We start from the raw sequence: 112595 nt of genomic DNA on the forward strand, positions 1-112595 counted from the left end.
GAACTGGCGGCAAAGGTATTCGTCGACTCCCCGACGCTGACCAAGATCATCGACAAGATGGTGGCGACGGCCGATGTCTACCGAGGCCCGGATCCCCAGGACCGTCGTCGTGTTCTGGTTTTCCTCTCCGACAAGGGCAGGAATGCGTTCAGCAACTTCCAGGCAATCGGCGTGGCAGCCGAGCGAAGATTCGTTGCGAAACTCGGCGAACGGCGCTGTTCGGATCTGGAAAAGGCTTTGTTGGTATTGCTAGCGGAAACAGGGCCAGGCGATGGCAAGGCATCGGGCGTGGTCGACGGCCAAAACGGCCAGTTTGCAGATACGACGCTCTGATTTGGCATCGTTCGCCTGCGCCGACCGTCAGGATGCCGCCTTTTGCTGTCGACATACGCCGCGTTGCTGTTTGAGCGTCAGTCGCGCGCTGCCACGCCCCGCTCCCAGTACCACGCCACATACTTCAGTTTCCGGTCATGATTGCGGGTCTTCAGGACGCCTTTGATGGTGCGCACATCCTTCTTTTCGCAGGCGACCCAGATGAAGGTGTCCGCCTCGAGAGGGGCGATTGCGTTGATAGCCTCGTCAGCGAGCATCCCCGTTGAGCCGGTCGGGTAGTTGGCGCGGTGGAGCCATTGCACATCGAGGGTTCCGCGGGTGGTGAGCACCTGCTGCTCGGCCTCGTCCTCGACTTCGATGATTGCCTGCAGGCGCGTGCCCGGCTCAGCTTCGGCGGCAATGCGGGCGATTGCCGGCAGGGCCGATTCGTCGCCGACGAGCAGGATCCGGCTCGCCTTGGGCATGTCGCCGCCGCCGGGGCCAATCAGCGCCACGGTTTGGCCTGGCTGCGCATCTCGGGCAAAATCGGCGCCCGGAGTGTGGACGCCGGGTGCCGGATGCTGGAGAAAATCGATCCACAACTCGCGGCGCTCCACATCCACGGCGCGGATCGTATAGATGCGCACGACAATCTTGTCCTCGCCCTTGGGCCAGGCGAGGCGGCCGTCTTCGCGGATGCCGGGCCAGACCGGCGGCCGTCCTTTGGGCGGGACCAGCAGGCGGACATGCATGTCGTCGCGCATGAAGGGCGAGATGTCGGCGCAGGAAAACTTGACCCGGCGCATGCGCGGGGTCACGTCCTCGGCCGAGACGACCGTCATCTCATAGAGGTTGGACGGAGAGGCCGGTGGCGGCAATTCGGACCAGTTGAGCTCGAACGGATCGTCGCCGGCAAAATAGAAGAGATGTTCGGCCAGCATGGTCCGCACCAGCTGGAGTGCTTCGTCGCTTGGGCTGTTCAGTTCGATCAACAATCGATCGCCCTCGGCGCGAATGTCCGCCGTGCCGATGTCGCTTTTCAGCAGGACGTGGTTTCCCGTGCGCAGAACGTCGGAATGCTCAGTGAAATGTTCGGCGATTTCGTCGAGCATGCCGATCGCATCCTTCGGCAGGGCGGTGCCGGAGAGCTTGAAGTCCTGGATTGCGATCATGGCCGGTGTTCCTTCTTGACGTCTCGCATGGGCATCGATGTTTCATTGGCCACCACGCCTGATCGGTCCGCCCTGCGGTGCAGACCGATCGGCATCCTCGGCATGCGCCAATTCGCCATGACGAGCTTAAGTTGACTTTCAGTTTCAGGTTCATCAAGGACGGTCAAGCCCTGGCCCATGTTGCTTGCCGGACGATGTTGAAGTTTCCGGATTCCTACAAAAACGGAAAAAGGTACAATACCAGACAAAATCCCTCAAGTTAAAAGGGCTGGAAGGGGATATCAGACTTTTCTGTCGTCAGCCTGCAGCCACGGTGGGGATCTTGGCTGCGCCGGCTGCTCAGATGCTCCACATGATGATCTTCGCTCACGCCATATTCGGCCACGCCGGTGCCCTCGACCGGCGGCCAGCCATAGAAACGTCAACATCTGGAACTTGAAAATGGATAAGTTAAAAGCAGGCGGAAGCAGCAGACAGGTTCTGATCCGTTACCGCAATGCGGTTCTTCTGGGATGCACGGCCCTTGTCGCCTTGTCGCCATTGTCCGTGAGGGCCCAGGATGCTGCCAGCCAGGCAGGCGGCACCGTTCTCGAGACGATCACCGTCGATGGCACGGGGACGGCCGGCGATAACGATTCGAAATCGATCGTCGCCAGTTCCACGACCGGCGCCGGCAAGATGGCGACGGATATCCTCGACACGCCGGCCTCGGTCTCGGTCATCACATCCAAGGAAGTCCAGGAGCGCGGCGCCGACAGCATCGAGCAGGTCGTGCAGTACACATCCGGCGTTGTCACCGATTTCTACGGCTCCGACGACCGCTACGACTATTTCAAGATCCGTGGCTTCTATCCGTTCACCTATCGTGACGGGCTCATGCTCGGCAGGAGCTGGGGCGGGGTCCTGGAAGAGCCTTACGCCTTCGAGCGCATCGAGGTCCTGAAAGGCGCCAGCTCGACGGGCTTCGGTGTTTCCGATCCCGGCGGCGCGGTGAACTATGTCACCAAGACGCCGAAGAGCGGCCGTTTCGGCGAGGTCTATGCCACCGGCGGCTCCTTCGACCACAAGGAAACGGGTTTCGATTTTGGCGACAACATCACCGAGGATGATACGCTCTCCTACCGTCTGACCGGCAAGGTGCAGCGTTCGGAAGGGGAATATGATTATTCCCAGGACGACGAGAACTTCATCATGGGCGGACTGACCTGGCGTCCGAGCGACGCCACCAGCCTGTCCTTCGTCTTCGATCACCTCGACAAGGACGGCACGCCCAGCAATGGCGGACATCCGCTGGGAACGGACCTTGACCGGGACAGCTTCTTCGGCGACCCGGACTACAACTATCTGACGGCCAACCGGAATACCTACAGTCTATTGTTCGACCACGATTTCGGCAGCGGCCTGACCATGAACGCCAGCGCCCGTTACAGCAAGTCGAGCTCCGGTTTCGGTTATGCCTATCTCAGCGGCCTGGATACCGCGAGCGGCCCCACCTACGCCTCGCGGTATTATTTCGGCGATGACAGCGCCGACGAGGATCTGGTTGTCGACGCGCATCTGCAATACGACACGAGCTTCGATCTCGTCGATAGCCAGACGCTGGTGGGTGTCGAATTTGGCAAGCATGAAAGCGACACGAAGAATTACTGGGAAGTGGCGCCCAGCGTCGACTGGACCAATCCCGGCTCTTCGGGCGGGCCCGTCTATGCGACCGGTCCCTACAGCAGCACGATCAGCGATCAGAATACCAAGGCGCTTTATCTCCAGCAGAACCTCACCTTCAACGACCGGTTGACGGCAACCGTGGGCTTGCGCAACGACTGGCTGGATCTCGAGGAAACGAACCGGATTGCCGGCACCACGGCTTCGGCTGACTATAGCGAACTCACCAAGCGCCTGGGCTTGAGCTACAAGCTCACCAGCGAACTTGCGACCTATGTCAGCTATGCCGAATCCATCGCGCCGCCGAGCACGGGAACCGAGCCGACGACCGGCAAGCAGTACGAGGTCGGCATCAAATACAAGCCTGACGCCTTCCCGGCTCTGTTTACCGCATCGGTATACGACCTGACGATGCAGAACATCACGACCTATGACGCACCCACCTATCTGCCGATGACGGTCGACAAGATCCGGCATCGCGGTCTCGACCTTGAGGCAAAGGCGGAGGTGACGGACAATGTCGAGCTCATTGCCGCCTATTCCTATATCGACAGCAAGATCATCGAGCCCGGCGGCACCTACGACGGAAACAGCTTTTCTCAGGTTCCCGAGCATATGGCGTCTATCTGGGGTAACTATACGCTCAAGGGCAACGGCACCCGCGGTGACATGACCTTCGGGCTCGGTGCGCGCTATATCGGCCCCTACTACTTCAACAACGAAAATACCCAGAAATCGGATGGCGCCGTGGTCTTCGACGCCGCCTTCACCTATGCGATCAAGGAGAATACCACCTTCCAGGTGAACGCCAGCAATCTGTTCGACGAGAAACACCTCGCCCATAGCGACGGCGGCGCGCTGTTCTACAATCCCGGTCGCGCCATCTACGCAACGCTTCGGCAGACCTGGTAAAGTCGGCATCCTGCCCGGCCGCGCCGGGCAGGATCTCGCCGATCAAAGCGTGAGTTGCATGCGTCGCCAGGCGGCGGGCGTTTCGCCGACTGTCTGGCGAAAGGCCTTTGTGAGGTGCGCCTGATCGGAAAAGCCGAGCTGGGCTGCGATGTCGGCAAGGCTCAGATGCCCTTCGACCAGCAGGGTCTGGGCAAGCTCGATCCGCCGGGACAATTGCCATTGCAGCGGCGTCTTGCCGGTCGTCTGCTTGAAGACGGTGGCGAACCAGCTTTCCGAGAGGCCGACCGTTGCCGCCATGTCGCCGACCGACATGCGATAGTCGCCGCGGGCGTTCAGGCGCGAGACGAGCCTGTTCATCTGTGCCTGGGTCAGTCTGCCATTGGCCTGCTCGCCGGTTTGCTGCGGCAGGTCGAGAAGAGCCGTGGCGATGCTGCCGACCAGGCTTTCCGCATAGACTGAGTGTTTGGACGGATTGGCGACCTCGTCGACGAGCAGACCGGCCAGGGCTTCGATCGGTCCGACATCCTGGATTTCGACCGGGCGGCGCAGCACGGAACGGGCAGAGGAACTGCCCACCGACGGCGTCAGGAAGCGCATCAGTCGGTCCTGGTGCAGATGCAGATCGAGATGCGAGAAGCGATGCCAAGAGGTGAACTTCGTCCACAGCGGCACGCCGGCCGGTACATAGACGGCACGGGTCATCGGGCGATCATGCTGTCCGAAGCCGGACTCGCGGTTCGACATCCGGATGTGTGGTGAGACGTCATTGAAGAAGATCACGATGCGCGGATCGGGAGACAGGTAATAGGCGTGGGCTCCGGCCTGTCCCTCGGCATCCCAGTAGACGCTCATCAGCCCGTCAAGACCGCGCCATTTGACCGGTGCGAGAGGGCGAATGCCGTCAGTGTGGCAGATCATCGAATGTTGATAGCTCAAGACCGAAGCCGCCTCCGTCTGCCTGGACGCCCAGCATGCCCTTGTGTCACGACTTGACGATGAAAGATCCCAAGTGGTCCGCGGCGCCAATGTTCTCTGGCAAACCTTAGTCATGCTTTGGGTCTGCTGCACTTGATTATGATGAGAGTTTTTATCATGTTTTTGGACGGTGGCAAGACTATAGGTGTGCGAACGATATTGACGGCCAGTCTTCCACGGCTCGGGTTGAGGGGTATCAAGCGCGATTCATTGTCGCTTCCATTGCGCGTTGCCGTCACGCTGACTACGTTTGAGGTGCGTGATTGACGTGTACGTCTTTCGGGCACGACAGCCGGGCTGAACGGCCGATCAAGACGTGATTGAGATGGGATCGATGCATGAAAGACCCTTATGAGACGCTCGGCGTCGCTCGTTCTGCCACCGACAAGGAGATCAAGGATGCGTTCAAGAAGCTGGCGCGCAAGTTCCACCCTGATCTGCATCCGGGCGACAAGGCAGCCGAAGAAAAGTTCAAGGCAATCTCCGGCGCAAACGATTTTCTCAAGGACAAGGAGAAGCGACGGCGGTTCGATGCGGGCGAAATCGATGCGAGCGGCGCGGAACGGCGACAGGAGCGGTACTATCGCGACTTTGCCAATGGGCCGTCTGCCTCCTCCCATGCCGCGCAAGATGGCTTTGCCAGCAATGACGATCTTGAAGAGTTTCTCGCGCGCGCCTTCAAGGGCGGGGCGCAGCGATCGCAGGGTCCATTCCGGGCGCGGGGGCAGGATGTGAGCTACGAGCTTCCGGTTGATTTCGTCGATGCCGCCAACGGCGCGGTACGCACCATTACTTTGCCCGAGGGCAAGACGCTTCAGGTCAAGATTCCCGAAGGGGCGGAAGACCGGCAGACGCTGCGGCTGAAAGGCCAGGGAACGACCGGCTTCGGCGGCGGACCGGCGGGTGACGCGTTTGTCGAGTTGCATGTTCAGCCGCACGCGTTTTTTCACCGCAAGGACGACAATATCCATGTCGAGGTCCCCATCACGCTGAAGGAGGCTGTGCTGGGCGGACGGATCGAAGTTCCGACCTTGAGTGGACCGGTCACCATGACCATTCCAAAAGGCGCCAACACCGGCCAGACGTTGCGACTGCGCGACAAGGGTATTCGCAACCGCAAGACCGGTCAGCGCGGGCATCAGCTGATCACGTTGAAAGTCGTCCTGCCGGCGGGCGACGAACCCGAGCTGGCCGCATTTCTGGAGACCTGGCAGCCGAAGACCCCGGACCTGCCGCGAAAGGAGATGCTGAAATGATGCGGGTTGAGGACATTGTCGAACAGATCGACGCGCTGCAGCGCAGCGATCTCGACGCCTGGATCAGCGACGAACTGGTTTCGCCGCAAGACGATGGCGAAACCTTGGTCTTTTCGGAGATGGAATGCGCACGCATCCGGCTGATCTGCACCCTGCACTATGAACTGGAAATCGATACGGACACGCTGCCGGTGATCCTGTCTTTGGTCGACCAGCTTTACCAGACCCGCCAGCGTCTGTTGACACTGAGCGCCGCCGTGGCAGCCCAGGACAAGGCCGTGCAGGCAGCGATTCTGGCGGCAATCGACCTTGGCGGCACGTTGGACGAAAACGTCTAGCCCCGGACCACCGATGTGGGGCGGTAGCATATTCCCGCCCGGCTTCCAGACCTTGCCGAAAAGCCCATGATTCTTTCGTATAATTGCGCCGTGCCTCTCAACAATGATGAGAAATTTGCCACGGTTCGCAATAGCTTGTCTGAGGAGGAGGCATCATGGAATTCGGGCTTACGGAAGAGCAGCAGTCAATCTGTGACATGGCCAGTGCGTTCGGCGCGGAGCGGATCGCGCCCTTCGCGGGCGCTTGGGAGGAAGAAGGCACCATCCCGCGCGATCTGCTGAAGGCGGCAGGCGAGCTGGGTTTTGGCGGCATCTACGTGTCGGAGGCGTTCGGTGGATCGGGCCTTGGACGGTTGGATGCGACGCTGATTTTCGAGGCGCTGTCGCGCGCCTGTCCCTCCGTCGCAGCCTTCATATCGATCCACAACATGTGCGCCTGGATGATCGATCGCTTCGGCTCGGCCGAGATCAAGGAGCGGCTGCTGCCTGGCCTTTGCAGCATGGAACAGATCGCCTCCTACTGCTTGACGGAGCCTGGCTCCGGATCCGATGCGGCGGCCCTGCGCACCACGGCGGCCCGGTCGGGCAATGGCGGCTACCGCCTCAACGGCTCCAAGGCCTTCATATCCGGCGGCAACTATTCAGACCTCTATGTCGTGATGTGCCGCACCGGCGAAAGTGGTGCCAAGGGCATCTCCGCCGTTGTCGTGCCGAGCCCCAGTGCGGGCCTGAGCTTCGGCGCCTTCGAGAAGAAGATGGGCTGGAAGGCGCAACCGACGGCGCAGGTGCAGTTCGACGACTGCGAGGTGCCTGCCGACAATCTGCTGGGCGAGGAGGGCGCGGGGTTCAGATATGCCATGGCGGGGCTCGATGGCGGCCGACTGAACATTGCCGCCTGTGCTCTTGGCGGCGCGCAGGCGGCGCTCGACAAGTCGGTCAAGTATATGCAGGAGCGCCGCGCCTTCGGCAGCCCGCTCAAGGACTTCCAGGGGCTGCAATTCAAGATTGCCGACATGGAAACGGAGCTGTCGGCCGCACGCGTGTTCCTGCGCCAGGCGGCCTGGAAGCTTGACACCAAGGCGCCCGACGCCACGAAATTCTGCGCGATGGCAAAGCGGTTCGTGACCGATGTCGCCTTCGACGTCGCCAATTCAGCGCTGCAACTGCATGGCGGCTACGGCTATCTGGCGGATTACGGGATCGAGAAGATCGTGCGCGACCTGCGTGTCCATCAGATCCTGGAGGGCACCAACGAAATCATGAGGGTGATCGTGGCACGACATATGTTTGCGCAGTGATGGTTGCGCGGCGGCGGGGGAGGCCGGCGCCGCGCAGCGGTTTCCAGACGTTGGGAACGGTCGAGGAACGCCGGCTCCAGCCAGCGTCCGCGACCGACGACCAAAGAAGGCACGGCACTATCGAGGAGAGGTGACCGGCCTTGTCCATGGGACATTGAGGAGGACAGCATGCAAGACCGAGGCGCATTGTCATTGACGGTTCCGGAGCCGGAACATCGTCCGGGCGACCAGCCGGACTTTTCCGGCTTCCCGATTCCCCGCGTCGGCGAGGTTCGGCGACCGCCGATCGATGAAGACCCGGAAAACATGCGCGATCTCGCTTTCGCTGTCATTCGCGTGCTCGACCCCGATGGACGGGCCGTCGGTCCGTGGGCGGGAGCCTTGAGCGAGGATCAACTCAGGGACGGCTTGCGCCACATGATGACGCTGCGGACCTATGATGCCCGTATGCTGATGGCGCAGCGCCAGGGCAAGACCTCGTTCTACGTGCAGCATCTGGGCGAAGAGGCGATCAGCTGCGCTTTCCAGCGGGTGCTGTCCCAAGGCGACATGAACTTCCCGACCTATCGCCAGGCGGGCCTGCTGATCGCTGCCGGCTATCCGTTGCTCGACATGATGTGCCAGGTCTACTCCAACGACGGCGACAGGGCGCGGGGCCGGCAGCTGCCGGTCTTCTATTCCTCGAAAGAGTACGGTTTCTTCTCGATTTCCGGCAATCTCGCCACCCAATATGTCCAGGCGGTGGGCTGGGCGATGGCGTCTGCCATCAGCGGCGATACGAAGATTGCCGCCGCATGGATCGGCGACGGCGCGACCGCCGAAAGCGATTTTCATGCCGCCCTCGTCTTCGCCTCGACTTACAAGGCGCCTGTGGTCCTCAACATCGTCAACAATCAATGGGCCATTTCCACCTTCCAGGGTATCGCCCGGGGCGGCGCCGGCACATTTGCGGCGCGCGGTCACGGTTTTGGCATTCCGTCGTTGCGCGTCGATGGCAACGATTATCTGGCCGTCTACGCGGCGGGACTGTGGGCCACGGAAAGAGCGCGTCGCAACCTTGGCCCGACGCTGATCGAATATGTCACCTATCGCGCCGCGGGGCATTCCACCTCGGACGATCCTTCCGGCTACCGGCCGAAGGAGGAAAGCGCCGCCTGGCCGCTCGGCGACCCGATCACCCGGCTGAAGGCGCATCTGATTGCGATCGAGGCCTGGTCGGAAGCGCGGCATGTGCAGGCCGAGGCGGAGATCATGGAGACGGTGATGGGTTCGCAGAAAGAGGCGGAAGCCATCGGCACGCTGATCTCGGGCCGGCGTCCGTCGCCCAAGGATATGTTCGACGACGTTTATGCCGAGATGCCGCCGCATCTCGTCGAACAGCGTCAGCAGGCGGGGTTCTAGAGCATGACACGCATGACGATGATCGAGGCGATCCAGAATGCCCATGATCTGGCGATGGGCGCCGATCCGCGGGTGGTGATCATGGGCCAGGATGTCGGCTATTTCGGCGGGGTGTTCCGCTGCACGGCCGGTCTACAGAAGAAATATGGCCGGACACGCTGCTTCGACGCGCCGATCAGCGAGTCAGGCATCGTCGGGGCGGCCATCGGCATGGCGGCGTATGGCTTGAAGCCCTGCGTCGAGATCCAGTTCGCCGACTACATGTATCCCGCCTATGACCAGATCGTCTCCGAGGCGGCGCGGTTGCGCTATCGTTCGGCGGGCGAGTACACCTGCCCGCTGGTGATCCGCATGCCGACCGGCGGCGGCATCTACGGTGCGCAGACCCATAGCCAGAGCCCCGAGGCGCTGTTCACCCATGTCTCCGGGCTGAAGACCGTCATTCCCTCGACGCCTGCGGATGCCAAGGGCCTGCTGCTCGCCGCCATCGACGATCCCGATCCGGTGATCTTTCTCGAACCGAAGCGGCTCTACAACGGCCCCTTCGATGGTCATCACGACCGACCCGTGACGTCGTGGAAGAAGCATGATGGCGGCGAAGTACCCGAGGAGGATTACAGGATCCCGCTCGGGCAGGCAGCCGTGCGTCGCGAAGGATCGGCGCTGTCCATCGTGACCTACGGCACCATGGTGCATGTCTGCCTTGCCGCGGTCGAGGAGGCCGGGGTGGATGCCGAGGTGATCGATCTCAGGACGCTCCTGCCGCTCGACAGGCCAACCGTCATGCAATCCGTCCAGAAGACCGGGCGCTGCATCGTCGCCCATGAGGCGACGCTGACCTGCGGCTTCGGCGCCGAGCTGACGGCGCTGATCCAGAAGGCGTGTTTCTATCACCTGGAGGCGCCGGTCGAGCGCGTGGCCGGTTGGGATACGCCTTATCCGCATGCCAGCGAATGGGACTATTTTCCCGGCCCGCAGCGCGTGATCGATGCCATCAACCGCGTTATGGAGGCCTGATATGAGCGTGGTGACCGTCAAGTTGCCTGATGTGGGCGAAGGCATCGCCGAGGCGGAGCTTGTGGAGTGGAGCGTTGCCGTCGGAGACCTGGTTCGCGAAGACGCGATCCTCGCCGCTGTGATGACCGACAAGACCACGGTCGAGATCCCCTCGCCGGTGGAAGGTACGATCCTCTGGCTCGGCGGCGAGGTCGGCCAGAAGCTGGCGATCGGCAGCGCCTTGGTCAAGCTGGAGGTGGCCGTGGCAGGGAAGACGGCGACGCCTTTGCCTGTGGCGGGTGAAGAGGCGCCGGCGCCTGAGGCACCGGTCGCAGCCGGTTCGGAACCAGACGGGGCGGCGGCTACGGCCCCTGTGGCCGTTGCGACCGAAACGGCATCCCATCTTGTGGCTTCCGATCATCCCCTGGCGGCCCCCCCTGTCCGGTTGCGAGCGAGAAACGGCGGCGTCGACCTGTCCCTCGTCAAGGGCACCGGACCGGCGGGCCGTATCACCCATGAAGACCTCGACGCCTACCTGTCCGGCCGGCGGCAGGCGGGAGCCGCAGGTGCAAAGGAATCGCAGGATACGGTACGGGAAACACGGGTGACAGGCCTGCGTCGCAAGATCGCCGAGCGCATGACTGACGCCAGTCGGCGGATCCCGCATATCACCATCGTCGAGGAAGTGGATGTCACGGCACTTGAGACGCTGCGGCAAGGACTCAATGCGGAACGGCGCGAGGATCGACCGAAGCTGACGGTGCTGCCCTTCCTGATGGCGGCGATCGCTAGGGCCGTGCGGGACCAGCCGATGATGAACGCTCATTTCGACGACGAGGCCGAACTGATCCGCGAATTCGACGCCGTGCATATCGGTATCGCGACGCAAACCAAAGCCGGGTTGATGGTGCCGGTGGTGCGCCATTGCGAGCACATGTCGCTCTGGGCGGCGGCGGCGGAGCTTGCCCGGGTGGCGGATGCCGCCCGGAGCGGCAAGGCGGTGCGCGAGGAGCTTTCCGGCTCGACCATCACCATTTCCTCCCTCGGTCCGCTCGGCGCCATCGCGACGACGCCGATCATCAACCGGCCTGAAGTCGCCATCGTCGGCGTCAACCGGATGGAGATCCGGCCCCGCTGGGACGGATCGGCATTCGTGCCGCGCACCATGATGAACCTGTCGTCGAGCTTCGACCATAGGGTCATCGACGGCTGGGACGCGGCTCTTTTCGTCCAGCGGCTGAAAACCCTGCTCGAATCCCCCGCGCTGATTTTCGTGGAGAGGTAGTGGACCGACCGCCGATCGACGTAAGTTTCAGCGGATCGGCGGCGAGCTGGGCGGCCACAATACAAATTCACGTCGAAAAGCCACAATTTAAGTCCCTTGTGCGTGACTTCGCGCCAGACGCGGCGTTTCGTCGACCGCGATATTCTTTGTTAAGCGGCACGACCAACTTGATCGGACATCCTATGTTACTTCCGCAGGGCACAGTTGTTGCCGTTACCGATGGTGAAAAACTAGACCTCTACCGCAACGCGGGGATCGGCTCGGAGCTCAGCCTGGCGGCCATGCCCCAGGTTTCGATCGACGATGAAGCCAAGGGCTCCGGCGGCCGTCACACAAGCACCTCGGCCAACCCTGATGAGAGCCAGCTGTCGGAAGACGGTTTCTCGGCGGGCGTCGCCCAATATCTCAACAAGCAGGTCCTGGAGGGCGGTATCGACAATCTCGTCGTCATTTCAGCGCCGCGGTCCTTGGGCGAATTGCGCAAGCACTACCACAAGTTTCTCTCCGCCAAACTGCTGCTGGAGATCCCCAAGGATCTGACCGGACATGTGGTCGGGGACGTCGAGAAGGCGATCCAGGCCGCCTGAATCACGTCCCGCGCACAGCATTGGCCGGGCTAGCGTTCCGGTTAAAAAAAGGTCGGGCTCGTAAAGGGCTCGGCCTTTTCGGTATCTAGAGGTCAATGGTCGATGGTGCGCGATCAGGGCCATGCGGCATAGGAGGGGGACGCAGGCTTCGGGATGTTTGTGCTTGAGCGGCGGAAACGTCCGGGCGAAATGCCTTCCGCCCGCGTGAAGAAGCGATTGAAATAGGCCGGATCCTGGAAGCCGAGGCGGAAGGCAATTTCGCTGACCTGAAGGGAGGTGTTGAGCAGCATGTCGCGTGCATCCGACAGCGTCTCGCGATGGATATAGGCTTGCGGCGAAAGACCGGTTGCCCGGCGGATGGCGCTGCCCAGGCGCTCTCGTGACACGCCGATGCGCCTGGCATAGGCCTCGACAGGCCATTGCTCCCTTTTGTGCTGGGTCAACAGCAACACAAAGCGTTCGACGATGCTGCGCGGCATGGGCGTGGCGGTGACCACATCGGCCAGTGCCCGGCGCCAGATGCGGATCAGAATGACGGAGAGCAGGTTGCCGATGATGATATCGGAACCCGGTGCCGGGCCATAGTTCTCGGCAATGATCGCCTCGATATGACCAATGGCGTCACGCCGCTCCGGCTCCGACAGGGGTTGGCACAGCACGCGGTGGAGCGTTTCCCTGAGGCCTATCGCTGTCGTGCCGGTCGGCATGGCGTGGGCAAGGCCGATTTCGGTTGCCTTGAGCCTTGCTCCACGGCTGCCGGCGTGAAGTCGGAAATGGCCGGCCCGGCCGGGTGGCAACCAGATCAGCTCGGACGCACCGAGCGTCAACTGCGTTTCTCCCCTGACGATTTCCGCCTCGCCAGAGGCCAGAACCAGGAGATGGGCCGCATCGGCCTCGAGCTTGAATTCCACCACACGCAGGGAGGGTGGCATGAGGCGGGCCTCGATCATCTGGGCCCGGTCCGTTGTCGCAGGCGCATGATAGGGCATACATCCTCCAGAAGTACAATAATGTGTCACACTAGTGCATTTTTTATCGGGTTGTCGCTGTTAGAATTTTCGAAGCGCAGGAGGAAGCCAAGAGGAGAGGGCGGCCGCTTTAGCGCATAGGGAGGAAATCATGCACATTTTAAAGCGCAGAACGCTGTTCTGCCTGATCTCGACGTTTGCCTTGTCGACCGTCTCATTCGGGTCAGCCCTGGCGCAGGAGCGAACGTCGGTCAAGATCGGCTATGCTGTTTCGAAAAGCGGTCCCAATGCCACGGGCGCCGGCATCACCACCATTCCCAACTACACGCTATGGGTGAAAGAGGTCAACGAGGCCGGTGGCCTGCAAATGCCGGACGGCAAGCGTCTGCCGGTCGAGGCGATCGAGTATGACGACCGCTCCAGCGCCGAGGATGCCGTCCGGCTGACCGAGCGACTGGCGTCGCAGGACGAAGTCGATTTCATCCTGCCGCCGTGGGGCACCGGCTTCAATCTGGCCGTCGCACCGCTTTATGACCGCTTCGGCTATCCGCAGCTTGCCGTGACCGGCGTCACCGACAAGGCTGCGGAATTTGCCGCCCGCTGGAAGAAGAGTTTCTGGATGCTGGGTGGCGGTCACGATTATGCGGTTGCATTGGCGCAGGTGCTGAAGACGGCGCGTGAAGCCGGCACGATCAACGACAAGGTGGCGGTCATTTCGGTCGCCGATGGTTTCGGCATCGACCTGATCAAGGCGGCCCGCCCGGCCCTGGAGGAGGCAGGCTTCACGCTCGCCTACGACAAGACCTATCCCGCCGGCACGTCCGACTTTGCAGCCTTGATGAACGAAGCCACCGGTAGCGGCGCCGACAGTTTCATCGCGTTTTCGTATCCGCCGGACAGCTTTGCCGTGACCAAGCAGGCGCAGACGGCGAAATACAATCCCAAGGTCTTTTACGTCGGCGTCGGCGGTGCCTTCCCGATCTTCCCGAAGGTCTCCGAGGGCCGTCAGGAAGGCGTGATGAGCATCGGCGGCGTCGACGGCTCCAGCCAGAAGATCGAAGATTATTTCAAGCGCCACGAAGCCTTCATCGGCGTGAAACCGGACAGCTGGGCAAGCGCCATCACCTATGCCAGCCTTGAAATGCTGGCCCAGGCCATCGGTCGCGTCGGTCTCGACCGTGAGGCGGTTTCAGCGGAGCTGTCGTCGGGCAGTTTCGAAACGGTGATCGGTCCGGTGAAGCTCGAGGACAATCAATTGCGCCAGCTCTGGTTGGCCGGCCAGTGGCAGAAAGACCGTTTCGTTGCCATCGCGCCCACCGATCGCGCCGGCGCCGCCAGCCCGATCATTCCGAAACCCGCCTGGTAACGGATGGGCTCAAGGGGCGGAGCCCGGCTTCGCCCCACCTCACGGCCATGGACGAATTTTGGAGACATTCCGTGCTTTTATCGACGCTCGTCTTCGGCTTGATGCTGGGCGGGACCTATGCGCTCATTGCGCTCGGGCTTTCGCTGCAATACGGCATCGCGCGCATCATGAACCTTGCCTATGGCGAAGTGCTGATTGCTGCTGCCTTCCTGGCCTTCGTACTGTTTTCCAGCTTCGGCATTTCGCCGCTCTGGTCGCTGCTGATCATCGTGCCGCTCGGTTATGGCCTCTCATGGCTGATCTATCAGGTCATGATGCGGCCTCTGGTGCGCCGTTCCGGCGGCACTGGCCGGCTGGAAGTCGACTCCATTCTGGCAACCTTCGGCCTGCTCTTCGTGATCCAGGGCATCATGCTGGTCGCCTTCGGCGGCAACTATCAATCCTATTCCTACCTGACCGAAGGCATCAGTATTTTCGGTACGACCGTGGCGATCAACCGCGTGCTGGCCTTTGCGCTTTCGGTGCTGATCGGCGGCGGTCTCTATCTGGCGCTGACCCATAGCCGTTGGGGCCTCAACCTGCGCGCGGTGGCGCTGGCACCGCGCTCGGCACTGTTGGTCGGTATCGATGTCAACCGCATTGCCCGCTCGGGCTTTGCCCTGGGCGGTGCGCTGGCAGTGGCCGGTGGCGTGATGATTTCCATGTCCCAGACCTTTTCCGCCTCCTACGGCGTGGTGTTCACCATGAAGGCGTTGGTGGTGGTGATCATGGGCGGGGTCGGCAATCTGCTCGGCGCGCTGGTCGCCGGCCTGCTGCTCGGCCTCGTGGAAACCTTCGTGCTGGTCTATATCGACCCCGGCCTCACCCTTGCTGCCACCTATACCCTGTTTCTTGGCGTGCTTCTGTGGCGGCCCGAGGGTCTGTTTGCACGGAGGGGCAAATGATCGGTTTCGGTCTTGCCGTGGCGGCTGTCGCACTTCTTGCGCTGTCACCTTTGTTTTTTGACGCCTATGGCGTTGGCCTCATCGTCGGCTTGCTGGGCTATGTGACACTTGCCACTGCCTGGGCGATGTTTTCCGGCCCGACCCGCTACGTCTCTCTGGCCACCGTCGCCTTCTTCGGCGTTGGAGCCTATACGGTCGCGGTCTTGAGCGAAGTGCTGCCCTGGCCCCTGGTCCTGCTCAGTGCGGCAGCCGTCGGCTCGGCGCTGGCCCTGCTGGTCGGCCTGTCGACCCTCAGGGTGGCGGGCATCTATTTCGTGATCTTCTCCTTCGGTCTCGCCGAACTGATCCGCCAGCTCATCACCTGGTATGAGGTCAATGTCACCGGAACGCTCGGCCGCTACATCTTCCTGCCGCTCGAGCCCAAACATGTCCTCTGGCAACTGCTGGCACTCGGCGTGGTGACGCTGGCGATTGCGGCCTTGATCGAGCGCAGCAGGCTTGGCCTGGCGCTCAAGGCCATCGGCGACGACGAGGTCGTGGCCGCCCATGCGGGCGTCAACCTGGCGCGGGCAAAGCTCATGCTCTTTGTCCTGTCGGCCACGCTGATCACGCTGGTTGGCGCCATCCAGGCGCCGCGCTGGGTCTATATCGAGCCGGCCATCGTCTTCAATCCGCAGGTCTCGTTCCTGACCGTGATCATGGCGCTGCTGGGCGGTGCCAACCGTCGCTGGGGTCCGATCCTCGGCGCCGTGCCTCTGTTCCTGCTGTTTGAATGGCTGGGTGCCAACTTCCCCAACCATTTCTCGATCATTCTCGGCGTGCTGTTCATCCTGATCGTCTTTGCCCTGCCCGACGGCGTTCTGGCGGCCCTTGAAAAACTGCGCCGCAAGGAGGTCCGCCCATGACCGCTGTTCTGGAGATTGTCGACATCGCCAAGACGTTCGGCGGGTTGAAGGCGGTGGATGGCTTGAGCTTTTCGATTTCTCAAGGAGAGGTCGTGGGGCTCCTCGGGCCGAACGGTTCGGGAAAAACCACCCTGCTCAATCTTGTGTCCGGAGCTCTCAGGCCAACCTCCGGCTCGATCCGTCTGGCGGGGGTGGAGATTTCAGGCAGGCGGCCGGATCTGATTGCCCGCGCCGGTGTGGCGCGCACCTTCCAGCTGGTTCGGCTTCTGCCCTCGCTGTCCATCCTCGACAATGTCGCCCTGGGTGCGGCTTTTGGACCGCAGCGACATTCCCGCCGCAAGGCCGAGGATGTGGCGCGTCACTGCCTGGTGCAGGTGGGCCTTGCCGGGCGCGAACACCTGCTGGCCGGCGAACTCACCTATATTGATCAGAAGCGGCTCGAGCTGGCGCGGGCGCTGGCCACGGATCCGAAACTGCTGCTGCTCGACGAATGGCTCGCCGGGCTCAATCCGACGGAACTGGTCGAGGGCATCGATCTCATCCGGCGGTTGGCCGGGCAGGGCATGACGATCCTGCTGGTCGAACATATCATGTCCGCCGTCCGGGCGCTTTGCCCGCGCGCCGTGGTCATGGCGGCCGGCGTCAAGATCGCCGACGGGCCGACATCGGCGGTGCTCGACGATACCAACGTGATTTCCGCCTATCTGGGGACAGCCCATGCTTGAGATCGACACTCTGACGGTGCGCTACGGCCAGCATCTCGCTCTCGACCGCGTTTCGTTGACCGTCGGGCGCGGTGAAACCGTGGTTCTGCTCGGCGCCAACGGGGCTGGAAAATCGTCGCTTCTGAAAGCCATCGGCGGACTTGTCCGACCGACCTCCGGTCATGTCCGGGTCGAGGGACTTTCGCTGTCATCGCTGTCGCCGCATGAGATCGTCGGACAGCGGCTGGCGCTGGTGCCGGAAGGACGCGGTATCTTTCCGGCACTGACGGTCGAGGAAAACCTGCGGCTCGGCGCCAATCCCGCCCATGCGCGCGCAAAGGAGACCGCCAGCCGCGACGTGATCTTCTCACTGTTCCCGCGTCTGTCCGAGCGCACGCGCCAGATTGCCGGCACCATGTCGGGCGGCGAGCAACAGATGGTGGCGATCGGTCGTGCGCTGATGTCGGCGCCCGATTACCTGCTGCTGGACGAGCCGAGCCTCGGACTGGCACCGATCGTCACGCAGGAGCTTTTCGCAGTCCTTGCAAAAATCAAGGCGACGGGACTGTCGATCCTGCTTGTCGAGCAGAATGTCGGCGAGAGCCTGGCACTGGCCGATCGTGGCTATCTGCTTGAGGCAGGACGCATCGTCGGCGCCGGCACAGCCTCAACCCTGAAGACCGATCCCGCGGTGCAGCGTGCCTTTCTCGGCTCGACGACCACCGCAAGCGCTTAAATACGGAGGAATACCCATGCACAACACGCTTCTTTTCATCGGCGGCGAGCATCGCCCGGCAAGCGACGGCCAGAGTTTCGATCGCACCAGCCCCGTCACCGGTGAGGTCGTTACCACGGCCGCAGCGGCGACGCTGGACGACGCGAGAGCTGCGGCAGACGCTGCGGCTGCCGCATTCCCGATCTGGTCGGCGACCGCGCCGGGTGAACGACGACGCCTGCTGATTGCCGCAGCCGATGCGCTTCTGGCGGCAGGACCGGCAATCACCGCGGCCATGAAGGACGAAATCGGCGCGACCGACGCCTGGGCCGGCTTCAACATCAAGCTGGCGAGCGACATGCTGATCGAAGCGGCAAGCCTGACCACGCAGATCAAGGGCGAGATCATTCCGGCCAACCGGCCGGGGACGACGGCGCTGGCCATGCGGCAACCGGTCGGGGTCGTTCTGTCGATGGCGCCGTGGAACGCGCCGGTCATTCTGGGGGTGCGGTCGCTTGCCACTCCGCTTGCCTGCGGCAATACGGTGGTGATGAAGACATCGGAACTGTGCCCGCGCACCCACGCGCTGATCGTTGAAGCAGTTGCATCGGCAGGCCTGCCGAAGGGCACGCTCAATGCCATATCCAACGCGCCCGAAGATGCGGCCAAGGTGGTGGAGACCCTGATTGCCCACCCGGCCGTGCGCCGCGTGAATTTCACCGGCTCGACCCGGGTCGGCCGGGTGATAGCGGAAACCGCCGGACGCCATCTCAAGCCGGCCCTTCTGGAACTCGGCGGCAAGGCACCGTTCATTGTTCTCGACGACGCCGATCTCGATCAAGCGGTGGCCGCCGCTGCCTTCGGCGCCTTCATGAACCAGGGCCAGATCTGCATGTCGACGGAGCGCATCATTGTGCTTGAAGCCATCGCCGACCGGTTCACCGCGGCATTTGCGAAAAAGGTGGCTACGCTCAAGGCCGGCGATCCCCGCGAAGGCGCGACGCCGCTGGGCTCTCTGGTCAGCATCGAGGCCGCCAACCGGATCAAGTCGCTGGTCGAGGATGCGGTTTCAAAGGGCGCGCGGCTGATTGCCGGCGGCGGCGGAACCGGGACCATGCTGGACGCCACCGCTGTCGATGGCGTGACGCCTGCCATGCGCCTTTATTCGGAGGAAAGTTTCGGCCCTGTCGTCTCGATCATCCGGGCAGCCAGCGTGGACGAGGCGGTGAGCATCGCCAACGAAACCGATTTCGGGCTCTCCGCGGCGATTTTCAGCGGCAACCAGGCTCGAGCCCTGTCGATTGCCGGGCAGATCGAAAGCGGCATCTGCCACATCAACGGCCCCACCGTCTACGACGAGGCGCAGATGCCGTTCGGCGGCGTCAAGGCATCCGGCTACGGGCGGTTCGGCGGCATGGCGGGTATTGCCGAATTCACCGAACTGCGCTGGGTCACGCTGCAGAACGGCCCCTTGCATTATCCGATCTGACGCATCTCGCCCGAAACCGGGCGCCGGTTTCGGGACCACGTCAAGCTTTAGATCGGTGACTGTTGTCATCTCCCGGCGACTGGAAGGTCGCCGGGCCTGGTGTCCTATGGCGTGACACATCTGTCCGGCAGCGCATAACGGACCATTGTGCATTGCCAACGAAGGCCCCTTGCCGGCGTCTGTTCGCGATTTTTAGCCTGTGTTACTGCAGAAGGCTCCATCTGCATCATTTATCCTCGCGCAAACAAGGAAGACGCCGATGACGATCCTGAGCAATGGCAGCGAGCTTGTCGTCTGGGAAGACGTCGACAACCAGAGCCCCGACGCAATTCTCTTCACGATAACCGACGTGGATGGCGACATCCTTGGCCCGATTGGCGCGCAGCCGGATTACTTTTTTGGCTCCGTTGATCTGGCATCCGTCGATGTCTTTGACGGCTTCTTCACCGTCACCACCTTCACCAACGACGGCCGCACGGAGGTCTTCACCACGGTGGAGACCCGGGTCTTCGACAATGAAGGTAATTATATTCGCATGCTGTCCGACCGGGCTGCCTATCTGTCGACCGAAATCGTCTCGGTTACGGCCGAAAGCCCCGACGACATCACCGTCACCTGGATCGGCGCGAACGAATATTTCGGCGGGGAAAACACGCAATACGGCGAGCACGGCCTTATCGTGGAGGATGGCGTTCTTCAGCCCGACACGTTCATAAACCACGCGCCCACCATCGCCGACCTCAGCCTTTCGCTGACGCCGGGACAGTCTCTGGACGATATCCGGTTCAGCGCGGCGGATGCGGATTTCGATCTCTTGACCTTCGTCATCGCGGATGGCCCCGACCACGGCATCGTGGCGCAGGAAACCCGCTATGATGCGGGCTATTATCCGTTTCCCCAGGGCGAATATGCCGGCAGCCTGCATTACCATCAGGATTTTCTAAGCGGCAATTATTTCGACTATGTTCCCGAGGCAGGCTTTGTCGGCACCGACAGCTTTACGGTTTACGCCACCGACGGTCAGGGCAACAGCGACCTTGCGACCATCACCATCACGATCGCCCCGCCCGCCGAATCGATCATCCTCACGGATGCTGCGGAAACCATCAGCTACAAGGCTTATGATCACGCGGTTCTGGTCGATGCCAGGGGTGGACGAGACCGCATCACCGGCAGCCAGTTCAACGACACGCTCAATGGCGAGGCGGGCAACGATATCCTGCGCGGCGGCGACGGTGCGGACCTGATTGCCGGCGGCTTGGGCCGCGATCTGCTCAGCGGCAATGCCGGCGACGATGTCCTGATCGGCGGCGCTGGCCGGGACATCCTGTTGGGCGGCAGGGGGCATGACATTTTCGTCTTCGACACGGCTGCCGGTCAGGCCAATGCCGACAGGATCGTCGATTTCCGCGCTGGCGATGACCTGTTCCGCCTGGACAGTGGCGTCTTCTCAGGCCTGGGAGCCGGTCCGCTGGACGCCGAAGCCTTCGTGATCGGACGGGCTGCGCGCGATGCTGACGATCGTATCATCTACAACGAGCGCTCAGGATCGCTGCTGTTCGATCCGGACGGCGCCGATGGCGTCGCGGCGCTCAAATTCGCCAGCGTCAACTGCGGAACCTCGCTGTCCGCCGGTGATTTCATCCTGGCATGACGCGCAGGTGCGTGACGGGAGTACTCGGCGCCGGCCTCGCAGACGGGCGCCGAGTGCTTGACGATGGAGACAGCGTCAGGTCCCGGAGATCGGCGTCCAGATATCATCACCGCCGGTTTTTTCAAACTGCGGGATATGGGCAAGGCTGTGGATGAGCGCCTGGTCTTCGCCCAGCGTTTCGCGCCAGTCATGGGCCTCCGTCAGGATCACGCCGATACCGACCACTTCTGCGCCGGCCTTGCGGACGAGGTCCAGCGAGCCCTTGAGGCTGGAACCGGAGGCGACCACATCGTCGACTACCACGACGCGCTTGCCTTCAAGCAGCGGACCCGCGGCGCGGTCGAGCAGCAGGCGCTGTTCGCCCTTGGAGGTGATCGAGGAGATACGCTGCTCGAGCGCATTGGCCAGATGAAGCTTCGGGGATTTCTGCAGGATGACGTAATCGTCCAGCCCCAGGGCCCGCGTCACCTCGATGGCAACCGGGATGCCAAGGGTGGCCGTGCCGACGATGATGTCGGGCTTCAGGGGTTCGAGTTTTCTGGCAAGTTCCCGCCCGATATGCTCACCGAACCGGACGCCGAGATCGATCACCATCATCAGCGAGATGGCGAAATCCGGCTTGATCGCCATGATCGGCAGATCGACAGGCCGACCTGCAACGTCGACCGTCCAGATCTGTCCGGTGCGTGGATCCAAAATCTCATCGGGCATCAGTTTTATCCTTCATGTTCATTCGGGGCTCGACCATCAGGCCGACATTGCGCCATGTGGTCCGCTTGTGGCTCAGATCGAACCCGTAGATGGCAAGGGAAAGCGAAATGGCATGGGCCATTCTGATCGCCTGGACGAGAAGCGGAATGCCGCGCGCCAGGGCAAAGCGGATTTTCGTCGGCAGGCTGACATTGTCGATCTCCATGCCGCGCGAGCGCTGGGCATCGGCAATACGCTCGAAATCGTCCCGCAGCATCGGAATGACGCCGAAGGTCAGCGAGAGCACCAGCGTTGCAATCGGCGGCAGCCTCGCCGCGCTGGCAGCCGCCAGGATCGAGCCCGGCGTGCTGGTTTCCATGACGAAATAGAAGGCCGAGGTTGTCGCCACCAGGCGCACCGCCATGCCGGCGGCAATCGGCAGGGCCTCGCGCATCGCCAGCCCCTGCAGCCAGAGGTTCACCAGCCAACTGACGATGACCATGCCTGCCAGCAGGGCAGCACCTTTCATGTAGCCGCGCAGTCCCGGAACCCCGACGGCCCACAGAAAGACAAGACAGAGCACCGCAAGGGGAACGCCGAAGCGCCAGCCGGGCACCAGCCAGGCCACAAGCATCATGGCAAAGGCGAGCCCGAGCTTGAGGAAAAAATTGATCTCGTGCAGTCTGTTCATGCCATGTCCTCGACCCGGGTCGAACTGTAGGGCGCCTGCCAGCCGAGCTGGCGGAAGGCCGGGCTTTGCCACGCCTCTTCCAGCTTTCCGTCAAAGCCGACGGCGCCGTCGTCGAGGATCATCAGTCTCGTCGTCAGATCATCCATGAGTTCCAGATCGTGGGAGATGAGCATGACGGCGCGCTGCGATTCAATCATTGTGGATATGAAAAGCTCCAGCATCCGCCGCCCCTTTATGTCCCGAGCCAGAAGGGGCTCGTCGACGATCGCCACCAGGGCGCCTGCCGCGTCGGCGCAGGCAAGGCCCAGCAGCGCCTGCTGGCGGGCCGACAGGGCGAACGGACTGGTCTCAGCAAGGCTCGACAGGTCGTAGCGCTCGAGGGTGGACGCGGCGCGCGTCAGGATCGCCTGGTCCGTCGAGGTTCCACTCGACGCGGTGATGGCGAAGACCACCTCTTCTCCCACGGTCATGTTGAACAGGATATGCCGCATGTTCTGCGGCACATAGGCGATATTGCGGGCGCGGGCCGCAACCGTCCAGTCGTTGGCGCGCTCGCCGTCGATCACAAGCGAGCCGGACGTGATCCGGGCCAGACCGAGCAGCGACTTGAACAGGGTCGTCTTGCCGGCGCCGTTGCGGCCGATCAGCCCCAGCACTTCGCCGGCCCGGACTTCGAATTCGACGTCCTTCAGCACCGGTCGGCCCTCTGAGCGGGCGAGGTGTGTGGTGAGTTTCGAAACGGCCAGAAGCGGGCGGCCGGTAACGGCCGACGGCCGGGGTGGGCGGGGCCTGAGCGGTGGCAGGATCCCCGCGTGCCGCCAGGCGCTGTCCTGCGGCAGAATATCCCCAGGCGTAGCGGCAGCAGACAGTTGCCGGTCGCGCAGCAGGGCGATGGAATCGATCACGGAGAGAAGCGCCAGCGGATCCTGTTCCGACAGCAGCAGCGCCGACACGGACTGGGTCGCCTTTTTCAAAAGGCCGGACAGCCGGGCGCGGGCAGCTGGGTCGAGGCCTGTCGTCGGCTCGTCCATCACCAGGATCGACGGGCCGGCGGCGATGGCGGCTGCGACCGCCACCATGCGCCGTTCACCGCCCGACAAGGTCAGAACCCGGCGTCCGCACAGCGCCTCCAGCTCGAATTCCCGGATCAGTTGGTAGATCCGGTCGCGGATGATCTGCCTGTCGATCCCGCGGTTTTCCATCGGAAAGGCAATGACGTCTTCGACGCAGACATCCCACAGCTGGTCTTCCAGATGTTGCGAGACGAAGCCGATCGTCCGGAACAGCTCGTTGCGGCTGAAGGTGGAGATGTTGCGTCCCATAAGCTCGACAGAACCGCCAAAGGACGGGACAGCGATCAGGCGCGGGATGAGGCCGGCGGCAGCGGCAAGAAAGGTCGTCTTGCCGCTGCCGGCCTCGCCGCAGATCAAAAGGCGCTGCCCCTCGTCGAGCCTGCAATCGGTCTCGGCGATGACCGGATCGGGACCGCCGAAACCAAGACTGAGATTGGTAATCTTGAGCACAGGATTTTGCCCGGATCGTTTCAGAAGCGCTTGAAGCCTGCGGGATGGGCGCTCTTCAGGATCTTGAGGGCCGGGATGACGAGAAGCGGCGTGCCGATCACCATGGGCACGATGTCGGAGAGACCGAGATAGCCGAAGGCCCACCAGAACGGGAAAATGCCGAGATAGGCAAGGCTTGCCGAGACGGCCGCAACCATGACCAGGCCGACGATCAGGCAAACCACGGCAATCTTCACCAGCGCCGCACGGTCGAGCTTCATCTTGGCCGGATCGAACAGCAGTCCGGGGATCAGGCCTGTCAGCCCGACCATGATGCCGTCGACGATCAGGGAATGGGCGGGAATGAACGTGCCGGCGAGAAGCGACCAGATGATCGTGCCGAGATAGCCGCAGATCAAGCCGCTGCGCCAGCCCAGCAGAATGCCGAGCAGTGGCGGGAGAAAGGCAAAGATCCGCCATTGGATCACGCCGGGCACGAGTTGGATCGGGTTGGCATAGGCCCAAAGCACGCCGGTCGCGGCGGCTCCGACGATGGAAAGCACGATCGGAAAGAGGCTGTTGCCTTCACTCTGCGAAATGGTTGTCGGTTGCATTTTATTGTTCCCCTTATTTGCGTTCACACATGGTTGCGACGGCCGGCGCGGCGACGCCGGCTTCATCTGAAGGTTCGAGACGTGCAGGGCCCCGAACAGCCTCCCCAGAATTGTTATTGGAAGGAGACGCGCCAGATGGTCGGCCCCCTTCCTGTTGGGTCACCTCAGCCCGCCGACCGCTTGCGATCGTTCGAAAAGGCAGGGTTGCCGAAGATGCCGGGGTCCAGTGCCGCGTCCTTTTCGGTCGAGGCATCCGGTATCGCCACCCCGTCGACGATATCGAATTGAGGAATGTGACCAAGGCTCGTGACCAGGGCTGCATCCTGGCCCAGCGCCTGGCGCCAGGTGTGGCCTTCGGTCAGAATGGCGCCCGCCCCGAGCACGTGCGCGCCGGCGCGGCGAACGAGCCTGATGGCCGCCGCCATGCTGGATCCGGTGGCGATGACGTCGTCGACGATCAGCACGCGTTTTCCCTGCAGCAGGGCGATGGCCCGGCGGTCCAGAAGGAGCCTCTGCGGAACGGCCGATGTGATGGAGCGGACCTCCTCGACCATGGCGTCGGCCAGATGGAACTTGGGCGATTTCTGCAGGATCACGTAGTGATCGAGACCGAGGCGACGCGACACTTCGATTGCAGCCGGAATGCCGAGTGTCGCGCTGCCGACGACGATGTCGGGCTTGAGCTCGGCAAACAGCGCGGTCATCGCGTCGCCGACGATATCGCCGAAGCGCACCCCCATATCGATGACCATCAACAGGGCAATGGCCCGCCGCTCGTTCAACGGAATGATCGGAAGGCTGATGGTCTCACCGGCGATTTCGGTTCGGTAGGTTTCCGGTGTCAATGGATGCATGTCGGCCGGCATTCCTGTGAACTGTTCGATTTCAGAGCGTAATGCTGTCTATAGACATCCGCCGGACAGCATTTTACAAACATCAAAATTCGTCCGTTGCGTTTCCTTTTTTTCAACACTCGCCGGCAGGGCTGCCATGAGCAGACTCCTCTTTTCGCGTTTTGCCCATTACCTCGACGGAATAGCCCGGCTGGGTTCCATCCGCAGAGCGGCGGAAGAGCTCAACGTCTCTGCGTCGGCCATCGACAAGCAGCTGATCCGTGCCGAAGAGGAACTGGGCGTCGCGCTGTTCGAGCGACTGCCGCGTGGCGTACGGCTGACATCGGCCGGGGAGATCCTCATTCACGGCGTCCGGCGGTGGCAGAAGGACCTGTCCCGGATCAAGTTCGAGATTGAGGAGTTGAAGGGCCTTCGCCGCGGCGAAGTGAAGATTGCCGTGTCGCAGGAGACGGTTTCGCACTTTCTTCCCGCTGCCATGGCAAGGTTCATGCGCGAGCATCCCCGGATTCGCAATCATGTCACCGTCGTCGATTCCGACCGGGTGCGCCAATTGGTGCTGGACGGAGTTGCGGATTTCGGGCTGACATTCAGCCCACAGCCGCTGCCGGGCGTCACGGTGACGCGCTCGGCCCGCTTTCACTTGCGCGCGGTTCTGCCGGACGGCTTCGCGCCGGCTCCCAGGGAAAGCATCTCCCTTGAGGAGGTCTTTCAGCACCCGACGATCATCCCCGACGCCAGCACCCATCTGCGCGATGCGGTGGATATCGCCGCAGCCAAGATCAGGACGCGGCTGCAGATCGTGCTGGCCACCAACAGCCTGGAACTGATGCGCTCCATGGTCCGCGAAGGCTGCGGCCTCGGCCTGATCGCCATGCCGGAAGGTGCACCGACGAGGCGGGATGACGGGCTTGCCTATGTACCGCTCAGCGATCGCGGCGTGCCGCCTTTGACGCTGTCGCTGATCGTCGATCCGCAACGCAGCCTGTCGATGACATCAGTGCTGACGAGACGGTATTTCGAGGCGCATTTCGACGACCTGGAACAGCGGGCTGAGGGGTAACCGGTCCGGATATAACATGAATATTTAACTCATGTTATATTGACATTGATTTCCCGGCTCTCTAGCGTCGCGCCCGGACACAGGGGCAGGCTATGACGACAGCTCTCAATTTTCGCCGGTGATGCATGCAAGGGATCGCGTTCGCTACCTCGCCGGCCAAAACCACCATCGCATCAGGACCTCTCGTCGATCTCGACGGGCTGATCGGTGATGGCCCTTTTCCCTACTGCCGCGAAAAGCTGCTGTGCACCACCCCGGCGAGCGGTCTGGTGATTGCCTGTCGCGACCTTGCCGACCCCGCGGTCTTCGAGAGCGTTATTGCCCGATACGGGCGCAAGTTTCCCGGCAGCGACCGGCGCGCCGTGGTGTCGATGTGGAGCCTGTTTTATTTCAGCATCCTGACGATCGCGCCGAGCGTGCATCTGTTCGTCAACCGTCGCGCTGTGCCGCTCGGCCTTGATGGCGCGTCACTCGTCTGCAACGAGCACACCGCCGAGCCGCAGGCGTTTGTCTTTTCAGGCGACGTGGAGTTCAGTGCGGCGCCCGAGCAGGACCTTCACCGGCTGATGCTCGACCACGTCGAGCCGCTGATCGCTGCCATGGCGGGAAATGCCGGGGTCGCGCCAAAGCTGCTTTGGAACAATGTCGCGGCCTACCTCTCCTGGATCTTGAAGGAAATCGCCTACCGGCACGAGACCGCACCGGTTGGTGGTGGCCTTGCCCTGCTCAATGAGCAGACATGGCCTGACGGACGAAAGAATCCGATGCACGGCATGATGCGCGTCGCGCGACAGCAATGCGGCCTGGAATTCGCCCAGCGGAAAGTCTGCTGCCTGCGTTATAACCTGACCGGCGTCGGCGGTTGTGGCGAAGCCTGCCCGTTGCCGGACGGACGCCGCTGAGAGCGCAAGGCCGATCGTACCGTCGCGTGGCGTCGGCACATCATTCAAAGGATTCGGTGTCGCTTACAGCGTCTGGGCGGCGCTGATCGAGCTGACGAAGCGTCGGGTCCGGTCTCTTTCGGGCGACTGGAAGATCGCCTCGGCGCTGCCGGTTTCCACCACCTGGCCGGCATCCAGGAAGACGACATGGTTGGCAATGCGCGAGGCAAGCCGCAGGTCGTGGGTGGCCATCACCATGGTCGTGCCTTCGGCCGCAAGCTGGCCCAGCACGTCGACCACCTCGGCGGACAATTCCGGGTCCAGCGCCGAGGTCGGCTCGTCGCAGAGCAGCACTTTCGGCGAGGGGGCAAGGGCGCGGGCAATCGCCACCCGCTGCTGCTGGCCGCCGGACAGGTTGGCGGGCCAGGCATCGGCCTTGTGGGCCATGCCGACCTTGGTCAGCAGCTCCATGGCCCGGTCACGAGCCTTGTCGCGCGACCATTTCTGCACCACCAGCAGGCCCTCCATGACGTTCTCGATCGAGGTCCGGTGCGGGAAGAGCTGGAAGTTCTGGAAGACCATGCCGGTCTGGCAGCGGATCTTCTGGATCGACGGCCAGGCCACCTTGCGGCCGGGCGAAAATTCGACCCGGTCGTCGCCGATCTGGACAATGCCCGCTGTCGGCAGTTCCAGCAGGTTGATGGTGCGCAGCAGCGTGCTCTTGCCGCCGCCGGACGGGCCGACCAGTGCGGTGACGCTGCCTTGCGCGAAGGAGAGCGAGATGTCGTCGAGGATCAAGGCCTCGCCGAAGCGCTTTTCGATATGGGAGAGCTCGATCATCGATTGGCCTCCAGCATGCCGCCATAGCGGGCGAAGCGCACCTCGAGGCGTCCCTGCAGTGTCGACAGGACGGAACTCATGGCGAGATAGATCAGCGCCGCCTCGATATAGAGGATCAGCGGTTCATAGGTGGTGGCAACGATGCGCTGCGCTGACTGGAACAGCTCCGGCACGGTGATTGCTGCGGCAAGCGAGGTGTCCTTGACCAGCGAGATGAAGGTGTTGGAGAGCGGCGGCACGGCGACGCGTCCAGCCTGCGGCAGGATGGTGCGGGTCATGGCCTGGCGCCACGACATGCCGGTCGAATAGGCGGCTTCCCACTGTCCCTTGGGCACGGACGAGATCGCGGCGCGGATGATCTCGGAGGTATAGGCGCCGACATTGAGCGTGAAGCCGATCAGTGCCGCCGGGAATGCGTCGAGCAGCACACCGATGCTGGGCAGGCCGTAGAAGATCACAAAGAGCTGCACGAGCAATGGCGTGCCGCGGATCACCCAGACATAAAAACGCGCCGCCAGCTCCAGCGGCCTTGGCCCGAACAGGCGTGCCACGGCGGTCCCGAGCCCAAGCGTCAGCCCGAGCACGAAGGACAGCAGCGTCAGCGGAATGGTGAACTTGACCGCGGCCCAGAGCAGCAGGGGCAGGGAATCGATCATCAGTTGAAGCCAATGCGGCATGGGGCACCCCGAAAAAGCGACGTCCGGCGCGAACGCCGGACGGATGTGGATGTGTGGGATGATGGCCTATTTTCCGAAAGCGGAACAGGCCGACGTGGTATTACTTGGAAACATCCTGGCCGAAATACTTGGTCGAAATCGCCAGGTAGGTGCCATCTGCCTTGATCTCGGCCAAAGCCTTGTTGATCGCGGCAACCAGATCCGCATCGCCCTTGCGCAGGATGATGCCGGAGGCATCGGCCTCGGCCTTCTCGGCGACGATCTTCACCGGAGCGTCGGCCTTCTGCTTCTTGAAGTCGAGAAAGGACAGGCTGTCGTTGATGGTCGCATCGGCGCGGCCGGTCAGCACCAGCTGGATCGACTGGTCGAAGCCGTCGGTGCCCACCAGTTCGGCGCCGGCTGCCTCGGCCAGCTTGCCGAAATTGCTGGTCAACGACTGGGCCGATGTCTTGCCCTTCAGGTCTTCGAAACCCTTGATCTCGGCATTGTCCTCCCGCACGATCAGTACGGCCTTGGAGACGATGTAGGGATCGGAGAAATCGTATTTCTGCTTGCGCGCCTCGGTAATGCCGACCTGGTTGATCACGGCGTCGTAGCGCTTGGCGTCGATGCCGGCGATCAGCCCGTCCCACTTGCCTTCCACGAACTCGGCCTTGACGCCGAGTTTGGAAGCGACAGCCTCGCCGATCTCGACGTCGAAGCCGACCAGCTTGTTGGAGGCGTCATGGAAGGTGAAGGGTGCATAGGTTCCCTCGGTGCCGATCTTGATGACGCCGGCCGCTTTGATCTGGTCGAGGTTTTCGCCGGCAAATGCGGGCGCATAGATGAAAGCCTGCAGCGCTGCTACAGTCGCGAGGGTTTTGAACCAGCTCATTGGCTTGCCTTTCAAGTGGAAGTTTCAGGTCAATTGAATGTCAGATTGCGGCGCCGAAGGCAGGGGACAATACTGCGAATAAAAGCGGCAAATGAGAATATTTTACTCATTGCAGTCGTTGGGTGGCCCTCATCCCGCGCGTTCCATGTTCGAGCCGGAACGAGGACTATTCCGATGAAGGCTTGCGGTTGGTGAACCGGGCATTGCCGAGGCCGGTGCCGATCGTCATGACGCCCCAGCGCGACACGTCGCGCATCAGCGGCAATTGCGACAGGCCTTGGACCACCGCATCATTGTGCATCATGACAAAGGTCTCGTGACCGCCGATGGTGGGAATCGCCTTGGCGACGGCGGACGGAAGGTTGAAATGATCGCTCTCCCAATTGCCGCCGGGCAGGTTGTGGGCGCCGCGCTCGATGGCACCGTCCGGATTGATGATGCCGGGACAGGCAATGCCGATCAGTGGCGCAAGTTTGAGTTTGCCGGCCTTGGACAGCAGTTCCTCCAGCATGGCGACAAGCCGTGCGATGGCCGCACTCCGGCTCGGCTGATCGTCGGCATGCCGCCAGATATCAGACGCTGTGACTCTGGCGTCGCCGATCAGGTTTTTCTGCCGTTCGAACTCGACGATGCCGGCGCGGATGTTGGTGCCGCCGATATCGACTGCCAGAATGGCATTGTGGCCTTTCAGCATCCAGGACGGCATCAGATGTACAGAGCCGATCAGGCCTGCGTCATCGGGGTGATGGGCAATCGGCGCCAGTGTCACGTCGGTGCCGGCGGCGCGAAGGATCATCATCGTGCGGGCGATCGCCAGTTCCCCAGCCCGGCTGTCTCGAAAACCGCCGCCAACGACGATGCGTTCAGTCTTCGCCCAGGGTTTGAAGGAGAGGAATTTCGTGACGACGTCGGCGAAATCGCGTGAAAAATCCTCCACCGCGCTGATGGCAAGGCCCATCGAAACCACGTCCTTGGGGTCGAATATGGCATCCATCTTCTTCTTGGAGATGGGCTCGGCAAGGTTCTTGCCGAGAGGGTCTTCGCAATAGCCGCGCAGGACCTCGCGCCAGTCGTGAAGCTTTGCCTGGAAGGATTGTTTGTTGATCTTGTCGCCGACGAAGGCGCCGCGCTCGCGAGTCTCGTTATTGTAGTCGTCGACAAGCACCGATGGCAGTTCGAGCGCTCCGTGAATGAGCGGCATGTGTCCCTGCGATTTCTGCGCAGCCGGTGTTTGTGCCATCAAGAAGCCCCGTGAAGAATAAAGTCGCCCTGACAACGCCGCTGGCAGACAGATGTTCCCGTCGCCCAGGTCTTGTCGGCGCGGCACCGCGGACTAGTTGCATAGGAGTGGCAGAGCGCAGGAGATGATTATGCAGGACGACGACGTGACGGTTCAGACGCTTGAAACCTTGATCAATGCGCCCGACGAATGGGCCCTGTTTCTCGATATCGATGGGACCTTGCTCAATCTTGCTCCGACCCCGGACTCCATCCAGGTGCCCGAGGCGCTTCCCGGCCAGCTCAACCGGCTCTACGGGAAACTCGGCGGAGCCATGGCGCTCGTCACCGGTCGGTCTCTTGCCTTTGCCGACCTGTTGTTCAAGCCTTTTTCGTTCCCGCTCGCGGGGTTGCACGGCGCGGAATTTCGCGACGCATCCGGTGTATCCACGGCCACCGAAACAGAGGCGTTTCAGGCGTTGAAGCATCAACTTGTGCGCGAGGCTGAGGGCTATCCCGGCGTCCTGATCGAGGACAAGGGCGGGGCGGTCGCTGCCCATTACCGGCTGGCGCCCGACTACGAGACGATCCTGGCGGAAAGGATGCGGCATTACGCCGAGATTGCCGGGCCGGGCTGGGCGTTGCAACTGGGCAAGATGGTGTTCGAGCTTCGACCGGCGCGAGCAAGCAAGGGCGATGCGCTGGAGCGCTTCTTGCAGACCGAGCCGTTCAGGAGCAGGCGGCCGATTGCCATGGGCGACGACCTGACGGATGAATCCATGTTCGCTATCGCCAATGCCCGCGGCGGTCTCTCGGTGCGTGTCGGCGCGCTGGATGCATCAAGCTGCGCCGGACATCGGCTGTCCTCTGCTGCGCTCGTCAGAAACATGGTTGCCACCTGGGCGGCCTAACCCGTCGATCTTTCCAACGAGCCTGCCGACTGGTCGCGATCGGCCGGTCATCGTGCCGTGATCTGCGCATTGCGTGGCGATGCGTTGGATTGAGGACCAAGAGAGCCGCGGGCGAATAGGCTCGGCGGGCAGCCCACCCGGCGGCTGAAGGCGGTGCTGAAGGCGCTGGCCGAGCGATATCCGATCTTCTCGGCAATGTCTTCCAGCGATCCCCGACCGTGGCGCAGCGCGTCCTTTGCGATCGCCATCCGCCAGCGCAACAGATATTCGACCGGCGCCAGCCCGACGGCTTCGGTAAACCGGGCGGCAAAGGCCGAGCGTGACATGCCCGCGTTCTGCGCCAGTTCCGCGATCGTCCAGTCTCTGCAGACATTGGCATGGATTTCGGCCAGCGCTTTTGCCAGTTGCGGGTCCGTCAGTCCGCGCAGCAGGCCAGGATGAGGCAAGGCTGCGGCTTCGCGCCTCAGCGTTTCGATCAGAAGAACCTCGATCAGGCGGGACAAGATGAGGTCGCTGCCGGGTCCGGGATGATTGGTCTCATCGCGAATGAGCGAAAGCAGCGTGCCCAGCCGTTTGCCGATGCCCTCCGCGGCGGAAACATGAATCAGCCGGGGCATCATCTCCGACAGCAGATCCGCATTCGTCGGATCACAAAGGATGACGCCGCCGAGGATGCGGGTGGCATCGCCCTGGCTGTCGTCGCCGATGCGGACCTCGCCATCGACCAGATGCCTCGCCTTGAATTCGTCGTCGGACAGAACGGTCTTTTGACCGGGCCGACTTCGGAACGAGTCTGCCTCCGGTCTGGCCGAAAGGACAAAATCGCCGGCTCGAACCGGGATCGGCTCGCTGCCGCCCGCATCAAACCAGCATTGCCCGGCTGTCACGAAATACAGCATTGGCCCGGCCTGGACCGGCACCTGGACACCCCAGTCGCCATAAGCCGCCATGCTGCCCATCAGGACCGTTCGAGGGCGCAAGAGTTGAACGACGTCGGTCAAGGCATCCATTTCGTACGATCCGTAACGTTGGTGGGCAGCTTCTTTCGGTAATTCTTTCAGGATATCCCATCACGTCTGGACGAACAATAACGAAATATGGACTTTGCGTTATTTATAATCTCCGAGGCCGCGATATCCTCATGAGGCTTAATCATGGAGATACCAATGGCAAAAACAGTTCTGATTACCGGCACCTCGTCCGGTTATGGCAAGGCAATCGCTGAGCTTTTCGTTAAGAGAGGATGGAATGTCGTCGCGACGATGCGGGCTCCCAAACCCGATATCTTGTCCGGTCCGCTTGAGCGGCTGAAAATCATTGCGCTCGATGTCACCAGACCCGATACGATCCGTCAGGCGATTGCCGCCGCCATCGAAGCGTTCGGATCGATCGATGTCTGGATCAACAATGCCGGCATCGGCATGGCATCCGCCGTGGAAATCACGCCGGACAGCGCGATACGCGAGGTGTTCGAAACCAATACGTTCGGCATATTCAACGCATGCCGGGAGATCATCCCGCAAATGCGCAAGCAGGGTCATGGGGTGATCGTCAACGTGACGTCGAGCGTCACGATCGGCGTCATGCCGCTGGTGGCCATTTATGCCGCAAGCAAATTCGCCGTCGAAGGATATTCGGAATCGCTCTCCTATGAACTGGAGCAGTTCGGCATCAAGGTCCGGCTTGTCGAGCCCGGCTACGCACCGACGACCAATTTCACGGCGAACGGCGGTCCGCGCATGCAGGGCCTGATCCCGCAGGATTATGCATCATTTGCCCAGGCCGCTTTTGCCCGCATGGCAAACTATCCGACGGCCTTCTGCACCGAGGCGGAGGTGGCCGACGCCGCCTTCGCGGCCGCCACCGACACGGGCCGGCGCTTACGCTTTCCAGCCGGCGCCGACACGAAAATGCTCGCGCAGCTGCGCTGGTCGACATCCGAGGACATCTATCTTGACCGCATGCGTGAGATGTTTGTGCCCGAGACCTTCTAAGGCATGTCGCCTGAAAGTGGGTACCGGTTTCGCGACAAAAAAGAGATGAAGCGCAAGGTGCAAGAGGGATGACGCATAGGCCTGCTTCCGCCGCGACCAACCCCAAGGCGGTCTGGATTTCCCGTACTTCCTGTACCTCGGCCGGGCGACTCTAGCCTGTCTTCCTGTTGGCCGCTCTGTCCACCCAGGCCATCGTCGGGGTCACGGCGATGCCGTGGATGGTGATCGAGATCAGCACCACGAGGAACAGGGTCGCCCAGACAGTCTCGCTGTCGCTGAAATCCGCCCGGCCTGTGGCAAAGGCGAGATAATAGAACGATCCCAAGCCTCTGATCCCAAAAAAGGCGATGATGGCCTTGTGGGGTCGGGACTGCGGTCCGCCCCAGAGGCTGATCCAGCCGGCCACGGGGCGCAATATGAATACGATGGCAAGCGCTGCTCCGACAATGGGCCAGGTCAATGCGCTGACAAAGCCTCCATTGGCAAGGACGGCACCAAAGCCGACCATCAGAGCCATCTTCAGCAGACGCTCGATCTGCTCGGCAAAGGAATGCAGGTTCTCATGGTATTCGTGGTTGCGCTCGGCCGACCGCAAGGTCAGGGCCGCGACAAATACGGCGATGAACCCATATCCATGCGCCATTTCCGTGACGCCGTAGCACAGGCAGGTGATTCCCAGGGCGACAAAGCCATCCCTCGTTTGAGCAAGTTGCGCCGTCTCCGGCAAGCGGAACGTGATCCCGCCCAGGATGCGACCCAAGATCCAGCCGATGGCCACGCCCGAACCGATTTTCCAGACGATGTCGATCAGGAACCAGTGCGACAGGATGTCGACCGTTCCTGTTCCAGAGGCTGCCAATGCGATGGCCAGATATACGAATGGAAAGCTCATGCCATCGTTGAGGCCGGCTTCGGAGGTCAGGGCAAATCGAACCTCGTCCTCCTCTCCTGATCCGGGCGGGCCGACCTGGACGTCGCTGGCGAGCACGGGATCGGTCGGCGCAAGAACCGCTCCCAGCAAGAGGGCCGTTGCTGCACTCAGGTTGAGGAAGCCCCATCCCAGGATCGCGACGGCGAGGATAGTCAGCGGCATGGCGATGCCCAGGAGCCGCCACGTGACCATCCAGCTGCGAAAGCCGAGCGGGCGATCCAGCTTCAGCCCCGCCCCCATCAGCGCGACGATGACAATGAATTCGGTGAGCCGTTCGGTGACATACCTGTTTTCGAGCGGATTGAAGACCGCAATATCAACGATCGGGAACCATGCGAACATCACGCCGAGCAGGATGCAGACGATTGGCAGCGACAAAGGCAGCCTGCTCAGAACCAGGGGAAGCCACGCGGTCAGAAGAACGACGATACCGGCAACAGAGATCAGTACGATGTATGGATCCATGAGCCACATTTGCACTAGAGAGCCTTCAAGGCAAACCTTTCGGGCGGCGATCTCCGGAGCTTCTGTACAACGGTTGTGTGAAGCCTTGTTCCAAGAGCCGGTGCCGTTATCCCATTGTGACGGGCCTCGGTCAGTCTGACAGGCCGTCCTCGCGGTGCCGGCGCGTCACGCGGCGGCGATGGCCTCGATTTCCAGAAGCCAGGCGGGATCGTATACATCCGTCACGATGGTCGACAGGGCCGGCGCCCGCTCGCCCATGATCTCCCAGCGTACCTTGGCATTGAGGTCGCGGTCTTCGTAGCGCTTCAGGAAAACCGTGACCTTGACGAGGTTGTCTAGGCTCATACCGGCGGCCACCAGCTGCGCCTCGAGATTGCCCCAGGCAAGTCGCGCCTGGTCCTCGAAATTGCCGGGCACATCGCCGTCTTTGGTTGCCGGGATCTGGCCACTGATAAACAGCAGGCGCTGGTGACCGCTGATCTCCATCGCCTGGGAGTAGCGCCGCGCCGCGGTCTGAGGCGCATTTTCGGCGTTGATAGCTGTCAGCTTCAGCCCTGCCGTCATGGTCTGCTCCCCGTATCTGTTGTCTGGTCCCGGCCGCCGGCGCGGACAAAACAGGCGGCCATGCGCCCTTCGCCGGTGGCCACCAGCGGCGGCGGTGCCTGCCGGCAGAGATCCTGCACCAGGGGGCAGCGGGTTGAAAAGGCGCAACCCCTTGGCGGGTTCGCCGGGCTCGGCAGGTCGCCCGTCAGCACGATGCGCTGCCGCTTGCGCTGGGCGATCGGATCAGGCAGCGGTACCGCCGACATCAGCGCCTCGGTATAGGGATGTACCGGACTGGCGAAGATCGCATCCGTCGGCCCGGTTTCCACCAGCCGGCCCAGATACATGACAGCCACCCGATCGGCAAAATGACGCACGACGGACAAGTCATGGCTGATGAACAGGTAGGACAGGCCGAATTGCCGCTGCAGTTCCAGCAACAGATTGAGGATCTGCGAGCGGATCGACACGTCGAGCGCCGAGACCGGCTCGTCGAGGATCAGCAGCTTGGGCTTCAAGGCGAGTGCCCGGGCGATGACGATACGCTGGCGCTGGCCGCCGGAAAAGGCATTCGGCTGGCGGCCGGCATGCTGCGGATGCAGCCCCACCAGCGCCAGCAGTTCGGCAACGCGCTCGGCGCGCGATTTCGCATCGCCGACGCCGTGGATCGCCAGGGGCTCGGCGATACTGTCACCCACCGTCATCTTCGGATTGAGTGCCGCCACCGGGTCCTGGAACACGGTCTGGATATCACGCGACAGGCGGATGCGGGTTTCCCGCTCGCCATGGAACACCGCACGACCCTCGAAGGCGATGGTGCCGCTGGTCGGCTTCTGCATGCCAAGAATGGCGGCACCCAGCGTGGACTTGCCGCAGCCGGATTCACCCACCAGCGCCACGCTTTCGCCCATGCCGATGTCGAGATCGATGCCGTCGACCGCCTTCACATATTGCACGTTGCGTCCGAGAAAATCGCCGCGAACCGGGAAGTGCACCTTCAGGTCGCGAACCGTCAGCAGGGGCGCGTTCATGCCAGTTCCTCCACCCTGTCGCGATGCCAGCATGCGGCGCTGCCCAGATCAGCTCGCGGTGCAAGATCGGGCTGACGCGCCCGGCAAATATGGGAGACCAGCGGACAGCGCGGATTGAACCGGCAACCAACGGGCCAGTCGCCGATATCCGGCACCGTGCCCTCGATAACAGGCAGAATGGTCTTCGGCCGCCCATCGAGGCGCGGAATGGTGGACAGTAGCAGCCTTGTATAGGGGTGTTCCTGGCGGGCGAAAATCGCCTCGACCGGCGCCTGCTCGATGATCCGGCCGGAATACATCACTGCCACCCGGTCGGCCATGTCGGCCACTACGCCCATGTCGTGGGTGATCAGGAGGATCGCGGTTCCGGTTTCCTCGCGTAGCCGCTTCATCAGTTCGAGAATCTGTGCCTGGATCGTGACGTCGAGTGCCGTGGTCGGCTCGTCGGCGATCAGAAGCTTCGGCCGACAGATCAGCGCCATGGCGATCATGGCGCGCTGGCACATGCCGCCGGACAGCTCGAACGGGTGCTGGCGGTAGCGCATCTGCGGCTCGGGAATGCCGACCTCCTCCAGCATGGCGATGGCAGCGGATTTCGCCTTCTCGGCCGAGACGCCGCGATGCACGATCAGCGTTTCCTCGATCTGCCGGCCGATCGGCATCAGCGGATTGAGCGAGGCCACCGGCTCCTGGAAGATCATCGCCAGTTCCTCGCCGCGCAGCCGGCGACGCTGCTCCTCGGTAATGGCCCTCAGATCGGTGTCGCCCAGCATGACGCGGCCGCCCTCGACCTTCGCCACCCTGGGCAGCAGGCCCATGATGGCAAAGGCCGTCATCGACTTGCCGCAGCCGGATTCGCCGACGACCGACAGGATTTCGCCCTCGTCCACATGGAGCGACACGCCGTCCACCACCGTCTGGCCACGGATCGCCACCGTCAGGTCGGAAACCGCAAGCACCGGTTTGGTCATTCGACCTCCCGGCCGACGGCGGCCCAGGGGTGGTTCGGATGGGCCATGCCGACAAAGGCCTCGCCATCGCGCATCACGGCGGAGGGAATGGCGAAATTGACCGGATAGAGCGTGTCGTCGACGATCTCGACCGGAAATTCCGTGGAAAGCAGGGTGGTGACATCGGGTCGGGCGCGGCGATCCACATGGATCGTCACGCCGCTGGCATCGATGCGCGGGCTGGTAAAGGCCTCCTCCAGCGACAGGCCGTAGCCGGCGATATAGGAAAGGAGCTGCACCAGCGACGGCATGATCTGCCGCCCGCCGGCCGCCCCCAGCGCCAGAACCGGCCTTCCGTCGCGCGAGGCGATGATCGGGCACATGTTGGCGAGCGGCCGCACATCAGGCGCAATCGAATTTGGCTGGCCCGGACGCGGATCGAACCACATCACGCCATTGTTCATCAGGAAGCTGGTCTGCGGCAGCACCACCTTGGAGCCGAAGCGCGACAGCAGCGTGTTGGTCAGCGAGACCATGGTGCCGGAGCCGTCCACCACGCTGACATGGGTGGTGCAGCTGCCCGGCCCGGCATGGCCGAGCGCGCGCAGCCGATGTTCCGAGGCCCGACGGATGGCGCGGGCGAAGGCAAGTGCTGCCTGTGCCGACAGCGGGCCATCGGTCGGCAGGGTCTTGTCCAGTTCCATCAGCGCCTCGACCATGGTCGGGCCGCCCGACAGACCGCCCATGGCGTGGACCTGAAGCCCGCGATAGGAAAGTTCCAGCGGATCGATCCAGCGCGGCATGTAGGTGGCGAGGTCCCGCGCATCGATGCGCGACCCGCCGGCCGCCAGGTCGGCCACCAGTTTCGCAGCGATCTCGCCCTCGTAGAAATCGCGGGCGCCGGCTTTGGCCAGCCGCTCCAGTGTCTCGGCCTTGGCCGGCATGGGCAGGAACTGCTCGACGCCGCGCTCCGGTGCCCTCGGCGCGCGGCCTTCCTTGAGGAAGATCGCGGCCGAGGCCGGGTAGCGAGCCAGGCCCGCCGCATCGATGGCCAGCGCCAGCACGGTGAACCAATCGACCACTAGCCCCTTGCGGGCGTGCTCGATGGCCGGCTGCAGGGCCTCTTCGAAAGAGATAGTGCCGTGGCGGGCAAGCGCCTCGGAGAGGCCGGCAATCGTGCCGGGCACGCAGATCGAGCCATAGCCGATCAAGTTGTTGTCGTCCTTCACAGAGGGCCAGTCGAACCAGTCGCCGTCGCGACCCTCCGCCAGGGGATAATCGGCCGGGTCGAGATTACGCGGCGACATGACGTTGAAGTCCAGCGCCTCGACCACGCCGGTCGCGCCATCGGCCCGCAGCATGAAGCCGCCGCCGCCGATGCCGGATAGCCAGGGCTCGACGACCGACAGCACCAGGGTGGTGACGACAGCCGCATCCACGGCATTGCCGCCGCGCGACAGCGCCGCTGCTCCCGCATCGGCCGCCAGCTTGTTCTGGCAGGCAACAAGCCCGTGGCGGCTGCGGACCTCGCCTTTCCTGACCGTCCAGCTCTCGTTCATGCGGATTTTCCGAAACGCCTGGGGCCGATGGCGGCGGGGATGGACGCCTCCACCGCGAAACGGTCCCTGTTGGCGGAGGCGACGAAATGCGTCGCGATCTCGTGGCCGGTCGCGACCCAGGCGGTCGACTCGGTGGCGATCTCCGACAGGAGGTCGTCCAGCAGGGCGATGCGCTGGGCGCGGCCTGAAATCCAGTCATGCACCGTCAGCGTGAAGAGGCCGCCGAAGCGATGGAGGGCGCGCCATTCCGCGATCCAGTCGGCCAGAACCATCCGGCCCGATTGCATCGGGAAACGGTCGCGCCCGCCGCCCTCGAACTTGAAGAAGATGGCGTCGTCGACGGCCCATTGCACCGGGATCTCCGGCACGCCGGCGATCTCGTAAGGGTGGTCGAAGCCCGACAGGGAGGAATCGTAGAGCAGGCCGAGCCGCTTGATTTCGCTGAGCATATGCGGCGTCAGTTCCCAGGCCGGCGAGCGGAAACCGGTCGGCCGGATGCCCGTCTGCCTGTCGAACAGTTCCAGGCTCGCCTCAAGGGCGCCGGTGAATTCCGCATCGGAGACTTCCGAGACGATCTCGTGGAAATAGCCGTGCAGGCCGATCTCGTGGCCGGCCTCGACGATCGCCGGCAGGATCTCCGGGTTCTGTTCCGCGACATAGCCGGGCACGTAGAAGCTGGCCTTGCGGTCATGGCGGGCAAACAGCTCGATCAGCCGGTAGAGCCCGGTTCGCGGGCCGAAATTGCGGATCTCCAGATGGGCAAGCCGGCTGGGCGCCTCGTCGCCGAGCGACCAGAGCAGCGGCGAGTCCGCATCGACATCGACGGACAGCAGCACGGCCGAGGTCTTGCCTTCAGGCCATTCATAGGCGCTCCAGGGCGATTTCGGCGCGGCGGGATCGGGCTTCGGCTGGGCCATGGTCATGCTCTCCAGTTCTGCCTCAAAGGGCGCTCTTCTTGGCCTGGAACACGGCCAACGAGCCGATGGAATTGCCGCCATCGACCGTCAGGGTCGCTCCGGTCACATAGGATGCGGCCGAGGATGCGAGGTAGAGTGCTGCCTGGGCGACATCCGCCATGCTGGAGGAGCGGCCGAGCGGGATGGTGGAAATGACCGTCTCGACATGTTCGTCGGGCAGGGCGCTCACCTCGCTGCCGGCGATGAAGCCGGGCTCCAGCGCGTTGACGCGGATGCCATATTCGGCAAGTTCGATGGCAAAACCTTTGGTCAGCCGGTCCAGCGCCGTCTTGGAGACGCAGTAGGGCACGACCGTGCGGCGCATCTTGCGGGCGGCGCCCGAGGAGATGTTGATGATCGAGCCGGCGACACCCCTGTCGATCATCTGCCGGGCGAACAGCTTGGACAGCAGGAAGGGTGCCCGCAGATTGACGCCCATGATCGTGTCGAAATCCTCGATGCCGATGTCGAGCAGGAAGCCTGAAGGGTAGATGCCGGCATTGTTGACCAGAACGTCGGGTGCGCCCCATGTGGCGGCGATTTCACTGGCAAAGCGCTCCATGTCGGCGGCGTCGGTCAGGTCGGCGACGATGGTCAGCGGGTTGCCGCCCAGTGTTTCGGCCGCAGCGATCAGCGCGTCGCTGCGGCGGTCGGTCAGGCAGAGCTCGGCGCCGGCCTCGGCAAAGCCCTTGGCGATCCAGCCGCCGATAATGCCGCAGGCGCCGGTGACGATGACGCGCTTGCCCTTGAATTCATCCGCGAAATTCATGTCTAGAACTACCTTGCTTTCGGATCGAGGCGGTCACGCACGTAATCGCCGATGAGGTTGATGGACAGGACCAGCAGGAACAGCGCCAGTCCGGGAAAGGTCGCGATCCACCAGGCGGTGGCGACATAGTTGCGGCCGGTAGACAGCATCGCCCCCCAGCTGGCCATGGGCGGCTGCACGCCGAGCCCGAGGAAGGAAAGGCCGGCCTCGAATAGCACCATCAGCCCGAATTCGAGCGTGGCGACGACGACCAGCGAGCCGGCTATGTTGGGCAGGATGTGGCGGCCGAGCAGGCGCGGCCAGCCGGCGCCCATGAAGCGGGCAAGCCGGACATAGGGCATGTTGGCCACCGACAGCGTCTGGCCATAGGCGACGCGGGCGTAGCGTGGCCAGCGGGTCAGCGCCAGCACGATGACGACATTGACGAGGCCGGGACCGAGCACGGCAACGGTGATGATGGCAAACAGGATGGCCGGCACCGACAGCACGATATCGACGAGCCGCATGATCAGCACCTCGATCCAGCCGCGATAGAAGGCGGCGACCATACCGAGCGCGCTGCCGACAATGCCGGACAGGATGACGGAGGAGAACGCCACCAGCAGCGACACCCTGGCGCCATGGATCAGCCTCGACAGCACATCGCGCCCAAGTTCGTCGGAACCCAGCAGATAGGTGATGCCGCGCGAAACCGTGCCCGGCGCCTTCAACCGCGCCAACAGGTTCTGCGTGTCGGGATCGACCGGCGCGACCAGCGGTGCGGCCAGCGCCAGCAGCACCATGGTGGCGACGATGGCGGCGAAGGGGATGACGTTCCAGGGGATGGTCCGTTTCGAAACGGCCCTGGGCTTGGCGGCGATCGGCTGGCTCATTGGCTGGCGCCTCCGACGCGGATTCGCGGATCGATCAGGCTGTAGAGCAGGTCGGCCGTCAGATTGAGACAGATGGCTGTCGTGGCGCCCATCAGCACGACGCCCTGGACCACAAGGAAATCCCGCGCGGTGATTGCCTGCATGGTGAGCTGGCCGAGGCCCGGCCAGGCGAAGACGGTCTCGACGATGACGGCGCCGGCCAGAAGGTTGGCGATTTCCAGAGCCGCGACCGTGACGACAGGAATGGAGGCGTTACGCAGGAGGTGGCGCGTGACGATGCGGGCCATAGGCAGGCCCTTGGCGTGGCCGGTGCGGATGTAGTCCTTTTCAAGCTCGTCCAGCACCGCAGTCCGTGCGACGCGGGCAAAGGTCGCCATGGACAAGAGGCCAAGCGCGATCGACGGCATGACGATGCTGGCTGCCTCCCGCGCCCCCGATGGCGGCGCCCAGCCGAGCCAGACGCCGAACACCATGATCATCAGGATGGCGCTCCAGAAGGTCGGCATGGACTGGCCGGCCAGAACCAGTCCGGTGAGCAGCTTGGCCACGGGCCTGCCGCGCCGGATGGCCAGCGTGATGCCGATCGGGATGCCGAAGCCGAAGGCCACGGTGAGCGCGCCGCCGGCCAGCATCAGCGTATAGGGCAGGCGGCTCCAGATCAGTTCGCCGACCGGAACGTTCTGCACATAGCTGCGGCCGAGATCGAAGCGCACGAGGTTCCAGATGAATTCCAGATATTGCACCAGCAGCGGCCGGTCGAAGCCGAGCGCCACGCGCAGCGCATCGATATCCGCCTGCGTCGCATTCTGCGGCACCAGCAGCAGCGTCGGATCGCCCGCCAGCCGCTGCAGGAAGAAGATCAGCGTCATCACGCCGAAGATGGCGATGATGGCCTGACATACCCGCTGAATGAAAAAGGATGACACGATGCGCGTTCCGTAATGAAGGGATTTCGAGGCGGCCCGGAAGCCGCCTTCAGTGGTTTAGCTGGCTGGCGGGGAGGGTGTTCCAGCCGTGGTAGACGATATTTGGCGATTTGCCTGTGGTTCACCCACCCCCTGCCTTCCTTCGATTACATCGAAGCACAGGCATCTCCATTGCAAAGGGAGGGCTAACGCATATGAAAAAGACCTCTCCCCAACCCCTCCCCACAAGGGGAGGGCTTAACCCAGCCGCAGCCTCTGTGGAAAAGGCGAGCGGTGTCCGCGAGTTTTCTCCCCCCTTGTGGGGGATATGGCCGGCAGGCCAGAGAGGGCCTTGATCTCACGCGCCATACCCCATCCGACAATGGGGAAAGGGCTCAACCTCGCACTCAAGTCCAGCATGACGGAAATTGCAGTTCGTCAGTCCTTCCAGGTCATCCGGTTAAGGAACATGCTTTCATTGGCGGTGGGCTGCCACACCAGCTTGTCGGAGCCGCCATAGAGCACGGCGGCTTCGTAAAGCGGCAGCATCGGCACGTCGGTCGCCACGAACTTGGCGACCTCGGTATAGGCCTTCATGCGTTCGCTGGCGTCCAGCGTGTTGCGGGCGGCTTCCAAGAGCTTGTCGATCTCGGCGCTGCGTACCGACGACCAGGAGCTAGAGGAATGCAGCAGCGAAAACAGCACACCGTCGACACCCTGGCAGGCGCAGGACCAGCGGCCGAAAGCCATGTGCGGCTGCTGGGCCGGCTCGCTCTGCACACGCTTCAGGTAGGCGGCCATGTCGGTCAGTTCGATTTCGACCTTGAAGCCGACATCGGTCAGCATCTGGGCCAGGGCCTGGACGATGCGCTGGTCGAAGACCGGCGATGTGGCGAAGGCAAGCGTTGCGTTGCCCGCGCCGGTCTCGGCGATCAGCGCCTTGGATTTTTCCGGATCGTAGGGAAGGTTTTCCAGGCCTTCGACGAAGCCGAAATAGCTGGCGCTGGCCATCTGGCTTGCCGGCTTGTCATAGCCGCCGAGCAGGCCTTCAACGATCAGCTGACGGTCGATGGCATGGGCCACGGCCTGGCGCACCTTGATATTGTCGAAGGGCGCGCGGGCCGGGTTGAGCTTGAGGTAGCCGATGCGCTCGGTCAGCGTGGTCAGCACCTGCGCGCCGGCGGAAACCTTGATCTGGGCCGCCTGGTCGGCATCGATGGTGACGACGAGATCGGCATTGGCCGATTGCAGGTCGGCGACGCGGGTGGCGGCATCCGGCACGGCGCGGAAGTCGGCGGTGGCGAACGGACCCTTGGTGCCCCAATAGGCGTCGTTGCGGGCCAGCGCCACGGCCGAGCCGCGCGTCCAGCTGACGAACTTATAGGGGCCGGAGCCCACGGGTGCGGCGTTGAAGGCATCGTCGCCGACCGTCTCGACCACGTGCTTGGGTACGACCGACAGCTTGACCAGTTGGGCCAACAGCACCGGATAGGGACCGTCGGTCTTCAGGGTGACTTCGGTCGGGCCGGTGGCCTCAGCCGACAGGATCTTGTTGAACTGGCCAAGTTGCGGGCTCTTGAAGGCCGGATTGATGATGCGGTTGACCGAGAAGGCGACATCTTCCGCCGTCAGCTTCGTACCGTCATGGAAGGTGACGTCATCGCGGATGGTGAAGACCACTTCCGTGTCGGACGTGTATTCCCACTTGGTTGCGAGTTCCGGCCCGATGGTGCCGGCATTGTCGCGGGTGACCAGATTGTCGAAGATGTTGCGATAGACGTAATAGCTGTCGGGGTTCCACTGCTTGTGCGGATCGAGCGAAGAGGGCTCGTTGACGAGGTCGACGACGAAGGCGTCCTTGGCGATCGCGGGCAGGGCCGTGAGGGAGGCGGCTCCAAGCCCGAGAGCCATGAGGAATGCTGCAGCACTTCGTCTTATGCGGGCCATGATCAGATCGTCCTTGTCCTGTCGAGATTGCGTGTCTTCTGCTTGGATTTACCGGGTTTTTGCGCCTGTGCGGGCCGCCGGGCCGTGGTGTCGCCGAGCGTCGCCTCGGATTCGAGGAAACGGGCGGCGAGATAGGCTTCAAGTTCGCCGATGGCACCCGATAGCAGCGATTCGGCTGCATCGAGATTGCCTTCCACAAGCCGTTCGGCCAGCAAGGGGCGGTTCGGTGCCTTCAGCCTTGCCGGGCTGCGAGTCTCGAAGAAGAACACCAGCCGGGCTGAGCGATCCCAGAGGTCGGCCAGCCAGCCGGTGAGCGTCGGCATGTTGAGCCGCGCGGCGAGCAGCGCCAGCAAGTCGCGTTCGGTGCGGCGCAGCGTCGCCAGCAGTTCGGAGGATTGTTCCGGTCGCGAGGCGATCGCGCCGTACATGTCGGCCAGTCGCAGCAGCTGCGCGCGGTCGCTTTCGCTGAGCGGCACGCGGGCCAGCAGCGGCTCCAATCGGCGCCGGGCAATCACCACTTCGCGGATCTCGGCGGCTGAAATCGGCGTCACCTGCCAGCCGCTGCGTGGCGAGGCGGAGACGAAGCCGCTCGCCTGGAGCCTGGCGAGCGCCGCCCGCACGGCACCCCGGCCGATGGCGAATTCGCTGCACAGCGCCGCCTCGGACAGCCGCTCGCCCGGTTTAAGAACACCATGCACGATGGCGCTGCGCAGCGCCCGTTCGGCGGTCATGCCCTTGCCGGCGGTCGGGGTGGGCGAGGAATAGGCGTCGTTATCGAGCATGTCTCATCTTCTGCGATCTCAGGTCCATGGTGTGGCATCCGCGTCCGGAATGCCTGCGATACGCCTTTCCTAGCCGGATTCGCCCCGAGCTTCCCATCAGAACCTGTCGTCGCGCGGCCTTTTCCCCTGCCTGAGGAGGTCGGTCGCCCTGGCTGTTCAATGTCCTGGCAGGCGCCTCGTGGAAATTCGCAGCCCCAACCGTCAAAAATATGATTGCATCGGTCATTTTAAGATGTCAACAATAATAACTAGACGCTCAAAATAATGAATTGAGATGTCAGTTCAAGCAGATTGCCGGATGCTTATGGTACCCGGCCCAAACGTCGGCCGCCGCGGCGCGGATCTGACGTCATTATAAAAATGCCGTTGACCATAAAAAATTTCAAAAGGTTAGGAACAGCACATGCGACCGCACAGCCTCATTCTATCCGCCTTTCTGCTGGCCGCGGGCACGGCCCTCATGCCGGCCGGCGCCTTCGCCTCGAAGGAGCTCTTCGTCGTCGATATCCCCTCCGAGCCGACCTCGCTCGACCCGCATGTCCAGTGGAACCCGGACAGCTACAACGTCTACCGCAATGTCTTCGACAATCTGGTGACCCGCGACGATGCGGGCCAGATCGTGCCGCAGATCGCCACCTCCTGGGAGTATGTGTCCGACACCCAGATCCGCTTCAAGATCCGCGAAGGCGTCACGTTCCATGACGGCCAGCCGCTGACGGCGGCCGATGTCGCCTTTTCTGTCAAGCGCATCACCGACCCGGCCTTCGCCAGCCCGCAGCTCGGCCAGTTCAACCAGATCATCGACGCGGTGGCCGATGACGCTACGACGGTGACGCTGACCACCAAGGGTCCGTATCCGCCGTTGTTCGCCCAGCTGGTGAAACTGTCGATCGTGCCCAAGCACATCGTCGAAAAGCTGGGGAAGGACGAGTTCAACCTCAATCCGCTTGGCAGCGGTCCCTACAAGTTCGAGAAATGGACCCGCGGCGTCGAGGTGACGCTGACCCGCAACGACAACTATTGGGGCGACAAGGGCGTTTTCCCGACGGTCGCCTTCCGCGCCGTGCCGGACGCCGCGACCCGCGTTGCCAACCTGCAGGCCGGCGCCAGCGATCTCGTGACCCAGCTGAACGGCGACCTGGTCGCGCAGATCGAGGCCTCGGGCAAGGGCAAGGCGCTGGTCGGCAATACCGAGCGCGTCGCCTATCTCGGCATGAACGTCACCAGGCCGCCACTCAACGACCCGAAGGTGCGCCTGGCCATCGCCCAGGCGATCGACAAGCAGGCGATCGTCGACGGCGTTCTGGCAACCGGCGAAAAGGTCGTGCCGGAACTCGCCTCGCCGGCCCATTTCGGCTGGGTAGACGGCATCAAGGCCGCCGGCTTCGATCTCGACAAGGCCAAGGCACTGATCGCCGAGGCGGGTGCGCCGGCGACGCAGGAAATCAAGCTCCTGACCTCGCCGGTCTACGACCAGCGGGTGGTGCAGGCACTGCAGCAGATGCTGAAGGACGCCGGCCTCAAGGTCGAGATCGAGATGACCGACATGGGCAATTGGCTAAAGCAGATGCAGAGCGGCCCCTCGGCCATTCCGCAAATGGCGTTCAGCCGCTGGAGCTGCGGCTGCCAGGATGCCGACGGTATTCTCTATCCGCTACTGCATTCCTCCAGCGGCTGGTCAAGCATCAAGGATCCCGAAATCGAGGCGGCGCTCGACAAGGCCCGCACCTCGCTGAGGCAAGACGAGCGGCTCTCCGCCTACAAGAGCGTGCATGAAAAGGTCAATGCCGAAAACCTGATCATTCCGCTCTATCAGGCCGCTGTCGTCTATGGCGCGGCAGAACCGGTCGAGTTCACGCCGACCCCCAACGAGAGCATTTTCCTGAACCGTATCAAGTGGAAGGAATAGGGACGGCAACCGCATAGCAGCGCCCAACTGGCTGAGGGCATCGTGATGGAAAACGGGCGTGCGATGGATCCGTCATGCGCCCGTTCCGTTTGGTGCCGGGGAACTTCACGGCGATGATCTGAGTTTGAGGGGGGATCCAAAGGAGAACTCCAATGACCGACGCTCATCACCCCTTTCCACCACAGCCCCGGCAGCAGCAGTCCCCTCCCGGCCATACCGCATTGATGGACCCGCCGCCCGATCACGGGGAAAAGACCTATAGGGGCAATGGATTGCTGCAGGACCGGGTGGCGTTGATTACTGGGGCCGATTCCGGCATCGGGCGGGCCGTCGCGATTGCCTTCGCGCGGGAAGGCGCCGACGTGGTGATTTCCTATCTCAACGAGCACGAAGACGCCAAGGAGACCGCCCGGTGGGTCAGCGAAGCCGGCCGCAGGTCGATGCTGCTTGCCGGGGACATCACGAGCGAGCAGCATTGCGGCCAACTCGTGCGACAGGCGCTCGACATGTTCGGGCGCCTCGACATTCTGGTCAACAATGCGGCCTTCCAGCGTACCTATGCCGCGATCACCGACATCACGGCCGAAGAATGGGACATCACCTTCAAAACCAATATCTATGCCCCGTTTTTCCTGGCCAAAGCAGCTGCGCCGCATATGAGGCCGGGCAGTTCCATCATCAACACCACATCGATCCAGTCACGCCAGCCGTCAGCTCACCTGCTTGCCTATGCCGCGACGAAAGGCGCGGTTTCGAACTTCACTGCTGGTCTCGCCGAAATGGTCGCGGAACAGGGAATTCGCGTGAACGCCGTTGCGCCGGGGCCGATCTGGACGCCGCTTATTCCCTCGACAATGCCGCCCGAAAAGACCCAATCCTTCGGTAAGCAGGCGCTTCTCGGCCGCGCCGGACAGCCGGCCGAACTGGCCGGCGCCTATGTCTTGCTGGCGTCCGATCTCGGCAGCTACATGACCGGCGCCGTGATTCCCGTCACCGGCGGCGAAATCATGATCTGACGATAACGGCTGTCAGGCGGTCCGATATCTGGCGCGCAGCCCCCGGGACGCCGCCGGATCAAAAACCTGGCGTCTTGCTTTCCCATTGTGGAAGGGGGTTGCCGAGCCGGCAAAACGATGCAAGGTTGCCAAGCCTGAGCGAGGGATGCCATGACCCGGGTGAAGCTATCAAGACGGTTGTTTTTCATAACAGCTGTGGCGTTGGCGCCTGCCGCCATCATCCTGTTTTACAACGTCTTTGCCGGACGGCAGGCACGCGAGCGGGAACTGCACGCGGAGGCTCTGAGGCTTGGCCAGCTGGCGTCCTTGGAAATGCAGCGGGTCATCAGCGGGTTGGAGAACGTTCTGGTGGCCGTCGCGGCCGTTCCGGCGGTTCAGCGCTTCGATACCGAAAACTGTAACCCTTACGTCGAGCGCGTCAGTGACGGCTTGCCGCAGTTTTCCGGGCTATCGGCCGTCGACCGACAGGGAACCATACGCTGCCGGCGACTGTCGGAGGGCCTCGGAACGTCCCTGGCGGGGCGCCGAGATATCCAGGAGGCCATGGTGAGGGGCGCGTTCGTGCTCGGCGACTACGCGATCGATCCGATCACCAGTAAGCCTTCGCTGACAATGGCGATGCCGATCCGCGACGAGGCCGGAAACATAACCGGTGCTGTCGCCGGCGCCCTGGGCCTGGAGTGGCTGGACAAGCTGCTGGTCGAAAGGAGCTTTGCCCAGAACAGCGCCCTGACAATTGCCGATCGCCATGGCGTTATCCTGGCGCGGCATCCGTTTCCGGAACGGTTTGTCGGCACCATCATTCCCGAGGCCTTTCGCCATCTTGTCGATGCGGATTATCCCGGCACCCTGGAAGTGACGAGCCAGGACGGCATCCGACGGGTGATCGGTTATTATCCGGCCACCCAGAGCGGCATCTATGTCAGTCTCGGCATTTCGACCGAAACGGCCTACGCCATGATAAACCGCACGACCCGGTTTGGCCTGGCCATCGCAGCGCTTGGCATCCTCAGCGCCTTCCTGCTGGCCGAACTCACCAGCCGGCAATTGATCCGCAGGCCCGTCAATCGGCTGGTCAGGACGATCGAGGCCTGGAGGGCCAATGACGAAGGCGCCCGAACCGGGATGACGGCAAGGGATGGCGAACTCGGCATGGTGGGCTTTGCCATCGACGAGTTCATGGACGAGCTTCTCAAGACAAGAGCCGAGCGGCGGCGTCACGAGCAGCAGCGTGAATTGCTGGTGGGCGAACTGGATCATCGGGTAAAGAACCTGCTCGCCACCATCCAGGCGATCGCCCGGCAGACCTTTCGCCGCGTGGAAGGCTCGGGCGAGGCGCTCGCCGTATTTTCGCAACGGCTGTCCGCGATCGCCGAGGCGCATAACCTGCTGATGAAGGACGGCTGGCAGTCGGCACCTCTGGAAAGCGTCGTTGCACGGGCCATTGCTCCCTTCGATTCGGATCCTTCGCGTTTTGTCGTCGAGGGCGAACCGCTGGATATCCATGCGCGTGCTGCCCTGGCTCTGGCCATGGCATTGCACGAACTCTGCACCAATGCCGCCAAATACGGCGCGCTCACCAGCCCCGACGGCCGCGTCACCATCGACTGGCAGGTCGAAGCGCTGGACGAGCCTCGCTTCCGGTTCTCCTGGGTCGAAAGCGATGGCCCTGCCGTCATCCCGCCGACGCGCACCGGCTTCGGTTCGACCATGATCGAGAAGGTTGTGGCGCAGGAGCTGCAGGCGAGGGTCGATATGGCATATCCGCCGCAAGGGGTCACTTGTGGGATCGTCACCTCCCTGTCGAAGGTCGTCAGCTGCGACGCTCGAAAGGCTCCGGATACGGGCGCGGCCCTGCCGGCATAAGCGGACGTGAGCTCTCTTCATCGATTGGATAGCGTCAACGCCGGGAACAAAAGCGGGCGGCCACGGTTCGAGAGGGGTCATCCCTCATGTGCCCGGAGCATTTCAATGGCCAAGACGACTCCTGCCAAGTCCGCGTCTGCAAAGACCGCGACTGCCACCATCCATGATCAGAAGCTACAGCGGGGTGCTGGTGGCGAATTGCACCAGATTGCAGACGGCGACATGCCCGTGCTGACCACCGCGCAAGGCGGTCCGGTTGCCGACGATCAGAATTCGCTGCGGGTCGGCCCGCGAGGTCCGCTGGTGGTCGATGACTTCCACTTCCGGGAAAAGATCTTCCACTTCGACCACGAGCGCATTCCCGAGCGTGTCGTTCATGCCCGCGGTTACGGTGCGCATGGTTACTTCGAAACCTATGAATCACTGGCCGCCTACACCAAGGCCGACCTGTTCCAGCGCCCGGGCGAGAAGACGCCGGCCTTCGTGCGCTTCTCGACGGTGGCCGGAAACAAGGGTTCCGCCGATCTGGCACGCGATGTGCGCGGCTTCGCGGTCAAGATCTATACACAGGAAGGTAACTGGGACCTGGTTGGCAACAATATCCCGGTGTTCTTCATCCAGGATGCCATCAAGTTCCCCGACCTCATCCACGCCGCCAAGCAGGAGCCGGACCGGGCCTTTCCGCAGGCGCAGACCGCCCATGACAATTTCTGGGATTTCATCAGTCTGACGCCTGAAAGCATGAACATGGTCATGTGGATCATGTCGGATCGCACCATTCCGCGTTCGTTCCGCTTCATGGAAGGTTTTGGCGTGCATACCTTCCGCCTTGTCAATGCCAAGGACGAATCGACATTCGTGAAGTTCCACTGGAAGCCAAAGCTGGGCCTGCAATCGGTGGCCTGGAACGAAGCGGTCAAGATCAATGGCGCCGATCCGGACTTTCATCGGCGCGACCTGTGGCAGGCGATCCAGTCCGGCAACTTCCCCGAATGGGAACTGCAGGTTCAGCTGTTCGACCAGGCCTTTGCCGACAGCTTCGATTTCGACGTGCTGGATCCGACGAAGATCATTCCGGAGGAAATCCTGCCGCCCCAGCCGATCGGTCGGCTTGTTCTCGACCGCATGCCGGACAATTTCTTTGCCGAGACCGAGCAGGTCGCCTTCATGACGCAGAACGTGCCGCCGGGCATCGATTTCAGCAACGATCCGCTGCTGCAGGGCCGCAACTTTTCCTATCTCGACACCCAGCTGAAGCGTCTCGGCGGCCCAAACTTTACCCATCTGCCGATCAATGCGCCGAAGTGTCCCTTCGCGCATTTCCAGCAGGATGGCCACATGGCGATGCGCAATCCGGTGGGCCGGGTGAACTACCAACCGAACTCGTTCGGCGAAGGTCCGCGCGAATCCCCGACCCGCGGTTTTCGACATTTCGAGGCCGAGGAGCAGGGCACCAAGGCGCGGCTGCGTCCGGAAAGCTTCGCCGACCATTACAGTCAGGCGCGTCAGTTCTATATCAGCCAGACGCCGGCCGAGAAGCGCCATATCGCAGCGGCCCTGACGTTTGAGCTGAGCAAGGTCCAGACGCCGGCCATTCGCGAGCGCATGGTGTCGCATCTGTTCAATATCGATGACACTCTGGCGACAACCGTCGGCCAGAAGCTTGGCTTCCAGTCCATGCCGAAGCCCGCGGATGCGGCCATGCCGACGAGGCAGGATCTGGAGCCTTCGCCGGCGCTCAGCATCGTCGAGAACGGGCCTGAGCGCTTCGAGGGCCGCAAGCTCGGTATTCTCATCACCGATGGTGTGGATGCCAAGGTTCTCAAGGGCCTGATCACGGCAGTCACCAAGGAAAAGGCGGATTTCGAACTGATCGCCCCGAAGGTCGGCGGCGTGACGGCCTCCGACAAATCATGGGTCGAGGCCCATCAGATGATCGATGGCGGACCGTCCGTTCTCTACGATGCCGTTGTGGTGCTTGCCTCGACTGCTGCCATCGACGACCTCGTCCAGGAAGCGACGGCGCGCGATTTCGTGGCGGATGCCTTCCAGCACTGCAAGTTCATCGGCTATGGGCCGGAGGCTCTGCCGCTTCTGGAACGGGCAGGCATTGCCGATTCCATGGATGAAGGCGTGATCGAGTTGCCGGGGCAGGAGGGGCTGGCGGCTTTCGTCAAGGAACTCGGCAAGCTGCGCGTCTGGGGTCGCGAGCCCTCGGTCAAGGCCGGCAAGGCATCGACACCGGTCAAATAGACGGCTTTCGATCTAAAAATGAGGCCCCTCAGGCATTTCGCTTGAGGGGCCTTTTCTATGCCACGCCCTTGGCGACCGCCGACCTAGCGGTTGCCGACGAGCATCTTGTAGCGCAGCTGGTCGATGACCACGGCCAGCACCAGCAGGCTGCCGAGCAGCACCATCTGCATGTAGGACCCGATCTGCATCAGGTTCATGCCGTTCTGGACCAGCACGATGAAGAAGGCGCCGAGCACGACGCTTTCCACCCGGCCGATGCCGCCGCGCAGAGAGACGCCGGCAATCACGCAGGCAGCGATCGATTCCAGCGCGATCGTGCCGCCGAGATTGGTCTCGCCGCTTTCCACCCGGGCGGTGAGCAGGATACCAGCCAGCGATGCCAGAAGCGCGCAGAGGATATAGGCGATGAACAGGGTGCGCTTGGTATTGATGCCGGACAGATGGGCCGCCTTGATATTGCCGCCGATCGCATAGATCTGCGCACCTGTGCGCGTACGGTTCATCAATACCCACATGACGACTATGGCGACGACGGCGATCAGCACCGGCACCGGCACGCCGAGGATGCGGCCAAAACCGAAGAGATCGGAGAATTCATAGGGCAGATTGCCAACCGGCACTCCGCCGGTGATGAACAGGCCGATGCCGGCACCAACCGACTGCACGCCGAGCGTCATGATGAAGGGCGAGACGCTGAAGCCGGCAATGCCGATGCCGTTCAGCAGCCCCATCAACAGAGCCGCCCCGAAGCCGGCGGCAAGGCCGATCGAGATCGCGAGCCAGACGGCATCGGGGAAGAAGCCGGCCATCGCCACCATGGTGCTGGCCGATACCACCGAGGTGATGGCGATCGCCGTGCCGACCGACAGGTCGAAACCGCCGGTGATCAGCACCAGCATCTGCCCGAGCGACACCAGGATCAGATAGACCGACTGGCGCGCCACATTGGTGATGTTCTGCAGCGTCAGGAACTGGCTGGAGGCGACCGTGAAGATGATCAGCGCGATGACCAGGAAGAATGGCAGCACACCCACCCGGACGAACAGGGTGCGCGCTGCCGACAGCGGCGAAAAGGAAGATCTGGCCTCGGTCGCGGCCGGAGCGTCGATGGTCATGCGGTTTGCCTTTCATGGGAGAAGAAGGACTTGAGGATGACCTGCTCGTCGATGGCATCGCCCGACAGTTCGGCGGAGATCGTTCCAGCCGAAAACACGATCAGCCGGTGGGCGAGGTTCATCACCTCCGGCAGGTCGGAGGAGATGACGACGACGGCCTTGCCGGCCTCGGCGATGTCCTTGATGAGACGGTAGAGGGCGGCGCGGGTGCCCATGTCGACGCCGACCGTCGGTTCGTCGAAAATGTAGAGATCGTAGTCGTGGCCGAAGCCGCGGCCGAACAGCGCCTTCTGCTGGTTGCCCCCGGAAAGGTTGGAGATCGTGCGGCCCATATAGGCATCGGTGAGATCCACCTTGCGGGCGATGCCGTCTGACAGTGTGCGCAGCTTGCGCTGCGACAGGCCGCCCATCACGCCGGACACGTCGTCGCGGTTGAGCAACCCGAGATGGATGTTTTGTCGTGTGGTGGCGCCGAGCATCAGGCCTTCGCTCTTGCGGTCGGGTGGGAGATAGAAGACGCCGTCATGCACGAAGCGGCGGGTGGGCTTGCCGCTGACGTCCTTGCCCTTCAGCGTCACCTGGCCCGCTTTCATCGGGATGATGCCGAGGGCTGCCCGCCAGGAGCGCGACTTGCCGCTGCCGACCAGTCCGGCGACCCCCAGCACTTCGCCAGCCCGCACGTCGATATCGACACCATCGACGCCCCAGGCTTTCAGGCCGCGGATCGACAGGACCACCGGACCATCGGGTTTGCGGGCGATCTGCGGATAGATCTCGTCGATGGCCCGCCCGGTCATCATCTCGACCAGGCCGGAATGGGAGAGCTCATGAACGCCGACGGTGCCGATCAGCTTGCCGTCGCGCAGCACGGTGATGCGGTTGGCGATTGCGGAAAATTCCTGGATGCGGTGGGAGATGTAGACGATGCCCACCCCTTGCGCCTTGGCCTCGCGCACGATGCGAAACAGCGCTTCGGTCTCGCGTTCGGTGAGCGATGCGGTCGGCTCGTCGAGAATGAGGATCTTGGCGCGCGAATGGATCGCCTTGGCGATCTCGACCATCTGCTGCTCGGCCCGCGACAGCGACACCACTTTGGCGCGCACGTCCATCGGGAAGTCCAGCTCGGCAAACAGCTTCCGCGCCTCGCGGACCATCGCCTTGCGGTCGACGAAGGGTCCCCACATCGGCTCGGAGCCGAGAAAGATATTTTCGGCGACGCTTAGCGTCGGCACCAGCGAGAATTCCTGGAACACGGCGGCAATGCCGTGGGCCTTGGCGTCGCGTACCGAGGAGAAGGCCACCGTTTCGCCATCGACTTCGAGCGTGCCGGATGTCTGTGGGTAGACGCCGGACAGGATAGAGATGAGGGTCGACTTGCCCGCGCCATTCTCGCCGAACAGCACATGCACCTCGCCCGAAAGGAGCGTGAAATCGACGCTGTCGAGGGCGGTGACGCCGGGAAACTGCTTGGTGATCCTGCTCATCGCCACCAGCGGTCGTGGATGCTGCATCCGGATGATCCTCTGCGATGAAAACTGCGACCCGTCCCGGCGCTGTCGCGCCGGGCCTTTGGTCTTTAAAGATTGGTCCGGCGCATGATCTCCTGGACGTGGGCGGGCCACGGTTCGAAGATCATGCGCCGTTCCGGGGTAGCCTTGGATAAGATCAGTTGACCGAGAACACCGGCTTGAAGCCTTCGGGCGGCAGGATATTGGTCTGCGACACGGTGGCGATGTTCGACGGATCGACGACGAAGATCTTCGGGCCGACATGCTTGACCAGTTCCTTGCCTTCCAGCGCACGGATCGCCTGATCGACGGCGACACGGCCCTGGATGACGACCGAGTCGGCGGGTGCTGCCAGGATGAAGCCGCGCTTGATGCCTTCATAGACGCCGGGCGTCATGTAGAAGGCGAGCAGGTCGACCTTGCCCTTGAGGCCGCGTTCGCGGATCAGGCCTTGGGCGGCTTCGGCCGTGACCGCCGTGCCGGCGATATAGCGCACGTCAGGCTCGGCCTGCAGCACGTCCTCGACCAGCTTCAGCTGGGCTTCCTTGCCGGTATCGCCGAATTTCGGGTCGAGAACCTCAACGGCCGAACCCTTGACGGCGTCGAGGAAGCCCTTGTTGGCGGCTTCCACCCAGCCGGCTCCGGCCGGACCCGGGAACCAGCCGACCTTGACCGGCTCGCTGCCTGCCGGATGCTTCTTGGCGAGATAGGCGCCGGTTTCCTGGCCCATAGTGTAGAACGACACCAGCGACTTGGCGGTGACATCCGGCGAGGAAATGCCGTTGATGACGTCGATGACCGGGATGCCCTTCTTGGTGATCTCGGTGACGAGATTGTTGAGGCCGTCGAACGAGATGGCACCAATGACCACAGCCTGGGCGCCGCCGGCGACGCAGTCCTCGATCTGGCTGATCTGCTTGGCAAGCTCGGTATAGCCGCCGGCCTCGACGAGGTTCAGCTTGACGCCGGCGTCCTTGGCCTGCTCGACGACCCCATAGTTGACGCCGAGCCAGTAGGCGTCCTTCATATGCGGGAAGGAGACGCAGATGTTCCAGGGCTTTTCAGCCTTTTCGACCGGCGTGTACTGGACATCGACGGACTTGCCGTCAGCGGCAAACGGCGGCTCGATCGCCTGGGCCGGATAGGGATACCAGTTTTCCGCGCGGGCCGAGGCGTTGAGCGACAGGGCGAGCGCCGTGGTGGCGAGTGCGTATTTCAGGACAGTCTTCATGTTCGTTCCCTCTTGTTTTTGCGTGGTCGTTCCGGTTGTCAGTTGAAAGAGGCCCTGAGGCCGTCCAGAAGGCTGGCCCGTTCCTTTCGGGCGGCCAGCGCCTGTTCCATCGTCACCTTGATGAAGCGGGCCGGCATGTGCGGTTGAAGCTGTCCGATCAGGTCCATGTCGGCGGAGATCACCGTGCCAAGCATGAAATAGCCGCCGCCGGACACCGCATCGCGGTGCAGGATGATCGGCTCCGTTCCTCCCGGAACCTGTATCGAGCCATAGGGGTAGCAGCTGTCGACGATGTTGGACGGGTCGGAGCCGGCACCGAAGGGCTGCTTTCGATCGACGAAGGTGAGCTTGCGGCCGCCGCGGAAGCGGTAGCCCATGCGGTCGGCCTCCGGCGCCACCTTCCACTCGTCGGCAAAGAAATTGTCCTTGGCCTCGTCGGTCAGCCGGTCCCAGTAGAGACCGGGCAGCACCCGCAATTCGGCCGGCTTGCCGGGCCCGCGGCGGAATTCTGCCGCTACAGTGCGCCCCTCGGTGGCAAGGCTGCCGATGCCGACCGGCAATTCGTCGCCGATGGCGATCGGCCGGCCCTTGAAACCGCCGAGCGCACCGATCGGATAGGTCGAGCGGCTGCCGAGCGCCAACGGTACGTCTATGCCGCCGGAGACGGCGATATAGATGCGGGCGCCTGACTTCAGGAAGTCGAAGGTCAGCACTTGGCCGACCTTGACCTTGAAGGCGGTCCAGCCCGGCTGCACGGTGCCGTCGACCTTGGCCGGCATGTCGGCGCCGGTGACGGCCACCAGCGCGTCCGCGGTGAACTCGAGCTTCGGACCCATGAACACCGCCTCGAGGCCGGCAGCGCCCTCATCATTGCCGACCAGAAGGTTGGCGGCGCGCAGCGCCAGGCGGTCCATGGCGCCGCCGACCGGGATGCCGAGATGGAAATAGCCGGGCCGTCCGAGATCCTGGACGGTGGTCGACAGTCCGTGATGCAGAACTTTAATGGCCATTGAGCATGCCCTCCAGCTTGGCGTTTGTGCCGTCGATGTCCTTCTGGAATTCCCTCAAGTCGAAGCGCACCTCGCGGATCGGCGGGGCAAACGTGCCCTTGTCGACCTCCTCTACCGCCTGGTCATAGGCATCGCGGCCGATCGGCTTGAACTTGACGATGTCACCGGGGCGAAAGAACACCATGAAGTCGCGGAGATAGCTGGTGGTCTGGGTCGGATCGAAGATCGGCATTGGCGTGATGCCGAACATCTGGTAGCCGCCGGCGCCGCGCACCGAATAGATGCAGCCGAAGCAGCCGCCATGGCCGACGGTGAGCCGCGGTGTATCGGTGCGGGGCCTGAGATATTTCGGCACCTCGATCTGCCGCTGGCGCTCGACCATCTGGTACATGAACGGCAGGCCGGCAACGAAGCCGACCATCGACACGAACCACGGCGAGCCCGAATGGGCAGCGACGAAATCGTCGACCGAGGAAAAGTCGTTGATGCGTGCGGCATAATCGAGATCGGTGCCGGTCGGGTCCTGGTGGCGCTCGCGAAAGCGCATCAGCGTCTCATGGGTCCAGGGATCGTTGTAGAATACCGGGATCTCGACGATGCGGGTCTCGATCACCGGCTCGGCCTTCTCCGCCGCTCCTTCAATCGCCCGGACTTCCTTCAGGATATCGTCGGGATGGATGATGTCGGGATTGAACTTGATCTGGAACGAGGCGTTGGCCGGGCAGATCTCCGTGACGCCCTTCATGCCGCTGTCGCGCACGCCATTGGCCATCGACAGGCTCTTGAAGAAGGCTTCGAGCGACATTTCATCGCTGCACTCGACGAACAGGTGCTCGTCACCGCCGAATGAATACCGGGTCTGCATCAGGCAACCTCCGCTTTCTGGGCGCCGGGCGGCGCGAATTGCGTTTCAAGCCAGGTTTCAAGGAACCGCGTGTGATAATCGCCGCGCCGGACATTGGGGTCGCTTGCCAGCGCCAGGTGCAGCGGGATCGTCGTCGGCACGCCGACCACCTGCAGGCCCTCGAGCGCCGACTTCAGCTTTGCGAGGCAGGCGTCGCGGTCTTCGGCCCAGACGATCAGTTTGCCGAGCAGGGAATCGTAGAAGGGCGGGATGGTGTAGCCTTCGTAGAGCATCGTATCGAAGCGGATGCCCTCGCCCTGCGGCACCACCAGCGTTTCGATCCGACCCGGCGCCGGCATGAAGCCGCGGGCGGGATCCTCGGCATTGATGCGGCATTCGATCGCGTGGCCGCGGACCGTGATCTGATCCTGGGTGACCGACAGCAGCGCGCCGCCGGCGACCTTGAACATTTCCTGCACCAGATCGACGCCGGTGATCATTTCGGTGACCGGATGCTCGACCTGGATGCGGGTGTTGACCTCAATGAAGTAGAATTCCTGGGTGTCCTCGTCGTAAAGATATTCGACGGTGCCGGCGCCGCGATAGTTGACCGAGCGGGCGAGCGCCACCGCGCTGTCGCACAGGGCCTCGCGGATCGGTGCCGGCAAAAGGAAGGCGGGCGCCTCTTCCCAGACCTTCTGGCGGCGACGCTGAAGCGAGCATTCGCGCTCGAAGAAATGCACGAAATTCTCGCCGTCGCCAAAGATCTGCACCTCGACATGACGCGCCTTGGTGATGACCTTCTCGATATAGAGCCCGCCATCGCCGAAGGCAGCCGCGGCCTCGGCCGAAGCCTGCGGAAACTGGGTTTCCAGCTCGGAGACGGTCTGGACGATGCGGATACCGCGCCCGCCGCCACCGGCAGCCGCCTTGATCATCACTGGAAAGCCGATGCGGATGGTGAGCGCCCGGGCGGCATCAAGATCGTCGATGCGGCCGTCGCTGCCCGGCACCGTCGGCACGCCGGCTTTCTCCGCGACCTGGCGGGCGGCAACCTTGTCGCCGAGCAACCGGATGGCGTCGCCGCTCGGGCCGATGAACACCATGCCGGCCGCCGCCACCGCGTCGGCGAAATCGCCGTTTTCCGACAGGAAGCCGTAGCCGGGATGCACGGCATCGACGCCGGCGGCTTTGGCGGCGGCTACCACCGCTTCGATGTTGAGATAGGATTTCTTTGGAGCGGGAGAGCCGATGTCGACGGCCTCGTCGGCAAGCCGGACGGCCAGCATGTCGGCGTCGGCGGCGCTGTGCACCTGCACGGTGCGGATGCCGAGCGCCTTGGCCGCCCGGACGATCCGGACCGCGATCTCGCCGCGATTGGCCACGAGGACGGAGCGGATGGTCATGCCTCGACCTCGGCAATCACCTGGCCGGCCATGACGGGTTCCTCGTTCTCGACCCGGAAGGTAATCGCCTTGCCGGCGATATCGGCCGGGATCTCCTGGAAGGTCTTCATCACCTCGATCAGGCCGATGACGTCGCCGACCGCGACCGCTTCCCCATCCGCCTTGAAGGGCGGCACATCCGGCGACGAGGCCCGGTAGAAGGTGCCCGGTAGGGGCGATCTGATTTCGAGCTTGCTCATTGCTGTTCTCCGCGCGTGTTTTTATGGCTGTTGATTTCCGATACCGGCGCAATCCGGATGCCCTCGGCCGTCAGGGCGTCGCGCATCTGGCGCACGATATCGAGCGCGCCGAGCGTGTCGGAATGGAAGCAGATGGATTCGAATTCGATCGCGATGTCGTTGCCGCTGACGGTGCGCACCTTGCCCTCCTTGCAGGCCCGCACGACCTTGCGGGCGATGGCCGCGGGATCCGGGCGGCCGGCGTCGCGGGTAAAGACGATCGAGCCGCTGTCGTCATAATCCCGGTCGGCGTAGAATTCGCGGATGGCCGGCTGGCCGCTTTCCAGCGCGGCGATATGGGTGGCCGAGCCGCCCATGCAGAACACGTAGGTGTCGGGCGCGGCAGTGCGCATATATTGAACGAAGATCTGCGCCAGTTCCGGGTTGACCGCCATCTCCATGTAGAGCGCGCCATGCGGCTTCACATGCTGCAGGCGCACGCCGTGGCGGCGGGCGAATTCGCGCAGTGCGCCGACCTGGTAGACGATATCGTTGACCAGTTCCTTCGCGGTGCCGCCAATCTTGCGGCGCCCGAAGCCCTGGAGATCGTTGTATCCGGGATGCGCCCCCACCTCGACACCATGTTCTGCCGCCAGACGCACGGTCTGATCCATCAGGTTCGGGTCGCCGGCATGAAAGCCGGTAGCAATATTGGCCGAGCTGATCAGTCCCATCAAAGACATGTCATCGGTGTCACCGACATGCCAGCGGCCGAACGCTTCCCCCAGATCGCAATTGATATCCACTACCTCGAGCAAAATGATCTTCCCTTGTTGCCCACATTTTAAGCACAAGCAGGCTTGCATGTTTTTCTGACAAAACGACGTTAGGAAGAAAAATATCTTTTGAAAAATTCTTTTTTTGCATATTCAGTATCTGATAATCAGAATTAGCCATTCGTCGGCCGCACTGGATATTCGGGTAGAATATCATTGAGTTAGCGGAAGGCGGCGCGCAATTGAGCATATTCATGCCTAACGAATGATCGCCATATCTGTTTTTCAGAGGTTGGGGACGCAATGATTGCAAACGGAGAATGCACGTATGTCGATTAGCCTCAGGCAACTTCGCTATTTCGTCGCCACCGCGGAACTGGGGCAGATCTCGCTGGCGGCCGTCAACCTGTCGATTTCCCAGTCGGCGATCACCACGGCCATCAAGGAACTGGAACAGATCGTCGGCGTCAGCCTGTTCCTGCGCACGCCGCAGGGCATGGACCTGACGGAGGCCGGACGACAGTTCCTGTCGCATGCCTACGAGATTTTAAAGAAAGTCGACGAGGCGACCCACCTCAACTTCGTCTCCAGCGAGATCGAAGGAACCTTGACGGTGGCCGCGACATACACCGTGATCGGCTATTTCTTGCCGCTTCATATCGAACGATTGCGGCGGCTCTTTCCGAAACTGGATATCCAGCTGTTCGAACAGAACCGGGAGTCCATCGAGGAAGGGTTGCTGACCAACCGCTACGACATGTCCGTGCTGCTGACGTCCAACATCCTCAATCCGGCGCTGATGACCGAAAAACTGCTAAGCTCCGCCCGGCGGCTCTGGGTTCCGGCCCAGCATCGGTTGCTGCAGCGCGACGTCGTCGGGCTCAAGGAGATTTCGGAGGAGCCCTATATCATGCTGACCGTCGACGAGGCGGCGCATTCCTCGCTGAAATACTGGAGCGGCACGCTGTACCAGCCCAAGGTCATCCTGCGCACATCCTCGGTCGAAGCGGTGCGATCCATGGTGGCAAACGGCATAGGCGTGGCGATCCTGTCCGATATGGTGCACCGCCCCTGGTCGCTGGAGGGGCGCCGGATCGAGACGATCAATGTCAAGGATCCTGTTCCGGCCATGGATGTCGGTCTGGCATGGCGCAAGAATATCGAGTTGTCGCCGGCGATGATCGCCTTCCGCTCCTATTTCCAGCAGGCGTTTCACCTGCCGGGTGCTCACCGCTGACATGGGTCTGTGTTAAGCCGAAGGTGTCTCTGGGGGCTGGCCGCTGATCAGGATGCCGCTCAGGAGCGTTCGGGTGATGGTTTCGGTGGCCGCGTCATAATCGGAGCCCTTCAGCTTGGCCCGACCGAGCGCATCGCAGGCCAGCGGCTCGAAGTCGCCGTAGAACTGGGTTGCCGACCACAGCATGATGAAAAGATGGCGGGGGTCTACCGGCGCCATGCGTCCCTCGGCAATCCATTGTTCGACCACGGCTACGTGCCTGTCCGTCGCCTGCTGCATATGGCTGCGGTCCTTCGTCTTCAGGAACCGCGCGCCCTGGATGATCTCGCTGGCGAAGAGCCGGGATTCGACGGGATGCCGGCGGGTATAGTCGAGCTTGGCGCGGATATAGGCGCGAAACGCCTCGGCCGGCTCGCGGTCGGCGCGGATATTGGCGAGCGCATCGTCCCAGCCGGCGATCAGCCGGGCGATGATCGCCGAATAGATCTCCTCCTTCGAGGAGAAATAATAATAGATATTGGCCTTCGGCAGGCCGGCGCCTTCGGCAATTTCCGCAATGCGGGTGCCGTCGTAACCCTTGCGCGAGAAGACGTCCGTTGCGGCTTTCAGGATCAGGCGGATGTTGCGCGCCCGGATCTTCTCGTCCTGTTTGGCCGCCCCTTTTGTCATGTCGCCACCTCGTCTTTGTCGAAGGATCTGGGTTCCGCACGACTGTCGGCGTATCGGCCGTCCGATCAACAGGCAATTGCGGCAGGAATTGTCTTTTTGCCAGTGATTTCATGGGTTGTAAATTGACGAATTGGTCAGATTGATTCTAGTCTCCCGGCCAGCGGCAAGCCGGCATCTGAAGCCCTGGCACCCGGGGAGGAGACATGGTTCGACGATTCGGAGCACTGCTATGACATTCGATCTCATTATCCGGAATGCCAATCTCGCCGACGACCGCATGGGCGTCGATATCGCCGTGCAAGGCGGCAGGATCGCCGCCGTCGAGCGCAATATCAGTACCACTGCCGGCCGGGTCATCGATGCCGGCGGCAAGCTGGTCACGGCACCCTTCATCGACATTCATTTTCATATGGATGCCACCCTGTCGCTCGGCACGCCGCGCCTCAACAGGTCGGGAACGCTGCTGGAGGGTATCCAGCTCTGGGGCGAGTTGAAGCCGTTGCTGACCAAGGAGGCGGTGATTGCCCGGGCGCTAAAATATTGCGACCTCGCCGTGGCGCAGGGGCTGCTGGCCGTGCGCAGCCATGTCGATGTCTGCGACGACAGGCTGGTTGGCGTCGAAGCGCTGCTGGAGGTCAAGGACCTCGTCAAGGACTATCTCGACCTGCAGCTGGTGGCGTTTCCGCAGGACGGCTATTTCCGCTCCGCCACCTCGGCCGCCAATCTGCAGCGCGCCCTCGATATGGGCGTCGACGTGGTCGGCGGTATCCCGCATTTCGAGCGCACCATGGAAGATGGACGGCTCTCGGTAAAAGCGCTGTGCGAGATTGCCGCAGAGCGCGGCCTGATGGTCGATCTGCATTGCGACGAAACCGACGATCCGCTGTCGCGCCATATCGAGACGCTGTGTTATGAAACGCAGCGCCTCGGCCTCAAGGGCCGGGTGGCCGGATCGCACCTGACCTCGATGCATTCGATGGATAATTATTACGCCTCCAAGCTGCTGCCGTTGATCGCCGAGGCGGAGATCCACTGCGTGCCCAATCCGCTGGCCAATATCGTGCTGCAGGGACGCCACGACACCTATCCCAAGCGACGCGGCATGATGCGTGTGCCGGAACTGATGGCGCTTGGCGTCAATGTCGCCTTCGGCCAGGATTCGACGATGGATCCCTGGTATTCCTTCGGCAATGCCGACATGCTGGATGTGGCGCATATGGCGGTGCATACCGGCCATATGACCAGCCGCGATGCGGTGAAGGCCTGTTTCCGGGCGATTACCGACAATCCGGCGAAGGTCTTCGGGCTGGAAGGCTATGGCATCGCGCCGGGCTGCAATGCCGATTTCGTTCTCCTGGAGGCGCGCGACGCCATCGAAGCCGTCAGGCTGAGGGCCAACCGGCTGGCCGTGGTGCGGCGGGGCAAGGTCATTGCCGAGACCGCGCCGCGTACCGCCACGCTCGACATTCCCGGACGGCCGGCATCGGTTGATCCCTGGCGCTATGCGCCGGTGGAGGCTACCGCTCTGTAACTAGCGAAATGGCGGCGGCTCAGAAATTGCCCTTCGAGCCACCGTCATTCCAAGCGTAGATTTCCCAGAGTTCGTCGTCCGGGCCGATGAAATAGGCGCAGCGGGCATTCCAGACATAATCGGCCGGCGGCCGGTAGAACGGCACGCCTTTGCCGTCGAGTTCCGCGTAGGCCTCGTCGACCGCCTCAGCCGAGGGCAGACGCACGGCGATGCAGACCTTGTGCGGCCCCTCTGCGGTGGTCCGGGACACACCGGTATGGTCGCTCAGGTGATCGATCTCCCAGCAGGCAAGCGTCAGCCCGGCGCCGTTGAATTCGGCAAAACCCTCCGCCCGGCGATTGAGTTCGAAGCCGAGCTTGCCGACATAGAAATCGACGGAGCGTTGCGTATCCTTGACGAGAACGCAGATGTCGGTGATGGCGTGTTCCTGGGCAAAGGCCATGGGTTCAGGTCTCTAGGTCAAAGGTTGAGATGCGGCCCATGACGACGGGACGGCGTGGCACGGGGTCTGGGCCGATGGTGACGGCGGCGATGATCGCCTGAGCTGCGGCCTCGAACTGCGCCTCGGATCGGAGATGCAGGTGGCATAGGGCTGCGCCGGGGATAACGGTATCGCCGACATGCACCATGCCGGTCAGGCCGACGCCGTTGTCGATCTGGTCGGTCGGCAGCTTGCGACCGGCGCCGAGCGCGACCATGGCCAGACCGACCGCAAAGGCATCGACTGTCTGCACGAAGCCGCCCGATGGCGCCGGCACGGCCAGGATGACGGGTACCGTTTCAAGATGGTGATCGGGATCGGCGGTGATATCGCCGGGTCCGCCAAGGGCTGCCACCATGCGGCGGAAGCGGTCGAGGGCCGAGCCGTCGGACAGACGCGCCTCAAGTGTATCCAGGGCGTCCTGCGTTGAAGCGGCAAGCCTCGCCATCACAAGTATTTCCGCCGACAGGGAAAACACCAACTGGCGCATGCGCGGATCCTGGTGGCGCCCGCCCAGAAAGTCGATGGCCTCCCTGACCTGCAGCCTGCTGCCGATGGCGTCGCCCATCACCTCGTCCATGTCGACGATCAGCGTCACCATGGGAAGGCCGGCCCGCCGGGCGACGGAAACGAGGCTGTTTGCCAGTTCCTCGGCCTCGGCCGTGCGCGGCATGAAGGCGCCGGAGCCATAGTTGACGCTCATGACCAGGCCGGAAATGCCGGCCGCGAGCTTTTTCGACAGGATCGAGGAGGTGATCAGCGGCACGGACTCGACCGTCGCGGTCACGTCGCGCACGTAATAGATCGCCGCATCGGCAGGCGCCAGTGTCGGCGTCGGGCCGATGATGGCCGCCCCTGCTTTCGTGACTGCATCGCGGAACACAGCCGTCGGCGGGGCGATGTCGCAGCCGGGAATGGCCTCCATCAGGTCGACCTCGCCACCGGTATGGCCCAGTCCACGCGCCGAAATCATCGGCATATGCACACCGCAGGCGGCGACCAGCGGGGCGAGGATCAGGCTGACTTTCTCGTCACCGGTGCCGCCGCTCGAATGCTTGTCGATGATGGTGGCGGGGTCGATGCCCGTGCCGGTCCAGTCGACCACCTCGCCGCTGTCGCGCATGGCAAGGGTCAGCGCGGCGGTTTCCTCCGGCGCCATGCCGTTCAGGAAGGCCGCCATGGCAAAGGCGGCGATCTGGCCTTCCGAAACGTCTCCCCGGCCGATGCCTTCGACAAAGCGGCGGATATCGGTCGGCGCCAGGCTCTGACGATTGCGTTTGGTGCGGATGAATTGTGCGGGCAGGAAAACCGGTTCCATGCGCCCTCAGCCCGCGCTGTTGCGGCCGGGCCAGAGCGGCAGGTCGCCCTGGTAGCGATGAATGCCGATATCCTGGATGGTGGCGCGGCGATGCATCTCGCGCATATAGGGATCGAAGCGGGCATTGAGCTTTTCGAGTTCCGCATGCTCGGCCATATAGGCCGGCAGCAGTTCGCGCAACTCGGCGAAAACTGCCGCCTCATCGACCGTCGTCAGCCTGCTGTCCTCCACGACAACAGCGCCATTGGCGACGACCATGCGGATGTTGGAGCCGTTCTCGCAATAGACGAGATGGTGGTCGAGCCGGTTCATTGGCATGTAGTCGTAACCGGAAAGATCGATCATCACCAGGTCGGCGCGCTTGCCCACTTCCAGCGAGCCGGTCACTTTGTCCAGGAGAGCGGTGCGCGCACCCTCGATCGTGGCAGAGCGCAACACCTCGGCTGCCGTCATCCAGCGATCGGTGTCCGGACCGGCGATATCATGGACCAGGCCGGCAAAGCGCATCACGTCGAAGATGCGCGCCGTATCGTTGCTGCTCATGCCGTCGGTGCCGAGCCCGACATGCACGCCGGCATCGAGCAGGCGGCGGATCGGCGCTATGCCGGAGCCGAGCTTGAGGTTGGAAATGACATTGTGGGCAATCGAGCAATCGGCCTCGCCCATCAGCGCCATGTCCTCGTCGCTGACCCAGATCGAATGGGCAATGGTGGTATTGGGCGTCAGCATGCCGATGTCGCGCATGTAGCCGATCAGGCTCTTGCCGTAGAATTCCGGACCCGTCACGGCCTGGGTCTTCGTCTCCAGAACATGCGTGTGGTAGGGCACGCCCTTGTCCTGGGCCAGCGCCAGGCAGGCCTGCATCATCGCGACCGAGCAGCGCTGCGGAGCGGATGCCGACACCATGAAGCCGAGCCGGCCGGACCGGCCGTGCTGGCTTGCAAACACCTCGCGGCAATAGGCGATGTAATCGTCGGGCGTAATGGTGGGGCCGGCGATCTGCGCCTGCAGGTCGGCGGGGATCAGGTCGCGCAAGTAAGGCATGGTGTCGAACACATGCTTGTCGATCACGCAGTGCGAGACATTGGCCCGGATACCGGAGGCGTCATAGGCATCGAACACCAGTTTCAGGCGATCGAAGTCGAAACCCGGCGGATCGAAGAAATCGTCGATCATGGTGGTGACGCCAGCCTTGAGCGATTCCATCGCCGTGATCAGGCTGCGCAGGTAGAGAAGCCGCGGCGCAATTGGTCCTTTCATCAGAAGCGGATAGGAATAGAGCATCCACACTTCCAGCGGCATGTTCTGGTAGCGGCCTTTGAAGAAGGTCTCCGAGGAATGCATATGCGCATTGACGAGGCCCGGCATCAGCAGCCGGCCCGTCGCGTCGATGATGCGGGCGCCGTCGGGAGCCTCAAGATTGGCGCCGATGGCGGCGATGCTGTCGCCCTCAACGAGAACGTCGCCGCTGAACGGCGTCGTGCCATGGGCCTTGTCCATGGTGAGGATGGTGGCGTTGCGGAAGAGAAGCGTCATCGAGTGGGCCTTTGGGTCATGAATCAGTCTCGTTGCGGCCGAGCAGCAGCGGCAGCAGCACGAGTTCGAGGCCGATCAGCACCAGGCAGGAGATCGAAAAGACGATGGTGCCGATGGCATTGAGCGAGGGGTCGATCGAGGCGACCAGGACGGAGTAGATGGCGACGGGTAGCGTCGGCTGAAAGCCCGAGACGAACCAGGCGATGATGAATTCGTCGAAGGAGAAGGTGAAGGCCAGCAGCCAGGCCCCGAAAATGCCGGGCAGGGCAAACGGCAGGACCACCTTGGTGACCGCCTGCCATTCGGTGGCGCCGAGATCCCAGGCGGCTTCCTCCAGAGCGCTTGGCATCTGCGCCAGCCGCAGCTGGATGATGGCAAGGGCGGGCGCAGTGATCAGCACGACATGGGTGAGGAACACCGAAAACAGCGTGCCCGACAGATGGATGCGCGCCAGCAGGCCGAGAAAGCCAACGCCGAGGATCAGCGGTGGAATGATGATCGGCAGCGTCACAAGGGCCAGAAACGCGGTCTTTCCGCGGAAGGTGAAGCGGTTGAAGGCGTAGGCGGCAAAGAAGGCGATGAGCGTGGCAACGGTCGCTGCCGCCGGCGAGACGATCAGCGTATTGCCCAGCGCATTCAGCAGCGTACCGTCGGTAAAAAGCTTGTCATACCACTGCACCGTCCAGCCCTGCAGCGGGAAGCCCGGAAAGCGGTTCTTCTGGAGGGAGAACAGCACCAACACGACGAGCGGCAGGAACATGAAGGCATAGGCGATGCCGAGCCAGAACCGGCCAAGGATGATCCACGGATTGGCGCGCATCAGCCGATCCTCCTGCGCGCCCGGTCGGCGGCCACGAAGCCGAGCGCCAGGGCGGCCACCATGACGACGATCAGGATCGTCGCCAGCGCCGAGGTGCGCGGCAGGTTGGTCGAGCTGGAATAGTCCGACATGATCATGCTGGCATAGGTCGGCAACTTGCCGATGATCGAGGCGCCGGTGCCGCCGCCCAGCAGATTGCCCGACAGGGCATCGCCCAGGCTGACGATCACCGCGAAACTGCCGGCGGTCAAAAGGCCGAAGCGCGACAGCGGCAGGATGACCCGCGTGAAGGCCTGCCAGCGCGTCGCGCCAAGTTCGCGGGCCGCCTCGATCAGCACCTTGTCGATGGCGAGGATGCTGACATAGAGAATGACGATCAGGATCGGGGCGAGATAGTGGATCAGGCCGATGCGGGTGGCGATCTGGGTATAGATGACGTCGATGCGGTAGTCGGCAAGCCCCACCTGTTTCAGCACTGAATTGATCACCCCGTTGCGTGACAGGATGGTCTGCCAGGAATAAAGCCGCAGCACATAACTCGACCAGAATGGCGCAATGGCCAGAAGCAGCGCCAGCCGCTGCCAGCGGGCCGGCACGGAAAAGGCGATCGCCAAAGCGACCATGTAGGACAGGATGACGGCGAAGATCGCGGTTGTGCTGGCGACCCACAGGGACTGCACCAGCGCCAGGCCATAGCGCGAGCGGGTAAAAAAGCTCGCAAAAATGTCCTGGTAATTGGCCAGCGAAACATCCGGCACGGCCTGGAAGTTTTCGACCCGCCAGAAGCCGATCCACAGCAGGAAGAGGAGCGGCAGCAGGAACAGCAGGGTCAGCCAGATGGCGAGCGGGGCGAGGAACCAGACTTTCAGCGCGCTGTCGTTCGGCGTGCGCAGTCTTTTGCCTGTTGTCGCGGGTATGGCATCGCTCATGGAGCCCCCCGGATCAGCGAGGCATCCGCCGGCGCGAAAAAGGCGCTGGCCGGCGCATTGATTTCGACAGGCAGAACCTGCTGCGAGATGAGCTTGATCTCGGTGCCGTCGATGAGATCCATCAGATAGATATTGTGCGAGCCGGCATATTCGCGGCCGCGGATCGTCGCATCCAGCCGGTTTTCCCCTGAAATGCCGGTGGGCGCGCTCTTCATCTTGTCGGCCTGGACGACGACGAAGACCTGGGTTCCGACGGGTGGCGGATCGTCGGTGTCCACAACCACCTGACCATGGCTGCAATGGACCAGCACCCGGCCGGGTTCGGCCTGCTGGACGCGGCCTGCAAACAGGTTGTTGGTGCCGACGAAGCGTGCCACGAATTCCGTCTTCGGCCGGGCGAACATCTCCTCCGGGCTGTCGATCTGCTCGATCCGCCCCTTGTTCATCACCACCACCCGATCGGCCATCGAGAAGGCTTCGGTCTGGTTATGGGTCACGTAGATGAAGGCCATGCCGAGCTGCTGCTGGATGCGGCGAAGCTCGCCCTGCATGCGGATGCGCAGATGCGCGTCGAGCGCCGACAGCGGTTCGTCGAGCAGCAGGATATCCGGCTCGGTGACCAGGGCACGGGCCAGCGCGACGCGCTGTTTCTGTCCCCCGGACAGCTGGCTGATGCGGCGGCCGAGAAAATCCGAAAGGCCGACCAGTTCGGCCATGGCCTTGACCTTGCCGGAGACGACGGCCTTGTCATGCGCCTTCAGGGTCAACCCGAAGGCGATATTGCCGGCCACGTCGAGATGCGGAAAGAGCGCATAGTTCTGCCAGACCAGCCGGGTCGAGCGCAGGTTGACCGGCACGTCGGAGACGTCCTTGCCGCGGATATGGAGCTGGCCGGAGGAGGCGGTTTCCAGCCCCGCCAGGATGCGCAGCAGCGTGGTCTTGCCGCAGCCCGACGGCCCCATGATGGCGATGAATTCGCTGCGCCCGACCTTCAGGTTGACGGAATCGACGGCCACGAAATCGCTGAAGCGCTTGGTGATCGACAGGAGTTCGAGCTCGGGTACGGCAGGGGTCATCGGCTTTCCTGGTTGTTTCATCCGCGCCCCCCAGGGCAAGGGAGCGCGGGTCTTTGGTGTTGCTGGAGCCTCAGGCGGTCTTGAACTCGTTGAAGATGTCGATCCAGGCCTGTTCCGGCTGGTTGGTCGGCAGGCCGCGCGGCATCGAGCGGTCGATCAGCGTTTCGACCAGCATCTTGCCGGGGTTTTCCGGATCGGGAACATAGGAGAGCAGCTTCTTCTGGTCGTCATCCCAGTAGTCGACGATCTTCATGTTGGGGCCGCGCGCCTTGAAGGCCTTGGTGTAGACCAGCTTCGACTGGACCTTCGGAGAGGTCATGTACTTGACCCATTCCATCGCCAGGTCCTTGTTCTTCGACGCCGAGCAGACGCAGGCGACTTCTTGCCAGCGAATGCCGCCCTGCTTCGGAATGGTCGAGGAGAAATTGTCGTAGCCGGCCAGCTTCAGGTCGATATCGAGGTCGCCGGTGGGCGAGGCGAAGATGTCGCCGGCGAGCATCGCCTGGGCGATCGGCTGGTTCGAGGAGCCGAACATGCCGACCTGCGGCCGCAGCTTGATCAGGAACTCCTTGACCTGGGCAAGCTGAGCGTCGTCGATGACATAGGGCGTCTGGTTGCCGGGATTGATGGCCAGGCTGGCATTGCCGAGATTGGGCAGGTACCAGTCGAAAATGCCGATCTTGCCCGCATATTTCGGATCGAGCAGCGAGTTCCAGTCGGTGGCCTCCTCGGCCGACATCTCGTCGGTATTGTAGGAAATGCCGTAGAACGAAAAACGCGTCGGGATGCCGTAGACCGTGCCGTCTGTCTCGCCCTTGGTCGGGGCGAAGTCGCGGAATTTCGGGTGATAATTGGCCAGTTCGTCGAAGCCTTCGGTCTTGTAGGCCTCGATGGCGCTCTGGGCTTTCAGTTTCTGCACATATTCGGCGTCAGAGATGATGGCGTCGAAGGTGCCGGGCGGCGTCTGCGCAAAGAACTGCAGCATCTGCTCGCCGCCGATATAGATCTTGAACTCCACCTTGGTCTTGTGGAGGTCCTCGAACTCGGCAATGACATCCTTTTCTTCATAGCCCGGCCAGCAGAGCACGCGCAACGGCTCGGCGGCATGCGCGGGCCGTGAGAAGATGGTGAAATTGCCAAAAACCGTGCTTGCCGCGGCGGCGGCTGTCCCGCCGAGCAATGTGCGCCGGCTGACATCGGTCAAACCCGAAGACGGCGTGTTTTCTTCTGCCTGCTTTTCGTTCGTCATAGCGCTCCCCTATTGGCTGACAAGCTGTGCGTGACAAGGGTCGCAATTTTTATGCCAATCTCTAAAGCGCTAATTTCACTGGGATTAATTGAGACACGCCGGAAAAGATCAACCGACAGAAGATTAAAAACTGACCATTTGGTCAGTTTTTAACATGCCGCAAATATCGTCCAGGCAGACGTCTGCCGTCAGGCGTGGGGACGATCCTCGAGTCTGATGCTCATGTCCCACGTTTTGGCGAGTTGAGCGCGCAGCAGGCCGGGGCCGCTGATATCCAGCGCGCCGCACAGGCTGCCGGTGGTGACGATTTCGCCGGCCGCCAGCGTGTCTTGCGGCCGCGAGGTGTCGTTGGCCCAGTCCATCAGCCAGGCCATCACGTCATCGGCGGGGTGGCGCGCATCTGCGGCATGGATGGACGTCCCGTCCAGCCAGACCTCCAGCGGGTTCCCGCCGACGGTTTCCAGCATATCCTTTGGCAGTTCCGGTCCGAGCGCATAGCCGGCATTGCCGAGCCGGTCGGCGAGAAAGAGCAGGAAGGGTCCCTTGCTGCCTTCCGCGATACGGCTGTCGAGGATCTCGATGCCGAGATGGACGCTGCCGATGGCAGCCTTGACCTCGTCGCGGCTATATCCGCCCTGTCTCGGCGGCAGAGCGGCCGCAAGCCGCACCGCAATCTCGACCTCGATACGGGCTCCCTTGCGCCAGGGCAAGGTCGTACCTGCGTCGGCGACGATCGCCAAGGGTAGCAGCCGGCCGATGACGGCAACGCCATCCGGCGAGCGGGCGACTTTGTAGCCCACCGGGCCGGCGGATGCGGGTTCATAGGAGGCTTTCTGAACCGCCATGGCCTCAGTGAGCGTTGTCGGCACGGGCAGGGTCGCGGCGGCAAGGCGGTCACCTGCTGTGGCTAGGGCTTTGGCGAGGTCATGGATTTCGAAGGTTCGGGGCAGTTCAGGGGGCATGGGGTTGAGCATCCGGAAAGAGAGGGCCGTTCGGAACGGATTGGCGGTTTGGTCATCGAACCGTGGACCATAAACTGGCTTTCGGTCGGCGGCAGGTCAATGGGTCGGCCCGGCTCTTTGCGACAATCGAGCGGATGTCTGGAGGAATTTCCCGGCATTGCCGAGCTTGCGGCTGATTGTCCCTGAGGATAAAGGCTGATGCCAGGGCGCGCTTCGTCGGGTGGTGCAAGTCCGCCAATGGGTGAGCCCCGGGTGGCCGCTTGCCGACGCTGAGCCGCCGACGCACTCTGCGTCGACTTCAAGGAGGATGAGCCCCGATGACATTTCCGTTGTTCGATCTGAGCGGCAAACGCGCTCTGGTGACCGGCTCGAGCCAGGGGATTGGCTTTGCCATAGCGGCGGGGCTTGCGGCGCACGGTGCCGAGGTGGTGTTGAACGGCCGGGACGAAGGCAAGATCGAGGCCGCCGCCGCCCGGCTGGCGTCTGCCGGCCATAAAGTGCACACCGCCCTGTTCGATGTCACGGACGCTGCGGCCGTCAAGGACGGCGTGGCCGCGATCGAAAGGGATATCGGCCCGATCGACATCCTGATCAACAATGCCGGTATGCAGTTCCGTTCGCCGCTCGAAGACTTTCCCATCGACAAATGGGAGCTGTTGCTCAAGACCAATATTTCGAGCGTTTTCTACGTCGGCCAGGCGGTTGCCGTGCACATGATCGCGCGGGGCAAAGGCAAGATTGTCAACATCGCCTCCGTGCAAAGTGAACTGGCCCGACCGGGCATCGCGCCCTACACGGCGACCAAAGGTGCGGTCAAGAATCTGACGCGCGGCATGTGTGCCGATTGGGCGAAACATGGTTTGCAGGTCAACGCCATCGCGCCGGGCTATTTCAAGACGCCGCTCAACCAGGCCCTGGTCGACAATCCGGAATTTTCGTCCTGGCTGGAAAAGCGGACGCCGGCGGCGCGCTGGGGTAATGTCGACGAGTTGATCGGCGCGGCTGTCTTCCTGTCGGGCAATGCCTCGTCCTTTGTGAACGGGCACACGCTTTATGTCGACGGCGGGATTACAATATCGCTGTGATGAGTGACGGCGGCCGACCTGCTGCCATCGACTGACAACGGCGCGGGCTTTCCCCGCGCCGTATCCATGTCAAAGGTCGAGTTCCCTGCGCAGCGTTTCGAGCCGCTCCATGGCGATGACGCCGTCGCGGATGGACGGGGCCGGGGTGTCGGCGCCGCCAAGTGCGGGGATCACGTCGGAGAGCAGCGAGAAATAGCCCTTCGGGTCTTCGTTGGCCGCGGCGGTGAAATTCGGCTTCCAGGTCAGGCTGTCGACGTCGTCCGTGAGCGTGGCCTGGGGATCATCGACCTTGAAGGGCGGATTGCGGTTCCATCTGACGTCGATGACATTGTCGACCTCGATGCGCTGGTGGTCGCCCATCAGTTCGATGCGCTCCACCGGAGCGCCGCGCGACTGGATCGTGCCCATGGCAATGGTGCCGATGGCGCCGCAGTCGAAATCGAGACTGATGTGGAAGAGCACCTTGCCCGGCTCCTTTTCCACCTTGCGGGCGGTCAGTTTTTTGACCGGCGAGACCAGGAAGGAGACCAGGTCCATGTAGTGCACGCAGTGGTGCAGGAAGAAGCCGGTATAATCGACATTGCCGACGAAATAGCCGGGCGCCGTCATGTAATAGCCGGTGAGGCCCAGGACCGGACCGAAGCGACCGGAATGGACGATATTGGCGGCGATCTTGTTGCCCGCCGAGTAGCGCTTCATGAAACCGAGCAGCAGCGGCTTCTTGGCCTTTTCCGAGGCCGCCAGCAGTTCGCGTGCGCCGGCGGCAGTGCCCGACGGCGGCTTCTCCATGAACACCGGCAGGCCGCGCGCCAGCGCTGCCTTGCCGAAGGCCAGATGCTGGTCCGGTCCAACGGCCATGCCGATGGCATCGAGGCCGGGCGTGGCGATCAGCTCGGCCGCGTCGCTGGTCAGGGTCGAGACGCCGAACTGGCGGCCGGCGGCGGAAAGCCGCTTGCCGTCGATATCGCAAAGCGCCTTGATCTCGACATCGTGGCGCACGAGTTGGGGCAAAAGCATCTGGGTTGCGTGGATGCCGCAACCGATCCAGCCGATCTTGAGTGTCATCTGCGATATTCCGTCAAAAGGAGGTGGGACTTGATGAAGCTGGCGCTGGCGGACAGCCTTTCGCTTTCGTCTTCATGGGGCGGGCGCCACTGGGCGAAGGGCACGCCGAAGCGGTCGTCGTTGCGGCGGAAGGGTTCGAGCGAAACGGGGCCCTTGTAGCCGATGGTGTGCAGGGCCCGGCAGACCGAGACCCAGTCGGTGGACCCGGTACCGGGAAAGCCGCGATGGTTCTCGTTGGCCTGGAAATGCGCGACGCGCGGACCGGCCAGCAGGATCGCCTCGGCAATCGAGGCCTCTTCCATATGCATGTGGAAGGTGTCGAGCATCATCTGCACGGCCGGATGATCGACCGCATCCAGCAGTTCCATGGCCTGCTGGGTGGTGCAGAGCACATCGCTTTCGAAGCGGTTGAGCGGCTCGACCGCAAGCGTGATGCCGATCTTGGCGGCATGATCGCCCGCCTCGCGCAGGCCGGCCACGCAGCGGGCCTTGCGGGCCAGCCGTTCGTCCTCGGCGACCGGCTGTGGCGGCCGGCCGGCAAAGACCAGCGGATTGCCGGTCAGCGGTCCGCCGACGATCGTGGCGCCAAGGGCCAAGGCGCAGTCGGCGGTGTATTTGAGATAGTCGATGCCGGCGCGATGGGCAGCCGGATCGTCGGACGACAGGTTGCGCTGCAGGTTGACGCGGGCCGCCAGCACGACGCCGAGGCCGGCGCGTTCGAGCGCTGCCCGGGTCTTGTCGAGGTCAAGCTCGCCCGGCTCCGGCACCAGCAGTTCGATGAAATCATAGCCGAGCTCGCGCATGCGCGAGAACAGCGGGAAATGCTCGGCCGTGAAGGGCCTGGCATATTGCATGGAAATCAACCCGACGGGGTTCATGGTCAATCCTCTTTCTTAAAAAACTCAGCCTTTGACGGCGCCTTGGGTGAGGCCGCCGATCAGGCGACGCTGGACAATCAGGAAAAGCAGGGTGGCGGGCATGGCGCCGACCACCGCGCCGGCGGCAAGCAGGCCCCATTCGATCTGGTATTCGCCGATCAGCGTCTGGATCGCCACGGTGACCGGACGGACGTTTCGCCCGCCCAGCGTCAGCGCGTAGAGATATTCGTTCCAGGCGGTGATGAAGATGTAGATGCCGGTGGAGATGATGCCCGGCATGGTCAGCGGCAGCACGACGCGGCGAAGCGCCGTCAGCCGCGAGCAACCGTCGATCATCGCGGCCTCGTCGAGGCTTTTCGGGATGGCGCCGATATAGCTGGTCAGCATCCAGACGGCGAAGGGAATGGCGACGGTGGCATTGGCCAGGATCAGGCCGAAATGCGTATCGAGAATGCCGGCTTTGCGCATCAGGATGAACAAAGGCAGGATCAGCAGCACAATCGGGAACATGTTGATCAGCAGGAACTGCAGCATGATCAGCTTGCGCCCGGCAAAGCGGAAGCGCGAGAAGGCATAGGCCGCGGTGACCGAGACGGCGAGGCCGAGCACGACTGTTCCGCCTGCGATGATCAGGCTGTCGAGCATATTGTCGAGAAAGCTGGTTTGCTGCAGCAGGCGGACATAATTGTCGAGGCTCCAGCCGGCCGGCGACACCGAGACGCCGGTGGCGTTGAGCGTCGCCGTCGGGGTCAGCGATGTCAGGATCATCCATGCGAATGGTCCCATGGCGAACAGCACGATCAGGAAAACGGGCAGATCCGTGGTCAGGATGCGACGCAGGGTGCTGGGCTTGTTCATCTCTCGACCTCCTTCATGGTGCGCATCAGATAGATCGCGACGATGGCGCCGAGACAGATCGTGAAGGTGACGGCGATCGCCGTGCCATAGCCGAAATCGAGGTTCTGGCGGGCCCGCACAAAGGCGTAGAGCGGCAGGGTATGGGTCGCATAACCCGGGCCGCCGCCGGTCATGACGAAGATCACGTCCATCGAATTGGCGACCCAGATGACGCGCAGCAGTCCGGCTGTCGCCAGCACCGGCGCGATGCCGGGCAGGGTGATGTGCAGGAACTGCCGCCAGGGGCTCGCGCCATCAATCGAGGCTGCCTCGTACTGGCTCCTGGGAATGCCCTGCAGGCCGGCGAGGATCATCACCGCGAAGAACGGAAACCCTTGCCAGGTCAGCGTCGCGATGATGGCGTAGAGCGCCAGATCGGGATCGGCGAGCCATGGCACGGCAGACTTGATCACCGAGAGATAGAGCAGGATGTCGTTCAGCACGCCGGTGTTCGGATCATAGATCCAGCGCCACATCAGCGCGATGACGACGGAAGGCAGCGCCCAGGGGATGATGATCAGCGCGCGGGCAAGGCCCCGCCAGGGGAATTCGCGGTTCAGCAGCAGGGCGGTCAACAGACCCAGGCCCATCTGCAGCGGAACCGTCAGCCCGATCCAGATCGCCGTATTGCGCAACGCGGTCCAGAATACTGGGTCGTTGAAGAGCTTCACATAATTTCCGAAGCCGACGAAACGGCTGGCATTCGGCTTCCACAGGATCAGGTCGTAGAAGCTGGTATAGACCGCCTGCACCATCGGAAAGAACACGATGAAGATCGTCACCAGAAGCGCCGGCGCCAGAAGGGCATAGGGCATCATCCGGGTCGATAGCGCTGGCGCGATGACGACGGAGGGCTGATTGGATGGTACGACGGTCGACATGAACTTGATCCTTGCCTTTCGGCTTGTCCGGGAAACCGTCCGGCTAGGGCCGGGCGGGTTATGGGCGTGGGGCGGCCAGGGGCAGCACTCCGCCAAGGGCAGGCCCCTGGCCGCCACCGTGCTCCAGCCATCCGGCAATCGCCGCTCCAACGGAGCATGGAGCCGGCAGCCAGACAGCGGAGCGACGACGGTTACTGGGTGAACAGCGCCTCCAACTGCTCCATCATCTGCTTGGAGGTGATCTGGCCGGTCAGGGCCTGCTGCATGGCGGTCTGCCAGGCGGTATTGACGAATTCCGACGTCGCGGTGTTCTGCGGCAGCACCTTGGCAAAGGGCAGCGAATTGACCGTGGCATCGACGAAGCGCCGCTCGTGCAGCGTCCAGTTGGCCGCGCCGCTCTGGGTCACGGTCATCTGGCCGGTGGCCTTGTTGAAGGCGACATTGTTTTCGCCTTCGGCCAGGAACGAGATCCACTTCCAGGCGGCGTCCTTGACCTCTGACGAGGCGAAGATGCCGAGCGATTCATCGCCATAGGAGGTCCAGCGATTGCCGCCGCATTCGGGTACAGGTACGGCGGAGACCTTGTCGCCCAGCGCCTTGACCATGTCGTTGGACGAGCCGATGTGATGGATGGTCATGGCGGTCTTGCCGCTCTTGAAGGCGCCGGTGATTTCCTGGAACCCATCGTTCGGAGCGGATGGCGGAATGACCTTGTCCTTCTGGAACAGGTCGATCAGCCATTGGTTGGCAGCAACCGCCTTGTCGTTGGTCAGGCCGCCGGGTTTCAGTTCGGCACCCTGCGACATCACGAAGGCGCCCCACTGGTCCCAGCCGCCCTTGCCGCCGCGCAGGCCGAAGCCGTAGGTATCCGGCGCTTTGGTCAGCTTGATGGCCGCGTCGCGGAATTCTTCGCAGGTCGTCGGGGGCTTGAGGCCCGCCTGCTCGAACAGGTCGGCGCGGTAATAGAGATAGAGCACGACATACTGGATCGGCAGGTAATATTGCTGGCCGTCCGGCCCCTTGTTCAGCTCTAGCAGGTTGTCGAGCAGATCGGCCTTGCCGGCCCAGGCGTCGATGCGATCGCCGATCGGCTCCAGCGCCTGCATTTCGGCAAGGCGCGGCAGGGCGAAGAGTTTCACCATGGCCGCGTCCGGCGCATTGCCGCCGACCAGGGCCGTGTAGAGATTGTCGTAATAGCTGTTCCACGGAACGTTTTCGGCTTCGATCTCGATGCCGGGATTGGCCGCCTCGAATTTGGCGACGAGGTCGTTCATCGGGTTTTCGGGATTGTCGAAATGGTACCAGAACCGCACCGTTTCGGCTTGGGCCGCGCCGCTGGCGAGCAGTGCCGAAAGGGCAACCCCCATGGTCAGTGTCTTCAAGAGTGTCATGTTTTCCTCCTCCTCAAATAAAGCCGGCTACGACAGGGCAGCCATCCTTCTTGCCTCCACGCCTGCAAAACGGAGCGCCTCCCGCGCCGCCCTGAGGTCGATGGTATTCTGTAGAAAGCCGTGGGTGACGCCCGAAACGACGGTCACCGCCTCGGTCCGGCCGATGGATTTCAGCCGGGCCTGCAGCGACAGGGTGTCGGACAGCAACGGATCGACGCCGGCCGCCATCAAGTGCAAAGGCGGCAGGCGCGAAAGCGCCGCGTCGCTGGCCTGCAAAGGACAGGCGAGCGGGTCGGCCGCAACCGGCCGATCGCCCACATACATCGTCCAGTAGCGCTGCATCTTGGCCCTGGTCAGGCCGGGGCCTTCGGCGAACTGCCGATAGGACGGCGTCTCAAAATCGCGATCGTAGGTTCCATAGAACAGCAGGGCGCCGGCCGGAGCGGGCGCACCTTGCGACTGCTCATGCAGGATGGCGGACAGCGCCAGGTTGGCACCGGCGGAATCGCCGGCCACCAGCACCGGGCCGGCGGCAAGACCGCAGCGCTCGGCAATGGTGCCGACATGGCGAAGCGCGGCGATGATGTCGTTCAGGCCGGCCGGGTAGGGGTGTTCCGGCGCGAGCCGATAATCCGGCACGACGACCGCCATGCCGGCCTCCACGGCCAGCACGCGGGCGCAACGCTCATGGGTTTCCGGGCTGCAGAAGGCAAAGCCGCCGCCATGGATGAACAGGATCAGGCCCGCGCCGGCATTGTCCGGCACGAAGACGCGCAGGCGACAGCGGGCCGAACCGAGCGTCTCGTCGGCATCCAGCCAGAGGGTCAGCACCTCAGCCATATCGGGCAGGTCGACGTTCCAGCGGGCATTTGCCTCCTCGCACTGGGCGCGGCCCTCGGCCGGCGGCAGCAAGGTCGGATCGGGCTGGGGTACACCCTCGGCGGCGATGCGCGCCATCAGCGCCGCCATCTCGTCGGACAAAAGGGACGGTTCGGGGATACTCATCGTCATTGGCTGGCATCCGGGAAGACGCTCGGGCCGAGATCGACGATCGTTGCGATATGATGATGCAGCGCCTGGTTGGCGCGGGCGGTATCGCCGCTCTCGATCGCCTCGATCACCGAGCCGTGGCGTTGCGCCGTTGCCAGAAGATCGCGGGGCGCGGTGCTGCGGGAAATCTTGAAACGATGATTGTGCACCAGGCAGCGATGCAGGATCGGATCGAGCGCCGGCAGGTCGGCGTCCTGAAAGATGCGGCGGTGGAAGTCGCGGTCGAAGGAGGCCAGTTCCAGCTCATCCTCGGCCTTGGCCGCCTCGATCATCTCGCCATAGAGCGCCTTCAGATCCGGAATGAGCGACCGGCTCGGGGCGCGCAGCACGCGCACGATGCCATTGCATTCGATCTGCTGGCGAACGCGGAACATCTCGACGGCTTCGGCTTCGGTGCATTCCGAAACCTGCGTACCGCGATGGCCCTTGCGCAGGACAAGACCTTCTTCCTGCAACTGCAGCAGCGCCTCGCGCACGGTGCCCTGGCTGCAGCCGAAATGCGCGGCCAGATCCAGTTCCGTCAAGGCGGCGCCGGCCGGCAGCAGGCCCAGCATGATATCGCGCTTCAGCTGGTTGAAGGCTGTGGCGGATTTCGCCGATTTGGCCGGGCTGCTGGGTCTTGCGGAAAAATAGGACATCAACTTGCCTATGGTGTTGCGCGTCGCTGCTAATATCATTATTGATAATGATATCGATAATAGACGTCAAGGCCCGAATTGGCCTTCTGGGAGGAGAAACAGTGAGCGCAATTTCGTTGAAACGGATCCGCAAATCCTATGGAGCCCTGCAGGTCATTCACGATGTGGACATCGATATCGCCAGCGGCGAGTTCCTGGTCCTGGTCGGCCCGTCCGGCTGCGGAAAATCGACGCTGCTCAGGATGATCGCCGGCCTGGAGGAGATTTCCGGCGGGATTCTCGAGATCGGCGACAAGGTGGTCAATGCCCTGCCGCCGTCGGAACGCGACATTGCCATGGTGTTCCAGGACTATGCGCTCTACCCGCACATGACGGTGCGCGACAACATGGCTTTCGGCCTGAAGATGCGCGGCGAGAGCGAGGAGACGATCACAAAGCGCGTCGACCGCGCCTCCGATATCCTGAAGATCGGCCCGTTTCTCGACCGTCGCCCGGCGCAGCTCTCCGGCGGCCAGCGCCAGCGTGTCGCCATGGGCCGGGCGATCGTGCGCGAGCCGGCCGCCTTCCTGTTCGACGAGCCGCTGTCCAACCTGGATGCCGCATTGCGCATCGAGATGCGCCTGGAGATCGCCAAGCTTCACAACCGGATGAAGGCGACCACCGTCTATGTCACCCATGACCAGGTCGAAGCCATGACCCTTGCCGACCGGATCGTCGTCATGAATGCTGGCGTGGTCGAGCAGATCGGCAAGCCGCTGGACCTCTATCACCGGCCCGCAAGCCTGTTCGTGGCGCGCTTCATCGGCAGCCCCACGATGAATACGATCGAGGCTTCACTGTCGGATGGCACCCTTACCGTTCTCGGCCGCTCCGTTGCCTTGCCCGGATCGGTCGTGCCGGGGACCGGCGCCAAAGCCATCACACTCGGTCTCCGGCCGGAAGATATCGTCCGGTGTTCGGCGGATGAGGCATGGTTTTCCGGCGAAGTCGCTGTCGCGGAACGGTTGGGCAGCCAGACCTATTGTTACGTGGAGATCGGCCATACGCGCATGCTGACGGTGGAACTGCCGCGCGATGCGGAGATCCGGGTGGGCGAACAGATGCACCTGCGCGGCGTGCCCGACGCAATCCACCTCTTCGACCCCAAGACCGGCACGCGTCTCAACTAGAGGCGCGGCCTTTCTGTGCGTTTGGCGCGCAGCGTCTGCCTGCTCTGACCCCGGGCGCAGCCGCGCCTCGGGACCGTTGCAGGCGGCCGCTTCACCGCGCCGCCCGCGCCAGCCCGTGCTCCACCAACCGGTCGATGATGTCGGGATAGCTGACGCCGCTGGCGGCCATCGCCTTGGAATACATGCTGATATCGGTAAAGCCTGGGATCGTGTTGATCTCGTTGACGAGGAATGTCATGTCCTCGGTCAGAAAGAAATCGACGCGCGCCATGCCATCGCAGCCAAGAGCCCTGAAAGCCCGAGCGGCCATGTCGCGCATCTCGGCCTCGACGTTCGGCGGCAGGTCTGCCGGAACTTTTAGCGCCGCACCGTCCTCGTCGATATATTTGGCATCATAGCTGTAGAAGCCGTGGCTTTCGGCCGGAATGATCTCGCCGGGGCGAGAGACGAACAGTCCTCCAGCCGTATCTTCCAGCACGCTGAATTCGATCTCGCGGCCCGCGATGAATTCCTCGGCAAGCAGGATGCGGTCATATTTGAAGCCCTCAGCCAGCGCCGGCAGAAACTCCTGGCTTCCGGACACCTTTCTGACCCCGACCGAAGACCCTTGCCGGGCTGGCTTGATGAAGACGGGAAGTCCGAGTTCGCTCTCCAGCACAGACAGATCAGGCGTCGCATCCTCACTGATCGTCACCGACCGGGCGACCGGAATGCCAGCCACTCGGAGCAGCCGCTTGGCGATAACCTTGTCGAGCGCTGTGGCCGAGCCGAGGATGCCGCAGCCGACGAGCGGCACGCGGGCTACTTCGGCAAGCCCCTGGACCGCGCCGTCCTCGCCGTGCAGGCCATGCAGGACCGGAAACAGGATGTCGATCTTCGGCAGGTCATAGGCCGGCCCATTTGCCGGAATGGCGATCATCCGTCCGTGTCCGCCCGGAACAAGGCACACCTGCGTCCCGCTGGACGGTTTCGACAAAACGCCGTTGTCGAACGAACTTAACAGCCAGACGCCCTCGCGGGTGATGAAGACAGGCACCGGCTCGTAGCGATCGGGCGCCAGCGCCTGCATCACATTGGTTGCCGAAAGCACCGACACGTCATGTTCGGCGGACCGCCCGCCAAACAGCACGGCGATTCGCAGCGTCTCGGGGCCTGAGGCGTGGGGCATAAAATTGTTCTCCGCAATGATGAGGGGTTGAAATGGCTAGAGACCGACGGCTATGCCGCGGTTGGCAAAGAACCGGTCGAAGGTCGCAAGCGGCAGCGTCACATCGGCCTGGCTTTGTCGGTCGTGACCGGAAGGGTTGTGGAAGCGGATCGTCTCTGCGCCGGCCGCCGTCACCAGAACCAGGTGTCCGCCTTTGGAGGGTGGCTCACGCTCCGGCCAGCGAATGGCGCTGTTGACGGAGGCGATGAAAAATCGCCGCTGCGACAGAAGCTCGGGAATGGAGGATGTTTCGACATTCGTTACCGTCTCGGCCTGCAGCCCGAAACGCTCGGCGATAAATCTGACAAAGGGCGCATAGATGAGGCCCTTGATCGAGGCGTCCGCATCGTTGACGACATAGCCACCATAGGCCGTGCAGTCCCTGGCCAGCGCCAGCGTCGGATGGACCTCGCCGCGTGCGGCAAGGATCATCTTCAGGCAGGCCATGCCGCAGGCATTGACGGCCCAGCGCACATAGTCCTCGATCGTCTCCGCCCCGGAATTGCGCCAGAGAGGGTCGCGCATCAATGCCGATCCTCCCTCCGATACGACCGAAAGGGTCATCTCCGGCGTTTCCCATTGGCTGAAATAAGGCGTGTTGGCCGGCTGATCGCGCACGAAATTTCCGATCGATGATCACATTGCGCCGGAAGATCGACAAGCAAAACGACTGTTTTGCGGCAGGCAGCACCGGTCTGCAAAATTTTGGCAGACCGGTCGACCAATAAGCCGGATACGGGCCGTGCGCATGGCGAATTCACGCCTGTCGGCTTTCGCCAACGATGTGCGGCAGGCAGTGGCCCACCTGCCGCGGCATTCCTATTCGGCCGCGGCTTTCGCTGCGTCGTTGGCCTGGACCAACCGTTCCAGCAGGGTCATTTCGTCTGCAGTCAGGTCGGTCAGCGGCGGGCGGACGGGGCCGGATTGCTGGCCGATCGCCCGCAGGCCCGCCTTGATGATGGATACCGCATAGCCCTTGCGGCGGTTGCGCAGCGCCACGAAGGGGAAGAAGAAGTCGGTGAGGATCTGGTCGACGACCGGCTGGTTGCCGGTGCGCAGCGCCTTGTAGAAACGCTGGGCCAGCGCCGGCACGAAGTTGAACACGGCCGAGGAATAGGTCGTCACGCCGGCGGCGAAATAGGCCTGGGCATAGACTTCATGGGTCGGCATGCCACCGACATAGACCAGCCGATCCTTGATCTTGGTGGTGATCTCGATGACCTTGTCGACATCGCCGACGCCATCCTTGAAGCCGATCAGGTTGGGGCAGTCGTCACAAAGCCGGGCGATGCTGTCGGCGTTCAGAACCGCATTGTCGCGATTGTAGACCACGACGCCGATGCCGACGGATTTACAGACCGTCCTGACATGGGCGACAAGGCCCTCCTGTTCGGCAAACATCAGATAGGGTGGCAGCAGCAGTAGGCCATCCGCGCCGGCCTTTTCGGCAGACTTGGCAATCTCGACGGCCAGCGCCGTGCCGTAGCCGGTACCGGAAATGATCGGCGTCTTGCCGGCCGATGCCTTGGCGGCCCGGATCACCTCTGGAATTTCGGATGGGGTCAGCGAGAAGAATTCGCCGGTGCCGCCTGCGGCAAACAGCACCGAGGCGTCGTAGCCGGCCAGCCATTCGACATGGCGACGATAGGCGGGCTCGTCGAATTTCAGATCGGGGGTAAAATGCGTCACGGGAAAGGAGAGAAGTCCGTCGCCGACGGCTTTCTTGAGTTCAATGGGGTCCATCTGAAATCCTTATGTCTCTATCAATGCAATGGGAGGGACGTCGCATCAGATCTGCGACGTCTCGAGGGCTTGGAGGATGGCGGCGATATAGCCGTAGCAGAAGGCAAAGGCGGTGCCCTGCGGGTCTCGGCCGGCAATGGTCGGCACATGGTCGGGCATGACCATGTAGCGGTAGCCGACTTCCTTGTAGACTCTCAGCGAGCGGACCATGTCCATGTCGCCTTCGTCCGGGAAGGTCTCCATGAAGGACAGTTTGCCGCCGCTGATATTGCGGAAATGCAGGTTGAACAGTTTGCCGCGGGTGCCGAACCAGCGGATGATGTCGTCGATTTCCTCGCGCGGATTGTCGAGCATCTCGCCGACCGAGCCCTGGCAGAAATTGAGGCCGTGATAGGGGCTCTCGCGCATCAGCACGAATTTCTTCAAGCCTTCGACCGTGCCCAGCACGCGGGTGACGCCCTTGTAGCCGGGCGGCGTATAAGGATCGTGCGGATGGCAGGCAAGCCGTACGCGATTGCTTTCCGCAACCGGCACGACGCGCTCGAGAAAATAGTCGATGCGCTCCCAGTTCTCGTCTTCCGAAAGCGTGCCGGCCAAGCCCGGGGCGGCCTGATGGTCAGCCTTGTCCCAGCGGAAGGCTTCGTTTCTGGAGCCGCCGCGCCCGAGCTCCATCTCGGTGCGCGGAATGCCGATCAGGTTGAGATTGTATTTGGCGGCCGGAATGCCGACCTTGGCGCAATTCTCGATCATCGTGCAGACCGCATCGATCTGGCGGTCGCGATCCGGTCCCGCCAGAAGGATGTCCGGATAGGAGGCTTTTTCGATCGGCTGCGAGGGTAGAGGCAATTGGATCATGTCGAGCACGATGCCGAAGCTCTCGACGTGATCGCGATGGCGCTCCAGATCCTCCAATGTCCATGTTTCGGGACGACCCGGCGGGTCGGCCGAGATGTGTTTGACACCCAGCTGGGCAAAGACTCGGTAATCGTCGTCGTCGCGGGCGCCGACCTGTGTTCCCAGATACACTACGCACTCCTCCTCGAACTCGAAATTCATATCACATCATATGACATAATATGAATTTCGAATCCTGTCGAGAGGGTTATTGGCTTTCGGCGAGGATGCGGTAACGCCGCTGGCTGGCCATCAGGTGGTCGCGCATGGCCTGGCGGGCGCGATCCGGATCCTGTTCGGCGATGGCGGAAAGGATGGCGACATGCTCGGCATGCACCTTGTTCAGGTATTCGCGGTCGCTGGCGTCGGGCAGGGTGGGGAACTGGCCGCGCGGGATGGCGCGCGGACCGAAATGGCGCAGCACATCGACATAGAATCGGTTGTTGGTGGCAGCGGCAATGGCCATGTGAAACTCGTAATCCGCCTCCACGGTCGGCTTGCCTTCTTCGATCAGGTTGGCCATCCGGCGGTTGGCGGCGCGCATCGCCGCTTCCTGTTCGGCGGTCCGGCGATAAGCGGCAATGGCAGCGGCTTCGCCCTCGGTTGCCATGCGAAACTCCAGCAATTCCAGGGTTTCCGGAATGCTGTTGATCTCGACTGGCGTCAGGCTGAAGGTCTGGTGGCTCTTCGGATCGCTGACAAAAACACCCTTGCCCTGGACCGGCTTGACATAGCCCGCGGCACGCAGGTCGGCGATTGCCTCTCTGACCACGGTGCGGCTGACGCCGAAGCTTGCCTCGAGTTGCGGCTCGGTCGGCAATTGATCGCCTTCCCTCAGCTTGCCGCTCTCGATCTGGCCGCGCAACTGGTCTATCAGTTGCTGCGCCAGTCTTTGTCGTCCCCTTGGTGCATTCGTCCTCAGTCCGTTTGCCATCGTCTGCCTGTCTCGATCTCTTTTGGCGGGCTCTTGCCAATGTTCACGAAGTCCGATAAATCATAATACGACATACGGACGACATCATATGTATCGTATGATAGCCTAGGGAGGAGATTCTATGAAGCATTTTTCGAGACGATTGTTCGTCGGCGTTGCGTTGAGCGTTCTGACGCTCGGTGCGCCGACCCTTCACGCCGCCACGCCGGACAACCAGCTGGTCATCGCGACATCGCTCGCGCAGGTCCTGTCACTCGATCCCCATCAGGCGACCGAGGGCAAGGCGATCGAAATCATGTCCAATCTCTATGATCGGCTGGTGGCGACCGATGCCACGGGCAAGGTTCTGCCGCAGCTGGCCGAAACCTGGGATATCGACGACAAGGGCATCACCTTTCATCTTCGTGAGGCGGAATTTGCTTCGGGCAACAAGGTCACGTCTGCCGACGTCGTCTATTCGCTGACGCGCCTGATGAAGCTCGACCAGGCAGCGGCGGGCAACTTGAAGCGCGTTGGCTACTCCGCCGACAATATCGAAAAGCTGGTGACCGCACCGGATGAAAAGACTGTTCGCATCGACCTGTCGGGTGAGGTCACGTCGGAGCTTCTGCTGTATCGGCTGGCCATGTGCATCGCCAGCGTCGTCGACAGCGAAGAGGTCAAGAAGCATGTCGTCGACAACGACTATGGCAATGCCTGGCTGCGCACCACTTCGGCCGGTTCCGGGCCGTTCACGCTCAATCGCTGGACACCGAACGAAATGGTCATTCTCGACGCCAACGACAATTACGTGACCGGCGAGCCGAAGATGCGCCGCGTCATCGTTCGCCATGTGCCGGAAAGCCAGGTCGAGCGCCTGATGCTGGAGCGCGGCGACGTGGATATCGCCAGCGCGCTGACAGCATCCGATCTTGCCACCTTCAATGACAAGAAGGGATTTGGCATCCAGCGTATTCCGACCGGCGGCTTCTATGTGCTGGCGATGAATGCCGGCAAGAAGGAACTGTCAGATCCCAAGGTGCGCGAGGCCATCGCCTACGGCATAGACTACAAGGGCATGGAAAAGGCGATCATGGGCCCCTATGGCCGTGTCCGCACGGTGCCGGTGCCGGAGAATTACGAGTATGCCATTCCAAGCCCCGACTGGCAGCTGAATGTCGAGAAGGCCAAGGCCCTGCTCGCGGAAGCCGGCTACAAGGATGGCTTTACCCTGACGCTGAAGACCATTGCCCAGACGCCGCGCATCGATGTGGCGACCGCCATCCAGGCATCGCTCGCCCAGATCGGCATCAAGGTGGAGATCCGCCAGGGCAACGGCTCGGAAATCATCGCCGCCCATCGCGCCCGGGATTTCGACCTGCTGATGCCGCAGACCGGTGCCTATATGCCGAACGTGCTCGGCGCCATGGAGCAGTTTTCCAGCAATCCCGACAATTCGCTCGAAGCCAACAATGCCGGCAATTTCGTCTGGCGGTCTGCGTGGGACATTCCGGAACTGACGGCGTTGACGGCCAAGGCCGCCATGGAGCCGGATGCCAAGAAGCGCGGTGCGCTTTATATCCAGATGCAGGAAATGTTCGTGGCGCAGAAGCCGGCAGTGCTGCCGCTCTTCGAGCGGTTCGAACCGATCGTGGTCAGCAATCGCGTCAAGGACTATGTTGGGCATCCCAGCCAGGCGACCCGCCTGGAAGGCGTCACCAAGACAGCAGCTGAGTAACGGTCAAGGCATTCGATCATGAAGGAACTTTCCGCAAGCGAGTTGGGGCGGCGTGTCCTGCATCTGCTCGTCAGCCTCTTCATCCTGCTCTGCGTCACCTTCGTGATCGGCCGGGTTCTCCCCGTCGACCCCGTGGGCGCCGTGGTCGGCGAGCTTGCCGACCCGGCTGCCTACGAGGCGATGCGGGTGCGGCTCGGGCTGGACCTGCCGCTCTACCAGCAGTTCTTCATCTATCTGGGCGGCCTGTTCCGAGGCGACTTCGGCACGGCCATCCTGACCGGCAATCCGGTGTCACAGGATCTGGCGCAAGCCTTTCCCGCGACGCTGGAGCTGGCGACGCTGGCTGTGCTGATCTCGACCTTTCTCGGCGTGCCACTGGGGCTGGCCGCAGCGCTGTTCCGCGACACGTTCATCGACAAGTTCGCCCGCGTCATCTCGCTGGTCGGCCATTCGATCCCGGTCTTCTGGTTCGGCATCGTCGGGTTGGTGATCTTCTACGCCGCGCTCAACTGGGTCGGCGGCCCCGGCCGGGTCGATGTCTTCTATGAGGGGCTCATCCCGCCGGTCACCGGTCTCCTGCTGGTCGACAGCCTGATCGAGGGTGACACGGAGGTCTTCTGGAACGCCCTGTCGCATATCATCCTGCCGGCCTTTATCCTGGCCTATTCGGCCATGGCCTATATCACCCGCATGACCCGCAGTTTCACCCTGGAGCAGCTCAGCCAGGACTATGTGATTGCCGCCCGCGCCAAGGGCGTCGGTCCGGCGCGCACCGTCATCAGCCACGTGCTGCCCAATATCGCCGTGCAATTGATTACTGTTCTGGCCATTTCCTATGGCAATCTTCTCGAAGGTGCGGTGGTGACGGAAATCGTCTTTTCCTGGCCCGGTATCGGCCAGTACATGACCAATGCGCTGATGATCGGCGACATGAACGCCATTCTGGCGGCCACGATCATCGTCGGGTTCATCTTCATGGCGCTCAATTTTCTGGCCGACATCGCCTATGCGGTCCTTGATCCACGCACGAGGGAGGCTGCCCGATGAGCCAGGTACTCGACCAGACCGCCACCGTGCGGCCGCCCGGCATCGCGAGCCGGATCACCTCCTCGCTCGGCCGAACCATCAGCAAGCTGGGCCATGAGCCGCTCGGCATGGCCGGTTTCATCGTGCTGGCGGTGCTGATCACCGTGGCGATTCTCGCGCCGGCGATAGCTCCTTACGATCCGGCCATCCAGAGCCTTGAAAACGCCCTGCAGCCGCCGAGCCTTGCGCATCTGGCGGGAACCGACGAATTCGGCCGCGATATTTTTAGCCGTCTTGTCTACGGCACGCGGATCACCATCCAGACGGTGCTGTCGATTTCGCTCATCGTCGGGCCGATCGGCCTTTTGATCGGCATCGTCGCCGGCTTCTTCGGCGGGCGCACCGATGCTATCCTGATGCGGGCCACCGACATCGTGCTGTCCTTTCCGTCGCTGATCCTGGCGCTGTCGCTGGCGGCTGCTCTCGGCGCCGGCCTCAACACCGCCATCATCGCGATCTCGCTGACGGCCTGGCCGCCGATCGCGCGCCTTGCCCGTGCCGAAGCGCTGGTGGTGCGCAATGCCGACTATGTCGCGGCCGCTCGCCTTTATGGGGCATCGCCCCTGCGCATCCTGATCCTCTACATCGCGCCGATGTGCATTCCCTCCGTCATCGTGCGCCTGACGCTGAACATGGCGGGCATTATCCTGACCGCGGCCTCCCTCGGTTTTCTCGGTCTCGGGGCCCAGCCGCCGGCGCCGGAATGGGGCGCGATGATCTCCAGCGGGCGCAAGTTTATGCTCGATTACTGGTGGGTCGCCGTAATGCCCGGTATCGCAATTCTCCTGACGAGCATCGCCTTCAATATTGTCGGCGATACGCTGCGCGACCTTCTGGATCCCCGCCATGCCCGGTCCTGATTTCAGCAACATCCTGTCAATCCGCGACCTCAACGTGCGGTTCGGACAGAATTCCATTCCGGCGGTCTCGAATGTCAGCTTCGATCTCGGCCGCGAGCGCATCGGCATCGTCGGCGAATCCGGGTCCGGCAAGTCGACGACGGGTCGGGCGATCATGCGGCTTCTGCCGCCGAGCGCCTCCGTGACGGCATCGGCGCTGGATTTCTGCGGCGAGCCGCTGCTCGACAAGACCGAGCGCCAGATGGGCGGATTGCGCGGCAAGGATATCGCGCTGATCATGCAGGATCCGCGCTATTCGCTGAACCCGGTGCTGAACATCGGCAAGCAGATCGCGGAGGCCGCCAAGCTGCATCTCGGCCTGTCGAAGAAGCCGGCACTGGAGGCAGCGCGCGCCATGCTCGAGCGGGTGCGGATCGCCGAACCGGACAGGGTGATGAAGCTCTATCCGCATCAGATTTCCGGCGGCATGGGCCAGCGGGTGATGATCGCCATGATGCTGCTGGCCAAGCCGAAGCTGGTAATCGCCGACGAGCCGACCTCGGCGCTTGATGTCAGCGTTCGCAAGGATGTCCTGGTCCTGCTCGATGAACTGGTGCGGGAGAACAATTCCGGCCTGATCCTGATCAGCCACGATATCCGCATGGTGGCCGCCTTCTGTGAACGCATTCTGGTGATGTATGCGGGGCGGGTCGTGGAGACGTTGTCCAAGCTTGAAGAGGCGCAGCATCCCTATACGCGCGGCCTGATCGCCGCCCTTCCCGATCCGCGCCATCCGGTCGACCGCCTGAAGGTGCTGGACCGGGAAAGCCTCAACAAAGCCGCGGAGATTGCTCGATGATCAAGGTCGATAATCTGGATGTCGTCTACGGCACGAAGGCCAGCCGCAACCACGTGGTCCGCGGCGTGAATTTCACGGTCGCCAAAGGCGAGACGCTCGGCATTGTCGGCGAATCCGGTTGCGGCAAGTCGACAGTGCTGCGCTCGCTGGCCGGTATCGAACAGGGTTGGACAGGAAGCATTTCGCTTGCCGGCAAGCCGATCGGCAAGACTCGTTCGCGCGACGAGCTGATGCTGTCGCAGATGGTGTTTCAGGATCCCTATGGTTCGCTGCATCCCCGCCACCGCATCGGCACGGCACTGGCCGAACCGATCCGGGCCATGGGACTTGGCGACGGCTGGTCGAAGGTGCCGGCGGCGCTGCGGCAGGTGGGGTTGCCGGAGGCTTTTGCCACGCGGTTTCCACATGAGCTGTCGGGCGGCCAGCGCCAGCGTGTCGCCATCGCGCGGGCGCTGATCCTGTCGCCGGAGATCCTGCTTCTAGACGAGCCGACCTCGGCGCTCGACGTGTCCGTGCAGGCGGAAATCCTCAATCTTCTCGCCGATCAGCGTGACGAGCGGGGCCTGACCTTTGTCCTGGTCAGCCACGATCTCGCCGTCATCGCCCATATGTGCGACCGGGTTCTGGTGATGCAGAACGGCGTGTTTGTCGATGAGATGAGCAAAGAGGACCTGCGGCTCGGGGCCACCCATTCGGCCTATGCACAGGAGCTGTTCGACGCGAATTTTCTCTGATCATCCGAGGAGCCGGGCAGGATAAGTTGCCCGATTTGTCGAACGTCAATCCGAACCCTCGAAAATATCTTGCCTGATCCTGTCGAAATCAAAATTATGTGATAAGACAGAAAAAGAAATTCCGGCTAACGATAGCCTGGAATGAGGAGTTTCGATGGAAAGAGTTCTCGCCCAGGGCCAGGATCTCAGTGCGCAGACCGAGGCGATCCGGGCGCGCATTCTGGATGTGCTGTCACGTTTGTCGTGGGACGGCATGCTGTTCAAGCATACCATTCCCGGTCTTTCGCTCTATCGTTTGGTGGAGCCGGCCGGTCCGTTTTCCAGCGTCTATGAGCCCAGCCTCTCGATGATCATCAAGGGAAGCAAGCGCATCAGTGTCGGCGACGAGACGCTTGTCTATGATGAGTCCTGCTTCTTTCTGACGGCGATCGGATTGCCGATGACCGGCCAGATCTGTGCGGCGAGCGAAGGCGAGCCCTACGTCGCCGCCATGCTGCGGCTTGATCTGGAGAGGTTGCGGCGCCTCATCGCCGATTATGACATACAGCCGTCCGATACGCGCGAACGCGACCGCGGCATTGTGGTCGGCGCAGCCACGCCGGAACTGTTCGATGCCTTCCTGCGGCTGATTTCGCTGGCTGGCACGCCGAATGACATCCCTTTCCTCGCAGGCCATATCCAGAACGAGATCCTGTACCGGCTGCTGTCGGGCGAGCAGGGTGCTCGCCTGCGACGGTTTGCGCTGGCCGGCACCAACAGCAACCGCGTCGCCAAGGCCGTGGCCTGGCTCAAGGAAAATTATACATTGCCGCTGCGCGTCGAAGACCTGGCGGAGATGGCCAATATGGGCGTCTCGACGCTTCACCATCATTTCCGCGCCATGACGGCGATGAGCCCCCTGCAATTCCAGAAGCATCTGCGGCTGCACCATGCGCGCGAACTGATGCTGTCGGGGTCGCTGGATGCGGCAAGCGCCTCGCTCCGGGTCGGCTATGAGAGCCCGACGCAGTTCAGCCGGGAATACCGGCGCATGTTCGGCCATCCTCCCCTGCGCGACATCAGAGCGATCCTGAATTCCGACGAATCCACTCGGCGCGGTTCCGTCGGCTGACACGCGCTGCGGCCGGCGACCTGCGTGGAATTGCGTGGCTTGCCAAATGTCAAAAATGGTGCGGATGGACAAAAAGCGACCGGAGCGACAGGATCGAGCAATAATCCGGCAGGATCGAATCTACCCGTCTTTGACAGGTTCTTCTAAACTCCCCTGGCAAATGGTGCGCGCCGGCAGGTCTCGAAATCGGTATTTCGGGCCTGTTTGTCATGATCGCGCGCCACAACGCGAGGAGAACATTCATGGTGAATTTAACGATCAACGGCACTGAACATCAGGTCGAAGCCGACGCCGACATGCCGCTTCTCTGGTTCATCCGCGACCTCTTGGGGCTGACCGGAACGAAATTCGGCTGTGGCATGGCGCAATGTGGCGCCTGCACGGTCCATCTCGACGGGGTGGCGGTCCGCTCCTGCCAGACATTTGTCGGCGACGTCGGCGATGCGAAGATCACGACGATCGAGGGGATTTCCGGCAAGGTGGCCGAAACGCTCCAGACGGTCTGGGCCGATCTCGATGTGCCGCAATGCGGCTACTGTCAATCCGGTCAGCTCATGTCTGCAACCGAGCTGCTGACCGGCAACCCCAAACCGACCGACGAGGACATCGATGCCGCAATGGCCGGCAATCTCTGTCGGTGCGCCACCTATCACCGAATCCGTGCGGGGATTCATGAAGCTGCCAAGCGTCTGGAGGCCTGAGCCATGTTACCGAAGATGATGCAATCTCTCGTTCTTCCCGCGGCACAGGCGCAGGCCTCCCGCCGGCAATTCCTGCTGGGCGCGTTTGCGGCCGGCACGGGGCTCGCAGTCGGCTTCCGTCTCCTCTCCGCATCGCCGGCCTTGGCCGCCGAGACTGCGGTTGGCGATAGCGGTGCCCATGCCTTCAGCCCCTATCTGACGATCGATGGCGACGGCAAGGTCACGGTCCTGTCCTCACAGTTCGAAATGGGGCAGGGGTCGTATAACGGTCTGGCAACGCTGGTGGTCGAGGAGCTCGACGCCGACTGGTCCACCATCGAGGTGCAGGGTGTGGCCGGCAATGTCAAAGCCTATGGCAACGTTGCCTTCGGCGGCGCTATTCAGGGGACCGGCGGCTCCACGTCGATGGTCACCTCCTGGGAGCGTTATCGCCAGGCGGGTGCTGCTGCGCGCGCCATGCTGGTGTCGGCCGCTGCCGCCGAATGGGGTGTTCCTGCTGCGGAAATCACCGTTGAAAACGGCATTCTGACCCATGCCTCCGGCAAGAGTGGCGGCTTTGGCCTGTTTGCGGCCAAGGCTGCGACCCTGCCGGCGCCGACCGACGTGACCCTCAAACAGCCGAGTGAGTGGAAGCGCATCGGCAAGCCGGATCAGAAGCGTTTCGACAGCGCCCGCAAGGCCAATGGCACCGAGCAGTACACGATCGATGTCAAGCTTCCCGGCATGCTGACGGCGGTGATGATCCACCCGCCGTTGTTCGGCGCCAAGGTGAAGTCCTTCGATGCGACGGCTGCCCGGGCCGTCAAGGGCGTTGTCGACGTCGTCGAGACGCCGCGCGGCGTGGCAGTGGTCGCCGAACACATGTGGGCGGCGATCAAGGGCCGGGAAACCGTCACGGTGGAATGGGACGACACGGCGGCCGAAAAGCGTGGCACGCCTGAACTCATGGCGCTGTATCGTGATCTTGCGGCCAAGGCGCCCGTTGCCATTGCCCGCAAGGACGGCGACGTCGACGCCGGCTTCTCCGCCGCCGCCAAGGTGATCGACGCGAGCTTCGAGTTTCCGTATCTGGCGCATTCGGCGATGGAACCACTCAACGCCGTGGCGCGCAAGAACGAAGACGGGACGCTGGAAATCTGGGGTGGCCATCAGTTCCCGGATGTCTATCAGGCCCTGAGCAGCCAGATCGCCGATGTCACGCCCGACAAGGTGCATCTGCATGTCATGAAGACCGGCGGCAGCTTTGGCCGGCGTGCGGTGTTCGACGGTGATGTGGTGGTCGAGGCGGTCTATGTCGCCAAGGCCATCGGCTACCGGGCGCCCGTCAAGGTGCAATGGACCCGCGAGGACGACATGCGGGCCGGCCGCTATCGCCCGGCCTATGTGCATACCCTGAAGGCCGGGCTCGATGGCGAGGGCAAACTCGTGGCCTGGCAAAACCATGTGGTCGGCCAGTCCATCATGGCGAAGACCGCCTTTGACGGCATGGTCAAGAACGGCGTCGACCCGACCTCGGTCGAAGGGGCGAACAACCTGCCTTACGCCATTCCCAACCAGACCGTCGGCCTGACGACCACCGACGTCGGCGTTCCGGTTCTGTGGTGGCGTTCTGTCGGCTCGACCCATACGGCCTTTGCGGCGGAAGTCTTCATGGACGAAGTCGCCGAGGCGGCGGGCCGCGATCCGGTCGAATTCCGCCTCTCGATGCTGGAGCCGGAATCGCGCCATGCGGTCGTCCTCAAGCTTGCTGCCGAAAAGGCAGAGTGGACCAAACCTCTGGCGCAAGGACGGTTCCGCGGCGTGGCCGTGGCAGAGAGCTTCGGCACCGTGGTGGCGCAGATTGCCGAGGTCTCGACCGACGGCAAGGGCGGCATCAAGGTCGAACGCGTCGTGGCAGCGGTCGATTGCGGACTGGCAATCAATCCGGACCAGGTCCGCGCCCAGGTCGAGGGTGGCATCGGCTTCGGACTGGGAGCCATCCTCGGCGAAGAGATCACGCTGACCGATGGCCAGGTCGACCAGGGCAACTTCGATGCCTATACGCCGCTTCGCATCGACGCCATGCCGGTGGTCGAGGTGCATATCCTCGCCTCGGCCAATGCGCCGTCGGGTATCGGCGAACCAGGTGTTCCGCCGATCGGACCGGCGGTTGCCAATGCCATCTACAAGGCGCTCGGCAAGCGCATCCGCGTCATGCCCTTTGCAAAATCGCTGAACGCGTAACGGTCGCATACGATCCCCGGCTGCACCTGCAGCCGGGGATTATGCCAATTGAAGGGTCACCGGGAGTTCACACGTCCAGGATGGCCTTGATCACGCCCGTCTCCGGACGGGACCATTCGGAAAACAGCGACACGCCGTCTTCCAGCCGTCCGTGATGGGTGTTGAGCGCACGGGTCGGCACCTTGCCCGCTTCCATCTGGCGCACCACTTCGGCAAAATCGTCCGGCTGTGCGTTGCGGCTGGCAAAAAGCGTGATCTCGCGCTTGTGGAATTCCGGGTCGGAGAAGGTGATATCCTGACGGACCACCGACAACAGCACGTAGCGAGCACCGTGGTTCAGGAAATTGAAGCCGCGCTGCATCGGGATGGCATTGCCCGTCGCGTCGATGACCACGTCGTACCAGTCTCCGCCGGTCTGCCGTTCGGCCTCCGCCTCGGCCTGGTCGTTGGCAATCAGGATCGTATCGGCGCCGAGCCTCTCGACGGCAAAGGTCAGCCGGTCCTGGCGGGTGTCCATCACGGTCACATGGGCGCCGCGCGCCTTGGCAAAGATGATGGCCGACATGCCGATCGGGCCGGAGCCGGTGACGAGCACGCGGTCCTTTGCCCCGATATTGCCGCGCTTGACGCCGTGGGCGCCGATCGCCAGAAACTCGATCATCGCCGCATCTTCCAGGGCAATGCCGCCGGTCGGCACGACGTTCTGTTCGGGCACGCAGAGGTATTCGGCCATGCCGCCGTCGCAATGGACGCCGAGCACGCGAATATTGCGGCAGGCATTGGTCAGCCCCTTGCTGCAGGCCTGGCAGGTGCCGCAGGACAGATAGGGTACGATGTAGACCGGCTCGCCCTGTCTCAGCCGGCTGCCCTCCGGCGCCTGCTCGACCGTGCCGGACAGTTCATGGCCCATGACGCGCGGATATTCGAGGAAGGGATGTTTGCCGGCGAAAATGTGGAAGTCGGTGCCGCAAATACCGACATGGCGGATGCGCACCAGCACTTCGTTTGGCGCAGGAACGGGTTCCGGCCGGGAGACGAGCGAAAGGCGACCGGGTTCGTTGCAAATCAGCGCTTTCATGGGATCTTCCTGTTGATCTTGGAGGCAATGGATTCGAGCACGGGTGCCGGCGTTCCTGCCCAGTCGAGGAAGGCGGCGATGCGTCGTTCCACCTTGAGGGCATGATTGCCGGCGATATCGGCGATGCGGTGGTCGAGATAGGGATTGAGGAAACGGCTCATCGTCGTTTCCACATAGGCCGAGGCCTGGTCGCCCATGCCGCGTGCGGCAAATCCCGGCAGAACCTCGTCGCGGTAGACCGCATCAAGCCGGGCGCAGATGGCGGGATCGGCGAGAATGACCTTGACCGTTTCGCCGGGCGGGCGGCCTTCGCCTTGCCAGATGTCGGCCAGCACGCTGTGGCCGAGATTGAGGATGTGCAGCTTCAGCCGTTCGAAAGGTTCGAGATCGTCGGCCAGCACGATTGACGGATGGCGGCAGGGCAGGGTCAGTCCCGGCGTTTTCTCGATGGCCCAGAGCGCGTAGGGCTCGGCAATCGCGCCGGCCGGCTCCAGCGGTTCGGAGACGATCCGGTCGACCAGCGTATTGGCGAAGATTACCTTGTCGTCGAGCCAGCGCAGGAAGGCCGGGCTGGCGCCGGCTTGGCCGGCCAAATCCTGAACCACGCCCTTGAGGACCGGTCCGTTGCGGTTGATCAACTCGCAGGGCAGGATCGTCAACGGTGTGCCACCCGCCTCGAAACGGGCGTGCAGCAATTGCGCGAGCTTGCCGGGAAAAGACGGCAGCGGCGTCTCAGAGCCAAGGCCGGCTGTTGCTTCGCCGGGGCCGACCGCATAGCCGGAATCGCCCGTATTGGAGATCACGAACGTTGCCTCGTCGGCGAAAAGACGGACGATTTCCGCCCAGTCGCTTGATGTCGACAGGCCGCGGGAGACACTTTTGACAGAGATATGACGCTCGACCGGCGCGCCGTTTTCAAGGCCGCGAATGATGACGGGATAACCCTCCGGGTCTGAAAATGCGGCCAGTCGACCTGCCCGCTCCGCCGAGCCGGAGGTCTGGATGATGGTGATCGGGGCCACATCCTGGCCGGCCTCGCGGGCCTCGTGCAGGAAGAGGTCGGCATGGGCCTGCAGAAACCGGCTGGTGCCGAACTGGAGGATAAGTCCTGGCATCAGCGCGCTCCAAATTGCGGGTGAAGGAGGGCGCGTTCGATGCCGCGCAGTTCTGCAAGGCCCTTCAGCCGGCCGATCGCCGGATAGCCGGGCTGCGCGCCGCGCGTCAGGTCGTCGAGGATTTCCTGGCCGTGGTCGGGACGCATCGGAATCTGGTGATCGTCGCGACCTTCGGCGCGGCGGCGCTTTTCCTCGTCGAGCAGCGCTGCGATCACCGCGACCATATCGGTGCCGCCTTCCAGATGTTCGTCTTCGAAGAAGGAACACGGCACGGTGTCGGTGTCACGGGTCACGTTGCGCAGATGCACGAAATGGATCCGGTCGGCAAAGCGCTTTGCGATCACCGGTAGGTTATTGTCAGCCCGGGCGCCGAGCGAGCCGGTGCACAGGGTCACACCATTGGCACGGCTATCCACCTGGCCCAGCATATGGGCGTAATCGGTTTCGGTCGACAGAATGCGTGGCAGGCCGAGCAGCGGCCACGGCGGGTCGTCGCCATGGGCACAGATATTGATGCCGATCTCTTCGGCAACCGGCGTCACCTGCGAGAGGAAATCGATGAGGTTCTGCTGCAACCTGTTGCGGTCGGTGCCCTGGTAGGTACGCAGCTTCTCCAGTAGTTGATCGAGGGTATAGCCATCGGCGGAGCCCGGCAGGCCGGCTCCGATATTGCGGCCGAGGGCTAAGATCTTGTCATCCGGCATGGCGGCGAAACGTTGCGCTGCCTGCTCGATCAGTGCTTCCGGATAGTCGGCGCTGGCCTCGGGGCGCTTCAGGATGTGGATGTCGAAGGCGGTGAAATCGACGAGATCGAAGCGCATGGCCCTGGCGCCATGACCGGTCTCCCAGCGCAGGTCGGTGCGGGTCCAGTCGAGCACCGGCATGAAATTGTAGCAGACGGTGCGGATGCCGCAGGCCGACAGGCGCCGCAGCGTTTCCTGCCAGTTGGCGACATGGTCGCGCCAGTCTCCCGTCTGGGTCTTCATGTCCTCCGACACGGGCACGCTCTCCACCACGTCCCAGTAAAGGCCGCCGGCCTTGATCTCGTCCTGGCGCTGCCGAATGCCTTCAATCGTCCAGGCCGTTCCGGTCGGGACATGGTGCAGCGCGCTGACGATGCCTTGCGCACCGGCCTGCGCCGCATCGCGCACCGTCACCTTGTCGACAGGGCCAAACCACCGCCATGTATGTCTCATCGTCTTATCCTCTGGAACTTTAGTTGGCGCCGGCGAAGGTGAGTTGCACCTTGCACGCGACGGAGCGGTCGCCCGCCTGCTCGAAGGCCTCGGTCGCCTTTTCAAGCGGAAATGCGTGGGAAATGATCGGCCGCACATCGATGACGCGGCTTGATATGAGTTCGACCGCCTGGCCGAATTCGCGGTCGAAGCGCTGCGATCCGCGCCAGACGATTTCCTTGCCGACCAGCATGTTGAGCGCAATGGTCATGTCGCCGGTGACGCCGACCTGCACGATGGTGCCGCGCGGCTTGACGGCGGCGAAAGCGGACCGTAGCGCCGGCCCGGCGGCCGAGCAGTCGAACACCAGATCGAACTTGCCCTTGTCGACCTGCCAGGCGGCAAGGCCGTCGGGATGTCGAGCGACATTGACCAGGGATGTGGCGCCCATGGCCGGGGCGCGGGCGAGTGCGGCGTCGCTCAGGTCGGTGACGACGATCTCGGCCGCCCCGGCATAACGGGCAGCCGCGACCGTCAGCAGGCCGATTGGACCGGCTCCGGTGACCAGAACCGTCGCTCCGGACAGATCTCCGGCCTGGGCGACCGCATGCAGGCAGACCGCCAGAGGTTCCGCGCAGGCGGCTTCGCCGGGCGTGATATCAGCGCCGACGGGATGGCACTGGATCGCCGGCACGATCAGCCAGTCGCGGAACATGCCCTGTTCATGGGGCAGGCGCATGGCACTGCCCATGAAGCGCATGTCGAGGCAATGAATGGGTTGACCTATGCCGCAGAAATGGCACTTGCCGCAGGGTTGCGACGGATTGACGGCCACCAGCATGCCGGCCGCGATGGTGTCCACACCCTCGCCGACCGCCTCGACATGACCTGACGCCTCGTGCCCGGCAATGATCGGTTCGCGCACCCGCACGGGGCCGAAGCCGCCGTCCTGGTAGTAATGAAGGTCGGACCCGCAGATGCCGCCGGCTGCCATGCGCAGCAGGACCTGGCCTGGGCCTGGCAATCCGGTGTCCAGCGTTTCGACCCTCAGGTCGCGTGTTGCGTGAAGACGTGCCACCCGCGTCAACATGTCTGAAGCCTTCTTCTCTCGTATCTCTTTGGCAGGGACCCCGCGCGGCCGTTGCCGCGAGGGGTAGGCCGCATCAGCGGATGAGCCCCATTTCGGTCGGCAGCCATAGCGTGATCGCCGGAATGAAGGTGATCAGCATCAGCGCGATGAACAACGGCACCAGCCAGGGTATGATGGCCATCGTGGTCCGTTCCACCGAGAGCTTGGCGACACGCGACAGCACGAAGAGCACCATGCCGAGTGGCGGATGCAGCAGCCCGATCATCAGGTTGAGGGTCATGATGAGACCGAAATGCACCGGGTCTATGTCGAACTGCTTGACCAGCGGCATCAGGATCGGGACGAGGATCGTGATCGCCGCGATCGTGTCCAGGAAGCAGCCGACGAACAGCATCAACAGGTTGACCAGGATCAGGAACGCCCATTTGTTGTCGGTGATCGACAGGATGGCATCCGACAGCAGTTGCGCCGTCTGGCTGACCGTCAGCAGCCAGGCGAAGACCGAGGCGGCAGCGACGATGAAGAGTACCGAGGCCGTGGTTTCCATCGTGTCGAAGGTCGCCTTGGCCAGCGATTTGAACGACATCGTCCGGTAGCGCACCAGGCCGAGGAACAGCGACCAAAGCACGGCGGCGACCGCTGCTTCGGTGGGCGTGAACCAGCCCATGGTCATGCCGCCGATCAGGATCACCGGGGTCATCAGCGCCATCACGGCGGAGAAGTCGAAATACCAGTCACAGGCGAGCAGCGCGATCAGCGTGATCAGGATAGCCAGATTGAGCGAGAGACCGGCGAGCGTCAGCAGATAGATGCCGAGCGGCACCATCATTACGACAACCACTTCCAGGGAGGCGCCGAGGATCACGCGCAGGCTGAAGGGCGTGTCTGAACCCCACTGCTTGACATAGGCGAAGATCATCACCGTCACCATCATCAGCACGGTCATGACGACGCCCGGAACGATGCCCGCCATAAATAGTGCGCCGATAGAGACATTGGCCATCATGCCGTAGATGACGAAGGGCAGCGAGGGCGGGAAGATCGGTCCAAGCGTAGCAGAGGCGGCCGTCACGCCGACCGCGGCCTCCACCGGATAGCCATGATCCTTCATGGCCTTGATCTCAATCGTGCCGATGCCGGCGGCATCCGCCAGCGCCGTGCCGGACATGCCGGAGAAGATCACCGAGCCGATGATGTTGACCTGCGCCAGGCCACCGCGCATCCAGCCGACCAGTGCGACGGCGAAGGCGTAGATGCGGCCCGTCACGCCTGCCGAGTTCATCAGGTTGCCGGCAAGGATGAAGAAGGGAACCGCCAGCAGCGGGAAGCTCTCGACACCGGCAATCAGCCGCTGCGCGGCGATGATATCGGGGGCGACATTGTAGAAGACGATATAGAGCACCGATGCCACGGCCATCGATACCGCAACCGGCAAGCCGATGATCATGAGGACAAGAAAAGCACCAATCAGAAGCAGCATGTGATCAATCCTCTGCGTTCTGGAACGCTTCAGGCCGCTCAAGCACCGAGTAGCCCCGGCGCATGTTGGCGACGAAGACCTGGATGGAGCGCAGGAACATCAGGACGAAGGCGGCAAGCACCGAATAAAAGACGATATTGCGCGGCAGGGCGACCGTGACCATTTCCTCGCCGGCCACGATCTCCATGTAGCGCCACATCAGCCACGAGCCGTACGCGAAGAAGCCGATCCGCACGACATCGACGACGGTCGCCAGACCCCGCGTCACTTTCGCCGGAAGGTAATGGTAGAGAACGTCCACCTGGATATGGCGCGACAGGCGCACGCACATCACCGATCCCAGAAAGACCACGCCGATCAGGCAGTTGACGGCAATTTCCTCCGTCCAGGCATAGCTGTTGTTCAGCACGTAACGGGTGAAGAATTGGAGAAAAACGCAGCCCGTCATCAGCCAGAAGATCGCGAACGTAACCCAGTCCTCGATGGCGTAGACCTTCAGGTCGATGTGAACCGGTGCATCTTCGAAAGTATGGGCAAGCTCCTCAGGGGTGACCTGAGTGTGAATTTCCTGCGTCGCAGACATAAGAAATATCCCGTCTCAAGAGTGGGGGCGGCGCGGCCGACGAATGGCCGCGCCGTAACGGAACTCACTTGATGGCGCGGATGGCTTCCCAGTCGGCCTTGTCGTAGCCGAATTCCTCGAAGGTCACCTTCTCAAGGACGGTCTTCTCGAAGTCGGCCTTGTCGACCTCTACGACGTTGATACCGCGCTTCTTGAAGTCGCCAACGAGACCTTTCTCGCGCTCCTCGATGATCTTCGTGGTGCGGGCCGCAGCCTCCTGCATCACATCGACGAAGATCTTCTTGTCCTCGTCAGACAGGCTTGCCCAACGACTCTTGGAGATCAGCGTGTTGAGGTGGTCGACGATATGGCCCGTCAGGATGATGTTCTTCTGCACTTCGAAGAATTTCTTCGCCTCGATGGTGGTCAGCGGATTTTCCTGGGCGTCGACGGTGCCGTTCTGGAGCGCCAGATAGACCTCTGCGAAGGCGATCGGCGTGGTGTTCGCACCGCAGGCGCGTGGCATGGCGAGATAGGCCGGGACATCCGGCACGCGGATCTTCAGGCCGGCCATGTCGGCGCATTTCTCGATCGGCTTGTTCGATGTCGTCTGGCGCGTGCCGTAATAGCTGACGGCCGCGATGACATTGCCGGTCTTGTCCTCATAACCCTTGGCGAGCCGCTTGAAGATGTCGCTCTTGGTATAGGCCAGCAGATGGCTCGGGTCGCGGAAGATGTAGGGGAAATAGGTAACCCCGATCGGCTTGTAGTCGCGCGCCGCAAAGCTCGAGCCGGAGATGATGATATCGACGGTGCCGAGTTTCAGGCCCTGGTTGATGTCGGCTTCCTTGCCGAGCTGCGAGGCGGGAAAGACGTCGATCTTGTAGCGGCCGTCGGTACGTTTGGCGATTTCCTCTGCGGCCCAAACGGACTCGGTATGGAACGGTTCCGACGTTTCGTAGACATGGGCCCATTTCAGAGCGGTCTCGGCCTGAGCGGCCAAGGTGGATGCCAGGACAAGGGCGGTTGCGCCCAGCACTGCTGTTAATCTGAATGTCATTCTTTCCTCCCGAATTGGTTTCAGATCTCTGTTTCCCGGTCCTGCGCACGGTGTGCGGCAGGATCAGTCTTCTCTCGCCGGCTCCTCCCCGAAGCTTTCTGAGAATCTCTTCTGGGCCAGCGTCAAGTGCCGCCGCATGGCCTCACGCGCCGCGGACGGATCGCCCGCCGCAATCGCATCGCGGATCACCCGGTGCTCCTCAAGCGCCAGTTTCCAGGTGTGCGGGCCTTCGAAATAGCTCGCCAGTTTTTCGAAATACGGAGACATGCGCCTGTCACTCAAGAGGCCCATGAAATGATGAAGTGCGCCATTGCCGATGATGCCGGCAACGGCGGTGTGAAAGGCCCTGTCGGCGGCCAGCGCCCGATTGTGATCGTTCAGCGACCGTTCCATCTGAGCGAGGAACTCGTCGAGCCGGGCAATGCCTGCTGGCGAGGTTCGCCGGGCGGCCTCTTCGGCAATCGCGCTCTCGACAATGCAGCGGGCCTGCAGGATTTCGAACGGGCCATCGCTGTCATCGGCCGGCAACACGGCCGGCCCGGCCACCGGCTTGCGCGCGATGTAGACGCCGGACCCCATGCGGATCTGGATAAGGCCTTCGACTTCGAGGACGATCAGCGCCTCGCGCACCGTCGGGCGGGACACGCCGAACCGTTCCGCCAGTTCGCGTTCGGCCGGAAGCCGCTCGCCAACGATCAACTCGCCGGTTTCGATAAGCGCACGTATCTGGTCCGCCACCTGCCTGTAGAGGCGGCGCGGCTCCAAGGCCACAAACATGGTCATCCTCCCGCGCATCGTTCCTCCCAATGCGCATCTGGTAAGGTGGTCTTACCAATTTTTCCATTAAAGCGCATTTGATTTTGGAGTCAACCGGGAGAATTGACATTTCCCAGTTTCGAGGTGGTTGCCAGCGCCGCCGGGCGGGGTCGGATGGATGACCGGAGGAACAGATGGGTGGTGCGGTCTTACAAATGGTCAGACGTGCATAAATACGAACGCACGCATGCGCAGACCGCCACCGTAGCGGTTTGCGCATGCGTGCGTTCGTCGTTTTGGCTTTGTCTGCTGTTACAGGATGAAGGCCTCTCTACCCAACGAGCCGAGATCGTCGATATGGATAGAAAAGTCCGACTTCCCGTCGCCATTCACGTCACCCCGGACATAGAGGTCCGACGCGGTCTTTTCAAAGCGCAATTCGCCGGCTTTGCCGGTGAAATCCTTGGATCCGATGAAGGTGAACGCATCATTCGCCGCGGTGCCCGCTTTCGCGTCGATTGCTCTGAGGTCGATACGGTCGCCTTTCGTAAAGTCATAGATCGTGTCGCGACCGGTCCCGGCCACCGTGGAATCCTTGAGCGTCTGGAAGACGAAAGTGTCGTTGCCCAAGCCGCCCGTCAACCGGTCCGCGCCGGTCCCTCCCTTGAGGACATCGTTGCCGGCGGCGCCTTTGAGCGCGTTGTTCCCGCTGTTGCCGGTGATGACATTGGCAAGCCCGTTGCCAGTGCCGCCGATATTGCCGGACCCGCTGAGCGTCAGCGATTCGACATTGGCGACGAGCGTGTAGCTGACCGTAGCACGGACAAGGTCTGATCCCGCACTGGCCGACTCGATCACCTTGTCGGCGGTGGCGTTGACATAATAGGTGTCGTTGCCGGCGCCGCCGTAAAGGTTGTCCCGGCCCACTCCGCCGATCAGCCGGTCATTGCCCGCTCCACCCTTCAGGATATCATTGCCGGCACCGCCATTGAGCGTGTTATGCCCGCTGTTGCCGAGCATGGTGTTGGCAAGCGCGTTGCCGGTTCCACCGATATTGCCGGCTCCGATGAGTGTGAGCATCTCGACATTGGTGGCGAGTGTGTGGCTGATCGAGGCGCGCACAAGGTCGCTGCCTGCGCCCGAGAGTTCGATCACTTTGTCGGAGCTATTATCGACGACATAGATATCGTTCCCCGTACCCCCTTCCAGCGTATCCGCGCCGGTGCCGCCGTCGAGCGTATCATTGCCGTTGCCGGAGCGAAGCACGTCGTTGCGGCCACCACCATTGACATAGTCCGCCCCGGCATGACCGATATAATCATCATTGCCGTCTCCAAGATCGATGATGGTGCCACCATATCTGACGGAGGTGAGGCCGGAGAAATCGAAGTCGTCACCATATTGCGTACCGGAGAGCGTGAAGCCGTTCAGGTCGAGCGTCTCGACGCTGGCCTCCCGGTTGAGCGTCAGCCGCTGATAGGAGACGAAGTCATCCAGCCGGATCCGATCGGTTCCCAGCCCGCCGCCGAACGTATCCATGAGGTCGTCTACAATGACGAACAGGTCGTTGCCGGCTCCTCCGTCGAAATGGTCGTTGCCCAGGCCACCATAGAGGATGTCGTTGCCATCTCCGCCATAGAGGTCATCGCCGCCCTGGTCGCCAAGCAGCGTATCGTTGCCACCGCCACCGTAGATATCGTCATTGCCGGCACCACCGCGCAGATAGTCGTCGCCGAATTCCTCTTCCGGGAAGCCGTCTTCGGGATAACCGTACAGGATGTCGGGGCTGCTGCTGCCGATGATGCGGTCATTGCCAAGCGTTCCATAATAGGTCGTCACTTTGAAATCCTTCCTCGGGGCAATCGTTTGCGCGGACGAGCCGGAGGTGACCAGCCACGCCTTCAGGCGGGGATGTTTTTGATACACCGACGGCCGGGACAAGGCGGCTCTGCCGAACTGCCGGAACAGGCCGACAAGCGGCACCGATTTTCGACGAACGGCTGTATTTCGCCGACGAGCGCGGCTCGACAGAGGCGGGAATCACAGCGATGATCCCGGCATGATCACAGTTAGCCCGGAAATCCATCTGTCCCCGCCCGCGGAGCCGCTGCGGCAGACGGCTCTCGGACGCGAGGTCGTCGTGCTGGGGCTTGCTTTCGCCGCCACGCTTTTCGTGGTGTCCAGCGTTGTCTGGGGGATCGTCGGGGTCGATCCGATCGAATCGGCGCTGGGGAAAATGATCGGTATCAGCGGTGATGCTGTTCTGGCGACCCTGATCACGCTTGTCCTGTGGCGCATCCGGGCCCTGAGCCTCGGGATCAAGGCGCTGGTGGCCTGTCTGCTATCCCTCGGCGCAGCGCCGGTTTCCGGGATGCTGGACTGGGGCATCCATATGGCCTGCGTGTGGCCCGAGCCGGTGCCCTTCAATCCGCAATATTTCGCGCAGGTGGTCGTCTTTACCACATCGGAGCTGTTCGGCTGGTCCTGCCTCTACCTGGCCCTGCAATACAATGCGCAGGTACGCGCGTCCGAGCGGCGGCTCGCCGCAATGCGCGAGGAGGCTTTGTCCGCCCAGATGCGGGCACTGCAATATCAGGTCAATCCGCACTTCCTGTTCAATACCCTCAATTCCATCGCCGGTTTGATGGAAGAAGGTTCCACCGAAACGGCGCGCGACATGGTGCTGCGATTGGCGAACTTCCTGCGGCAGACGCTGGCCCTCGACCCTATGGCGGATGTGCGGCTGGATGCAGAAATTGCCCTTCAACTGGACTATCTCGGCATAGAGGAAACCCGCTTCTCCGACCGGATGGAGGTGTCGCTCGATGTCGATCCGTCCTTTGGATCCGCAAGAGTTCCGGGCCTGATCCTTCAGCCGCTGGTCGAGAACGCCGTCAAACACGGGGTGGCCCGGACGCCGGGGCCAGCAGTGCTGATCCTTGGCGCGCGGCGAAGCGACGATGGTTCTCTCCGGCTGTGGGTCGAAAACTCCGTGCCGCTGAGCGACGCGAACCAGCCCGAGGGTATGGGGATCGGCCTTGCCAATGTCGCCAACCGGCTGGCCACCCGCTATGCCGGTGCTGCCGAATGCGTCACCGTGCCGGCCGGGCCTGGGCGCAACCGCGTCGAAATACGAATGCCGCTCGTTCTATGACGGCGCAACTGACCATCCTCGTCGTGGACGACGAGCAGATCGCGCGCCGGCGCCTTCTTCGCTTGTTGCGAACGATGGACGATGTGGTCGTGGTCGGCGAGGCGTCGGACGTGGAAACGGCCGTGACCGCCGCGCAGACGCTGCGCCCGGATCTGATGCTGCTGGATGTCCAGATGCCCGGCGGCGACGGTTTCTCAGTCATCGACCGGCTCGGTGCCTTGTCTCCTCTGGTCGTCTTCGTGACCGCGTTCGACCATCATGCGCTACAGGCTTTCGAGGTCCAGGCGGTGGACTACGTGACCAAGCCGGTCGATATTGCGCGCCTGGAAGCCGCCGTCCGACGGGCGCGGGCGACCGTTGCCGGCCAAGGTCGCGAAGAGTTGGTCGCCGATCTGCTCGCAACGGTCGAGGCCCTGCGGCGTTCCTTGCGCCAGAGCCAAAGCGCGGACCAGGGCCAGCCCCGATCGTTCTGGGTCAAGAACCGCGGCGTGCACCAGCGGATCGGAGCCGAGAGCATCGATTATATCCAGGCCGAACGCGACTATGTCCGGCTCTTTGCCGGCGGTCAGTCGCACCTGATTTCCGAGAGCATTTCGGCGATGGAAAGCCGGCTCGCACCGCTGGGCTTCCTGCGGATCCACCGCAGCACGCTGGTGCGGCGCGACACCGTGGTGCAAATGTTGCAGGGCCGATACGGCACGATGACGCTGCGCCTGCGAGATGGCACCGACCTGCGTGTCGGGCGGACATATGCCGATGACTTGCGGTCCGCACTGGGGCTTTGAACTCAGGATTTTCGCGGCGGGACGAGGGGATCGATCGCGATCCGGCCGCTGCCGAACACCATCAGCGCCAGCGCCATCGCGGCCCAAGGCAGGTGGAAATTCGCCCAGCCGTCCGGAATGGTGAGCTGGATCACCACGGTCATCAGCAGCAGGCCGAGCGCCGCAAAACGCGTTCCAAACCCTAAGACCAGGAGGACCGGCAAGACCAGTTCGCCGGTCCCTGCTGCCGCGGCCATGGTGAGCGGAAAGGGATAGGAAAACTGGTTGCCGAGGATATGCAGCTTGAACTCCTCCTGGAACAGAAACTGCGCACCGGGCGAAAGGGTCAGGAAACCGTCCCATTTCGTGAGCCCCGACTTAAAGAAGGGAACCGCCAGCGCCAGGCGCAATGCGAGAAGCGGTAGCGATGACGGAACGGATGCCAGAAGGCTTTCGACGTGCAGAATCGGTGCGGCAAGACGGGCAATCGGTCGGTTGTTAGGCGTCGTTTCGAGGCTCATGGCCGGTATCCTTTAGGGTGCGAGAGGGCTGAATGCGCCGAGGCTGATCAGCCCCGTCAGCGCCGTGCCGAAATCGAAATGGGTGTCGTCGACAAGAGCAGCCTCCGCGGCCTCAGCGAGGGTTTCGGCGCCGAATAATGCCGCAGCAAACACGGCATCCCGGGCGGCAAGGACAATCACCTCGACGGTCATTTCCGGTCGCACGATCAGCACGGTCTCGGGCTGCCAGCTGGCGGGCGGCCGGACCATCTCTTGCTGATGGGCATTCCAGATCGAGCCGATCGGATAATTCGAGCCGATGAGGCTTGCGGAGGGATGGGGAACAAGCCGCAGGTCGCCGAGGCTTGCCGGTGCGATGGCCGCGATATCCGCAAGGGCGAGCGGGATTGCGTCCGCTGCGTGATAGGCTCGCCGCCAGGCGATCTCGATCCGCGCGATATCCGGCAGATAGGCAAGGGCTTGCGCCGGCGGGAACTGCGCGATGAACTCCGGAAAGTCGCGGCCATAGTCCATCATCAGCGGTGTCGACGGCCGGCGATCCTGGGCATAGATCCGTGCCATGGCGGCAAAGAAGTCGGAGCCGACCAACCGCGCCGTGACCGGAAAGTTCTGGGCCAGCGCCCGGGTCAGCCCGACGAAGACATTGTTGCGGTAGACCGCAAAGCGCGCCGTGTCGGCCTCGCCGCGGGCGGTGGTGATGCCGTCGGGCAGCGGCCGGTCGGAGTGCAGCAATGCCCCGATGAAACTCGCCTGGCTGGTCGCGAAATCCATGGTCAGGCCGCCTGGATCTGTCGGCTGTTGCGACCGGCCGCTTCTGCGGCCAGCATCGCATCCGCGCGCCTGGCCTCGGCAAACAGGGTTGCGAAATCCGGGACGTCATTGTCCCATTCGATCAGCGTCGGACACGGTCCGCAGCGCTGTAGTGTGTGTTGGTAGAGGGCTATCACGTCGCTTTTGACCGCCGTGCCATGGGCGTCGATGAGCAGCCGATCGCCGGCATCGTCGACCGTTTCGTCATATCCCGCCAGATGGATCTCGCCGACGAACTCCATCGGGAAGCGATCGATATAGGCGGTAGCGTCCAGCCGGTGGTTGACCGCCGAGACCGTGACATTGTTGACGTCGAGCAGCAGGCCGCAGCCGGTGCGCCGGGCGATTTCCGCCAGGAAGTCGATCTCGTCGATCGTACTGTCCTTGAATAATACATAGGTCGAGGGGTTTTCGAGCAGCAGTCGCTGGCCGAGCGCCTGCTGGGTCTCGTCGACATGGTCGATGACGCGCGCCAGGGTTTCCGGCGTGTAGGGCAGCGGCAGAAGATCGTTCAGGAAGCCTGTGTCGTGGGTCGACCAGGCCAGATGTTCGGAGAAGCTCTGGGGTTTGTAGCGCTCGATCAGGGCGCGCAACCGCTTGAGATGAGCCCGGTCGAGCCCCTGGGCGGCGCCGATCGACAGGCCGACGCCATGCAGCGACAGGGGATAGAGTTCGGCGATCGCCTCGAGGTAACGGTGCGGCGGGCCGCCGGCGCCCATGTAGTTTTCGGCATGCACTTCAAAGAAGCCGACATCCGGCCGATCGGTCAAAATGGTCTCGTAATGTTCGGGTTTGAGGCCGAGGCCGGCGCGGGCCGGCAGGGCGGGGGCTTTTGCGGCGGTCATGTTGGCTCTCCTTTGCCATGTCGATGCATGCGGAGGCCCGGACAGGCCGGGCCTCCGCGGCAAGGGTCAGCCCTTCATGGGTTCCAGGGTGCCCATGTGGCCATCGACATTCATGCTCGTGCAGGTACCGGCCGGAACGGCCTTCCAGGCATTGCCCTGATAGTCCATCGTCGAGGTGCCGGCGCAGGTCGTGCCTGCGCCGGCGGCGCAATCGTTCTGGCCCTTCAGCGAAATGCCGTAGCACTTCTCGTTGCCGACCATTTTTTCCGCCGGCAGGGGAGCGGCGAAGGAAACTGAGGCAAGGGCCGTGGCGAGCGAGCCGGCGAGAGCGAGGGTGAGCGTGGAACGGTTCATGGATGTTCTCCTCTTGGAATGTCCGCGGGCCGGTCATCGGCCGCGTATTCCTGTCTTCGAACCGAACAACTCGGTTGTTACAGTCGCTCGCAAACACGAAAGCGTGATTGGCGGTTTGGCCTCGTTGGACATTATTTCCGCCGCCGCGTAACAAGAAGGCCGCTGCGCACGTATGGGAGAGACAGGCATTGAGCGTTCGCGACGAAGATGAGCTTGCCGGTCTGCTGCGCGCCGCGATTGCCGGCGACGAGAAGGCTTATGCGGCGTTTCTGGGCAGGACGGCGGCCATCGTGCGCGGCTTTGTGCGCCGCAAGATCGTGCGCGGTGGCGTCGATCCGGAAGACATCGTGCAGGAAACACTGCTGGCGATCCATCTGAAGCGCCATACCTGGCGTCAGGACGCGTCGGTTTTGCCCTGGATCTATGCCATCGCCCGCTTCAAGCTGATCGACGCGTTTCGCCGCCGCGGCCGGGTTGTCGAGGTCGAGATCGACGATATTGCGGAAAGCTATGCCCAGCCGGAAACGGAGACGGTGAGCGACCGCGATATAGACCGGGTGCTGGACGGACTGGCGCCGGGTCAGCGTTCGGTCGTGGCGGCCATTTCTGTCGACGGGCACTCGATCGGCGAGACGGCCGTGAAGCTGAACATGACCGAAACGGCGGTTCGCGTGGCGCTGCATCGCGGCCTGCAGTCGATTGTAAGGAAGTTTGGACGGAGCGTGACATGAAGACCGATGATCTCATCAAGGCCCTGCAGGCCGACGGTTCGAAACCGGTCTTGCCGCTCAGGCGCGCCTGGGTCGTGGCAGCCGTTCTGGCGACGGTCATCGCGGCGATTGCCTTTTTCATCCTGCTCGGTCCGCGCCCCGACATTGCCGTGGCAGTCCACACGCTGCGCTTCCTGTTCAAGTTCGTCCTGACGCTGACGCTGACCGGCACGGCCTTTGTCTATCTGAGGGCGCTTGCTCGACCCGGCGCGAACACGGCACATATCGCGCCCTGGCTGGTGGTCGGCCCCGTGCTGATCGGCTTAGCGGTCGTCGCCGAACTGTTTGCCGTGCCGGCTGATCAATGGGCGACCTACTGGCAAGGTCAAAACAATCTCGTGTGCATGACCTATATCCCGATCATCGGTCTCGGGCCGCTCGCCGCGTTCCTGGCAGCCCTTCGCCATGGCGCGCCGACCCGCCCACGCCTTGCCGGCGCCATTGCTGGCCTGCTGGCCGGCGGACTGGCTGCAACCTTCTATGCCGCCCATTGCCCGGATGATTCGCCGCTGTTTGTTGCCACCTGGTATTCGGTCGCGATTGCCATTCTGATGGCGCTCGGCATGGGCCTCGGGCCCCGCGTCGCCCGCTGGTAATCACCAGAAAGAGCCTGGCGACGTGGCGGACCGGCTGCAAAGGCTCGCGATCCCGGCATGACCTGTGCCATAGTGCGGTCTCCTCATGAAAGCGATTCCATGCCGCAGACGCCCCACCGTATCGATGCCCTGTTCGACAAGGCCCCCTTTGACCGCGACGGGACGAAAGATCCGCTTGCCATCCTGAAGCAGGTCTATGGCTATCCGGCCTTTCGCGGCAAGCAGGCCGCCGTCATCAACCAGGTGGTCTCGGGCGGCGATGCGGTCGTGCTGTTTCCAACCGGCGCCGGCAAATCCCTGTGCTTCCAGATCCCGGCCCTGTGCCGTGACGGTGTCGGCATCGTCGTGTCGCCGCTGATCGCGCTGATGCGCGACCAGGTGGAAGCCCTGAAGCAATTGGGCGTCAGGGCCGCAGCGCTCAATTCCTCGCTGACGCGGGACGAATATGCGGATGTCCGCCGGGCGATTGCCAATGGCGCGCTGGATCTTCTCTATGTGACGCCGGAGCGTATCGTCACGCCGGCCTTCAAGGAAGTGATCGGCAATGCGAAGATTTCGCTGTTTGCTATCGATGAGGCCCATTGCGTGTCCCAGTGGGGCCATGATTTCCGGCCGGAATATCGCGAGCTTGGCCGGCTGGCTGAGGACTATCCCGGCGTGCCGCGGCTGGCGCTGACGGCAACGGCCGATCCGCATACCCGCGAAGACATCATCGACAAGCTGGCCCTGCGCTCGGCCGAAGTGTTCACGACATCGTTCGACAGGCCGAACATCGCCTACGAAATCGTCGAACGCGACCAGCCGCGCCAGCAGCTGCTGCGCTTTCTGAACCGCCACAAGGGATCGAGCGGCATCGTCTACTGCCTGTCTCGCGCCAAGGTAGAGGACACGTCCGAATGGCTGAACACCCAAGGGGTGCGGTCGCTCGCCTATCACGCCGGCATGGAC

General features: G+C 62.8%; 107 protein-coding genes (2 of these 107 cut by a window edge). 41 read left to right on the top strand and 66 right to left on the bottom strand.

The annotated features are described in order from the left end of the window. Window positions 1-333, top strand: partial view of a MarR family transcriptional regulator gene (locus tag HFC70_RS06265; RefSeq protein ID WP_168472360.1) — the 3' portion only. Its footprint begins 141 nt before the window's first position; 333 of the gene's 474 nt are visible here — the last part of the coding sequence; the start codon falls outside the window, past its left edge; its stop codon occupies window positions 331-333. Window positions 334-410: 77 nt separating this feature from the next. Here the strand turns inward: HFC70_RS06265 and HFC70_RS06270 are convergent, their stop codons facing one another. Further along, on the bottom strand, window positions 411-1484 hold the full coding sequence (locus HFC70_RS06270; RefSeq protein ID WP_168472361.1) for a DUF2218 domain-containing protein: 1074 nt from the start codon (window positions 1482-1484) through the stop codon (window positions 411-413). A gap of 441 nt (window positions 1485-1925) precedes the next feature. Here HFC70_RS06270 and HFC70_RS06275 point away from each other — a divergent pair, with 441 nt between their 5' ends. After that, on the top strand, window positions 1926-4058 hold the full coding sequence (locus HFC70_RS06275) for a TonB-dependent siderophore receptor (protein WP_168472362.1): 2133 nt from the start codon (window positions 1926-1928) through the stop codon (window positions 4056-4058). 42 nt (window positions 4059-4100) lie between these two features. On the opposite strand, the gene HFC70_RS06280 is transcribed toward HFC70_RS06275, so the two are convergent. Further along, entirely contained in the window at window positions 4101-4994 is an 894-nt protein-coding gene (locus HFC70_RS06280) for an AraC family transcriptional regulator (protein ID WP_210259155.1), read from the bottom strand. A gap of 377 nt (window positions 4995-5371) precedes the next feature. Here HFC70_RS06280 and HFC70_RS06285 point away from each other — a divergent pair, with 377 nt between their 5' ends. The 7 genes from HFC70_RS06285 (at window position 5372) to HFC70_RS06315 (ending at window position 12194) form a co-directional block, all read left to right on the top strand. Beyond that, the gene (locus HFC70_RS06285; protein WP_168472363.1) at window positions 5372-6289 is read left to right on the top strand and encodes a DnaJ C-terminal domain-containing protein; all 918 of its coding nucleotides are present in this window, start codon (window positions 5372-5374) and stop codon (window positions 6287-6289) included. Next, window positions 6286-6627, top strand: a complete 342-nt coding sequence (locus HFC70_RS06290) for a chaperone modulator CbpM (RefSeq protein WP_168472364.1) — start codon at window positions 6286-6288, stop codon at window positions 6625-6627. The genes HFC70_RS06285 and HFC70_RS06290 overlap by 4 nt, the downstream gene beginning before the upstream one ends. A gap of 155 nt (window positions 6628-6782) precedes the next feature. Beyond that, window positions 6783-7925 (top strand): acyl-CoA dehydrogenase family protein, encoded by a 1143-nt coding sequence (locus HFC70_RS06295; protein WP_168472365.1) that lies wholly within the window; start codon window positions 6783-6785, stop codon window positions 7923-7925. Window positions 7926-8093: 168 nt separating this feature from the next. Further along, on the top strand, window positions 8094-9326 hold the full coding sequence (locus tag HFC70_RS06300; RefSeq protein WP_168472366.1) for a 3-methyl-2-oxobutanoate dehydrogenase (2-methylpropanoyl-transferring) subunit alpha: 1233 nt from the start codon (window positions 8094-8096) through the stop codon (window positions 9324-9326). A 3-nt stretch (window positions 9327-9329) separates the two neighbouring features. Continuing rightward, a complete protein-coding gene (locus HFC70_RS06305) occupies window positions 9330-10343 on the top strand; it encodes an alpha-ketoacid dehydrogenase subunit beta (RefSeq protein WP_168472367.1) in 1014 nt (337 codons plus the stop codon). Between the two features lies 1 nt (window position 10344). Beyond that, a complete protein-coding gene (locus HFC70_RS06310) occupies window positions 10345-11607 on the top strand; it encodes a dihydrolipoamide acetyltransferase family protein (protein ID WP_168472368.1) in 1263 nt (420 codons plus the stop codon). A 182-nt stretch (window positions 11608-11789) separates the two neighbouring features. Further along, complete coding sequence (locus HFC70_RS06315; RefSeq protein ID WP_168472369.1) at window positions 11790-12194, top strand: host attachment protein; 405 nt, start codon at window positions 11790-11792, stop codon at window positions 12192-12194. Window positions 12195-12307: 113 nt separating this feature from the next. Here HFC70_RS06315 and HFC70_RS06320 read toward each other — a convergent pair whose 3' ends face one another. After that, the gene (locus tag HFC70_RS06320; RefSeq protein ID WP_168472370.1) at window positions 12308-13183 is read right to left on the bottom strand and encodes a helix-turn-helix domain-containing protein; all 876 of its coding nucleotides are present in this window, start codon (window positions 13181-13183) and stop codon (window positions 12308-12310) included. A 130-nt stretch (window positions 13184-13313) separates the two neighbouring features. Here HFC70_RS06320 and HFC70_RS06325 point away from each other — a divergent pair, with 130 nt between their 5' ends. The 7 genes from HFC70_RS06325 to HFC70_RS06355 all read left to right on the top strand — a co-directional run bounded on the left by HFC70_RS06325 (window position 13314) and on the right by HFC70_RS06355 (window position 20939). After that, window positions 13314-14528, top strand: coding sequence for an amino acid ABC transporter substrate-binding protein (locus HFC70_RS06325; protein ID WP_168472371.1), 1215 nt, complete (start codon window positions 13314-13316; stop codon window positions 14526-14528). A gap of 71 nt (window positions 14529-14599) precedes the next feature. Further along, window positions 14600-15472: a branched-chain amino acid ABC transporter permease gene (locus HFC70_RS06330; protein WP_168472372.1), complete on the top strand. Its 873-nt coding sequence runs from the start codon at window positions 14600-14602 to the stop codon at window positions 15470-15472. Continuing rightward, the gene (locus HFC70_RS06335; protein WP_168472373.1) at window positions 15469-16377 is read left to right on the top strand and encodes a branched-chain amino acid ABC transporter permease; all 909 of its coding nucleotides are present in this window, start codon (window positions 15469-15471) and stop codon (window positions 16375-16377) included. The genes HFC70_RS06330 and HFC70_RS06335 overlap by 4 nt, the downstream gene beginning before the upstream one ends. After that, window positions 16374-17102 (top strand): ABC transporter ATP-binding protein, encoded by a 729-nt coding sequence (locus tag HFC70_RS06340; RefSeq protein WP_168472374.1) that lies wholly within the window; start codon window positions 16374-16376, stop codon window positions 17100-17102. The genes HFC70_RS06335 and HFC70_RS06340 overlap by 4 nt, the downstream gene beginning before the upstream one ends. After that, on the top strand, window positions 17095-17817 hold the full coding sequence (locus tag HFC70_RS06345; RefSeq protein ID WP_168472375.1) for an ABC transporter ATP-binding protein: 723 nt from the start codon (window positions 17095-17097) through the stop codon (window positions 17815-17817). Before HFC70_RS06340 ends, HFC70_RS06345 begins: the two co-directional genes overlap by 8 nt. 16 nt (window positions 17818-17833) lie before the next feature. Further along, a complete protein-coding gene (locus HFC70_RS06350; RefSeq protein WP_168472376.1) occupies window positions 17834-19285 on the top strand; it encodes an aldehyde dehydrogenase in 1452 nt (483 codons plus the stop codon). A 259-nt stretch (window positions 19286-19544) separates the two neighbouring features. Continuing rightward, window positions 19545-20939, top strand: a complete 1395-nt coding sequence (locus tag HFC70_RS06355; RefSeq protein WP_168472377.1) for a calcium-binding protein — start codon at window positions 19545-19547, stop codon at window positions 20937-20939. Between the two features lie 75 nt (window positions 20940-21014). Here the strand turns inward: HFC70_RS06355 and HFC70_RS06360 are convergent, their stop codons facing one another. From HFC70_RS06360 to HFC70_RS06380, 5 genes are all read right to left on the bottom strand, one after another. Beyond that, window positions 21015-21650 (bottom strand): phosphoribosyltransferase family protein, encoded by a 636-nt coding sequence (locus tag HFC70_RS06360; RefSeq protein WP_168472378.1) that lies wholly within the window; start codon window positions 21648-21650, stop codon window positions 21015-21017. Beyond that, a complete protein-coding gene (locus tag HFC70_RS06365; protein ID WP_168472379.1) occupies window positions 21640-22320 on the bottom strand; it encodes an energy-coupling factor transporter transmembrane protein EcfT in 681 nt (226 codons plus the stop codon). The genes HFC70_RS06360 and HFC70_RS06365 overlap by 11 nt, the downstream gene beginning before the upstream one ends. Further along, complete coding sequence (locus tag HFC70_RS06370) at window positions 22317-23843, bottom strand: ABC transporter ATP-binding protein (RefSeq protein WP_168472380.1); 1527 nt, start codon at window positions 23841-23843, stop codon at window positions 22317-22319. Before HFC70_RS06370 ends, HFC70_RS06365 begins: the two co-directional genes overlap by 4 nt. Window positions 23844-23863: 20 nt before the next feature. Then, window positions 23864-24436: an aminotriazole resistance protein gene (locus HFC70_RS06375; protein WP_168472381.1), complete on the bottom strand. Its 573-nt coding sequence runs from the start codon at window positions 24434-24436 to the stop codon at window positions 23864-23866. A 164-nt stretch (window positions 24437-24600) separates the two neighbouring features. Continuing rightward, complete coding sequence (locus HFC70_RS06380) at window positions 24601-25290, bottom strand: phosphoribosyltransferase family protein (protein ID WP_168472382.1); 690 nt, start codon at window positions 25288-25290, stop codon at window positions 24601-24603. Window positions 25291-25426: 136 nt separating this feature from the next. Here HFC70_RS06380 and HFC70_RS06385 point away from each other — a divergent pair, with 136 nt between their 5' ends. Then, window positions 25427-26350, top strand: coding sequence for a LysR family transcriptional regulator (locus HFC70_RS06385; protein WP_168472383.1), 924 nt, complete (start codon window positions 25427-25429; stop codon window positions 26348-26350). A gap of 125 nt (window positions 26351-26475) precedes the next feature. Continuing rightward, on the top strand, window positions 26476-27252 hold the full coding sequence (fhuF, locus tag HFC70_RS06390) for a siderophore-iron reductase FhuF (RefSeq protein WP_168472384.1): 777 nt from the start codon (window positions 26476-26478) through the stop codon (window positions 27250-27252). Window positions 27253-27315: 63 nt separating this feature from the next. Here fhuF and HFC70_RS06395 read toward each other — a convergent pair whose 3' ends face one another. From HFC70_RS06395 to HFC70_RS06410, 4 genes are all read right to left on the bottom strand, one after another. Beyond that, the gene (locus HFC70_RS06395) at window positions 27316-28071 is read right to left on the bottom strand and encodes an amino acid ABC transporter ATP-binding protein (RefSeq protein WP_168472385.1); all 756 of its coding nucleotides are present in this window, start codon (window positions 28069-28071) and stop codon (window positions 27316-27318) included. Then, window positions 28068-28748, bottom strand: a complete 681-nt coding sequence (locus tag HFC70_RS06400) for an amino acid ABC transporter permease (protein ID WP_168472386.1) — start codon at window positions 28746-28748, stop codon at window positions 28068-28070. Before HFC70_RS06400 ends, HFC70_RS06395 begins: the two co-directional genes overlap by 4 nt. Window positions 28749-28848: 100 nt before the next feature. Then, window positions 28849-29622, bottom strand: coding sequence for an amino acid ABC transporter substrate-binding protein (locus tag HFC70_RS06405; protein WP_168472387.1), 774 nt, complete (start codon window positions 29620-29622; stop codon window positions 28849-28851). A 166-nt stretch (window positions 29623-29788) separates the two neighbouring features. Next, on the bottom strand, window positions 29789-30862 hold the full coding sequence (locus HFC70_RS06410) for an ROK family protein (RefSeq protein WP_168472388.1): 1074 nt from the start codon (window positions 30860-30862) through the stop codon (window positions 29789-29791). A gap of 130 nt (window positions 30863-30992) precedes the next feature. Here HFC70_RS06410 and otsB point away from each other — a divergent pair, with 130 nt between their 5' ends. Beyond that, window positions 30993-31751 (top strand): trehalose-phosphatase, encoded by a 759-nt coding sequence (gene otsB, locus HFC70_RS06415; protein ID WP_168472389.1) that lies wholly within the window; start codon window positions 30993-30995, stop codon window positions 31749-31751. Window positions 31752-31798: 47 nt separating this feature from the next. Here the strand turns inward: otsB and HFC70_RS06420 are convergent, their stop codons facing one another. Further along, window positions 31799-32761 (bottom strand): AraC family transcriptional regulator, encoded by a 963-nt coding sequence (locus HFC70_RS06420; RefSeq protein ID WP_168472390.1) that lies wholly within the window; start codon window positions 32759-32761, stop codon window positions 31799-31801. Between the two features lie 156 nt (window positions 32762-32917). Between HFC70_RS06420 and HFC70_RS06425 the strand changes: the two genes are divergently transcribed. Further along, window positions 32918-33745, top strand: coding sequence for an SDR family oxidoreductase (locus HFC70_RS06425; protein ID WP_168472391.1), 828 nt, complete (start codon window positions 32918-32920; stop codon window positions 33743-33745). A gap of 151 nt (window positions 33746-33896) precedes the next feature. Here the strand turns inward: HFC70_RS06425 and HFC70_RS06430 are convergent, their stop codons facing one another. The 11 genes from HFC70_RS06430 to HFC70_RS06480 form a co-directional block, all read right to left on the bottom strand. Continuing rightward, window positions 33897-35141, bottom strand: coding sequence for a sodium:proton antiporter (locus HFC70_RS06430; protein ID WP_168472392.1), 1245 nt, complete (start codon window positions 35139-35141; stop codon window positions 33897-33899). 165 nt (window positions 35142-35306) lie between these two features. Continuing rightward, entirely contained in the window at window positions 35307-35705 is a 399-nt protein-coding gene (locus HFC70_RS06435; protein WP_246735667.1) for a RidA family protein, read from the bottom strand. Then, entirely contained in the window at window positions 35702-36715 is a 1014-nt protein-coding gene (locus HFC70_RS06440; RefSeq protein ID WP_168472393.1) for an ABC transporter ATP-binding protein, read from the bottom strand. The genes HFC70_RS06435 and HFC70_RS06440 overlap by 4 nt, the downstream gene beginning before the upstream one ends. Beyond that, window positions 36712-37686: an ABC transporter ATP-binding protein gene (locus tag HFC70_RS06445; RefSeq protein WP_168472394.1), complete on the bottom strand. Its 975-nt coding sequence runs from the start codon at window positions 37684-37686 to the stop codon at window positions 36712-36714. Before HFC70_RS06445 ends, HFC70_RS06440 begins: the two co-directional genes overlap by 4 nt. After that, window positions 37683-39224: a gamma-glutamyltransferase gene (locus HFC70_RS06450; RefSeq protein ID WP_168472395.1), complete on the bottom strand. Its 1542-nt coding sequence runs from the start codon at window positions 39222-39224 to the stop codon at window positions 37683-37685. The genes HFC70_RS06445 and HFC70_RS06450 overlap by 4 nt, the downstream gene beginning before the upstream one ends. Further along, window positions 39221-40141 carry a polysaccharide deacetylase gene (locus HFC70_RS06455; protein WP_168472396.1) on the bottom strand — a complete coding sequence of 307 codons (921 nt, stop codon included), beginning with the start codon at window positions 40139-40141 and terminating at the stop codon, window positions 39221-39223. The genes HFC70_RS06450 and HFC70_RS06455 overlap by 4 nt, the downstream gene beginning before the upstream one ends. Window positions 40142-40163: 22 nt before the next feature. Further along, window positions 40164-40949: an SDR family NAD(P)-dependent oxidoreductase gene (locus HFC70_RS06460; protein WP_168472397.1), complete on the bottom strand. Its 786-nt coding sequence runs from the start codon at window positions 40947-40949 to the stop codon at window positions 40164-40166. 8 nt (window positions 40950-40957) lie between these two features. Beyond that, window positions 40958-41821, bottom strand: coding sequence for an ABC transporter permease (locus tag HFC70_RS06465; protein ID WP_168472398.1), 864 nt, complete (start codon window positions 41819-41821; stop codon window positions 40958-40960). After that, on the bottom strand, window positions 41818-42747 hold the full coding sequence (locus HFC70_RS06470) for an ABC transporter permease (protein ID WP_168472399.1): 930 nt from the start codon (window positions 42745-42747) through the stop codon (window positions 41818-41820). Before HFC70_RS06470 ends, HFC70_RS06465 begins: the two co-directional genes overlap by 4 nt. A gap of 417 nt (window positions 42748-43164) precedes the next feature. After that, complete coding sequence (locus tag HFC70_RS06475) at window positions 43165-44673, bottom strand: ABC transporter substrate-binding protein (RefSeq protein ID WP_168472400.1); 1509 nt, start codon at window positions 44671-44673, stop codon at window positions 43165-43167. A 2-nt stretch (window positions 44674-44675) separates the two neighbouring features. Beyond that, window positions 44676-45455 carry a GntR family transcriptional regulator gene (locus HFC70_RS06480; RefSeq protein WP_168472401.1) on the bottom strand — a complete coding sequence of 260 codons (780 nt, stop codon included), beginning with the start codon at window positions 45453-45455 and terminating at the stop codon, window positions 44676-44678. Between the two features lie 403 nt (window positions 45456-45858). On the opposite strand from HFC70_RS06480, the gene HFC70_RS06485 reads away from it, so the two are divergent. The 4 genes from HFC70_RS06485 to catE all read left to right on the top strand — a co-directional run bounded on the left by HFC70_RS06485 (window position 45859) and on the right by catE (window position 52499). Further along, a complete protein-coding gene (locus tag HFC70_RS06485) occupies window positions 45859-47364 on the top strand; it encodes an ABC transporter substrate-binding protein (RefSeq protein ID WP_168472402.1) in 1506 nt (501 codons plus the stop codon). A 152-nt stretch (window positions 47365-47516) separates the two neighbouring features. Beyond that, window positions 47517-48380, top strand: a complete 864-nt coding sequence (locus HFC70_RS06490; protein ID WP_210259156.1) for an SDR family oxidoreductase — start codon at window positions 47517-47519, stop codon at window positions 48378-48380. A 150-nt stretch (window positions 48381-48530) separates the two neighbouring features. Next, window positions 48531-50246, top strand: coding sequence for a sensor histidine kinase (locus HFC70_RS06495; protein WP_168472403.1), 1716 nt, complete (start codon window positions 48531-48533; stop codon window positions 50244-50246). A gap of 105 nt (window positions 50247-50351) precedes the next feature. Further along, complete coding sequence (gene catE / locus HFC70_RS06500) at window positions 50352-52499, top strand: catalase C (RefSeq protein WP_168472404.1); 2148 nt, start codon at window positions 50352-50354, stop codon at window positions 52497-52499. A gap of 83 nt (window positions 52500-52582) precedes the next feature. On the opposite strand, the gene HFC70_RS06505 is transcribed toward catE, so the two are convergent. The 8 genes from HFC70_RS06505 to HFC70_RS06540 form a co-directional block, all read right to left on the bottom strand. Beyond that, a complete protein-coding gene (locus tag HFC70_RS06505) occupies window positions 52583-53614 on the bottom strand; it encodes an ABC transporter permease (protein WP_168472405.1) in 1032 nt (343 codons plus the stop codon). Further along, window positions 53611-55125, bottom strand: a complete 1515-nt coding sequence (locus HFC70_RS06510; protein WP_168472406.1) for a sugar ABC transporter ATP-binding protein — start codon at window positions 55123-55125, stop codon at window positions 53611-53613. The genes HFC70_RS06505 and HFC70_RS06510 overlap by 4 nt, the downstream gene beginning before the upstream one ends. A 154-nt stretch (window positions 55126-55279) precedes the next feature. Then, window positions 55280-56353 (bottom strand): TMAO reductase system periplasmic protein TorT, encoded by a 1074-nt coding sequence (gene torT, locus HFC70_RS06515; RefSeq protein ID WP_168472407.1) that lies wholly within the window; start codon window positions 56351-56353, stop codon window positions 55280-55282. A 38-nt stretch (window positions 56354-56391) separates the two neighbouring features. Then, window positions 56392-57363, bottom strand: coding sequence for a biotin-dependent carboxyltransferase family protein (locus HFC70_RS06520; RefSeq protein WP_168472408.1), 972 nt, complete (start codon window positions 57361-57363; stop codon window positions 56392-56394). Further along, window positions 57353-58228, bottom strand: coding sequence for an allophanate hydrolase subunit 1 (locus tag HFC70_RS06525; protein WP_168472409.1), 876 nt, complete (start codon window positions 58226-58228; stop codon window positions 57353-57355). The genes HFC70_RS06520 and HFC70_RS06525 overlap by 11 nt, the downstream gene beginning before the upstream one ends. Then, entirely contained in the window at window positions 58228-59613 is a 1386-nt protein-coding gene (locus HFC70_RS06530) for an acetyl-CoA carboxylase biotin carboxylase subunit (protein WP_168472410.1), read from the bottom strand. The genes HFC70_RS06525 and HFC70_RS06530 overlap by 1 nt, the downstream gene beginning before the upstream one ends. After that, on the bottom strand, window positions 59610-59852 hold the full coding sequence (locus HFC70_RS06535) for an acetyl-CoA carboxylase (protein WP_168472411.1): 243 nt from the start codon (window positions 59850-59852) through the stop codon (window positions 59610-59612). Before HFC70_RS06535 ends, HFC70_RS06530 begins: the two co-directional genes overlap by 4 nt. Then, complete coding sequence (locus HFC70_RS06540) at window positions 59849-60649, bottom strand: 5-oxoprolinase subunit PxpA (RefSeq protein WP_168472412.1); 801 nt, start codon at window positions 60647-60649, stop codon at window positions 59849-59851. Before HFC70_RS06540 ends, HFC70_RS06535 begins: the two co-directional genes overlap by 4 nt. Window positions 60650-60935: 286 nt before the next feature. Here HFC70_RS06540 and HFC70_RS06545 point away from each other — a divergent pair, with 286 nt between their 5' ends. Then, window positions 60936-61844, top strand: coding sequence for a LysR family transcriptional regulator (locus tag HFC70_RS06545; protein WP_168472413.1), 909 nt, complete (start codon window positions 60936-60938; stop codon window positions 61842-61844). Between the two features lie 12 nt (window positions 61845-61856). Here the strand turns inward: HFC70_RS06545 and HFC70_RS06550 are convergent, their stop codons facing one another. Next, on the bottom strand, window positions 61857-62513 hold the full coding sequence (locus HFC70_RS06550; protein WP_168472414.1) for a TetR family transcriptional regulator C-terminal domain-containing protein: 657 nt from the start codon (window positions 62511-62513) through the stop codon (window positions 61857-61859). A 229-nt stretch (window positions 62514-62742) separates the two neighbouring features. On the opposite strand from HFC70_RS06550, the gene HFC70_RS06555 reads away from it, so the two are divergent. Further along, window positions 62743-64044, top strand: coding sequence for an amidohydrolase family protein (locus HFC70_RS06555; RefSeq protein WP_168472415.1), 1302 nt, complete (start codon window positions 62743-62745; stop codon window positions 64042-64044). A 19-nt stretch (window positions 64045-64063) separates the two neighbouring features. On the opposite strand, the gene HFC70_RS06560 is transcribed toward HFC70_RS06555, so the two are convergent. The 8 genes from HFC70_RS06560 to HFC70_RS06595 form a co-directional block, all read right to left on the bottom strand. Continuing rightward, window positions 64064-64486 carry a VOC family protein gene (locus tag HFC70_RS06560; protein ID WP_168472416.1) on the bottom strand — a complete coding sequence of 141 codons (423 nt, stop codon included), beginning with the start codon at window positions 64484-64486 and terminating at the stop codon, window positions 64064-64066. A 4-nt stretch (window positions 64487-64490) separates the two neighbouring features. After that, window positions 64491-65843 carry a thymidine phosphorylase gene (locus HFC70_RS06565; protein ID WP_168472417.1) on the bottom strand — a complete coding sequence of 451 codons (1353 nt, stop codon included), beginning with the start codon at window positions 65841-65843 and terminating at the stop codon, window positions 64491-64493. A gap of 6 nt (window positions 65844-65849) precedes the next feature. After that, window positions 65850-67379: an amidohydrolase family protein gene (locus HFC70_RS06570; protein WP_168472418.1), complete on the bottom strand. Its 1530-nt coding sequence runs from the start codon at window positions 67377-67379 to the stop codon at window positions 65850-65852. Between the two features lie 16 nt (window positions 67380-67395). Next, a complete protein-coding gene (locus tag HFC70_RS06575) occupies window positions 67396-68199 on the bottom strand; it encodes an ABC transporter permease (protein ID WP_168472419.1) in 804 nt (267 codons plus the stop codon). After that, complete coding sequence (locus tag HFC70_RS06580; protein WP_168472420.1) at window positions 68199-69128, bottom strand: ABC transporter permease; 930 nt, start codon at window positions 69126-69128, stop codon at window positions 68199-68201. The genes HFC70_RS06575 and HFC70_RS06580 overlap by 1 nt, the downstream gene beginning before the upstream one ends. Then, window positions 69125-70204, bottom strand: coding sequence for an ABC transporter ATP-binding protein (locus tag HFC70_RS06585; RefSeq protein ID WP_168472421.1), 1080 nt, complete (start codon window positions 70202-70204; stop codon window positions 69125-69127). Before HFC70_RS06585 ends, HFC70_RS06580 begins: the two co-directional genes overlap by 4 nt. Window positions 70205-70274: 70 nt before the next feature. Continuing rightward, window positions 70275-71453 carry a PotD/PotF family extracellular solute-binding protein gene (locus HFC70_RS06590; protein ID WP_168472422.1) on the bottom strand — a complete coding sequence of 393 codons (1179 nt, stop codon included), beginning with the start codon at window positions 71451-71453 and terminating at the stop codon, window positions 70275-70277. A 188-nt stretch (window positions 71454-71641) separates the two neighbouring features. Continuing rightward, window positions 71642-72415 carry a fumarylacetoacetate hydrolase family protein gene (locus HFC70_RS06595; RefSeq protein WP_168472423.1) on the bottom strand — a complete coding sequence of 258 codons (774 nt, stop codon included), beginning with the start codon at window positions 72413-72415 and terminating at the stop codon, window positions 71642-71644. Between the two features lie 317 nt (window positions 72416-72732). On the opposite strand from HFC70_RS06595, the gene HFC70_RS06600 reads away from it, so the two are divergent. Then, window positions 72733-73500, top strand: coding sequence for an SDR family oxidoreductase (locus tag HFC70_RS06600; RefSeq protein ID WP_168472424.1), 768 nt, complete (start codon window positions 72733-72735; stop codon window positions 73498-73500). Window positions 73501-73569: 69 nt separating this feature from the next. On the opposite strand, the gene HFC70_RS06605 is transcribed toward HFC70_RS06600, so the two are convergent. The 7 genes from HFC70_RS06605 to HFC70_RS06635 all read right to left on the bottom strand — a co-directional run bounded on the left by HFC70_RS06605 (window position 73570) and on the right by HFC70_RS06635 (window position 80300). Continuing rightward, on the bottom strand, window positions 73570-74565 hold the full coding sequence (locus tag HFC70_RS06605; protein WP_168472425.1) for a Gfo/Idh/MocA family protein: 996 nt from the start codon (window positions 74563-74565) through the stop codon (window positions 73570-73572). Beyond that, on the bottom strand, window positions 74562-75443 hold the full coding sequence (locus HFC70_RS06610) for a sugar phosphate isomerase/epimerase (protein WP_168472426.1): 882 nt from the start codon (window positions 75441-75443) through the stop codon (window positions 74562-74564). Before HFC70_RS06610 ends, HFC70_RS06605 begins: the two co-directional genes overlap by 4 nt. Before the next feature lie 24 nt (window positions 75444-75467). Further along, window positions 75468-76301 (bottom strand): carbohydrate ABC transporter permease, encoded by an 834-nt coding sequence (locus HFC70_RS06615; protein ID WP_168472427.1) that lies wholly within the window; start codon window positions 76299-76301, stop codon window positions 75468-75470. After that, a complete protein-coding gene (locus HFC70_RS06620) occupies window positions 76298-77221 on the bottom strand; it encodes a carbohydrate ABC transporter permease (protein ID WP_168472428.1) in 924 nt (307 codons plus the stop codon). The genes HFC70_RS06615 and HFC70_RS06620 overlap by 4 nt, the downstream gene beginning before the upstream one ends. A 191-nt stretch (window positions 77222-77412) precedes the next feature. Then, a complete protein-coding gene (locus HFC70_RS06625; RefSeq protein ID WP_168472429.1) occupies window positions 77413-78612 on the bottom strand; it encodes a sugar ABC transporter substrate-binding protein in 1200 nt (399 codons plus the stop codon). A gap of 27 nt (window positions 78613-78639) precedes the next feature. Continuing rightward, a complete protein-coding gene (locus tag HFC70_RS06630; protein WP_246735668.1) occupies window positions 78640-79623 on the bottom strand; it encodes an alpha/beta hydrolase in 984 nt (327 codons plus the stop codon). Then, a complete protein-coding gene (locus HFC70_RS06635; protein ID WP_168472430.1) occupies window positions 79620-80300 on the bottom strand; it encodes a GntR family transcriptional regulator in 681 nt (226 codons plus the stop codon). The genes HFC70_RS06630 and HFC70_RS06635 overlap by 4 nt, the downstream gene beginning before the upstream one ends. 101 nt (window positions 80301-80401) lie before the next feature. Between HFC70_RS06635 and HFC70_RS06640 the strand changes: the two genes are divergently transcribed. Continuing rightward, a complete protein-coding gene (locus HFC70_RS06640) occupies window positions 80402-81469 on the top strand; it encodes an ABC transporter ATP-binding protein (protein ID WP_368669560.1) in 1068 nt (355 codons plus the stop codon). Between the two features lie 91 nt (window positions 81470-81560). Here the strand turns inward: HFC70_RS06640 and HFC70_RS06645 are convergent, their stop codons facing one another. The 5 genes from HFC70_RS06645 to HFC70_RS06665 form a co-directional block, all read right to left on the bottom strand. Then, on the bottom strand, window positions 81561-82637 hold the full coding sequence (locus tag HFC70_RS06645) for a D-alanine--D-alanine ligase family protein (protein WP_168472432.1): 1077 nt from the start codon (window positions 82635-82637) through the stop codon (window positions 81561-81563). A gap of 36 nt (window positions 82638-82673) precedes the next feature. Then, complete coding sequence (locus HFC70_RS06650) at window positions 82674-83294, bottom strand: C39 family peptidase (protein WP_368669561.1); 621 nt, start codon at window positions 83292-83294, stop codon at window positions 82674-82676. A gap of 201 nt (window positions 83295-83495) precedes the next feature. After that, a complete protein-coding gene (kdgD, locus tag HFC70_RS06655; protein ID WP_168472433.1) occupies window positions 83496-84419 on the bottom strand; it encodes a 5-dehydro-4-deoxyglucarate dehydratase in 924 nt (307 codons plus the stop codon). 45 nt (window positions 84420-84464) lie between these two features. Then, entirely contained in the window at window positions 84465-85445 is a 981-nt protein-coding gene (locus tag HFC70_RS06660) for a mannonate dehydratase (RefSeq protein WP_168472434.1), read from the bottom strand. 76 nt (window positions 85446-85521) lie between these two features. Further along, a complete protein-coding gene (locus HFC70_RS06665) occupies window positions 85522-86247 on the bottom strand; it encodes a FadR/GntR family transcriptional regulator (RefSeq protein ID WP_168472435.1) in 726 nt (241 codons plus the stop codon). A gap of 121 nt (window positions 86248-86368) precedes the next feature. On the opposite strand from HFC70_RS06665, the gene HFC70_RS06670 reads away from it, so the two are divergent. The 8 genes from HFC70_RS06670 (at window position 86369) to HFC70_RS06705 (ending at window position 95517) form a co-directional block, all read left to right on the top strand. Further along, on the top strand, window positions 86369-87964 hold the full coding sequence (locus HFC70_RS06670; protein WP_168472436.1) for an ABC transporter substrate-binding protein: 1596 nt from the start codon (window positions 86369-86371) through the stop codon (window positions 87962-87964). 18 nt (window positions 87965-87982) lie between these two features. Further along, the gene (locus HFC70_RS06675; protein ID WP_168472437.1) at window positions 87983-89011 is read left to right on the top strand and encodes an ABC transporter permease; all 1029 of its coding nucleotides are present in this window, start codon (window positions 87983-87985) and stop codon (window positions 89009-89011) included. Then, window positions 89008-89910 (top strand): ABC transporter permease, encoded by a 903-nt coding sequence (locus tag HFC70_RS06680; RefSeq protein ID WP_168472438.1) that lies wholly within the window; start codon window positions 89008-89010, stop codon window positions 89908-89910. Before HFC70_RS06675 ends, HFC70_RS06680 begins: the two co-directional genes overlap by 4 nt. Beyond that, complete coding sequence (locus HFC70_RS06685) at window positions 89897-90748, top strand: ABC transporter ATP-binding protein (protein ID WP_168472439.1); 852 nt, start codon at window positions 89897-89899, stop codon at window positions 90746-90748. The genes HFC70_RS06680 and HFC70_RS06685 overlap by 14 nt, the downstream gene beginning before the upstream one ends. Next, a complete protein-coding gene (locus HFC70_RS06690; protein WP_168472440.1) occupies window positions 90745-91482 on the top strand; it encodes an ABC transporter ATP-binding protein in 738 nt (245 codons plus the stop codon). The genes HFC70_RS06685 and HFC70_RS06690 overlap by 4 nt, the downstream gene beginning before the upstream one ends. Before the next feature lie 154 nt (window positions 91483-91636). Then, on the top strand, window positions 91637-92593 hold the full coding sequence (locus HFC70_RS06695; RefSeq protein ID WP_168472441.1) for an AraC family transcriptional regulator: 957 nt from the start codon (window positions 91637-91639) through the stop codon (window positions 92591-92593). A gap of 242 nt (window positions 92594-92835) precedes the next feature. Beyond that, complete coding sequence (locus HFC70_RS06700) at window positions 92836-93294, top strand: (2Fe-2S)-binding protein (protein WP_168472442.1); 459 nt, start codon at window positions 92836-92838, stop codon at window positions 93292-93294. A gap of 3 nt (window positions 93295-93297) precedes the next feature. Then, complete coding sequence (locus HFC70_RS06705; RefSeq protein ID WP_168472443.1) at window positions 93298-95517, top strand: xanthine dehydrogenase family protein molybdopterin-binding subunit; 2220 nt, start codon at window positions 93298-93300, stop codon at window positions 95515-95517. A gap of 67 nt (window positions 95518-95584) precedes the next feature. Here the strand turns inward: HFC70_RS06705 and HFC70_RS06710 are convergent, their stop codons facing one another. The 9 genes from HFC70_RS06710 to HFC70_RS06750 all read right to left on the bottom strand — a co-directional run bounded on the left by HFC70_RS06710 (window position 95585) and on the right by HFC70_RS06750 (window position 105672). Further along, window positions 95585-96595, bottom strand: a complete 1011-nt coding sequence (locus tag HFC70_RS06710) for a zinc-binding alcohol dehydrogenase family protein (RefSeq protein ID WP_168472444.1) — start codon at window positions 96593-96595, stop codon at window positions 95585-95587. Continuing rightward, window positions 96592-97710: a mannitol dehydrogenase family protein gene (locus HFC70_RS06715; protein ID WP_168472445.1), complete on the bottom strand. Its 1119-nt coding sequence runs from the start codon at window positions 97708-97710 to the stop codon at window positions 96592-96594. The genes HFC70_RS06710 and HFC70_RS06715 overlap by 4 nt, the downstream gene beginning before the upstream one ends. Further along, window positions 97710-98906 carry a mannonate dehydratase gene (gene uxuA, locus HFC70_RS06720; protein ID WP_168472446.1) on the bottom strand — a complete coding sequence of 399 codons (1197 nt, stop codon included), beginning with the start codon at window positions 98904-98906 and terminating at the stop codon, window positions 97710-97712. Before uxuA ends, HFC70_RS06715 begins: the two co-directional genes overlap by 1 nt. Window positions 98907-98925: 19 nt before the next feature. Then, the gene (locus tag HFC70_RS06725) at window positions 98926-99975 is read right to left on the bottom strand and encodes an L-idonate 5-dehydrogenase (RefSeq protein ID WP_168472447.1); all 1050 of its coding nucleotides are present in this window, start codon (window positions 99973-99975) and stop codon (window positions 98926-98928) included. A 73-nt stretch (window positions 99976-100048) separates the two neighbouring features. Next, the gene (locus HFC70_RS06730; RefSeq protein ID WP_168472448.1) at window positions 100049-101455 is read right to left on the bottom strand and encodes a TRAP transporter large permease; all 1407 of its coding nucleotides are present in this window, start codon (window positions 101453-101455) and stop codon (window positions 100049-100051) included. A 4-nt stretch (window positions 101456-101459) separates the two neighbouring features. Next, a complete protein-coding gene (locus HFC70_RS06735) occupies window positions 101460-102038 on the bottom strand; it encodes a TRAP transporter small permease (RefSeq protein WP_168472449.1) in 579 nt (192 codons plus the stop codon). A gap of 64 nt (window positions 102039-102102) precedes the next feature. Then, on the bottom strand, window positions 102103-103077 hold the full coding sequence (locus HFC70_RS06740) for a sialic acid TRAP transporter substrate-binding protein SiaP (protein WP_168472450.1): 975 nt from the start codon (window positions 103075-103077) through the stop codon (window positions 102103-102105). A gap of 63 nt (window positions 103078-103140) precedes the next feature. Then, window positions 103141-103854, bottom strand: coding sequence for a FadR/GntR family transcriptional regulator (locus tag HFC70_RS06745; protein ID WP_168472451.1), 714 nt, complete (start codon window positions 103852-103854; stop codon window positions 103141-103143). 291 nt (window positions 103855-104145) lie between these two features. Beyond that, the gene (locus HFC70_RS06750; protein ID WP_168472452.1) at window positions 104146-105672 is read right to left on the bottom strand and encodes a calcium-binding protein; all 1527 of its coding nucleotides are present in this window, start codon (window positions 105670-105672) and stop codon (window positions 104146-104148) included. Window positions 105673-105892: 220 nt separating this feature from the next. On the opposite strand from HFC70_RS06750, the gene HFC70_RS06755 reads away from it, so the two are divergent. Further along, window positions 105893-106987: a sensor histidine kinase gene (locus tag HFC70_RS06755; RefSeq protein WP_168472453.1), complete on the top strand. Its 1095-nt coding sequence runs from the start codon at window positions 105893-105895 to the stop codon at window positions 106985-106987. Then, window positions 106984-107772 (top strand): LytTR family DNA-binding domain-containing protein, encoded by a 789-nt coding sequence (locus HFC70_RS06760; protein WP_168472454.1) that lies wholly within the window; start codon window positions 106984-106986, stop codon window positions 107770-107772. The genes HFC70_RS06755 and HFC70_RS06760 overlap by 4 nt, the downstream gene beginning before the upstream one ends. A gap of 2 nt (window positions 107773-107774) precedes the next feature. Here HFC70_RS06760 and HFC70_RS06765 read toward each other — a convergent pair whose 3' ends face one another. From HFC70_RS06765 to HFC70_RS06780, 4 genes are all read right to left on the bottom strand, one after another. Then, window positions 107775-108272, bottom strand: coding sequence for a DoxX family protein (locus tag HFC70_RS06765; RefSeq protein WP_168472455.1), 498 nt, complete (start codon window positions 108270-108272; stop codon window positions 107775-107777). Between the two features lie 12 nt (window positions 108273-108284). Continuing rightward, window positions 108285-109043, bottom strand: a complete 759-nt coding sequence (locus HFC70_RS06770; RefSeq protein WP_168472456.1) for a DUF2063 domain-containing protein — start codon at window positions 109041-109043, stop codon at window positions 108285-108287. A 2-nt stretch (window positions 109044-109045) separates the two neighbouring features. Beyond that, complete coding sequence (locus HFC70_RS06775; protein WP_168472457.1) at window positions 109046-109927, bottom strand: DUF692 family multinuclear iron-containing protein; 882 nt, start codon at window positions 109925-109927, stop codon at window positions 109046-109048. Between the two features lie 66 nt (window positions 109928-109993). Next, the gene (locus tag HFC70_RS06780; RefSeq protein ID WP_168472458.1) at window positions 109994-110281 is read right to left on the bottom strand and encodes a DUF2282 domain-containing protein; all 288 of its coding nucleotides are present in this window, start codon (window positions 110279-110281) and stop codon (window positions 109994-109996) included. 188 nt (window positions 110282-110469) lie between these two features. Here HFC70_RS06780 and HFC70_RS06785 point away from each other — a divergent pair, with 188 nt between their 5' ends. The 3 genes from HFC70_RS06785 to recQ form a co-directional block, all read left to right on the top strand. Next, on the top strand, window positions 110470-111012 hold the full coding sequence (locus HFC70_RS06785; protein ID WP_168472459.1) for a sigma-70 family RNA polymerase sigma factor: 543 nt from the start codon (window positions 110470-110472) through the stop codon (window positions 111010-111012). Beyond that, window positions 111009-111647 carry an NrsF family protein gene (locus tag HFC70_RS06790; protein WP_168472460.1) on the top strand — a complete coding sequence of 213 codons (639 nt, stop codon included), beginning with the start codon at window positions 111009-111011 and terminating at the stop codon, window positions 111645-111647. The genes HFC70_RS06785 and HFC70_RS06790 overlap by 4 nt, the downstream gene beginning before the upstream one ends. 99 nt (window positions 111648-111746) lie before the next feature. Next, window positions 111747-112595, top strand: the 5' end (the start) of a protein-coding gene (recQ, locus tag HFC70_RS06795) for a DNA helicase RecQ (protein ID WP_168472461.1). 1026 nt of this gene lie beyond the right edge of the window; only the first 849 of its 1875 coding nucleotides appear in the window; it begins with the start codon at window positions 111747-111749; its stop codon lies beyond the right edge, outside the window.

The organism is Agrobacterium sp. a22-2, assembly GCF_012276985.1.
Classification (GTDB): Bacteria; Pseudomonadota; Alphaproteobacteria; order Rhizobiales; family Rhizobiaceae; genus Allorhizobium.

What these genes read in the sequence shown, in the direction of transcription:
- HFC70_RS06410 (WP_168472388.1), bottom strand. Translation starts at nt 30,862, where the DNA reads ATGGCACAAACACCGGCTGCGCAGAAATCGCAGGGACACATGCCGCTC.
- HFC70_RS06635 (WP_168472430.1), bottom strand. Translation starts at nt 80,300, where the DNA reads ATGTCCTATTTTTCCGCAAGACCCAGCAGCCCGGCCAAATCGGCGAAA.
- HFC70_RS06285 (WP_168472363.1), top strand. Translation starts at nt 5,372, where the DNA reads ATGAAAGACCCTTATGAGACGCTCGGCGTCGCTCGTTCTGCCACCGAC.
- torT (WP_168472407.1), bottom strand. Translation starts at nt 56,353, where the DNA reads ATGAAGACTGTCCTGAAATACGCACTCGCCACCACGGCGCTCGCCCTG.
- HFC70_RS06365 (WP_168472379.1), bottom strand. Translation starts at nt 22,320, where the DNA reads ATGAACAGACTGCACGAGATCAATTTTTTCCTCAAGCTCGGGCTCGCC.
- HFC70_RS06345 (WP_168472375.1), top strand. Translation starts at nt 17,095, where the DNA reads ATGCTTGAGATCGACACTCTGACGGTGCGCTACGGCCAGCATCTCGCT.
- HFC70_RS06770 (WP_168472456.1), bottom strand. Translation starts at nt 109,043, where the DNA reads ATGGATTTCGCGACCAGCCAGGCGAGTTTCATCGGGGCATTGCTGCAC.
- HFC70_RS06740 (WP_168472450.1), bottom strand. Translation starts at nt 103,077, where the DNA reads ATGACATTCAGATTAACAGCAGTGCTGGGCGCAACCGCCCTTGTCCTG.
- HFC70_RS06560 (WP_168472416.1), bottom strand. Translation starts at nt 64,486, where the DNA reads ATGGCCTTTGCCCAGGAACACGCCATCACCGACATCTGCGTTCTCGTC.
- HFC70_RS06310 (WP_168472368.1), top strand. Translation starts at nt 10,345, where the DNA reads ATGAGCGTGGTGACCGTCAAGTTGCCTGATGTGGGCGAAGGCATCGCC.
- HFC70_RS06620 (WP_168472428.1), bottom strand. Translation starts at nt 77,221, where the DNA reads ATGTCGACCGTCGTACCATCCAATCAGCCCTCCGTCGTCATCGCGCCA.
- HFC70_RS06270 (WP_168472361.1), bottom strand. Translation starts at nt 1,484, where the DNA reads ATGATCGCAATCCAGGACTTCAAGCTCTCCGGCACCGCCCTGCCGAAG.
- HFC70_RS06765 (WP_168472455.1), bottom strand. Translation starts at nt 108,272, where the DNA reads ATGAGCCTCGAAACGACGCCTAACAACCGACCGATTGCCCGTCTTGCC.
- HFC70_RS06700 (WP_168472442.1), top strand. Translation starts at nt 92,836, where the DNA reads ATGGTGAATTTAACGATCAACGGCACTGAACATCAGGTCGAAGCCGAC.
- HFC70_RS06760 (WP_168472454.1), top strand. Translation starts at nt 106,984, where the DNA reads ATGACGGCGCAACTGACCATCCTCGTCGTGGACGACGAGCAGATCGCG.
- HFC70_RS06780 (WP_168472458.1), bottom strand. Translation starts at nt 110,281, where the DNA reads ATGAACCGTTCCACGCTCACCCTCGCTCTCGCCGGCTCGCTCGCCACG.
- kdgD (WP_168472433.1), bottom strand. Translation starts at nt 84,419, where the DNA reads ATGGACCCCATTGAACTCAAGAAAGCCGTCGGCGACGGACTTCTCTCC.
- HFC70_RS06545 (WP_168472413.1), top strand. Translation starts at nt 60,936, where the DNA reads ATGTCGATTAGCCTCAGGCAACTTCGCTATTTCGTCGCCACCGCGGAA.
- HFC70_RS06555 (WP_168472415.1), top strand. Translation starts at nt 62,743, where the DNA reads ATGACATTCGATCTCATTATCCGGAATGCCAATCTCGCCGACGACCGC.
- HFC70_RS06725 (WP_168472447.1), bottom strand. Translation starts at nt 99,975, where the DNA reads ATGTTGACGCGGGTGGCACGTCTTCACGCAACACGCGACCTGAGGGTC.
- fhuF (WP_168472384.1), top strand. Translation starts at nt 26,476, where the DNA reads ATGCAAGGGATCGCGTTCGCTACCTCGCCGGCCAAAACCACCATCGCA.
- HFC70_RS06495 (WP_168472403.1), top strand. Translation starts at nt 48,531, where the DNA reads ATGACCCGGGTGAAGCTATCAAGACGGTTGTTTTTCATAACAGCTGTG.
- HFC70_RS06300 (WP_168472366.1), top strand. Translation starts at nt 8,094, where the DNA reads ATGCAAGACCGAGGCGCATTGTCATTGACGGTTCCGGAGCCGGAACAT.
- HFC70_RS06305 (WP_168472367.1), top strand. Translation starts at nt 9,330, where the DNA reads ATGACACGCATGACGATGATCGAGGCGATCCAGAATGCCCATGATCTG.
- HFC70_RS06680 (WP_168472438.1), top strand. Translation starts at nt 89,008, where the DNA reads ATGAGCCAGGTACTCGACCAGACCGCCACCGTGCGGCCGCCCGGCATC.
- HFC70_RS06320 (WP_168472370.1), bottom strand. Translation starts at nt 13,183, where the DNA reads ATGCCCTATCATGCGCCTGCGACAACGGACCGGGCCCAGATGATCGAG.
- HFC70_RS06505 (WP_168472405.1), bottom strand. Translation starts at nt 53,614, where the DNA reads ATGACCATCGACGCTCCGGCCGCGACCGAGGCCAGATCTTCCTTTTCG.
- HFC70_RS06730 (WP_168472448.1), bottom strand. Translation starts at nt 101,455, where the DNA reads ATGCTGCTTCTGATTGGTGCTTTTCTTGTCCTCATGATCATCGGCTTG.
- HFC70_RS06525 (WP_168472409.1), bottom strand. Translation starts at nt 58,228, where the DNA reads ATGCAGACCCGGTATTCATTCGGCGGTGACGAGCACCTGTTCGTCGAG.
- uxuA (WP_168472446.1), bottom strand. Translation starts at nt 98,906, where the DNA reads ATGAGACATACATGGCGGTGGTTTGGCCCTGTCGACAAGGTGACGGTG.
- HFC70_RS06605 (WP_168472425.1), bottom strand. Translation starts at nt 74,565, where the DNA reads ATGACACTCAAGATCGGCTGGATCGGTTGCGGCATCCACGCAACCCAG.
- HFC70_RS06755 (WP_168472453.1), top strand. Translation starts at nt 105,893, where the DNA reads ATGATCACAGTTAGCCCGGAAATCCATCTGTCCCCGCCCGCGGAGCCG.
- HFC70_RS06355 (WP_168472377.1), top strand. Translation starts at nt 19,545, where the DNA reads ATGACGATCCTGAGCAATGGCAGCGAGCTTGTCGTCTGGGAAGACGTC.
- HFC70_RS06530 (WP_168472410.1), bottom strand. Translation starts at nt 59,613, where the DNA reads ATGACCATCCGCTCCGTCCTCGTGGCCAATCGCGGCGAGATCGCGGTC.
- HFC70_RS06315 (WP_168472369.1), top strand. Translation starts at nt 11,790, where the DNA reads ATGTTACTTCCGCAGGGCACAGTTGTTGCCGTTACCGATGGTGAAAAA.
- HFC70_RS06715 (WP_168472445.1), bottom strand. Translation starts at nt 97,710, where the DNA reads ATGCCAGGACTTATCCTCCAGTTCGGCACCAGCCGGTTTCTGCAGGCC.
- HFC70_RS06290 (WP_168472364.1), top strand. Translation starts at nt 6,286, where the DNA reads ATGATGCGGGTTGAGGACATTGTCGAACAGATCGACGCGCTGCAGCGC.
- HFC70_RS06325 (WP_168472371.1), top strand. Translation starts at nt 13,314, where the DNA reads ATGCACATTTTAAAGCGCAGAACGCTGTTCTGCCTGATCTCGACGTTT.
- HFC70_RS06710 (WP_168472444.1), bottom strand. Translation starts at nt 96,595, where the DNA reads ATGAAAGCGCTGATTTGCAACGAACCCGGTCGCCTTTCGCTCGTCTCC.
- HFC70_RS06400 (WP_168472386.1), bottom strand. Translation starts at nt 28,748, where the DNA reads ATGCCGCATTGGCTTCAACTGATGATCGATTCCCTGCCCCTGCTGCTC.
- otsB (WP_168472389.1), top strand. Translation starts at nt 30,993, where the DNA reads ATGCAGGACGACGACGTGACGGTTCAGACGCTTGAAACCTTGATCAAT.
- HFC70_RS06580 (WP_168472420.1), bottom strand. Translation starts at nt 69,128, where the DNA reads ATGAGCGATGCCATACCCGCGACAACAGGCAAAAGACTGCGCACGCCG.
- HFC70_RS06595 (WP_168472423.1), bottom strand. Translation starts at nt 72,415, where the DNA reads ATGCCCCCTGAACTGCCCCGAACCTTCGAAATCCATGACCTCGCCAAA.
- HFC70_RS06360 (WP_168472378.1), bottom strand. Translation starts at nt 21,650, where the DNA reads ATGCCCGATGAGATTTTGGATCCACGCACCGGACAGATCTGGACGGTC.
- HFC70_RS06430 (WP_168472392.1), bottom strand. Translation starts at nt 35,141, where the DNA reads ATGGATCCATACATCGTACTGATCTCTGTTGCCGGTATCGTCGTTCTT.
- HFC70_RS06380 (WP_168472382.1), bottom strand. Translation starts at nt 25,290, where the DNA reads ATGCATCCATTGACACCGGAAACCTACCGAACCGAAATCGCCGGTGAG.
- HFC70_RS06625 (WP_168472429.1), bottom strand. Translation starts at nt 78,612, where the DNA reads ATGACACTCTTGAAGACACTGACCATGGGGGTTGCCCTTTCGGCACTG.
- HFC70_RS06600 (WP_168472424.1), top strand. Translation starts at nt 72,733, where the DNA reads ATGACATTTCCGTTGTTCGATCTGAGCGGCAAACGCGCTCTGGTGACC.
- HFC70_RS06375 (WP_168472381.1), bottom strand. Translation starts at nt 24,436, where the DNA reads ATGCAACCGACAACCATTTCGCAGAGTGAAGGCAACAGCCTCTTTCCG.
- HFC70_RS06420 (WP_168472390.1), bottom strand. Translation starts at nt 32,761, where the DNA reads ATGGATGCCTTGACCGACGTCGTTCAACTCTTGCGCCCTCGAACGGTC.
- HFC70_RS06435 (WP_246735667.1), bottom strand. Translation starts at nt 35,705, where the DNA reads ATGACGGCAGGGCTGAAGCTGACAGCTATCAACGCCGAAAATGCGCCT.
- HFC70_RS06590 (WP_168472422.1), bottom strand. Translation starts at nt 71,453, where the DNA reads ATGACGAACGAAAAGCAGGCAGAAGAAAACACGCCGTCTTCGGGTTTG.
- HFC70_RS06395 (WP_168472385.1), bottom strand. Translation starts at nt 28,071, where the DNA reads ATGATCGAGCTCTCCCATATCGAAAAGCGCTTCGGCGAGGCCTTGATC.
- HFC70_RS06350 (WP_168472376.1), top strand. Translation starts at nt 17,834, where the DNA reads ATGCACAACACGCTTCTTTTCATCGGCGGCGAGCATCGCCCGGCAAGC.
- HFC70_RS06335 (WP_168472373.1), top strand. Translation starts at nt 15,469, where the DNA reads ATGATCGGTTTCGGTCTTGCCGTGGCGGCTGTCGCACTTCTTGCGCTG.
- HFC70_RS06645 (WP_168472432.1), bottom strand. Translation starts at nt 82,637, where the DNA reads ATGCCCCACGCCTCAGGCCCCGAGACGCTGCGAATCGCCGTGCTGTTT.
- HFC70_RS06535 (WP_168472411.1), bottom strand. Translation starts at nt 59,852, where the DNA reads ATGAGCAAGCTCGAAATCAGATCGCCCCTACCGGGCACCTTCTACCGG.
- HFC70_RS06690 (WP_168472440.1), top strand. Translation starts at nt 90,745, where the DNA reads ATGATCAAGGTCGATAATCTGGATGTCGTCTACGGCACGAAGGCCAGC.
- HFC70_RS06550 (WP_168472414.1), bottom strand. Translation starts at nt 62,513, where the DNA reads ATGACAAAAGGGGCGGCCAAACAGGACGAGAAGATCCGGGCGCGCAAC.
- HFC70_RS06440 (WP_168472393.1), bottom strand. Translation starts at nt 36,715, where the DNA reads ATGAACGCGCCCCTGCTGACGGTTCGCGACCTGAAGGTGCACTTCCCG.
- HFC70_RS06445 (WP_168472394.1), bottom strand. Translation starts at nt 37,686, where the DNA reads ATGACCAAACCGGTGCTTGCGGTTTCCGACCTGACGGTGGCGATCCGT.
- HFC70_RS06485 (WP_168472402.1), top strand. Translation starts at nt 45,859, where the DNA reads ATGCGACCGCACAGCCTCATTCTATCCGCCTTTCTGCTGGCCGCGGGC.
- HFC70_RS06475 (WP_168472400.1), bottom strand. Translation starts at nt 44,673, where the DNA reads ATGGCCCGCATAAGACGAAGTGCTGCAGCATTCCTCATGGCTCTCGGG.
- HFC70_RS06705 (WP_168472443.1), top strand. Translation starts at nt 93,298, where the DNA reads ATGTTACCGAAGATGATGCAATCTCTCGTTCTTCCCGCGGCACAGGCG.
- HFC70_RS06790 (WP_168472460.1), top strand. Translation starts at nt 111,009, where the DNA reads ATGAAGACCGATGATCTCATCAAGGCCCTGCAGGCCGACGGTTCGAAA.
- HFC70_RS06460 (WP_168472397.1), bottom strand. Translation starts at nt 40,949, where the DNA reads ATGAATTTCGCGGATGAATTCAAGGGCAAGCGCGTCATCGTCACCGGC.
- HFC70_RS06735 (WP_168472449.1), bottom strand. Translation starts at nt 102,038, where the DNA reads ATGTCTGCGACGCAGGAAATTCACACTCAGGTCACCCCTGAGGAGCTT.
- HFC70_RS06340 (WP_168472374.1), top strand. Translation starts at nt 16,374, where the DNA reads ATGACCGCTGTTCTGGAGATTGTCGACATCGCCAAGACGTTCGGCGGG.
- HFC70_RS06490 (WP_210259156.1), top strand. Translation starts at nt 47,517, where the DNA reads ATGACCGACGCTCATCACCCCTTTCCACCACAGCCCCGGCAGCAGCAG.
- HFC70_RS06615 (WP_168472427.1), bottom strand. Translation starts at nt 76,301, where the DNA reads ATGAACAAGCCCAGCACCCTGCGTCGCATCCTGACCACGGATCTGCCC.
- HFC70_RS06745 (WP_168472451.1), bottom strand. Translation starts at nt 103,854, where the DNA reads ATGTTTGTGGCCTTGGAGCCGCGCCGCCTCTACAGGCAGGTGGCGGAC.
- HFC70_RS06565 (WP_168472417.1), bottom strand. Translation starts at nt 65,843, where the DNA reads ATGGAACCGGTTTTCCTGCCCGCACAATTCATCCGCACCAAACGCAAT.
- HFC70_RS06465 (WP_168472398.1), bottom strand. Translation starts at nt 41,821, where the DNA reads ATGAGCCAGCCGATCGCCGCCAAGCCCAGGGCCGTTTCGAAACGGACC.
- HFC70_RS06520 (WP_168472408.1), bottom strand. Translation starts at nt 57,363, where the DNA reads ATGGCCATTAAAGTTCTGCATCACGGACTGTCGACCACCGTCCAGGAT.
- HFC70_RS06480 (WP_168472401.1), bottom strand. Translation starts at nt 45,455, where the DNA reads ATGCTCGATAACGACGCCTATTCCTCGCCCACCCCGACCGCCGGCAAG.
- HFC70_RS06510 (WP_168472406.1), bottom strand. Translation starts at nt 55,125, where the DNA reads ATGCAGCATCCACGACCGCTGGTGGCGATGAGCAGGATCACCAAGCAG.
- HFC70_RS06610 (WP_168472426.1), bottom strand. Translation starts at nt 75,443, where the DNA reads ATGAACCCCGTCGGGTTGATTTCCATGCAATATGCCAGGCCCTTCACG.
- HFC70_RS06675 (WP_168472437.1), top strand. Translation starts at nt 87,983, where the DNA reads ATGAAGGAACTTTCCGCAAGCGAGTTGGGGCGGCGTGTCCTGCATCTG.
- HFC70_RS06665 (WP_168472435.1), bottom strand. Translation starts at nt 86,247, where the DNA reads ATGGCAAACGGACTGAGGACGAATGCACCAAGGGGACGACAAAGACTG.
- HFC70_RS06585 (WP_168472421.1), bottom strand. Translation starts at nt 70,204, where the DNA reads ATGACCCCTGCCGTACCCGAGCTCGAACTCCTGTCGATCACCAAGCGC.
- HFC70_RS06775 (WP_168472457.1), bottom strand. Translation starts at nt 109,927, where the DNA reads ATGACCGCCGCAAAAGCCCCCGCCCTGCCGGCCCGCGCCGGCCTCGGC.
- HFC70_RS06295 (WP_168472365.1), top strand. Translation starts at nt 6,783, where the DNA reads ATGGAATTCGGGCTTACGGAAGAGCAGCAGTCAATCTGTGACATGGCC.
- HFC70_RS06455 (WP_168472396.1), bottom strand. Translation starts at nt 40,141, where the DNA reads ATGGCCCAGCCGAAGCCCGATCCCGCCGCGCCGAAATCGCCCTGGAGC.
- HFC70_RS06450 (WP_168472395.1), bottom strand. Translation starts at nt 39,224, where the DNA reads ATGAACGAGAGCTGGACGGTCAGGAAAGGCGAGGTCCGCAGCCGCCAC.
- HFC70_RS06275 (WP_168472362.1), top strand. Translation starts at nt 1,926, where the DNA reads ATGGATAAGTTAAAAGCAGGCGGAAGCAGCAGACAGGTTCTGATCCGT.
- HFC70_RS06570 (WP_168472418.1), bottom strand. Translation starts at nt 67,379, where the DNA reads ATGACGCTTCTCTTCCGCAACGCCACCATCCTCACCATGGACAAGGCC.
- HFC70_RS06630 (WP_246735668.1), bottom strand. Translation starts at nt 79,623, where the DNA reads ATGACGATGAGTATCCCCGAACCGTCCCTTTTGTCCGACGAGATGGCG.
- catE (WP_168472404.1), top strand. Translation starts at nt 50,352, where the DNA reads ATGGCCAAGACGACTCCTGCCAAGTCCGCGTCTGCAAAGACCGCGACT.
- HFC70_RS06405 (WP_168472387.1), bottom strand. Translation starts at nt 29,622, where the DNA reads ATGAGCTGGTTCAAAACCCTCGCGACTGTAGCAGCGCTGCAGGCTTTC.
- HFC70_RS06425 (WP_168472391.1), top strand. Translation starts at nt 32,918, where the DNA reads ATGGCAAAAACAGTTCTGATTACCGGCACCTCGTCCGGTTATGGCAAG.
- HFC70_RS06670 (WP_168472436.1), top strand. Translation starts at nt 86,369, where the DNA reads ATGAAGCATTTTTCGAGACGATTGTTCGTCGGCGTTGCGTTGAGCGTT.
- HFC70_RS06695 (WP_168472441.1), top strand. Translation starts at nt 91,637, where the DNA reads ATGGAAAGAGTTCTCGCCCAGGGCCAGGATCTCAGTGCGCAGACCGAG.
- HFC70_RS06685 (WP_168472439.1), top strand. Translation starts at nt 89,897, where the DNA reads ATGCCCGGTCCTGATTTCAGCAACATCCTGTCAATCCGCGACCTCAAC.
- HFC70_RS06575 (WP_168472419.1), bottom strand. Translation starts at nt 68,199, where the DNA reads ATGCGCGCCAATCCGTGGATCATCCTTGGCCGGTTCTGGCTCGGCATC.
- HFC70_RS06385 (WP_168472383.1), top strand. Translation starts at nt 25,427, where the DNA reads ATGAGCAGACTCCTCTTTTCGCGTTTTGCCCATTACCTCGACGGAATA.